The organism is Botryobacter ruber, from assembly GCF_003347595.2.
In the GTDB taxonomy this organism is placed as follows: domain Bacteria; phylum Bacteroidota; class Bacteroidia; order Cytophagales; family Hymenobacteraceae; genus Pontibacter; species Pontibacter ruber_A.
Window position 1 is genome coordinate 1 of sequence record NZ_QCZK02000051.1, and the last position, 115343, is coordinate 115343.

The 115343-nt window shown below is 49.6% G+C and carries 102 protein-coding genes (1 of these 102 running past the window's edge); 55 read left to right on the plus strand and 47 right to left on the minus strand.

Translation table 11 applies throughout. The annotated features are described in order from the left end of the window. Nucleotides 1–106 precede the first annotated feature (106 nt). The 3 genes from DCW36_RS16600 to DCW36_RS16610 all read right to left on the minus strand — a co-directional run bounded on the left by DCW36_RS16600 (nucleotide 107) and on the right by DCW36_RS16610 (nucleotide 3281). A complete protein-coding gene (locus DCW36_RS16600) occupies nucleotides 107–682 on the minus strand; it encodes a porin family protein (protein ID WP_114781925.1) in 576 nt (191 codons plus the stop codon). Nucleotides 683–903: 221 nt separating this feature from the next. Further along, a complete protein-coding gene (locus tag DCW36_RS16605; protein ID WP_114781926.1) occupies nucleotides 904–1485 on the minus strand; it encodes a porin family protein in 582 nt (193 codons plus the stop codon). A gap of 257 nt (nucleotides 1486–1742) precedes the next feature. Further along, complete coding sequence (locus DCW36_RS16610; RefSeq protein WP_114781927.1) at nucleotides 1743–3281, minus strand: YifB family Mg chelatase-like AAA ATPase; 1539 nt, start codon at nucleotides 3279–3281, stop codon at nucleotides 1743–1745. A 375-nt stretch (nucleotides 3282–3656) separates the two neighbouring features. On the opposite strand from DCW36_RS16610, the gene DCW36_RS16615 reads away from it, so the two are divergent. Together DCW36_RS16615 and lpcA are read left to right on the plus strand one after the other, a co-directional pair. After that, nucleotides 3657–5492, plus strand: a complete 1836-nt coding sequence (locus DCW36_RS16615) for an ABC transporter ATP-binding protein (protein ID WP_114781928.1) — start codon at nucleotides 3657–3659, stop codon at nucleotides 5490–5492. A gap of 129 nt (nucleotides 5493–5621) precedes the next feature. Continuing rightward, nucleotides 5622–6206 carry a D-sedoheptulose 7-phosphate isomerase gene (lpcA, locus tag DCW36_RS16620; protein WP_114781929.1) on the plus strand — a complete coding sequence of 195 codons (585 nt, stop codon included), beginning with the start codon at nucleotides 5622–5624 and terminating at the stop codon, nucleotides 6204–6206. Between the two features lie 458 nt (nucleotides 6207–6664). Here the strand turns inward: lpcA and DCW36_RS16625 are convergent, their stop codons facing one another. Continuing rightward, on the minus strand, nucleotides 6665–8335 hold the full coding sequence (locus DCW36_RS16625) for a hypothetical protein (protein WP_114781930.1): 1671 nt from the start codon (nucleotides 8333–8335) through the stop codon (nucleotides 6665–6667). A gap of 121 nt (nucleotides 8336–8456) precedes the next feature. Between DCW36_RS16625 and DCW36_RS16630 the strand changes: the two genes are divergently transcribed. The 3 genes from DCW36_RS16630 to DCW36_RS16640 all read left to right on the plus strand — a co-directional run bounded on the left by DCW36_RS16630 (nucleotide 8457) and on the right by DCW36_RS16640 (nucleotide 10632). Continuing rightward, complete coding sequence (locus DCW36_RS16630; protein WP_114781931.1) at nucleotides 8457–9404, plus strand: GNAT family N-acetyltransferase; 948 nt, start codon at nucleotides 8457–8459, stop codon at nucleotides 9402–9404. Then, nucleotides 9377–10036 (plus strand): uracil phosphoribosyltransferase, encoded by a 660-nt coding sequence (gene upp / locus DCW36_RS16635; RefSeq protein WP_114781932.1) that lies wholly within the window; start codon nucleotides 9377–9379, stop codon nucleotides 10034–10036. The genes DCW36_RS16630 and upp overlap by 28 nt, the downstream gene beginning before the upstream one ends. A gap of 143 nt (nucleotides 10037–10179) precedes the next feature. Beyond that, nucleotides 10180–10632: a hypothetical protein gene (locus DCW36_RS16640; protein WP_240676214.1), complete on the plus strand. Its 453-nt coding sequence runs from the start codon at nucleotides 10180–10182 to the stop codon at nucleotides 10630–10632. Nucleotides 10633–10693: 61 nt separating this feature from the next. On the opposite strand, the gene DCW36_RS16645 is transcribed toward DCW36_RS16640, so the two are convergent. From DCW36_RS16645 to DCW36_RS16665, 5 genes are all read right to left on the minus strand, one after another. Continuing rightward, nucleotides 10694–12046, minus strand: coding sequence for a DEAD/DEAH box helicase (locus DCW36_RS16645; protein WP_114781933.1), 1353 nt, complete (start codon nucleotides 12044–12046; stop codon nucleotides 10694–10696). Nucleotides 12047–12197: 151 nt separating this feature from the next. Beyond that, the gene (gene recO / locus DCW36_RS16650) at nucleotides 12198–12908 is read right to left on the minus strand and encodes a DNA repair protein RecO (RefSeq protein ID WP_114781934.1); all 711 of its coding nucleotides are present in this window, start codon (nucleotides 12906–12908) and stop codon (nucleotides 12198–12200) included. Continuing rightward, nucleotides 12909–15251, minus strand: coding sequence for a type IX secretion system anionic LPS delivery protein PorZ (porZ, locus tag DCW36_RS16655; protein WP_164891165.1), 2343 nt, complete (start codon nucleotides 15249–15251; stop codon nucleotides 12909–12911). Nucleotides 15252–15533: 282 nt separating this feature from the next. Continuing rightward, entirely contained in the window at nucleotides 15534–16127 is a 594-nt protein-coding gene (locus DCW36_RS16660) for a thymidine kinase (RefSeq protein WP_114781936.1), read from the minus strand. 9 nt (nucleotides 16128–16136) lie between these two features. Further along, nucleotides 16137–16457, minus strand: a complete 321-nt coding sequence (locus DCW36_RS16665; RefSeq protein ID WP_114781937.1) for a 2Fe-2S iron-sulfur cluster-binding protein — start codon at nucleotides 16455–16457, stop codon at nucleotides 16137–16139. Between the two features lie 35 nt (nucleotides 16458–16492). On the opposite strand from DCW36_RS16665, the gene DCW36_RS16670 reads away from it, so the two are divergent. The 3 genes from DCW36_RS16670 (at nucleotide 16493) to DCW36_RS16680 (ending at nucleotide 19044) form a co-directional block, all read left to right on the plus strand. Beyond that, the gene (locus DCW36_RS16670) at nucleotides 16493–17608 is read left to right on the plus strand and encodes a hypothetical protein (RefSeq protein ID WP_128396989.1); all 1116 of its coding nucleotides are present in this window, start codon (nucleotides 16493–16495) and stop codon (nucleotides 17606–17608) included. A gap of 280 nt (nucleotides 17609–17888) precedes the next feature. Further along, nucleotides 17889–18275: a hypothetical protein gene (locus tag DCW36_RS16675; protein ID WP_114781939.1), complete on the plus strand. Its 387-nt coding sequence runs from the start codon at nucleotides 17889–17891 to the stop codon at nucleotides 18273–18275. Between the two features lie 292 nt (nucleotides 18276–18567). Next, on the plus strand, nucleotides 18568–19044 hold the full coding sequence (locus tag DCW36_RS16680) for a hypothetical protein (protein ID WP_240676215.1): 477 nt from the start codon (nucleotides 18568–18570) through the stop codon (nucleotides 19042–19044). 126 nt (nucleotides 19045–19170) lie between these two features. On the opposite strand, the gene DCW36_RS16685 is transcribed toward DCW36_RS16680, so the two are convergent. Continuing rightward, the gene (locus DCW36_RS16685; protein ID WP_114781941.1) at nucleotides 19171–21162 is read right to left on the minus strand and encodes a cytochrome-c peroxidase; all 1992 of its coding nucleotides are present in this window, start codon (nucleotides 21160–21162) and stop codon (nucleotides 19171–19173) included. 338 nt (nucleotides 21163–21500) lie between these two features. Here DCW36_RS16685 and DCW36_RS16690 point away from each other — a divergent pair, with 338 nt between their 5' ends. From DCW36_RS16690 to DCW36_RS16700, 3 genes are all read left to right on the plus strand, one after another. Further along, on the plus strand, nucleotides 21501–23171 hold the full coding sequence (locus DCW36_RS16690) for an alkaline phosphatase PhoX (RefSeq protein WP_114781942.1): 1671 nt from the start codon (nucleotides 21501–21503) through the stop codon (nucleotides 23169–23171). A gap of 80 nt (nucleotides 23172–23251) precedes the next feature. Continuing rightward, nucleotides 23252–24184: a leucine-rich repeat domain-containing protein gene (locus DCW36_RS16695; RefSeq protein ID WP_164891166.1), complete on the plus strand. Its 933-nt coding sequence runs from the start codon at nucleotides 23252–23254 to the stop codon at nucleotides 24182–24184. Nucleotides 24185–24347: 163 nt separating this feature from the next. Continuing rightward, nucleotides 24348–25340 carry an AAA family ATPase gene (locus tag DCW36_RS16700; RefSeq protein ID WP_114781944.1) on the plus strand — a complete coding sequence of 331 codons (993 nt, stop codon included), beginning with the start codon at nucleotides 24348–24350 and terminating at the stop codon, nucleotides 25338–25340. Nucleotides 25341–25602: 262 nt separating this feature from the next. Here the strand turns inward: DCW36_RS16700 and DCW36_RS16705 are convergent, their stop codons facing one another. The 6 genes from DCW36_RS16705 to DCW36_RS16730 all read right to left on the minus strand — a co-directional run bounded on the left by DCW36_RS16705 (nucleotide 25603) and on the right by DCW36_RS16730 (nucleotide 32072). Next, nucleotides 25603–25800 (minus strand): hypothetical protein, encoded by a 198-nt coding sequence (locus DCW36_RS16705; RefSeq protein WP_114781945.1) that lies wholly within the window; start codon nucleotides 25798–25800, stop codon nucleotides 25603–25605. A 261-nt stretch (nucleotides 25801–26061) separates the two neighbouring features. Next, nucleotides 26062–27402 (minus strand): T9SS C-terminal target domain-containing protein, encoded by a 1341-nt coding sequence (locus DCW36_RS16710; protein WP_114781946.1) that lies wholly within the window; start codon nucleotides 27400–27402, stop codon nucleotides 26062–26064. A 47-nt stretch (nucleotides 27403–27449) separates the two neighbouring features. Then, nucleotides 27450–30251: a TonB-dependent receptor gene (locus tag DCW36_RS16715; protein ID WP_114781947.1), complete on the minus strand. Its 2802-nt coding sequence runs from the start codon at nucleotides 30249–30251 to the stop codon at nucleotides 27450–27452. 260 nt (nucleotides 30252–30511) lie between these two features. Further along, a complete protein-coding gene (locus DCW36_RS16720; protein WP_114781948.1) occupies nucleotides 30512–30988 on the minus strand; it encodes a hypothetical protein in 477 nt (158 codons plus the stop codon). Next, nucleotides 30988–31530 carry a hypothetical protein gene (locus DCW36_RS16725; RefSeq protein ID WP_128396990.1) on the minus strand — a complete coding sequence of 181 codons (543 nt, stop codon included), beginning with the start codon at nucleotides 31528–31530 and terminating at the stop codon, nucleotides 30988–30990. The genes DCW36_RS16720 and DCW36_RS16725 overlap by 1 nt, the downstream gene beginning before the upstream one ends. Further along, nucleotides 31527–32072, minus strand: coding sequence for an RNA polymerase sigma factor (locus DCW36_RS16730; protein WP_114781950.1), 546 nt, complete (start codon nucleotides 32070–32072; stop codon nucleotides 31527–31529). The genes DCW36_RS16725 and DCW36_RS16730 overlap by 4 nt, the downstream gene beginning before the upstream one ends. 376 nt (nucleotides 32073–32448) lie before the next feature. Between DCW36_RS16730 and DCW36_RS16735 the strand changes: the two genes are divergently transcribed. Both DCW36_RS16735 and hemH read left to right on the plus strand, forming a co-directional pair. After that, nucleotides 32449–33066 (plus strand): hypothetical protein, encoded by a 618-nt coding sequence (locus DCW36_RS16735; protein WP_125185370.1) that lies wholly within the window; start codon nucleotides 32449–32451, stop codon nucleotides 33064–33066. Nucleotides 33067–33241: 175 nt separating this feature from the next. Next, nucleotides 33242–34270: a ferrochelatase gene (gene hemH / locus DCW36_RS16740; RefSeq protein ID WP_114781952.1), complete on the plus strand. Its 1029-nt coding sequence runs from the start codon at nucleotides 33242–33244 to the stop codon at nucleotides 34268–34270. Between the two features lie 416 nt (nucleotides 34271–34686). Here the strand turns inward: hemH and DCW36_RS16745 are convergent, their stop codons facing one another. The 3 genes from DCW36_RS16745 to glmM all read right to left on the minus strand — a co-directional run bounded on the left by DCW36_RS16745 (nucleotide 34687) and on the right by glmM (nucleotide 38194). Continuing rightward, entirely contained in the window at nucleotides 34687–35196 is a 510-nt protein-coding gene (locus DCW36_RS16745) for a hypothetical protein (RefSeq protein ID WP_114781953.1), read from the minus strand. 177 nt (nucleotides 35197–35373) lie between these two features. After that, complete coding sequence (locus DCW36_RS16750) at nucleotides 35374–36516, minus strand: cysteine desulfurase family protein (RefSeq protein WP_114781954.1); 1143 nt, start codon at nucleotides 36514–36516, stop codon at nucleotides 35374–35376. Nucleotides 36517–36802: 286 nt separating this feature from the next. After that, complete coding sequence (gene glmM, locus DCW36_RS16755; RefSeq protein ID WP_114781955.1) at nucleotides 36803–38194, minus strand: phosphoglucosamine mutase; 1392 nt, start codon at nucleotides 38192–38194, stop codon at nucleotides 36803–36805. Nucleotides 38195–38756: 562 nt separating this feature from the next. On the opposite strand from glmM, the gene mazG reads away from it, so the two are divergent. The 6 genes from mazG (at nucleotide 38757) to DCW36_RS16785 (ending at nucleotide 44389) form a co-directional block, all read left to right on the plus strand. After that, the gene (mazG, locus tag DCW36_RS16760; RefSeq protein WP_114781956.1) at nucleotides 38757–39575 is read left to right on the plus strand and encodes a nucleoside triphosphate pyrophosphohydrolase; all 819 of its coding nucleotides are present in this window, start codon (nucleotides 38757–38759) and stop codon (nucleotides 39573–39575) included. A gap of 560 nt (nucleotides 39576–40135) precedes the next feature. Further along, nucleotides 40136–41026, plus strand: coding sequence for a MotA/TolQ/ExbB proton channel family protein (locus tag DCW36_RS16765; RefSeq protein ID WP_114781957.1), 891 nt, complete (start codon nucleotides 40136–40138; stop codon nucleotides 41024–41026). 17 nt (nucleotides 41027–41043) lie between these two features. Continuing rightward, nucleotides 41044–41649, plus strand: coding sequence for an ExbD/TolR family protein (locus DCW36_RS16770; RefSeq protein ID WP_114781958.1), 606 nt, complete (start codon nucleotides 41044–41046; stop codon nucleotides 41647–41649). Nucleotides 41650–41667: 18 nt separating this feature from the next. Then, nucleotides 41668–42189 (plus strand): ExbD/TolR family protein, encoded by a 522-nt coding sequence (locus tag DCW36_RS16775; protein ID WP_114781959.1) that lies wholly within the window; start codon nucleotides 41668–41670, stop codon nucleotides 42187–42189. Between the two features lie 3 nt (nucleotides 42190–42192). Then, nucleotides 42193–43038: an energy transducer TonB gene (locus DCW36_RS16780; protein WP_114781960.1), complete on the plus strand. Its 846-nt coding sequence runs from the start codon at nucleotides 42193–42195 to the stop codon at nucleotides 43036–43038. Between the two features lie 517 nt (nucleotides 43039–43555). Next, nucleotides 43556–44389, plus strand: a complete 834-nt coding sequence (locus tag DCW36_RS16785; RefSeq protein WP_114781961.1) for an energy transducer TonB — start codon at nucleotides 43556–43558, stop codon at nucleotides 44387–44389. An 81-nt stretch (nucleotides 44390–44470) separates the two neighbouring features. On the opposite strand, the gene DCW36_RS16790 is transcribed toward DCW36_RS16785, so the two are convergent. The 3 genes from DCW36_RS16790 to DCW36_RS16800 all read right to left on the minus strand — a co-directional run bounded on the left by DCW36_RS16790 (nucleotide 44471) and on the right by DCW36_RS16800 (nucleotide 50704). Beyond that, on the minus strand, nucleotides 44471–45901 hold the full coding sequence (locus tag DCW36_RS16790) for a RagB/SusD family nutrient uptake outer membrane protein (RefSeq protein WP_114781962.1): 1431 nt from the start codon (nucleotides 45899–45901) through the stop codon (nucleotides 44471–44473). 18 nt (nucleotides 45902–45919) lie between these two features. After that, nucleotides 45920–48937, minus strand: coding sequence for a SusC/RagA family TonB-linked outer membrane protein (locus DCW36_RS16795; RefSeq protein WP_114781963.1), 3018 nt, complete (start codon nucleotides 48935–48937; stop codon nucleotides 45920–45922). Between the two features lie 948 nt (nucleotides 48938–49885). Continuing rightward, complete coding sequence (locus DCW36_RS16800; protein WP_114781964.1) at nucleotides 49886–50704, minus strand: MOSC domain-containing protein; 819 nt, start codon at nucleotides 50702–50704, stop codon at nucleotides 49886–49888. Nucleotides 50705–50918: 214 nt separating this feature from the next. On the opposite strand from DCW36_RS16800, the gene DCW36_RS16805 reads away from it, so the two are divergent. Further along, entirely contained in the window at nucleotides 50919–52889 is a 1971-nt protein-coding gene (locus DCW36_RS16805) for a M1 family aminopeptidase (RefSeq protein WP_114781965.1), read from the plus strand. Between the two features lie 49 nt (nucleotides 52890–52938). Here the strand turns inward: DCW36_RS16805 and DCW36_RS16810 are convergent, their stop codons facing one another. Together DCW36_RS16810 and DCW36_RS16815 are read right to left on the minus strand one after the other, a co-directional pair. After that, nucleotides 52939–53301 carry a TM2 domain-containing protein gene (locus DCW36_RS16810; RefSeq protein WP_114781966.1) on the minus strand — a complete coding sequence of 121 codons (363 nt, stop codon included), beginning with the start codon at nucleotides 53299–53301 and terminating at the stop codon, nucleotides 52939–52941. A gap of 4 nt (nucleotides 53302–53305) precedes the next feature. Next, a complete protein-coding gene (locus DCW36_RS16815) occupies nucleotides 53306–53653 on the minus strand; it encodes a DUF2752 domain-containing protein (RefSeq protein WP_240676216.1) in 348 nt (115 codons plus the stop codon). Nucleotides 53654–53727: 74 nt separating this feature from the next. On the opposite strand from DCW36_RS16815, the gene DCW36_RS16820 reads away from it, so the two are divergent. From DCW36_RS16820 to DCW36_RS16850, 7 genes are all read left to right on the plus strand, one after another. Next, a complete protein-coding gene (locus tag DCW36_RS16820) occupies nucleotides 53728–55191 on the plus strand; it encodes a PQQ-dependent sugar dehydrogenase (RefSeq protein ID WP_114781967.1) in 1464 nt (487 codons plus the stop codon). An 8-nt stretch (nucleotides 55192–55199) separates the two neighbouring features. After that, on the plus strand, nucleotides 55200–55550 hold the full coding sequence (locus DCW36_RS16825) for a c-type cytochrome (RefSeq protein ID WP_114782036.1): 351 nt from the start codon (nucleotides 55200–55202) through the stop codon (nucleotides 55548–55550). Then, nucleotides 55547–56626, plus strand: a complete 1080-nt coding sequence (locus DCW36_RS16830; RefSeq protein ID WP_114781968.1) for a BamA/TamA family outer membrane protein — start codon at nucleotides 55547–55549, stop codon at nucleotides 56624–56626. Before DCW36_RS16825 ends, DCW36_RS16830 begins: the two co-directional genes overlap by 4 nt. Before the next feature lie 568 nt (nucleotides 56627–57194). After that, entirely contained in the window at nucleotides 57195–58082 is an 888-nt protein-coding gene (era, locus tag DCW36_RS16835; protein WP_114781969.1) for a GTPase Era, read from the plus strand. A gap of 72 nt (nucleotides 58083–58154) precedes the next feature. Beyond that, a complete protein-coding gene (gene der, locus DCW36_RS16840; RefSeq protein ID WP_114781970.1) occupies nucleotides 58155–59468 on the plus strand; it encodes a ribosome biogenesis GTPase Der in 1314 nt (437 codons plus the stop codon). A 72-nt stretch (nucleotides 59469–59540) separates the two neighbouring features. Further along, complete coding sequence (locus DCW36_RS16845) at nucleotides 59541–59729, plus strand: hypothetical protein (RefSeq protein ID WP_114781971.1); 189 nt, start codon at nucleotides 59541–59543, stop codon at nucleotides 59727–59729. A gap of 201 nt (nucleotides 59730–59930) precedes the next feature. Further along, on the plus strand, nucleotides 59931–60119 hold the full coding sequence (locus DCW36_RS16850) for a hypothetical protein (protein ID WP_114781972.1): 189 nt from the start codon (nucleotides 59931–59933) through the stop codon (nucleotides 60117–60119). Nucleotides 60120–60171: 52 nt separating this feature from the next. Here the strand turns inward: DCW36_RS16850 and DCW36_RS16855 are convergent, their stop codons facing one another. Beyond that, entirely contained in the window at nucleotides 60172–60741 is a 570-nt protein-coding gene (locus DCW36_RS16855) for a hypothetical protein (RefSeq protein ID WP_114781973.1), read from the minus strand. A gap of 277 nt (nucleotides 60742–61018) precedes the next feature. Between DCW36_RS16855 and DCW36_RS16860 the strand changes: the two genes are divergently transcribed. Further along, nucleotides 61019–62089, plus strand: a complete 1071-nt coding sequence (locus DCW36_RS16860) for a TPR end-of-group domain-containing protein (RefSeq protein ID WP_114781974.1) — start codon at nucleotides 61019–61021, stop codon at nucleotides 62087–62089. A 69-nt stretch (nucleotides 62090–62158) separates the two neighbouring features. On the opposite strand, the gene murQ is transcribed toward DCW36_RS16860, so the two are convergent. From murQ to DCW36_RS16880, 4 genes are all read right to left on the minus strand, one after another. Continuing rightward, nucleotides 62159–62962 carry an N-acetylmuramic acid 6-phosphate etherase gene (gene murQ / locus DCW36_RS16865; RefSeq protein ID WP_114781975.1) on the minus strand — a complete coding sequence of 268 codons (804 nt, stop codon included), beginning with the start codon at nucleotides 62960–62962 and terminating at the stop codon, nucleotides 62159–62161. Nucleotides 62963–63074: 112 nt separating this feature from the next. After that, entirely contained in the window at nucleotides 63075–63935 is an 861-nt protein-coding gene (locus DCW36_RS16870) for a hypothetical protein (protein WP_114781976.1), read from the minus strand. A 40-nt stretch (nucleotides 63936–63975) separates the two neighbouring features. Further along, entirely contained in the window at nucleotides 63976–64230 is a 255-nt protein-coding gene (locus DCW36_RS16875) for a cytochrome b5 domain-containing protein (protein ID WP_114781977.1), read from the minus strand. 95 nt (nucleotides 64231–64325) lie between these two features. Next, nucleotides 64326–65483, minus strand: coding sequence for a formimidoylglutamase (locus tag DCW36_RS16880; RefSeq protein WP_114781978.1), 1158 nt, complete (start codon nucleotides 65481–65483; stop codon nucleotides 64326–64328). 236 nt (nucleotides 65484–65719) lie between these two features. Between DCW36_RS16880 and DCW36_RS16885 the strand changes: the two genes are divergently transcribed. The 7 genes from DCW36_RS16885 to DCW36_RS16915 all read left to right on the plus strand — a co-directional run bounded on the left by DCW36_RS16885 (nucleotide 65720) and on the right by DCW36_RS16915 (nucleotide 75945). Further along, nucleotides 65720–66673: an amidohydrolase family protein gene (locus DCW36_RS16885; RefSeq protein WP_114781979.1), complete on the plus strand. Its 954-nt coding sequence runs from the start codon at nucleotides 65720–65722 to the stop codon at nucleotides 66671–66673. Between the two features lie 226 nt (nucleotides 66674–66899). Continuing rightward, the gene (locus DCW36_RS16890) at nucleotides 66900–68663 is read left to right on the plus strand and encodes an AMP-dependent synthetase/ligase (protein ID WP_114781980.1); all 1764 of its coding nucleotides are present in this window, start codon (nucleotides 66900–66902) and stop codon (nucleotides 68661–68663) included. 200 nt (nucleotides 68664–68863) lie between these two features. Further along, nucleotides 68864–69298: a MarR family winged helix-turn-helix transcriptional regulator gene (locus DCW36_RS16895; RefSeq protein ID WP_114781981.1), complete on the plus strand. Its 435-nt coding sequence runs from the start codon at nucleotides 68864–68866 to the stop codon at nucleotides 69296–69298. 25 nt (nucleotides 69299–69323) lie between these two features. Beyond that, nucleotides 69324–71726: a 3-hydroxyacyl-CoA dehydrogenase/enoyl-CoA hydratase family protein gene (locus tag DCW36_RS16900; RefSeq protein ID WP_114781982.1), complete on the plus strand. Its 2403-nt coding sequence runs from the start codon at nucleotides 69324–69326 to the stop codon at nucleotides 71724–71726. A 290-nt stretch (nucleotides 71727–72016) separates the two neighbouring features. Then, complete coding sequence (locus tag DCW36_RS16905; RefSeq protein ID WP_114781983.1) at nucleotides 72017–73195, plus strand: thiolase family protein; 1179 nt, start codon at nucleotides 72017–72019, stop codon at nucleotides 73193–73195. A 70-nt stretch (nucleotides 73196–73265) separates the two neighbouring features. Further along, complete coding sequence (locus tag DCW36_RS16910) at nucleotides 73266–75056, plus strand: acyl-CoA dehydrogenase family protein (protein WP_114781984.1); 1791 nt, start codon at nucleotides 73266–73268, stop codon at nucleotides 75054–75056. A gap of 166 nt (nucleotides 75057–75222) precedes the next feature. Continuing rightward, on the plus strand, nucleotides 75223–75945 hold the full coding sequence (locus tag DCW36_RS16915) for a glycosyltransferase family 2 protein (RefSeq protein ID WP_114781985.1): 723 nt from the start codon (nucleotides 75223–75225) through the stop codon (nucleotides 75943–75945). Here the strand turns inward: DCW36_RS16915 and DCW36_RS16920 are convergent. Next, nucleotides 75938–77401 (minus strand): hypothetical protein, encoded by a 1464-nt coding sequence (locus DCW36_RS16920; protein ID WP_114781986.1) that lies wholly within the window; start codon nucleotides 77399–77401, stop codon nucleotides 75938–75940. The genes DCW36_RS16915 and DCW36_RS16920 overlap by 8 nt on opposite strands. Nucleotides 77402–77711: 310 nt before the next feature. Between DCW36_RS16920 and DCW36_RS16925 the strand changes: the two genes are divergently transcribed. Further along, nucleotides 77712–77918, plus strand: coding sequence for a hypothetical protein (locus DCW36_RS16925; protein WP_125185373.1), 207 nt, complete (start codon nucleotides 77712–77714; stop codon nucleotides 77916–77918). On the opposite strand, the gene recG is transcribed toward DCW36_RS16925, so the two are convergent. The 6 genes from recG to mutY all read right to left on the minus strand — a co-directional run bounded on the left by recG (nucleotide 77915) and on the right by mutY (nucleotide 84462). Next, nucleotides 77915–80008 (minus strand): ATP-dependent DNA helicase RecG, encoded by a 2094-nt coding sequence (recG, locus tag DCW36_RS16930; RefSeq protein ID WP_114781987.1) that lies wholly within the window; start codon nucleotides 80006–80008, stop codon nucleotides 77915–77917. The genes DCW36_RS16925 and recG overlap by 4 nt on opposite strands. Nucleotides 80009–80217: 209 nt before the next feature. After that, a complete protein-coding gene (locus DCW36_RS16935) occupies nucleotides 80218–80760 on the minus strand; it encodes a hypothetical protein (protein ID WP_125185374.1) in 543 nt (180 codons plus the stop codon). A 52-nt stretch (nucleotides 80761–80812) separates the two neighbouring features. Further along, nucleotides 80813–81358, minus strand: coding sequence for a gliding motility lipoprotein GldD (gldD, locus tag DCW36_RS16940; protein WP_240676223.1), 546 nt, complete (start codon nucleotides 81356–81358; stop codon nucleotides 80813–80815). Between the two features lie 37 nt (nucleotides 81359–81395). Continuing rightward, nucleotides 81396–82766, minus strand: coding sequence for a gliding motility-associated protein GldE (gene gldE, locus DCW36_RS16945; RefSeq protein WP_240676217.1), 1371 nt, complete (start codon nucleotides 82764–82766; stop codon nucleotides 81396–81398). 26 nt (nucleotides 82767–82792) lie between these two features. Next, nucleotides 82793–83251, minus strand: coding sequence for a single-stranded DNA-binding protein (locus DCW36_RS16950; RefSeq protein ID WP_114781990.1), 459 nt, complete (start codon nucleotides 83249–83251; stop codon nucleotides 82793–82795). A gap of 119 nt (nucleotides 83252–83370) precedes the next feature. Next, entirely contained in the window at nucleotides 83371–84462 is a 1092-nt protein-coding gene (gene mutY, locus DCW36_RS16955) for an A/G-specific adenine glycosylase (RefSeq protein WP_114782037.1), read from the minus strand. A gap of 337 nt (nucleotides 84463–84799) precedes the next feature. On the opposite strand from mutY, the gene DCW36_RS16960 reads away from it, so the two are divergent. The 3 genes from DCW36_RS16960 (at nucleotide 84800) to DCW36_RS16970 (ending at nucleotide 87850) form a co-directional block, all read left to right on the plus strand. Further along, nucleotides 84800–85105: an HU family DNA-binding protein gene (locus DCW36_RS16960; protein WP_114781991.1), complete on the plus strand. Its 306-nt coding sequence runs from the start codon at nucleotides 84800–84802 to the stop codon at nucleotides 85103–85105. A gap of 61 nt (nucleotides 85106–85166) precedes the next feature. Further along, the gene (locus tag DCW36_RS16965; RefSeq protein WP_114781992.1) at nucleotides 85167–86039 is read left to right on the plus strand and encodes a tetratricopeptide repeat protein; all 873 of its coding nucleotides are present in this window, start codon (nucleotides 85167–85169) and stop codon (nucleotides 86037–86039) included. A gap of 212 nt (nucleotides 86040–86251) precedes the next feature. Continuing rightward, the gene (locus DCW36_RS16970; protein ID WP_114781993.1) at nucleotides 86252–87850 is read left to right on the plus strand and encodes an Rne/Rng family ribonuclease; all 1599 of its coding nucleotides are present in this window, start codon (nucleotides 86252–86254) and stop codon (nucleotides 87848–87850) included. 76 nt (nucleotides 87851–87926) lie between these two features. Here the strand turns inward: DCW36_RS16970 and DCW36_RS16975 are convergent, their stop codons facing one another. Further along, the gene (locus DCW36_RS16975) at nucleotides 87927–88604 is read right to left on the minus strand and encodes a porin family protein (protein ID WP_114781994.1); all 678 of its coding nucleotides are present in this window, start codon (nucleotides 88602–88604) and stop codon (nucleotides 87927–87929) included. 61 nt (nucleotides 88605–88665) lie between these two features. Between DCW36_RS16975 and gldB the strand changes: the two genes are divergently transcribed. The 4 genes from gldB to DCW36_RS16995 all read left to right on the plus strand — a co-directional run bounded on the left by gldB (nucleotide 88666) and on the right by DCW36_RS16995 (nucleotide 92444). Beyond that, nucleotides 88666–89664 (plus strand): gliding motility lipoprotein GldB, encoded by a 999-nt coding sequence (gldB, locus tag DCW36_RS16980; protein ID WP_114781995.1) that lies wholly within the window; start codon nucleotides 88666–88668, stop codon nucleotides 89662–89664. A gap of 216 nt (nucleotides 89665–89880) precedes the next feature. Beyond that, nucleotides 89881–91077, plus strand: a complete 1197-nt coding sequence (locus DCW36_RS16985) for a glycosyltransferase family 4 protein (RefSeq protein WP_114781996.1) — start codon at nucleotides 89881–89883, stop codon at nucleotides 91075–91077. Nucleotides 91078–91233: 156 nt separating this feature from the next. Beyond that, nucleotides 91234–91680 carry a lipocalin-like domain-containing protein gene (locus DCW36_RS16990; protein ID WP_114781997.1) on the plus strand — a complete coding sequence of 149 codons (447 nt, stop codon included), beginning with the start codon at nucleotides 91234–91236 and terminating at the stop codon, nucleotides 91678–91680. A gap of 275 nt (nucleotides 91681–91955) precedes the next feature. Continuing rightward, nucleotides 91956–92444, plus strand: a complete 489-nt coding sequence (locus tag DCW36_RS16995) for a DUF4890 domain-containing protein (RefSeq protein ID WP_125185375.1) — start codon at nucleotides 91956–91958, stop codon at nucleotides 92442–92444. Between the two features lie 105 nt (nucleotides 92445–92549). On the opposite strand, the gene nth is transcribed toward DCW36_RS16995, so the two are convergent. The 3 genes from nth to DCW36_RS17010 are packed head-to-tail and all read right to left on the minus strand — an operon-like array spanning nucleotide 92550 to nucleotide 94057. After that, complete coding sequence (nth, locus tag DCW36_RS17000) at nucleotides 92550–93230, minus strand: endonuclease III (RefSeq protein ID WP_114781999.1); 681 nt, start codon at nucleotides 93228–93230, stop codon at nucleotides 92550–92552. A gap of 19 nt (nucleotides 93231–93249) precedes the next feature. Beyond that, nucleotides 93250–93480, minus strand: a complete 231-nt coding sequence (locus DCW36_RS17005; protein ID WP_114782000.1) for a hypothetical protein — start codon at nucleotides 93478–93480, stop codon at nucleotides 93250–93252. Then, nucleotides 93455–94057, minus strand: a complete 603-nt coding sequence (locus DCW36_RS17010) for an RNA polymerase sigma factor (protein WP_114782001.1) — start codon at nucleotides 94055–94057, stop codon at nucleotides 93455–93457. Before DCW36_RS17010 ends, DCW36_RS17005 begins: the two co-directional genes overlap by 26 nt. A 362-nt stretch (nucleotides 94058–94419) precedes the next feature. Between DCW36_RS17010 and DCW36_RS17015 the strand changes: the two genes are divergently transcribed. Next, nucleotides 94420–94701, plus strand: coding sequence for a hypothetical protein (locus DCW36_RS17015; protein ID WP_125185376.1), 282 nt, complete (start codon nucleotides 94420–94422; stop codon nucleotides 94699–94701). On the opposite strand, the gene DCW36_RS17020 is transcribed toward DCW36_RS17015, so the two are convergent. The 3 genes from DCW36_RS17020 to DCW36_RS17030 all read right to left on the minus strand — a co-directional run bounded on the left by DCW36_RS17020 (nucleotide 94685) and on the right by DCW36_RS17030 (nucleotide 96385). After that, nucleotides 94685–95068, minus strand: a complete 384-nt coding sequence (locus DCW36_RS17020) for a group III truncated hemoglobin (protein ID WP_114782002.1) — start codon at nucleotides 95066–95068, stop codon at nucleotides 94685–94687. The two genes, DCW36_RS17015 and DCW36_RS17020, sit on opposite strands and share 17 nt — an antisense overlap. Nucleotides 95069–95298: 230 nt before the next feature. Next, complete coding sequence (locus DCW36_RS17025) at nucleotides 95299–95637, minus strand: hypothetical protein (protein WP_114782003.1); 339 nt, start codon at nucleotides 95635–95637, stop codon at nucleotides 95299–95301. A gap of 625 nt (nucleotides 95638–96262) precedes the next feature. After that, nucleotides 96263–96385 (minus strand): 30S ribosomal protein THX, encoded by a 123-nt coding sequence (locus DCW36_RS17030; RefSeq protein WP_114782004.1) that lies wholly within the window; start codon nucleotides 96383–96385, stop codon nucleotides 96263–96265. A gap of 633 nt (nucleotides 96386–97018) precedes the next feature. Here DCW36_RS17030 and uvrA point away from each other — a divergent pair. Together uvrA and DCW36_RS17040 are read left to right on the plus strand one after the other, a co-directional pair. Continuing rightward, a complete protein-coding gene (gene uvrA, locus DCW36_RS17035; protein WP_114782005.1) occupies nucleotides 97019–99832 on the plus strand; it encodes an excinuclease ABC subunit UvrA in 2814 nt (937 codons plus the stop codon). Nucleotides 99833–100461: 629 nt separating this feature from the next. Then, on the plus strand, nucleotides 100462–101031 hold the full coding sequence (locus DCW36_RS17040; protein ID WP_114782006.1) for a heme NO-binding domain-containing protein: 570 nt from the start codon (nucleotides 100462–100464) through the stop codon (nucleotides 101029–101031). Between the two features lie 202 nt (nucleotides 101032–101233). Here the strand turns inward: DCW36_RS17040 and DCW36_RS17045 are convergent, their stop codons facing one another. Continuing rightward, nucleotides 101234–101554, minus strand: a complete 321-nt coding sequence (locus tag DCW36_RS17045) for a DUF6122 family protein (RefSeq protein ID WP_114782038.1) — start codon at nucleotides 101552–101554, stop codon at nucleotides 101234–101236. Nucleotides 101555–101757: 203 nt separating this feature from the next. Here DCW36_RS17045 and DCW36_RS17050 point away from each other — a divergent pair, with 203 nt between their 5' ends. From DCW36_RS17050 to DCW36_RS17065, 4 genes are all read left to right on the plus strand, one after another. Then, nucleotides 101758–102231: a hypothetical protein gene (locus DCW36_RS17050; protein WP_114782007.1), complete on the plus strand. Its 474-nt coding sequence runs from the start codon at nucleotides 101758–101760 to the stop codon at nucleotides 102229–102231. A 424-nt stretch (nucleotides 102232–102655) separates the two neighbouring features. Then, nucleotides 102656–106345: an Ig-like domain-containing protein gene (locus DCW36_RS17055; RefSeq protein WP_114782008.1), complete on the plus strand. Its 3690-nt coding sequence runs from the start codon at nucleotides 102656–102658 to the stop codon at nucleotides 106343–106345. A gap of 5 nt (nucleotides 106346–106350) precedes the next feature. Then, the gene (locus tag DCW36_RS17060) at nucleotides 106351–107310 is read left to right on the plus strand and encodes a PorP/SprF family type IX secretion system membrane protein (protein ID WP_114782009.1); all 960 of its coding nucleotides are present in this window, start codon (nucleotides 106351–106353) and stop codon (nucleotides 107308–107310) included. Between the two features lie 116 nt (nucleotides 107311–107426). Continuing rightward, nucleotides 107427–108080, plus strand: coding sequence for a YczE/YyaS/YitT family protein (locus tag DCW36_RS17065; protein ID WP_240676219.1), 654 nt, complete (start codon nucleotides 107427–107429; stop codon nucleotides 108078–108080). 42 nt (nucleotides 108081–108122) lie between these two features. Here DCW36_RS17065 and DCW36_RS17070 read toward each other — a convergent pair whose 3' ends face one another. Beyond that, nucleotides 108123–109538 (minus strand): thioredoxin-like domain-containing protein, encoded by a 1416-nt coding sequence (locus DCW36_RS17070; protein ID WP_114782010.1) that lies wholly within the window; start codon nucleotides 109536–109538, stop codon nucleotides 108123–108125. 286 nt (nucleotides 109539–109824) lie between these two features. On the opposite strand from DCW36_RS17070, the gene DCW36_RS17075 reads away from it, so the two are divergent. The 3 genes from DCW36_RS17075 (at nucleotide 109825) to DCW36_RS17085 (ending at nucleotide 111768) form a co-directional block, all read left to right on the plus strand. Beyond that, nucleotides 109825–110346, plus strand: a complete 522-nt coding sequence (locus DCW36_RS17075; RefSeq protein WP_114782011.1) for an NADH-quinone oxidoreductase subunit A — start codon at nucleotides 109825–109827, stop codon at nucleotides 110344–110346. Between the two features lie 231 nt (nucleotides 110347–110577). Continuing rightward, nucleotides 110578–111105, plus strand: a complete 528-nt coding sequence (gene nuoB, locus DCW36_RS17080; protein WP_114782012.1) for an NADH-quinone oxidoreductase subunit NuoB — start codon at nucleotides 110578–110580, stop codon at nucleotides 111103–111105. Between the two features lie 66 nt (nucleotides 111106–111171). Beyond that, entirely contained in the window at nucleotides 111172–111768 is a 597-nt protein-coding gene (locus DCW36_RS17085; RefSeq protein ID WP_114782013.1) for an NADH-quinone oxidoreductase subunit C, read from the plus strand. A 290-nt stretch (nucleotides 111769–112058) separates the two neighbouring features. Here DCW36_RS17085 and DCW36_RS17090 read toward each other — a convergent pair whose 3' ends face one another. Both DCW36_RS17090 and DCW36_RS17095 read right to left on the minus strand, forming a co-directional pair. Next, nucleotides 112059–112826, minus strand: a complete 768-nt coding sequence (locus DCW36_RS17090; RefSeq protein WP_164891167.1) for an SPFH domain-containing protein — start codon at nucleotides 112824–112826, stop codon at nucleotides 112059–112061. 32 nt (nucleotides 112827–112858) lie between these two features. Continuing rightward, nucleotides 112859–113050: a hypothetical protein gene (locus DCW36_RS17095; protein WP_114782015.1), complete on the minus strand. Its 192-nt coding sequence runs from the start codon at nucleotides 113048–113050 to the stop codon at nucleotides 112859–112861. Between the two features lie 222 nt (nucleotides 113051–113272). On the opposite strand from DCW36_RS17095, the gene DCW36_RS17100 reads away from it, so the two are divergent. Both DCW36_RS17100 and DCW36_RS17105 read left to right on the plus strand, forming a co-directional pair. After that, nucleotides 113273–114481 (plus strand): NADH-quinone oxidoreductase subunit D, encoded by a 1209-nt coding sequence (locus tag DCW36_RS17100; protein WP_114782016.1) that lies wholly within the window; start codon nucleotides 113273–113275, stop codon nucleotides 114479–114481. 140 nt (nucleotides 114482–114621) lie between these two features. Further along, a protein-coding gene (locus DCW36_RS17105) for a phosphatase PAP2 family protein (protein WP_240676220.1) crosses the window boundary here: on the plus strand, nucleotides 114622–115343 show its 5' portion. The gene runs 103 nt beyond the window's last position; the window shows 722 of its 825 coding nt (coding positions 1–722); it begins with the start codon at nucleotides 114622–114624; its stop codon lies beyond the right edge, outside the window.

A 115343-nucleotide genomic window follows, 5' to 3' on the forward strand; every position in this document is an offset into this window, starting at 1 on the left:
ATCGCTTCTTAAAAGTTTGGTCGCTTCTAAGATACGCTACAACTCTACTTTTTAATCAAGCTATATCCCCTTCTTATATCCGTTGCAACAAAGTCGCTTTCAGGCATTATCTGCTGCCCGGAAAGGCGAAGCCGAGTGTAAGCATGAATACGGAGTTTCTGAAATTAGGGTGGCTTTCGTCTTTATAAAGTTTAGTAAAATCGCTGGTGTAGCGTACTCCTACACTTGCTCCCAATCCTGTAGCAGCTAAACCCAGCCCTGCCGCATAACCAAAAGCTCCTCTTTTAAAATTCTCTTTGGTATGGGTCGTCCCTACTGTTTCACCTCCTGCCTTTAACGAAAACTGCGGGCCAAATTCAAAGTATAAGGGGCCGGCACTAACTTTTGCAAGTAAAGGCACATCAATATAATTCACTTTCCATTCTTCTGTGTTTGCTTCATTCTCAGCTCCTTTCATAGAGTAAAGCACTTCGGGCTGTATGGAGAAGAAGTCTTCTACAACGGCAAAGTTGGCCGTAAGCCCGCCATGGAAGCCCCAGATCATATCCAGTTCATTGTCTTTCGCCCCTTCGCCGGCAAATCCGGAAAAGTTGGCACCCGCTCTTACCCCGATACTCACCTGAGCATGGGCGGCAATTGCTGTTGTAAGCATAACAGCTAATAACAGGAATGCTTTTTTCATAGTTTTTTTGTTTTAGGTTTATAAATATGCCACATACACTCCCGGGACGACCTTTTTTAGCCAGACCCGGGTTTAAACTTTTTACGACATCCTTTAGAAAAAGGCTAAAAAACAGACCGGGTACAGAGGCGCGCCAGGCGCAGCAATCAGGGCAAAAAAAGAGGGCGTCCTTTTCGGGCGCCCTCTTACTGGTTTTATTTTGTACTAATAGCTTTGAGGCATTATCTGCTGCCCGGGAACGCGAAGCCGAGTGTTAACATAAATACAGAGTTTCTAAAATTACCGTAAGTTATATCTTTATCATATAATTTTGATATATCTCCATTAAAGCGCACACCAATACTTGCCCCTATTGCTGTTGCAGCAACTCCAATACCTGCAGCGTAACCAAAACTAGTACGCTTCATGATGTCTTTGTTTGGATTTGCCACAGGTCCTGTTACTTCACCACCTGCCCGTATTGACAATTGAGGTCCAGCCTCAAAATATAGTGGGCCAGCATTTATTTTACCAAGTACAGGTATATCAATGTAATTTACTTTCCACTTATCAACATCAGTCTTGAGTTCCCCCCCCTTCATAGAATACAACACTTCAGGCTGTATTGAAAAGAAATCCTCAACAACAGCAAAGTTTGCCGTCAGACCACCATGGAAGCCCCAAATTCTATCATAATTTTCATTGGCACTGGTTCCATCGAATCCGGCATAGTTGGCGCCTGCTCTTACCCCGATACTCACCTGAGCATGGGCGGCAATTGCTGTTGTAAGCATAACAGCTAATAACAGGAATGCTTTTTTCATAGTTTTTTTGTTTTAGGTTTACGTATGGACAAACCGGCCTGACAGCCTCATTTGTTGCCAGGTTGCGATTTATGCCTATTACGCACCCCTTTAAAAAAAGTCTAAAAAAGCATGTTAATTTTAGGTAACCGGAAGTACAGCCACAAAGGCAAATAAAGGCCTTTGGCTACTTACAGGGCACAAATATACAGGCTACAGGTAGCAAAATTTTTGCTTACACAATACTGGCTTACACTACGTTACGCCAAAACCACTTTTTACCCGGCCCAGCCTTCCCGGTCGAGGCTGCGGTATTGAATGGCTTCTGCCAAATGTTCAATTTTTATTTCTTCGCTGCCGGCCAGGTCGGCTATCGTTCTGCTTACTTTCAGGATGCGGTCATAGGCCCGGGCAGAGAGCCCCAGGCGCTCCATGGCCGTCTTCAGGAGCGTGCTGCCAGCGTCGTTGATGCGGCAGATTTCCTTTACCATCTGGGAGGGCATCATGGCATTGGAATGAATTTCCTGGAAGTTTTTGAAACGCTCGCGCTGTACCTGGCGGGCCGCCACCACCCGCTCGCGTATCGTAATGCTGTCTTCCGACTTCCGGGTGGAGATCATCTCGTCAAACGAAACAGGCGTAACTTCCACGTGCAGGTCGATGCGGTCGAGCAGCGGACCACTCACTTTGTTCAGGTAACGCTGCACAATGCCCGGGCCGCACACACACTCCTTGTCCGGATGGTTATAATAGCCACAGGGGCAGGGGTTCATGCTGGCAATCAGCATGAAGTTCGCCGGGAAATCGATGCTGGATTTGGCTCGTGAAATAGTTACCCGCCGCTCTTCCAGCGGCTGGCGCATCACTTCCAGCACCGAGCGCTTAAACTCTGGCAGCTCATCCAGGAACAGCACCCCGTTATGCGCCAGCGAAATCTCGCCGGGCTGCGGCACACCGCCGCCGCCTACCAGCGCTACATCCGAAATGGTGTGGTGCGGCGAGCGGTAAGGCCTCGTGGACAACAGCGATGCCTCGGTACCCAGTTTTCCAGCCACCGAATGTATTTTGGTCGTTTCCAGTGCCTCGTGCATCGACAGGGACGGCAGGATAGACGGCAGGCGTTTGGCCAGCATGGTTTTGCCTGCCCCGGGTGGTCCGATCATGATCACGTTATGGCCGCCGGCAGCGGCTATTTCCAGTGCCCGCTTGATGTTCTCCTGCCCCTGCACATCGGCAAAGTCGGCGGCATACTGGTCTACGGCATTTTCAAAAATATCGCGGGTATTTATTACGAGTGGTTCAATGGTACGCTTGCCGTCCAGAAACTCTGCTGCTTCCTGTATTGTCGTTACGCCTATTACATCCAGGTTATTCACAATGGCGGCTTCGCGGGCATTTTGCTCAGGCAGAATAAAACCTTTAAAGCCCTCTTTGCGGGCCTGTATGGCGATGGGCAGCACACCCTTGATCGGGCGGAGCGAGCCATCCAGCGACAGCTCCCCCATAATCAGGTACTGCGACAGTTTATCGGCATTGAGCTGGCTTGAGGATGCGAGTATGCCCATGGCAATGGTCAGGTCGTAAGCAGAGCCTTCTTTCCGGATGTCGGCAGGGGCCATGTTCACGACTACTTTCTGGCGTGGCATGCGGTAGCCATAGTGCTTCAGCGCCGACTCTATCCGCAGTTCCCCTTCTTTAATGGCATTATCCGGCAAGCCAACTACAAAGTACTTAGCGCCTGCCGTTACATTCACCTCTACTGTTATCGTGTAGGCGTTTACTCCCTGCACTGCACTTCCAAATGTTTTAACCAGCATGTATGTGTGTCGTAAAAAAATATGATTATCCCGAGCCGGAACATACGGGCAACAAAATTAATTCCTGCACCCTTGCGCAGCAACCTAAAGTTTTTCCGGAGCATTCCGTACCTGCTGTTTTTGATGCACCTAACAGCAAGGCAGCAGCAGTTAACAACAGATTTATGCTTAAAATAACTACTCCTGCAAACAAAGTACAAATTCGCATGTAATTTGGCTATCTTTGCAGCGACTTTCCATTTGGATGTCCTGAGAGAGCATTTATTTCCTGGTTTATTTGCTCCGGAAAAAGTCACAAGTTTAAAATCCGCCCGGGCTGTTGCCCCCTGAATGGCAATACCGGCACCCTGACTACACCCGGAGCTACAATTATATATGAATACTTATTTTCGGATACTGCAGTACGCAAAGCCATACAGCCGCTTTGTGCCGCTGTATACTATATACACCGTTCTCGGCATTATTTTCGGGCTCTTTAACTTTGCCCTTATCATGCCGCTGCTCGATGTGCTGTTTGGCACTGTAGGCGCCGACGATGCCTCGCTGATGGTAGCCGAAAAACCTGCCTTCAGCTTCACCATTAATTTTGTAACCGGCTTTTTTAAATACTACTTCGGTCAGATTATTCTGCAGGAGGGACGGCAGGGGGCACTGGTATTCGTGTGTCTTATCCTGATTGTTTCCGTCTTTTTTGCCAACCTGTTCCGGTACCTGGCCTTCCGGGTAATAGGCTCGCTGCGGGCGCACGTGGTCCAGAAAATGCGCCATGCGGTGTACCAGCGCGTAACGGAGCTGCAGCTAGGCTACTTCTCCAACGAGCGCAAAGGCGACCTGATGACGCGCCTGACCGTGGACTTACAGGAGGTGGAAGGCTCGGTGGTGAATACACTGACGGTTGTAATCCGGGAACCTATTTCGATTATCGCTTTCTTTATTGTGCTCTTCTCGATGTCGGTAAAGCTCACGCTGTTTACGCTGCTGTTGCTGCCTATTTCGGGCGGTATAATAGCCGGCATTTCTAAACGGTTGAAGCGCAGTGCGCAGCAGGGGCAGGAGTCGCTGAGCTTTATCCTGACCATTATCGACGAAACGCTCAGCGGCATCCGGGTAATCAAAGCCTTTAATGCCGAGCCCTACATCCTCGACAAGTTCCAGGACCAGAACAACCGTTATGCTAACATACAGCGTTCCATTGCTTACAAGCGCGACCTGGCATCGCCATTGTCGGAGTTCCTGGGGGTAACAGTGGTGGCGGGACTGCTGTATTATGGCGGCATGCTTGTGCTCAACCAGCAGTCGGAGCTGGAGCCGAGCGAGTTTATAGCCTACATTGTGCTGTTCTCGCAGGTGCTGGTGCCGGCCAAGGCATTGTCCGCATCCTTCAGCAACATACAGCGGGGACTGGTGTCGGGCGAGCGGGTGCTGAAAGTGATTGATACGATGCCCGAAATAAAAAATAAACCGGGCGCTAAAACACTGCAGGCTTTTGAGCAAAGCATCGAGTTCCGGAATGTAAAATTTGGGTACGGCGAAAAAACAGTACTGCAGGATATCGACATTACCATTCCGAGAGGCAAAACCATCGCACTCGTAGGTCCGTCCGGCGGTGGCAAATCCACCCTTGCCGACCTGATCCCGCGCTTCTACGACCCTACCGCCGGAAAGATACTGATCGACGGGCAGGACATCCGGGAATATACCATCGAATCGGTGCGGGATAAAATGGGCGTGGTAACGCAGGAGTCAATCCTTTTTAACGATACCATCTTTAACAACATCGCCTTCAATAAAACAGACGCGACAGAGGAAGAGGTGATAGCAGCAGCCAGGATCGCCAACGCACACGAGTTCATTATGCATACACCCGACGGTTACCAGACCGTAATCGGCGACCGGGGCAGCAAACTATCCGGGGGACAGCGGCAGCGCCTGAGCATTGCCCGCGCCATCCTCAAAAACCCGCCTATCCTGATCCTCGACGAAGCCACTTCGGCCCTGGATACGGAGTCGGAGAAACTGGTGCAGGAGGCACTTACCAACCTGATGAAAAACCGAACCTCTATTGTAATAGCGCACCGCCTCAGTACCATACAACATGCCGATGAGATAATCGTGCTGCAGAAAGGGCGTGTGGTGGAGCGTGGCACGCACAGCGAACTGCAATACGCAGGCGGCCTGTATGCAAAGCTCACGCAAATGCAGCTCGCATAGTTGTTCGCTGCAACAGGCAAAAAGGCATAACTTAGTTTAATTCAGGGAGCTGGCGCCAGTTCTTCAGGAACAGCAAGCAATAACTACCGCATCCGGAACAGCGGCAAAACAGGCAAACAAGTAAAATTAATGATAACGACCATACTGGCAGAGCTCACACAAGCTCAGAAAACACTCGCAGCTTTTATTTCCGACACCAACAACATTGCAGCTGTGGAGCGGGCTGCAGTCGTTATGGCGGATGCTGTAAAAAAGGGCGGTAAGATATTATCCTGTGGCAATGGGGGCTCCATGTGCGATGCCATGCATTTTGCCGAAGAACTGACCGGCCGCTACCGCAACGAGCGCAAAGCGATACCCGCCATTGCCATTTCCGATGCCAGCCACCTGACCTGCGTGGGCAACGACTACGGCTACGACCACATCTTTGCACGCTACCTCGAAGCCCTGGGCAACACCGGCGATGTGCTGCTGGCCATCAGCACCAGCGGCAACTCCGGCAACATCCTGAAAGCGGCCGAAACAGCCCGCGCCAAAGGCATGAAGGTAGTAGGCTTAACAGGCAAAGACGGCGGCAAACTGGCCCCGCTATGCGATGTGGAGATACGCGTGCCCCACCTCGGCTACGCCGACCGCATCCAGGAAGTCCACATCAAAATCATCCACATCCTCATCCTGCTGCTCGAACAGCAACTGTTGGATTTAGAAAGATAGAGAGTTTGGGGGTTTGGGAGGTAGAGAGGTAGAGAGGTAGAGGTAGAAATTTTTGTAGGGGCTGAAGATTTTCAACTCATTCACGAACCACAGACAAACCTTAATTTACACACCCTAATCCTGTTCATCCACTAATCTGGTAAATCCTGGTTCAGACAAAAAAACTTCTTTCTGCTCCTGCCACCATAGTCACTGCTGCTTTGTCTGAACGGATTTTTTTGTCTGAACAAAATTAAGAAGATTTAAGGAATAACAGGATTGGATTTGTCTGTGGTTCGTACAGGAGACGCGGGCACCGCGTCTCTACAGCCATACCCCAACCTCTCTGCCTTTCCGTTACAGGGTTGAAAATCTTCAACCCCTACAAAATCACCACCTTTCTACCTTTCTACCTTTCTAACTCCCAAACTCTCTACCTTTCTACCTCCCAAACTCCTAAACTCTCTAACTCCTAAACTTTAAAACTCATGCAGGCGCTGCGGGATGTTCCAGCGGAAGGCAACAGAGGTAAAGGCTGTGTTTGAATCGTAGGCATTATTATTAGCATTGCTGCGGCGCAGGATCTGCTTCAGGTCGATAAACAGGTTATGCCGCAGCTGGTAGGTAGCCGTGAAGTCGAGAAACAGTTGATTGGTGGTGATGCCTTGTGCGATGTTATGGCCGAAGTCGGTGGGGCGCTCGGTATAGGGAAGCCGCACGTTGTTACCCCAGTTGATGGTATCGGCAGCGGATACCTGGTCCTGCCCGTAGCGGGTGGCAATGCCTTTGGCCACCAGGTTCAGGCGTGGCAGGGGCTGGTAACGGATGATTCCGATCAGCTCGTACAGGTTGGCACCGATGGGGTGCGCCAGCGGTTGGTTGTAGTGCTGGTAGTTCCGGAACTGGTCGAGGTGCTGGTAAGTGTAGGGCCGGATAATATTCACTTCGCCCTGCAAATCGAGGTTGGAGAGCCCGAAGGCATCGATGTATTTTGCCCCCAGCTGCCCGGCCTGCTTGTTTGCCCACCAGCCCGTTCCGGCTTTTACGCGATCCAGCAGAAACTCATCCAGCATCAGCTGCCCGTACAGCTGCACCCGGTTCCAGATATTCCAGCGGAAGTCTGCTCCCAGCAAAGCATTGTCTTCACTGCCGATCATTTGCTCCACGCTGCGGTAGAAGATGATGGGGTTGAGGTACTGCAATTCAAACTTGCCTTCGCCCCGGGCAAAAATAATCGACTCAAACACACCCACATTAAACGTTCGGGTTACATCCACGCCCAGCCGGTGAAAAGCCATGTACTTTTTGGGAAAGAGCAAATCGCCTCCAGCACGGTTAAACTCAGACGTCAGCTCCTGGAACAGGTTCATGTAGTGCAGCTTCCAGACACGCGTGTTCAGCTTCAGGAAAAAAGCCGGCGGCGCATAGTCGGAGTAGACAAGGGAGCGGTAGCCATCGCCGATAAAATGACGGTCGTGCCCCAGCTGTATCTCCACATGTTTAGAAAGCGAGTAGTTCAGGTAGCCCCTGGCGGTAAAGTAATCGTAGCCGTCGCCTTTAAAGCGTTTCCAGAAGCCTTCGTGCGGCACTGCATTGTCGCGCGCGATCCTGTCTACTACGTAACCCGGGTACTTTGCCTGGTTTTCGCCGATAAACGTGTAAAAGCCGAACTTGCCGTCTATGCTGCCTTCTACCTGCACGCCCCGGGTGTTTACATAGCGGGCGCCATCGGTCTGGTTATCCAGACCAAGCTCCAGGTGCAGTACGGGGTTTACGCGCAGGGTAAAATCTTCGCTCTCGTAGTGGTAGAGGTCGGTTTTATTGCGGTAAAAGTATTTCAGGATGGGTTTGTCGCTCTCGTTGTCTTCGGCAGTGGTGTAGTTCCAGTTGTCGTTCAGGAGATAGGCTGTGTTAAACTCATCAACTGCCGTTGTCGCGTTGGCGGCGCTTATTTCGGCCAGGGCAGCTACATCTTTGCGGCCATAGGGCCTGACGCTGGTTTGCAGTTGCGGTACTTCGCTGCCATACTTTATCTGGTAGCGGTCCACCAGGTGGTACGTATCGCGGTTGTAAGGCATGTACACATCCTGCGCCAGCAACGGCGCACTGCATAACACACAGCAGGACAAAGTAAATACTAGAAATTTCATAGAATAAAGGTATAGGAAAGTTTTACTTTCGAAGTCCGAATTTACTCTTTTGGCAAAATAATGTTCCGGAAAACCTGCTGAATCTCTACTTTAGCAGGAGAATAAACCTGCTTTACACCTTATGCTGCGCTACCTGCCCCATCACCAGATCGATTTTGATGCCTGGGATGCCTGTGTTGAGGCTTCTGAACAATATATCCTATATGCCTGTTCCTGGTACCTGAACACGGTATGCAAGCGTTGGGATGCGGTAGTAGAGGAACAGGAGGGTGTGTATGTGTCGGTTTTCCCGCTGCCGCTGGTCCGCAGATTATGGCAACTGCGTGTGCAGCAGCCTTTTTATACACAGCAACTGGGCCTGTTTACGACCAGCCGGAGCCGCTTCAGAGAGCTGCCCCCTTACCTGCAACTGATCCCGGCCAGGTACAAGCAGGTGCACCTTCAGCTCAATACAGCCAACACCAGCCTCGACCTGAGTACCATCACGGAGTACCAGAAGCAGGAACGGGTAAACTATCACCTTGATCTAAAGCCAGGTTACGAGCATATTTACCGCAACTACCTGCCCAAGCACCGTCCTAAAACAAAAAGATCGCCCAGGCTGGGGCTGGAGGTAAAGCAGCTATCGACTATTGAACCCCTGATCCGGCTTTTTAAAAGTACAAAAGGCAGAGAATTGCACGATGTAAAGCAGAAGCACTACATTTTACTCGCTCAGCTGTACAAGGAGCTGCAGCAGCGCCAGCGGGCAGAGCTGTTGCAGGTAGTAGATAGCACCGGTACATTGTATGCGGCTGCACTGCTCGTACACCAGCAGGATAAGATCATCTTCCTTTTCTCCTCCTCCTCTGCAGCAGGCAGGCGGGTGTATGCCATGGCCTTCCTGCTCGACAGCTGCATCCGGAAGTACGCCGGCAGCAACCGTATCCTGGATTTTGAGGGTAGCATGATTCCATCGGTCGCGAAATTTTACGCTAATTTTGGCGCTACGCCCGTACCCTACGTATCTTTAAAGAAACAAAACCGGCCCTGGTACCTCCCATGGAAAAACAGAACCTCCACATCCTGACAAGTCAGCCTTCTATTGCCAACCATTTTGTGGCAGAGCTGCGCGACATTCACGTGCAACGCGACAGCCTGCGCTTCCGCCGCAACCTGGAGCGCCTGGGCGAGCTGCTGGCATACGAGATATCTAAAACGCTTTCCTACAAAACTTCCACCATCGCCACACCCCTGGCTGACCGGGAAACGCTGCTGCTGACAGAACAACCGGTGCTGGCAACCATTCTTCGCGCAGGACTGCCGCTCTACCAGGGCATGCTCAACTACTTCGACAAGGCATACAGTACCTTTGTGGGGGCCTACCGGGTAGAGGAGCACCAGCAGCCTGATGTCCGGATTTGCCTGGAATACATGGCTTCTTCCAGCCTGGAGGGGAAAGTGTTGATTCTGGCCGACCCGATGCTGGCCACCGGGAAATCGCTGGTACGGTCGTACCGGGAAATGCTCTGCCGCGGTACGCCCAGCCAGGTATACATTGCGGCAGCTATTGCAGCGCCCGAAGGCATAGCTTATGTACAGGAACAGGTGCCGGAGGCAAGCATCTGGCTGGGCGACCTGGATGAGCGGTTAAACGAGAACTTTTACATTGTGCCAGGCCTTGGCGATGCAGGTGACCTGGCTTTTGGCCCCAAAATATAAGAATGCGCCCCTTCAATGCGTTTTAGTTTTTTTATATCACTATACTTATGTTAGTAAAATGACATTTTATTATATAAGTTTGCGCGTATAAACAAGAGTAGAGGCAGTGGGTCTGATATAATACAAAACTAAACAGCAAGGTTGTGATAGAGGAGATAATAAAATATTTGTCGGTATACATGGTGAGCATGGTGAAGTTTTTTGGAGGTCCTGTAACCGGTATTTCGCTGGGGCTGTCTTACTTCGAAACCGTTTTGCTTACAATTGCCGGCATGATGACGAGTGTGGTGGTGTTTTCTTTTGCAGGAAGAGCCGCAGCAGGCTGGTTATCAAGACGTCGTATTGCGCGGAATAAACCTGTGTTCAGCAAGAAAAACCGGAATATCGTGAAAGTCTGGTCTAAGTTCGGCATTAAAGGCATTGCTTTCCTGACGCCTTTGCTGCTGACGCCGATTATTGGTACCATTGTAGCGGCCCTGTTTGGTGCGCCGCGTAAAAACATTATTCTGAACATGCTCTGGAGTTCTGTTTTATGGAGCTTTGCCCTCACCTTTGTGGCATTTCAGTTCCGGCAGTTGTTTTCCGGCATGTTCTAAAAAATTTAAGGTGAAACAAAAAGAAAGCCCGGTGTCTCTCAAACACCGGGCTTTCTTTTTGTTAACGTTTCCCGCTTCCTTTCTTCTTCGTTTTCTGCCAGAACGATGCTTTAGGGTCGCGCCTGGTTTTGGTTGGTTTTGCTTTCGGAATAGCCTTTTTCTCATGGAAAGCCCCTTTGAAGTCCGGATTTTCGCGGCGCTTCTGCCGGTCTATCTCCATGGCAATTTCCTGTTGCTCCTCAAACGGTGTTTTAAACACCTCCACCGCCGGCGGCAGCGGCTGCTCAGGCAGCTGCATCCGTATCAGCTTCTCAATTTTGCGGATATGGTACATTTCGGCTTCGTTGGCAAAGGTAATAGAAGCGCCCTCGTTTTCGGCCCGGCCCGTGCGGCCAATGCGGTGCACGTAGTCTTCGTACACAAACGGCACATCAAAATTGATCACATGGCTCACCATGCTCACGTCAATACCACGAGCCGCCACATCGGTTGCTACCAAAAAACGCACTTCGCCTCCTTTAAAAGCTTCCATGGCATTGATGCGGGTGTTCTGGCCTTTGTTGCCGTGAATGGCCCGCACCTCGCCCAGCTCCTGGCGCTCCAGGAACTTGGCCACGCTCTCCGCATTACGCTTGCTCCGGGTAAAAATGATGACACGGTTAAACTCTTCGGCATCCTGCAGCAGGTACTCCAGCATGGCAATTTTGGTACGCAGGTTCGGCACCTGGTACAGCACCTGGCTTACGGTTTCCACGGGCGTGGCCTGTGGCGTTACCTCCACCCGCATCGGGAACTCCAGGAACTCCTCCGACAGCTGCACCACTTTTTCGGGCATGGTAGCCGAGAACAGCAGGTTCTGGCGCTTGCGCGGGATTACCTCCAGTATCTGGCGAATCTGCGGCATAAAACCCATGTCCATCATCTTGTCGGCCTCGTCGAGTATCAGCGTCTTCAGCTCCTTCAGTACCAGCTCCCCTTTCAGGTACAGCTCCATGAGGCGCTTGGGAGTGGCCACGATGATGTCTATGCCTTTGCTGATGGTTTCAATCTGCGTTTTCGGGCCGAGGCCGCCATAGATGCCGGTAAAGCGGAGGTCGGTGTATTTGCCCAGCAGGGCGATATTCTCTGTTATCTGCATCACCAGCTCGCGGGTGGGCGCCAGTATGATGGCCCGTGGATGCTGGCCCTGCGCATATTTCACCTTCAGGAGCAGCGGCAACAGGTAAGCTGCGGTTTTGCCGGTGCCGGTCTGGGCAATGCCCAGGATGTCGTGCCCCGCCATAATAAGCGGGATGGCCTGCTGCTGGATGGGCGTCGGCTTCTGGTAACCGGCTTCGGCAATGGCATTGAGCAGCTGCTTGTTCAGCTTAAAATCTTCGAACGTGCTTATTTCTTTTTCTGCTTCTTCGGCCATGGTTGTTTAAGTTAATGTACAAAGGTACGCTTTTTTACGGAAGGGGTACGGAAGGAGTGAGTGCAGGCAGCAGCAGTGGCAATGGTGGCAGGTGCAGAAAAGGAGCAGTGGCTGTGGTGGCAGGTGCAGCAAGGCTTTTAGAGCGCCTTTGCTACGAAAGCACTTCCGAAAGTATCGCCAGCGAATTTATTTCGCCCAGCCGCTCTACGTGCAACTGGTAATACCGGATCAGAATTGCCAGCAGCTCCCGCCGCACCTTGCCGCTGGGAATGCCCGGGTTATCGGGTTGGCGGAGCAGCTGATCGAAGTAAGCTTCGTGTGCCTGAATGGCCAGCACCGTTGGAGCTACTCCGGGCGCCTGCGCTTTGCTTGAAAAGGCTACCTGCTCTACCACTTCGGCACCCGTACTTGGTCCAAAGCCCAGGTGGTGGCTCAGCTGCAGCAAAAAGAACAGGTGAAAATTTTCGTAGCCCGTTTCCATTTCATCAAAAGTGATGATGGCATTGTAGAGGAAAGAAAACAGGGGCTGGTTTTCCTCTTCTTCCTTTACGGTTTTGGATACTATTTCCGATAAAAAAAGCAGGATGCTGCTCTTCCGGATATCGAACGGAATGGTTGAAAAAGGATGCCCGGAGCGGTATTCGGAAATACGGGAAAGGCCGCCTTTGTGGGAGCTGTATACCACCATATCGAGCAGCGTGAAAGGCTGGAACAGCGCTATGCGGGAGCTGCTGCCTTTCTTGCGCACGCTGTTTACGATGTACGACTGCACACCCAGCTGCTCGGTGTAGATCTTCGTGATGATGGAAGACTCCCGAAACTTGATGTAGTTCAGGACAATACCGCGTGTTTTTACCAGCATTTATTCCAGGATCGCAATTTTACTGATACAGCTCTGGGTCCCGTCCCGGTCTGCGCTCATCACCAGGTATACGCCTGCTTTTACGCGTTTCCCGTTATAGCTGCGGGCGTCCCAGGTTAGGGTGCCGCCGGTTGCCTGCGTTTTATAAACTAAGGTGCCTGCAATATCGGTAATCCGGACGCTGGCATTGTTGGGCAACCCCGAAATACCAATCAGACCGGAAAAATCGCTACGCACCGGGTTCGGGAAAACCGTGGCACAATCGGGAGTACCTTCTGTAACAGTAGCGCCTGCCCTGAAAGAGGCAATACCGGCATCGGTGGCAATAAACACCTCCCCCGACTGGTGCTCTACCGCCACCGACAGCACTTTATCGGAAGGCAGCGGGCTGTTTCTTGTCGTGAAATGATAAATCTGCTCATCCCCGTCCGGGCTGAAAAGCCAGAGCCCGTTATCGGTAGCCATCCATTTGCGGTTAGCACCGTCTACGGCAATAGAACGCACCCCCTGCCCGTCCAGCAATGGTCTTCTGTTGATAATGGGAATGTGTGCATCAAACGACTGTGCAGAAAAAACATCTCCCGGGTTAAAATAAACGGCTACCCCGTTGCCTGTTCCTATCCATATCTCCCCATTCAGGTCCTTTGCCATCGCGTAGATATCACCACTGGGCAATCCGCCGCTACCCTCCCCAATCGACAGATACCGCGATTGCATGGTTTCATCATCAAACACATACAAACCATTCTCTATCGTTTGGCGCCTGCTGATGGACAGCCACTTCTGGTCGTAGTCATCAATCAGTATCCTGTCCATTGCACTCCAGTCGACCCTGTTGGGTACTGCAAAAGACTGCCAGGTGTTATCTTTCCGGAGCACGTGCAGCCCGGGCCCGTTTGCTTTCTGGTTTCTGTTCACCACCCACACATTGCCTTCCGCATCCACAGCCAAATCGGTTATACGGATATACTGGGTTTTATCAGAACCATCCGGAACAGCTGTTAAAAGCGGGCTGTTCAGGCCGTTGTATAATGTATAGTTGCCCAGGCCACCCCACTCCAGTAAGCCGCTGCCGTAGCTGGCAAAGTACATTTTATCGGTTACAGGATTATACACTGCGCCAACGACATCATTTACGCCGGGGTAATCTGCTCTGTCAGGGTAAAGCGTGCTGTTGTAGTTCTGCCACGCGCTGTTGGCATAAACATAAAACCCATCATAACGGCCACGCTGTTCATAGAACTCATCATAACCACCGCTCAGGCCATAGACCCTGCCATTGGTGGCATACATCCTGAAACTGTTGTTGGAGAAAGGTCCGTTGGGCGTATAAACCACGGCATTAGCACCCGTTAACTCCAGCTTCACCAACCCCTGCAGGCCATCGGCCACCCATAACATGTTACCGGCGCCTGCAATCGCCTCGCGGGGCTGCTGCAGCAATGCATTTGTAACCAGCTCCGGCTGCCCGTTCTGGTTAAGCAGCAGCACCCCTGCAGGAGTAGCCGCTACCAGGTAGCTGCCGCCCGTCGTAAGGCTGACGATGCTGTTTACACTGTTTACCGGCACCTGCTGCCATACCTGACCACCTCTGGCGTATAATCCCTGCGCAGCTGTACCGGCATATACTTTACCATTGAAGGCCACCAGGGATGTAACTCTCGCCTGTGCAGGTATACCTGCATTTATATTTTTCCAGTTGTTAAAGTCCAGCAGGTTACTGCTGCCTGTATATTTTGCAGCCAGTATACCACGATCAGTAGCAATGTAGATGCTGTCGCCGAAGGTGGTGGTGGCCTGTGCATTTACCACCTGGCCCGCCGGCCCTAAGCTGCTGTAGGTATCTTTTATCTCCAGCTTTACCAGGTCCAGCACCACCACCCCAAAGCTGCAGGAAATATAAGCCAGCTTGTTATGGATGTAAATGTGGTTAACACTTTTTTCGCCTGTGATCGATTTCCGGAAGATGTCGCTTATGTTGATGATCCTGTTGCCGCGGAGCAGGTCGATGTTGGTGTTGGCATAACCGATGACAAGTGTGTTGGTAGCCTCATCGTAGCGGATGGCGTTGATGCGTTGTTCCTTCAGCCCATCTACCTTGGTAAGAGTTTCGGTGGTGTTAAATTCTTTATCGAAATAGAAAAGGCCCTGCTCGGTTGCACAGTATACCTTATCGCCGGCTTCGGCTACAGCTTTGCCCAGGCGGTACGGCACATGTACCTGCCAGTCGCCAATGCCCACCTTGCTCTGCCCAACTGCACAAAAGCTGCCAAACAGCAGGCATATACCTGCCATTAAGCCCAAAAAGTACCGCATCCGGTGAAATCTGTATCTGATTTTCATGTACAACATTTTGCTATCGTAAAAGCCTGCAACTACCTTCCTGTTCCTGCTGCTCTTCTGCCTGGCTTCTTATTCTGTAACAGAATTTATAAAAATAAATTTTATGATACAGAAAAAATATGGTTTTTGAGGCTTAGGATTGTTCTATCGGGAGGAACAGCCGGAATAAAACAGCTGAAACTGATACACTGTACCCCTTCCTGCCTTCTTTTCCGGAGAAGCTGGCCTTTATTCCTTTAAAAACCTGTTCTGCTCCTGCCACCACAGCCACTGCACCAGATGCTACTTCTTCCCCTTCATCCCCTCCAGGAAACAATGGCGACAGCGGGCTTCGTAGGAATCTGTTTCGCCCAGCAGCACCTGCTGTTCCGACACCGCATTGCGGAAGGAGTACGTGGCATTATCGCCGCACTGTACGCACACGGCATGCACTTTGGTAACATACTCTGCCACGGCCATCAGCGCAGGCATCGGCCCGAAGGGTTTGCCCCGGAAGTCCATATCCAGGCCGGCCGCAATTACACGCACCCCGCTGTTGGCCAGTTTCACACAAACTTCCGCCAGCCCTTCGTCAAAAAACTGTGCTTCGTCTATGCCTACCACATCGCAGCTGCCGCCCAACAACAGCATATCATTCGCAAAGTCGATGGGAGTGGAGCGGATTGCGGTGGCATTGTGCGACACGACATCCAGCTCGTGGTAGCGCTTATCGATAGCGGGTTTAAAAATCTCTACTTTCTGCTTTGCAATGCGGGCCCTGTTCAGCCGTCGTATCAGCTCTTCTGTTTTGCCGGAGAACATCGACCCGCAGATCACCTCAATCCAGCCCCTCCTGCTTGCGTGGTGCTTGTTACCAACGCGCGGTTCTACAAACATCTATAAAAACTAATCAGTATATTTTATGTGTGGCAGCTTTGTGTCTTCCGGCACCACCCCTGCCACCGGGCCGGTCAGGGTGCTCTGGCATGCCAGCCGTTCCTTTTTGTTTAGTTTGCCGTTTTCCTGGTACTTTGCTTCGACTGCCGACGGCGGGCCAACATGCTGCAGCCCTTCCCGCACCTCCAGCCTGCAGGTGGTACAGCGGCCTTTGCCCCCGCAGGCAAACATCCAGGCTATGCCAGCTTTTTGCAGTGCTTCCAGCAGCGTTTGCCCCGGCGCTACCTCCACCTGGCCTTCTGCCAGGTTTTGCACAATCAACTTTGGCATATTATTTATAACTTTACAAAAGAAAGAGAAACAAAATGGAAGACAAATATAATCAATTACAGCTAGAGCGTTACAGTAAAGACCTGGCAAATGTCCTTTGCGACCGTCATTTCGCATCGCACGACACCATAAATGGCCCACAACTGATCGGCTTTACGCCGGTTAAGCAGGTAAATCTTTTTATGATAAAGGAGCTGCTGTTTAAGTGGCATCATGAAATGGCCAACCTCCGGAGCCCTTACTTTGATTTTGAAAACGAGGAAGTGAAAGAGGCGCTTGTCAATTTCATGAACGTGCTGTCGCGCAAAATAAGCATGAAACGCAACAGCTTTGAGCCGCTGCTGCAAAAAGCCATTCACGACACATTCCTGCTGGTACTGGACCCGGTAGCCATCTTCGAGGACAAATTCCTGCGCATACAGGAAGAAATAACGCTGCCCAAGCTAAAGGAAAACCTGAAGTACATCGACCTGGACAAACAGCTTTTTGTGCGTTTCACCGATACGCTCTCGGCTTCCGGCAACGACCGCGACTATATCCTGAGCCGCTTCAGGTTGTTTATGAATGCAAACCAGAACAGCCGCACCTCCCTGGGCAGCCTGGCAGAGCAGTTTAACAAACTGCTTCCCATAAACGAAGAGCAGCTTGTAAACAAAACTGCTGCTGCTCCAGCCCCCGCAGCGGCACCTGTGGCAGCAAAACCTGCGCCTGCAGCCCCTGTAGCCGAAAAAGAGGTGGTGGCTCCTGTTCATAATGCCCAAAGAGAAGCGCCTGCACCGCCGCCGGCACCCAAACCCGCTCCGGCCCCTGAAGGCAGCCTGAACGAACGCTTCAGGGCATCCGAAAGGCCTACCTTAAACGAGAACTTCCGCAAAGGCGAAACCGCCACGCTGGCCGATGCGCACAGTAACCGCAAGATCGAGTCGCTAAAAAATTCTATCTCCATTAACCAGCGCTTCAGTTTTATTAACGAACTGTTCGACGGCGACAACCTGACCTATTACCAGGCCATAAAGCAACTCGATGAATACGACAACCCCAACGATGCCATCAACTACGTAAACCGTGACCTGGCCGGCAAATACGACTGGAGCAAGAAGCAGGAGCATGTACACAAGCTGCTGAAACTGATCGAGCGCAAGTTTGCTTAACCAGCAATAAACCACACAGCTGTTGATGGCGCCTCTGCCGGCAGGCATTAATTTTTTGAATCCTTTTTTACCGGATTACTTATAAACATTTTAACAGAGAGCACGGAGGTTGTTGCAAAAAATCAACCGAAATGTTAATTATGCGCTTTAATCATCACTTCGGCGGTTTCGGAACCAACGCTTTCCAACAGTCCTCCTTTACCAAAAAGTGAATTAACAGTGTCACAAAGCGTGCTTAAGCCCGTAATATTTACTTACTTAATTAACCTTATTATCTGCCATGAAAGACGATTTTGATTTTGATGACGATGTAGATTACAGCTTCGACGATGACGACGATGATGACGACTTCGGGATGACGTTTGAGGAGGACCTCTACCTGATGATTCGTGAAAAACTTCGTGACACCATCCAGGAGTTTAAAGGCAAGCATCCTGCCCTGCGCAAGCTGGAAACATCCGTGAGTAATTTCAAGGTGAATGCAAAAAATACCGACGATACCAAGTTTTATCCGTTGGCAGCCAAGCTCCTGTGCGAGCACATTAAGCCGTTAACCGAGGAGTCGGAGGAAGTCATGGAAATCTATGAAAATATGCAGGCTGATATAGCACGTTTCAAAAACCAGCGCGCCCATGGGCATGAAGGGGAATTCTACCTGTCGGAATAGTAACTAAAATTTATACTGCCAGCGCAAAAAGCCTTCTGTAAAAGAAGGCTTTTTGCATTTTAGCCGCCTCTTGTAGCTGATATTTGCTCAAAATCAGCCAGATAAACCAAAATATTCAGGCAACATATTAACCTGATACTTCTTTTTATAAATATAAATTATTAATTTGCTATGCAGTTTACTTTTTAAACATATATAAATAAGAAATTTATATATAAAATTTCACACTGGATGCAACCATTTGCTGACGCTGTGAATCATTGAAGAAGTAAAGAAACGTAAACCCGGAACTGTGTTACTGTCGCCGATACCACACCTGAAACTAAGCAAACTTAATCTCCTTTCGCTGGCGCCTGCCCATCGGATGCAGGATGGTGAGCAGTATATTATTCAGACGATGGATAAGAAACTGACGCTAACCAACTGCCGCGTGATTCTGAAGCACAGGTTCTGGGAGCTGCAGGGTTGCCAGTCTATCAAGCTGGAGGATATCACCAGATGGGAAGTAAAAACCACCGGGAAAGTGCTTTATTTCGGGCTGAGTCTGCTGGCGGCTTTTATGGTGTACTACAACGACTCCTTTGCCCTGTTCAGCGGTTTTTTCCTGATGCTCTATCTGTTAACGCGCCACCGCCGCATACATTTATTTTCGGAGAAAACCGTCATGGTGCTTCCGCTGGAAGTAGATGAGTCGCAAATGGGCAGCCTGATCGAACTGGTCCGGCAGGCAAAAAAAGCCCGGGTAGCGCAGCTCCGAAACGCCCGCTAAGCCCCCACAGCACCACCTTTGTTGGTACGCCTTGTACCTGTCTTTCTTTTTCCATTCCTTATTTTTTGCTGCACCTGCCACCACAGCCACTGCTCCCAGAAAATGGCTGTAATGTTGCATCTGCGTTTAGTACCTGCCTCCTACAGGTCTTTCGTTTAAGTTTAGCTTTGCCGGGAAGAGCGGCAGGTGGTCTGGCACTGCAGACACTGCTGTCGTATCTGTGAGCGATTCCATAAAAGCAACCAGGTCTTCTTTCTCCTGCTGCGTCAGGTTGAGTGGCGTATCAGGCAATGTTTGGTTGGGCACCTCCAACCCAATACCGGCCCCTCCGCCCAGGTTATAAAACTCCACCACTTCTTCCAGTCTTGCAAAAGCGCCGTTGTGCATATAGGGTGCGGTAAGGGCTGCATTCCGTACCGTGGGTGTTTTAAAGGAATGACGGAAAACAGCTGCCGGTATAATGCCGGCACGCCCGATGTCTGCATCCAGTTCGGCATGTGCAAAATCGGCAGCGGCAGGCACGCCCAGCACTTCCGATTCGCTTTCGGTAAAACGGGGCGGCACGGTGCCGTTGAAAACAGGCGCGAAATGACAGGTAGCGCAACCGGCTTTTCCCATGAACAGGTTAAAACCCCGTTTGGCCGGTGCGCTTAGCGCCTCTGTCTGCCCACGCATGTAGCGGTCGAAGGGGGAGTTGAGGGCGGTGAGGCTTTGCACGTAGGCCGCGATGGCTCTGTTGATGGTGTTCACGCTCAGGCTGCTGTTGGGCGCGTGCGCAAAGGCCTTCCGGAACAGTTTCCGGTAAGTTCTGCTTTGCGCCAGTTTCCGGACAACCTCTTCGTAGTTCCCGTGCAGCTCATCGGCGTTTGCCACTACATCCGGCACCTGGTCCTGCAGGTAACGGGCGCGTCCGTCCCAGAAGTAAGCGGTACTGTAAACAGCATTGAGCAAGGTAGGCGAGTTCCGTTTTACCGTTCCATTAAAATCAAATGCGACACTACGGGCACGACCATCAGCAAACGCTTTATCAGGCGCATGGCAGCTGGCACAGGAGCGCTCGTTATTTGCCGACAGCACCGGGTCGAAGAACAGGAGCTTGCCGAGTGCCACCAGTTCGGGCTGCTGCTCCTTCCGGTCCTGCTTGGCATAATACGCCGTCTGAAGAAAATCAGGGCTGAACAGGCTGGTGGCGCGGTCGTTTACGGGTTTGGCAACGGATGGCAGCTCATACGCCAGCACCTGTTGCATAGCTGTGAGCGAGGCGTAAGCCGGATCTGCCAGTTCTTTTATAAAGTACAGGCGGTCGAACGAATCGAAATCCGGGTGCTGCTGCAGGTAACGGATGACCTGCTCCAGCAACCGGGCTGCTTTTCCAGTCTGTTCTTTTGCCTTGCCGCCAGCTACTTTGTCATATTCTTTTACATTTGCCAGTACGGGTTGTAAAGCTGTCGCTGCATTTTCCAGGACATGCACAGTAGCGGGAGCATCAAAACCTGTAATGCCCATGGTCATGACGCGCAGCAGCTCTTCGCGCATACTCTCCAGCACCTGTTTATCGGTCAGCGGCTGCTTATATAAACTGTTGGCAAGCAGCGCTGTTTTTTCTTCGAACGTAATCGCCAGCACCACAGCTTCCTTTGCCATGCCCTGAGAAAAGCTTTCTGCAAACAGCAGTTCCTCCAGCACCTGCAATCCCTCGGGCTGAAAAGTCCCGAAGTTTGGCGTTGAAGACGAAAATGCCTGGTACTCGGCTTTCTCTACCACCACTTTGGGGATAGGCGCTCCATTGATGTGTTTTGCCAGCTCCGGGTCCAGGTACTCGACCAGGAACTCCACCTGCTTATACGCCTGCTTTACTTTTATAAAATCCTGCTGTGCCTGTGCAAGGGTTAGCTGCTCCTGTTCCAGCAACTGCAGCGTTTGCGTTAGCTGCCCCGCCTCCTGCTGCAGGTTTGCCACATCCTGCATAAATCGTTGCCTGACAGCACCTGCCACCTGCCCCGAAGTTTCGGTCTTTTTAAAGGAGCTTGTCGTTACGCCCAGAAACAGGCAAAGGCTCAGCAGCAACAGCGATTGCTTCAGATTTATTTTCCGGTTAAACAAACTGTTGAAAATCATAGGGAAAAACTTATGTAGGATTGCTGCAAAAGAAAGAAACAGCTGTTACCGTTTTTTTATGCCTGTGTTATCCAATGGTTAACAAATTACTGAGCCGCCCGCCCTCGCCTCCACTGTCCACGCTCAATTTGAGCTACTTAAATTCTGCTGCACCTGCCACCACAGCCTCTGCTGTTAGGTACAGAGAAAGTAGCCTTTACTTTTACATGATGCGATATAACAAAATCTTTATATAGCCACCCGATTGATAATAAACAGGTAAACCTGCGCTAATCTTAAAGTAAACCAGCCTTTGTTGTTTTGTGCATCAAACAAATCATTTAAAAAGCTTAAAAACTATGAGCAAAGTTTACAAAAGCCTGTTCGTTGCTGCAATGGTATCGGCAGGGGCTGTTAGTACTCAGAAAGCTGTTGCACAATCTCAGACTGCAGCCGGCAGCGGCCTGCCGGCTAAAAACATGATTGGCAGTTTTACTTCGGTAAGACCAACCGGCCAGACAGGCACTGTGGTAATTCCTGCTGAAACGCACACATTCCAGTTGCTCGCGAAATCAGGTACTACCGCTTACACAACAGGCGCTACCGGTATTATGCCAGGCAACAACGACTTTACAGCCTTTGTCGGCAAAAACGGCAGCAGCAAAGAAGGTTACCTGGCTATTAACCACGAAAACAACCCGGGTGGCGTTTCCATCCTGGACCTGCACCTGGACGAAGCCTCTAATCAATGGGTGGTAGACGCTGTCAGAAAGGTAGATTTCACGCCGCTGGTTAAAACTGACCGTAACTGCTCCGGCGGCATTACCCCCTGGGGAACGGTTATCACGACAGAAGAGTCCTACAACACCGGCGACGCCAACGGCGATGGTTACCAGGATGTGGGCTGGCAGGTAGAGATCGACCCGGTTTCCGGCAAGATAGTGGATTACGACGGAGACGGACAACCCGACAAACTGTGGGCACTGGGCCGCATGAACCACGAGAACATTGCTATTAGCCAGGACCGTGTTACCGTTTACCAAGCCGAAGACGGAGGCAGCAGCGGCGTGTACAAATTTATCGCTAACCAGCCAGGCAACCTGTCAGAAGGAACACTTTATGTACTGAAGCGCAGCAGCACTGATCCAACAACCGGTGAATGGGTGCAGGTACCAAACACCACGCAGGCAGATCGGAACAACACCAGAACCTTAGCTCCTGCCGTAGGCGGCACCAACTGGAGCAGCCCGGAAGATGTTGAATTTGGCCCGGACGGCAAGATGTACTTCACCTCCAAAGGCACCGGCACTATCTGGCGCTTTAAAGATGAAGGCATGACTGTTTCTGAAATAGAGGCATGGGTAACACGCCAGCAGTTCGAGGTAAACTACGGCGAAGGCACACAACTGGAAGACTGGGGAACCGGCATCGACAACCTGACCTTTGACGGCGAAGGCAACCTGTGGGCCCTGCAGGATGGCGGCCGCAACAACCTGTGGGTTGTTCGCCCCGACCACACCCCGGCAACTCCGCACCTCGACCTGTTCATGACCACGCCACGCGGCTCCGAATCTACGGGTCTTACTTTTTCGCCTGACTTTAAGTACGGTTTTGTATCCCTGCAACACCCCAGCGCAGCGAACACCACTGTCGTAACAGATGCCTCAGGACAGGATGTTATCTTCAATAACAGCGCTACCATCGTTTTTGCCCGCAAGCAGTTCCTGGGTAAACAATCCGAAACTACTGCGCAGGCACAGGCAGCAGCCCAAATGCTGGAAGTGTATCCGAACCCGTTCCAGACAAGCACCAAGGTAAAGGTAACGCTGCCGGCGCAGGCACCTGTGGTACTGGAGGTGCACGATATGCAGGGCAATGTTATTCAAACGTTGTTCAATGGAAGCATGCCTGCCGGCGCGCACACGTTTAATCTTAGTCCGGCAGCCGGAGCAGGCAACGCCATGTACCTGGTGCGCCTGCAGGTGAACAATCAGAAAGCAACTACCAGAATTTTACAAACAAACAAATAACAAGTTCATCAAGAGGGTTTTAAAAGGCTATGGCGCTGTGCCGTAGCCTTTTTCCTGTTTTAAATCAGAAGAAATTCACCATGAAACGGTTCATTATTATCGGTCTTTGGATCATCCTCCTGGGGCTGTTGCAGCAGGTTGCCGCGCAAGCAAGACTACTGACAGAGGCGGAACTTGCTGCAGCCAGCATATACGACAATGTAACGGAGGCCCTGCAGGAAAAGGAGCAGGTATACCGGCTGAATATCCGGCAACAGAACTACTACAGCTTTACACCAGACCTGTGCGAACTGGTAAACCTGCAGTTTATCAATGCCATGAAAAACAAGATCACCACGATTTCCCCAGAAGTAGCCAGGCTGCAACACCTGCAGGAAGTAACCTTCCGGGAGAACGAGCTGGTAGAACTGCCCGCTGCTTTTTATGAACTGAAGCACCTGCAGCAAATTGATTTCGGGCACAATCATTTTACAGAACTTAATGCCGGATTTGGTAAGCTGCGAAAGCTCCGGGTGTTGCAGCTCGACGAAAACAAAATCAGATCTGTTTCGCCCGCAGTAAAGCACATGAAGGGACTGCATGCCCTGAACCTGAACTATAACCACCTGGAAGTACTGCCCGCCGAAATCGGGAAACTAAAACACCTCCAAACACTGGCACTGAGTCACAACCATTTGCGCGAGCTACCTGCATCAATGGCAAACATGAAAGAACTCCAAACGCTGGCCTTAGACTTTAACCAGCTGACAGCCCTGCCGGAGCAAATGGGCAAACTGCCGTCTTTGCAGGCCCTGCTGCTGGGGCACAATCAGCTACGAACCATCCCCGAACAGCTGACAAAGCTAAGCTCGCTGCAGTTGCTGGACCTCAGCTCCAACCAGCTCACCACACTACCGGCCAACCTGCAACATTTAACAAGTTTACGCACGCTGCTGCTGGCCGGAAACAACTTCCCAGATGCAGAGAAAGAAAGAATCCGAAAGGCGCTTCCGCAGGCTTTTATACAGTTTTAAAAGTGAGCATCCCTTGCCTGTGCGGTTAGCTGCCCGTAAAATAAACCCCTGCCGCTTTCGTTCTTTCAGCACAAGCCCCTCCGCAGGCCTAAATAACAGCTGTTGTTGGCACAGATAAGCTATTTCGCTATATTTAGGGGTTTTATCAGACATAACAGGTAGCATGCCAGCAGAAGAATTAGCGTATCAGGAGCGGGTGAAGGCGCACCAGCTTAAAATAAAACAGGTGTTCAGCGAAGTAGGAAAGGCCGTTGTAGGCCAATCGTATATGGTGAACCGCCTGCTGATAGGCCTTTTTACGGGCGGCCATATTTTGCTGGAAGGCGTGCCCGGGCTGGCTAAAACCCTTACCATCAACTCGCTTTCCAAAGCGCTGCGGCTCGACTTCCAGCGCATCCAGTTCACGCCCGACCTGCTGCCCTCCGACCTGATCGGCACCATGATCTACAACCAGAATGCCAGCCGGTTTGAGGTAAAGAAAGGGCCCATCTTCGCCAACCTCATCCTGGCCGACGAAGTGAACCGCTCGCCGGCCAAGGTGCAGTCGGCGCTGCTGGAGGCCATGCAGGAGAAGCAGGTAACCATCGGCGAAACTACCTTTCAGCTCGACCTGCCTTTCCTGGTGCTGGCTACGCAGAACCCGGTGGAGCACGAAGGAACGTACCCGCTGCCCGAAGCCCAGGTAGACCGTTTTATGATGAAGGTGTATGTGGATTACCCGCAGAAAGCTGACGAGCTGGAGATTATGCGCCGCATGGCCAATATGTCGTTCAACGACAACGTGCGCAAAGTGCTTTCCAAGGAAGATATTTTCAATATCCGGAGCGAAATAAACCAGGTGCAGATTTCGGAAACGCTGGAAAAATATATTATCGAGCTGGTGTTTGCCACCCGCCGCCCCGCCGAATACGACCTGAACGAATTTGCTAATTACATCCAGTTTGGCGTGTCGCCACGCGCCAGCATTGCCCTGAACCGTGCTGCCAAAGCCGTTGCCTATTTCGACGAGCGGGATTACGTATTGCCCGAGGATATTAAGGAAGTAGCCTACGATGTGATGAACCACCGCATCATCCTGAATTACGAAGCAGAAGCCGACGGCATCCGGACCAAAGATTTTATTGAAGCCATTCTCAGGAAAGTTCCTATCAGCTAAACCAGGATTTTCAACAACAGCAGCATTCTCTTTTGCAAAGCGTGTACTGAGCTCAGGCTTATTTTGCTGCTCCTGTCACCACACCTTCACCTCAGCCGCCAACCAGCAGCCGCTGCCACTATTGCACTTTGCTACAGGAGCAGCGGCTGTGGTGACTGCAGCAGCAGACTTTTTTCAGAGCAACACCTTTTCATTCTCTCTGTAAGAGGAGGTATTTACCGGAAATTTAATTTCCGGTCAGGTTTTCTTTTTAAGAAACAGCTCACAGAACAAAGGAAGCTTCCATAAACACACTCGTCAGCACGAGCAGGTGCATATCCGAAAATTTGCTGTAGCACCAGATCCGGAGTTGTGGCCGTTCTTCTTTTTTCAGGTGTTTCAGGCCTTTTCGCAGCTCTTTCTCAAAAAGCGCTAAATCAAAACTGACCTTCAGCAAAATTGTTTTGGTGTATTCCAACATAGCTCTTCATCCTTTATTTCTGACATCATTCCAAAGCAGCAATCCGTTACTGGCTTCAGGATTCGATGCAAAGAACGGGTAACCAGGTTACCGTATCATTTGCCGGATATTATGAATAAGTAACCAAATCGTAGCTTGTTTGCGCCTGGAAAAATAAAAAAAAACCCGCCGAACCGGCGGGCTTTTTGCAGAGTGGGAGACTAAGCCACCCTACTACGATTGCAGCATTTATCTCACCCTCATGTTGCAATCAATGCTTTATTAATATGCTGTTGCCTTCGGATCGAAGTTGGCCCAGCCTGCTGTCCAGTCAGTTGCTCCAAAAGCGCCTACATAATCTACCTGGTCAAAGAAGCTGTCAAGGCCTGTGAAGCTTGGTTCTACTGTTGTAGAAGCCTTCACAAAGCCAGGTGTTGCGTTGTAAGCACCATTAATGTTCAACGAAGAAGCATCGTCTAATACAGCGTTTCCTTTAGCAGTGGCGTTATACCAGGTGTTGATGTCAAACGTGCTTCCGGATGCAAGTGTAAGTGCTTTGCCAGACGGCGCAGCAATGATGGTATTCTGGATTCTGAAATCGTTGTTTGTCGCGTTCGTCTCAGTAGCCGAACCGTCGAGCAACAAACCAACCGGGAAGCCCATTACGATGGAGTTGTGCAGCTTTGTCCTGTTGTTGCGACGCAGGTGCAGGGCACGCTTAAAGTTTGCGTTTGGCGTAGCAGAGGCCCCCAACGGACCGAAAAGCGTTACATTAGAATAAGTTGGAGCAGTGATTGGAGTTGCAGTAGTACCGTCACCATCGTTGTCAGACTCGAAGCCGTTAGAGCCGGAAGCGTCCGCTACGTTAGGGTCAGAAATACCGATCAGGTACTGCAGTTTACCAGTATAACCCAAGTCTGTATCGAACATATCGTCTACAGTTTTGTAAGCGATCAGGTGCTTTGCGTTTACGGTACCACCGAACCATTCAAAAGAGTCGTCGCCGCTGTAGGATACCTGTACATAATCGATGGTTGTACCAGCACCTACGCCACCTAATGTAAGGCCGTTGATCTCGTTGTCTGGCTGGAAAGCGATACCTGGAAACTCGATACGCACGTACTTCAGCACACCAGAATTGTCAGCGACATCAGTACCACCGAAATTACGGTCAACACCACCTTCGATTTTAGCACTGGCACCTGCATTTACAGGAGCCTTACCCAGGATAATAATACCACCCCAGTCGCCGGCAGAACGCTGACCAGCTGGCTGTGCGGAGGTAAACACGATTGGGTTAGCGGCAGTGCCGTTTGCCATGATCTTACCGCCACGCTCTATAATCAGTGTACCTTTTGTTGCCTTGTCACCTTTGATAACAGTACCAGGTTCTATTGTAAGCGTAGCTCCCTCTTTTACATATACAAAACCTTTCAGCATATAGGTAGTACCAGCCTTCATGGTGAAATTCTGTTCAGTTGAGCCAGAAACTACAGTCATGTTGTTTTGCTGCGCAGTAGTAAACTGTAAGCTTGTTGGTGTGGTGTCTGGCTCATCCTCGTCGCAGCCAAAAAATACTACGGAGAACATGGTTAACAACAGCAGATTAAGTAACTTTTTCATAATCGTTTGATAAAAAGTGTTAAAAGGTTTATAAGTTTTGTGATTGGTTAGAATTTGTAGGTGATTCCGAGAGTGGAATACTGGCCTTTGCGGAATGCTCTGAAAGACTCATCAATGTCTGTAATCTTCTGGTCGTCGTTAGAGTCCTGGATCAGGCGTGTTTTCTGATTTAGTATATCCTGAATACCGGCTTTAATTTCAAAGTGCTTGCCTATACCCTTTGTTAAGGAGAAGTCTATCTGGTGGCGTGGCATTTCGTATACCGTCGGGTTCCGATCGCTACCTGCCGCGAAGATGCGCTTGCCAATTACGTTGTACAGCACATTAAACTGTAGCTGGCGGTCATCATCCTGGTAGTACACACCTGTATTAACCACGTAAGGCGACTGACCTACCATGGCACGTTTGCCAGGTTGATAGGCAGCAGACTTATCCGTCAGCTCTACCTCGCTCTGCACCAGGGCTGCGTTCAGTACCAGTGTCAGGTTCTGCACAAAACTATTTTCCGAAAGGTCTAAGAGCGATTTTCTCACTTCTGCTTCAACACCAAAGTTATAGGCGTTCTTGGCATTTTCGAAGGTGATGGTATTAGCGCCCGGAGTATTCTCAAATACCATCTCGATAGGATCTTTGAAGTTCTTATAAAAACCTCCGACAGAAATCAGCTCTGTTGGATTCGGGTAGAACTCGTAGCGTATGTCACTGTTGTAAACTGTGGCAATGTCCAGATCCGGATTACCAATAACCTCTAGCAGGTTTATAAAGTCATAATATGGTGCAGGAGCAATCTCACGGAACTCAGGGCGGTTTACGCTGATGCTGCCCCCGGCACGAAGCATGGCACGTGGTGTTAGGGAGTAAGTAAAGTTGGCTGATGGCAACACACTCAGGACCGGATTTCTCATGTTAAGCTCTGTGTCGTCGAATTTTCGGGTAAACAGCTCCTGAGTGTTATGCTCTACACGCACACCGCCGGATACCGATAACTTTTCTGTTAAGGGAGAGGCACCGCCTACATAGCCTGCCAGGTAAGTGTTCCAGGCCTTGTAGTTGTTCTGTGGGTTAAAATCTTCAAGCAATTCCCAGCCGATTGAAGTACCAATGTTACCAGGTTCAAAAACCTGACTTAGCGGTTTAAAGGCAAGGTTTTGATCAAATGTAGCCGTATTTAGTGGCGCAAAAGAAAAGGAACGGGAAGCATAATCACGGCTCTTTCGCTCTGCATAAAACCCTACTCTGATTTTAGGCGCATTTTCGGATGTAGTATCTGCTGTTGCAAATTTGTGCTCAAACTGTCCGTTAGCCATTACACCCCGCTCATTCAGGTCAGAGAAGAAACGGCCTGCATCTTTTAATGTCGGGATTGACTGGTAGAGCAAACGGTAGACTCCATCATTGTCATCGTCTGCTGTGCGCAGCCTGCGGTAGTCAGGTTCGTTACGGTTGGTGTAGTTGTAACCTCCCGTCCAGGTGATGGTAGACCTGTTATCATTAATATCGTGCGTGCCCTGCAACTGGCCCGAGTAGATGGTGCGGCTCTCGTAGCGCAAGGAATAGTTACGCTGAAGCTGGTCTTGTTCTGTGAAGTCTATACCTTCTCGCTCCAGTACCTCATTCTTGCCCAACTGATTAAATAGGTTTCTGAACTCGAGTTTGTTATTAATATCAAGGCGCGCCATCCAGTTGCTGATGACACCTACACGCACATTGTTTGTATATACCTTATCATTGAAACTTTGCTGTCTATCACTTTCACCTAATTCTTCCCTGAAAGCAGCATACGTATCTCTTGTACCTTCCGTAACGGACTGCGTGTTGCTGTATGACACCGCCGACACAGTACTTATACCAATTTTACCAATATCAAAGCGGCGATTTAAACCAAGCGAAAAGCGTAGATCAGGTACAGCAGTTGCTGAAACAGGAGCCCAGTTGTTCAGGAATCTTTTCCCAATCCTAGCCAACTCATCCGGGCTACCTACTGTGTTTAAATCTGCCGGCATTCCGGCAGGTAATGTACGCTTGCTATTGTCGAATCCGAATTTGTCGGTGCTGCTTTTGCTGTCTGCTAGATAGTTATTGAACGTAGTGCCAAAACGGTAAGAACCTGAAACACCTAAAGTTGTCGAGTTCTCATTAACCACATTTTTTGTAAAGATTTTGATTATGCCGCCACCATACTCTCCAGGAAGTTCAGGAGAACCATTCTTGTAGATCATGATGCGATCTATCACACTGGTTGGCAGAATGTCGAAAGAGAATGCTTTTTGGTCCGGCTCTGTACTAGGCGTAAGGGCATCGTTCAGCAATACGGTGTTGTAGCGCTGGTTCATACCCCTGATTACTACATAGCGGTCGTTTAGTATGGTTACACCCGGAATCCGCTTTACTGTCTCCGCGGCGTCACGATCCATAGACTTGGCAATCTGCTCGCCGGCCACGCCGCTTACCACAATCTCACTCTCGCGAATAGACTCAAGCATAGCCATTTCGGTATTCGTTCGGCGCGTGCCCACAATGGTCACACCTTGTATTAGGGTGCTGTTTTCTTCAATCTGAACATCGAGGATGGTGGTTTTGCCCGGCGATATTTTTACATTGGTAAGCTCTGCCGGCTTGTACGAGAGGGAGGAAATGGAAATCTGGTAGATACCCGCGTCTAATGGCAGGCTGTATTTTCCATCTAAATCGGTAGTAGTTCCTTTGGATGAACCCTTGATAAAAACGACTGCCCCAATTATGGCGTCGCCGGTGCGTTTGTCTGTTACTTTGCCTGCAATGGTTCCTTGTTGTGAGAAGGCATAACCGGCACTGGCAAAAAGGAGGAAAATGGTGAGTAAGGTTTTCATTGCGCTACTTTTGTTTAGTCTCACTGCAAAAGTAGCGCGCCTGTTTTAGCTCAAATTCACCGGAAAGTTACCAATCGGTTAAGTATCAACACTTAATGTTAAGCAATGGTTAAGCACAGTTACACGTGCTGGTTCAGAACAACACAGGCTGAGGTGCTGAGGCTATGGTGACAGCGGCAGCAAAACAGAATTGTATCAAAAACCCGAATAATATTCTGCTGCCGCTGTCACCACTGCCTTAGCACCTGCGTCTGGCACCATTACCGGGGCCTGTTGCCAAACCGCTTCCGGACTTCCTGCATTACCTTCCGGCGGAGCTGTGCCTCCGACTGATAGAGCCGCATCACCTGCTGCGGGCTAAGCACGGTTTTAAATTCGGAATAATACTCCCGCCGGATAGTGCTGATTTTAACTGCGTTTTCCAGGTGCGCTGTTATCAGCCGGTCGGCTTCTTCGGTTGAGAGGCTGTCGGGGTTAGTTCGCAGCAGCCCGGCCTCCTGGCGGCTTTGCTGCCGGGCAAAATGAAGTTCGTTAAGCGCCGCATCGTAACGTTTGTAAACGGGTGCCAGTTGTTTTAAATCAGCGTCGCTTAAGTTCAGGGCTTTTTGTATCTCCAGCAGTTTTGCCTCTGTAATCCGCTCCCGGAGGCGTGGGTTGTTCCGCAGGTCCTGTGCCTGCACCGCCAGGTTAAGCAGCAGTGCCACACAAAATAAAATGGCTTTATAAAAAGTACTCATTAGTATATTGTCTGTTCGTAAACGTAAAGGTCCGTTTCGGCCAGCGCTGCCAGCTGCAGCAGGTCCTCATCGGAAATGCTTGCCAGTATTTCGTCCAGCGTCTCGGGGTTTTCGGTTTGGGCAGGCGCTTGCTGCTGCTCCGGCACTTTTTCGGATCTAGTTTTTGGCTTTGGCACCACTGCCAGTTTCGGCTGTTCCGGAACTGTAGCCACAGGCTGTTCCGGTTCAGGTACAGGCACGGCATCCGCAACAGGTGCTTCGGTGGGCTCTGTCGCGGTGGGCTCTGTTGCAACAATCATGTTCTTGTCAGTGTGTTCCTGGTGGCGGCCCGTGTACATAAAATAACCTACCGTAAGTAAAACGGCCACACTTGCAGCTACCGACAAAACCTGCCACAGCCCAAAGGTAGTTTTCTTTTTTGCAGCAGCCCGGTTTTCTGCTTCTGCGAGTGTTTCTTCCGTAATTTTATTAAAAAAGCCAGACGGCACTTTATAAGGCATCCGCTTTCCTACTTTATCAAAATCAAATTCTTCTTCCATCACGCGTTTATCATAAATTCTTTAATCTTACTGCTGGCATAGTGGTAGTTGGTTTTAAGGGTAGCCACCGAACTATCCAGTATCTGGCTTATTTCTTCGTAGCTCAGCTCGTCGTAGTAGCGCAGGTTAAACACCATCCGCTGCTTTTCGGGCAACCGCAGCACCGCCTCCTGAAACTTTATCAGTATTTCATCTCCATCGGCTGCGCTGGTGTCGTACAATGTGTTTATCAGCTTTTCGTTTACCTCGTCGTGCGATGCTAAAAACTTTTTCCGGTTGCGGAACAGCCGGATGCACTCGTTGGTGGCTATCCGGTAAAGCCAGGTGTACAGTTTGCTCTCGCCGGCAAAGCTGTCCAGGTTGTTGTATACATTTATAAAAGTTTCCTGCAGAATGTCCTGCGCATCTTCGTGCGACACCACCAGGCGCCTGATGTGCCAGTAAATCCGCTGGTTGTAGCTGTTCATCAACAAGGTGAAGCCTTTACTTCTGGTGCTCTGCTCACGAAACATCGACAAAATCTCTTCGTCTTTCGTCTCTATCATTCTGTCCTGATGCTGTTAAACCCATCCATATCCCTTAGAAACCCAAAGTTCCGAAAGGTTAAACAGGTACTCTAAAAACTTTTTATCTTAAAATTACACCCCTCACAATCAATCACTTACAAAAATTTATATTTTTTTATTGTACTCCAATTTAACTTTTCACGCTTTTTATTCTCCTAGTGTCAGAGTTCAGCAAAAAAACGAATGCTTGTGATTTAACTACTACCCGGAAGCATAGTACCTGATCTGTAACTTGCTTATGCACAATCAGTATCACGGATCCGGATGGCAGAAAGTATGCACAAAACAGGAACACAGAAAACTTTAAAACCCTAATTTATTTATTTTTTAACTAACCGATTAACCCTTTCTCCCCATGAAACACATTAAACTATCCTTTGGAATGCTGGCTGTTTCGGCGTTGCTCACATTTTCTGCCTGCCAGAAAGAGGATGCTGTAATGCCTGATACGGCAACTATGGAGCTTGCTGCCTCAGAATTTCAGCTGGAAGACCTGGAGAGCCTGGAAAACCCTGTTATTACGGCTGCAACCGAAACACAAGACTTCCGGATCCGGGAAACCGACAGAAAAACCGATGCGGCACATTCGCTGGGTTCTATCCTGAAGCATCTTAACCTGGATGAGGCACAGCGTACAGCCATCAAGGGCTTTATGGAGCAACAGACGGCCTGTGTTGCTGAGCACAAAGCCAAAATACAGGAGCGCCACCGGGAGCTGATGCAGAGAGCCAACGCCACACGCGAAGAACTTGTAAAAGCATACAAGGCCGGCAGAATAACCAAAGCAGAGCTGGAGGAAAGACTGGCGTCGCTGCACGAAAGGCTGAAAACCCAGCTGCATTCTGATGAAGCCAAGCAGGTTCGTGTGCGTATGCTGCATAAATGCAGGGCTGAACTTCTGGCAAACATAAGGTCGGTACTTACCCGCGAGCAGCTGCAGAAGTGGCACCGCTGGGCAGAGAGCCAAAAATAGTTACAGCAACTTTGCTGCTGCAGCCACCATTCCCGCTGCTGATGCTCTTCCGGGCCTGCCTGTCCGGAAGAGCATTTTTATTTATGCCACTTTCCCGGCAACGCACTAAACCAACAGCATACTTCTACGGTTAAACCTTTGTATCTTTGTACCCCAAACGTAGTATACTGTTTACATGAGTAAAAAATCAACCGGTAAAATAGGCGTGTTGCTGGTGAACCTGGGCACACCCGATACGCCCAACACACCTGACGTACGAAAATACCTGCGCGAATTCCTCCTGGACAAGCGCGTGATAGATATACCTACCATTCCGCGTTATGCGCTGATCAATGGCATCATTGCTCCGTTCCGGGCTCCAAAATCGGCCATCGTATACAAACAACTCTGGACGGAGCGTGGCTCACCGCTGCTGTTTCATGGCCTTGATCTGCAACAAAAACTGCAGGAGGCGCTGGGCAACGGCTACCATGTGGCCTTTGGCATGCGCTACCAGAGCCCCAGCATAAAAAGTGCGCTGACCGAGCTGCGCGAGCAAAGCGTGGACCGCATTATCGTGCTGCCGCTGTTCCCGCAGTATGCCTCGGCCTCTACGGGTTCGGTGCAGGATAAGGTGATGGAAATTGTAAAAGACTGGTGGGTGATTCCGAGCATCAACTTTATTTCGTCGTTCTGCGACGACCCGGGCTTTATAAAAGCCTTTGCTGAATTGGGCAAGCAGCACATGGCGCAGGATACCTACGACCACGTAATTTTCAGCTACCACGGGCTGCCGGAGCGGCAGGTACTGAAGGGGAGTGACAAAGGCTACTGCCAGCTGGGCGCCTGCTGCAACACCTACAACAAGCGCAACAAATACTGCTACCGTGCCGCCTGCTTTGCCACCTCCAGGCTGCTGGCCGAGCAACTGGGCCTGCGCGACGACCAGTACACGGTTACCTTCCAGTCAAGGTTGCTGAAAGACCCTTGGCTGCAGCCTTACACCGACGAAGTGCTGAAAACGCTTCCGGCCAAAGGCATTAAAAAAGTGCTGGCCTACAGCCCCGCCTTCGTTGCCGACTGCCTGGAAACCACGATAGAAGTAGGCGAGGAATTTAAGGAGATGTTTGAACACGCCGGCGGCGAGAAGTGGCAGCTGGTAGAAAGCCTGAACTCGCACCCACTCTGGGTAGAGGCCGTGAAGGAGCTGGTGCTGCAACACTAAGCAGCCTCTCTTTTCTCAAAAAAGCAGCAGAGGCTGTGGAGGCAGGTGCAGTTACCAAAAATAGTTTACTGCACCTCCCTCCACAGCCTCTGCTCTTTTTAAAGGGTTGAAATTTCCAACCCCTACAAAAATTTCTACCTCTCTACCTTTCTAACTTTCTTTGCATCAGTAAAGGGTTGAAAATCTTCAACCCCTACAAATTCTACCTCTCTAATACCAAATAGTAAAAAGGCCCTTCCATTACAAGGCCTTCAGTAGTTAGCTTAGTTGCAGTTCGCCCACAAGATCCCCTACGGAGATGACAAAGGTGGAATAGTTTTGTGGAACTGTGTAAATATCTGGTATAACTTTCTACCTCTCTACCTCTCTACCTCTCTACCTCCTAAACTCTCTAACTCCCAAACTCTCTAACTTCATCAGTCCCAATCCCAGTCGAATACGTTGCCGTTTTCTTCGTCCTGCGGACCGATAGGGATGGGTGCTTTTACATAGAAACCGAGTGCTTTTCGGTTGTTACCAGTACCATACCGGATGCGGTAGTTAAGCCCAGCGAAATAGTTAATCCAGTAGTCGGTTTGCATGCCAACACTTGCTTCGCCCTCCTGTAGTTCCAGGTAAGGACCTGCTGCTACGCCAGCCACGCCAACGCCCGTCTGCGCCTGCGCAAACAGTACCGTGCTGCCTTTGCGGCGGTCGAACCCAAGGTTTACACTGGCCGGAAAACTGTCCTGGTACCACCAGAGGGCTGCTTCCACGCCCCAGCTTACTTTTGGTTTTCTGTCACCGAAGTTAAAATGCAGCATCGGCCCCACCGAGATCACATCCTGCGCCCGCACTTCTGGTAAGCTCAGCAGGCAAAGCAATGATAACAGGAGCAGCTTTAGCTTTACACCGCGTGCACCGGCTGCCGTTAATTTTTCTTTCATAGTTTTCAGGGAGTTCGCGTTGATGACGGGCCCGAGCTTCAGCAGGCTCAGACTTCGTGCCTCCTGCTATCTCCCAACAAATATGCCAATACTTCTATATTGCCCCCTGCAGGCACAAAAAAACTCCATCATTTCTGAAGGAGTTTTCTTGCTGATGCCACCATATTTATTCGTGGCTTAAGCCGGCACTTTTTTATAAAGCAGCCCCAGCTTTTCGGCTACATAATCTACTTCTTCCTCGGTGTTGTACTTACTGAAGGAGAAGCGGATGTTGCCCCTTTCGGGGTCGATGCCGATGGCTTCGAGCACATGAGACCCTGCGTTGGCGCCACTGGCACAGGCACTGCCTCCCGATGCCGAAATTTTATGGATGTCCAGGTTAAAGAGCAGCATTTCGGTAATTTCGGAAGGCGGCAGGCTAACGCTTAAGACCGTGTAAAGGCTTTTGTCTGCCTCGGCTGATAACCCGTTGAAGCTGATTCCCGCCAGCTGCGTCTGTAGCTTTTGTTTAAGCCTGTCTTTCAGGTTTTGGATGTGGCGGTGCTGCTCCTCCATATCGCGGTAAGCAATTTCCAGCGCTTTTGCCAGTCCGATAATACCGGCCACGTTCTCGGTACCGCCGCGCATATTGCGCTCCTGCGCCCCCCCGTGTATCAGCGGCTGCACTTTTACGCCGGCATCGGCATACAGGAAACCTACGCCTTTTGGGCCATGAAATTTATGCGCTGAGCCTACTATAAAATTCGCATCCAGCTTTTGCAGGTCGTGGCGGAAGTGGCCCATGGTCTGCACCGTGTCGGAATGGAAAATGGCATTGTATTTTTTACAAATCGACCCAATTGCTTCGATATCATTCAGGTTACCCAGCTCGTTGTTGGCATGCATCACCGACACCAGCGTCTGCGGATTTTTTGCCAGCAGTTCTTCCAGGTGCTCCAGGTCCAGCACACCGCGCTCGTCGTGGCGCAGGTACGACAGGCTTATTTCTCCTGCCTTCTCCAACACCTGCAGCGTATGCAGCACCGCATGGTGCTCCAGCCTGGAGGTGATGGCATGTTTCAAACCGAGCGTGCGTATAGAACAGCCAATGGCCGTATTATCGGCTTCGGTTCCTCCCGAAGTAAAAAAGATTTCGGAGGGCGAGGTGTTCAGGAGCGAAGCTACCGTTCTGCGTGCTTTTTCGATGGCAGCCCTGGCCTCGCGCCCGTGCGCATGTATAGAAGAAGGGTTACCAAAGAACTCCAGCAAATAGGGAGTCATGGCATCAAAAACCTCTTTATCAAGAGGCGTAGAGGCAGCATTATCAAGGTATACACGCATGGTTAAGTTTGGAAGTTAGAAAGTTAGAGAGTTTGGGAGTTAGAGCGTTTTGTATGGTACTCCTGTTGCAGCATTAGCCTGTAAATATTTTTTTCTGGTGCGCATCTCCACATTAAATAAACAATCAGACGATTAAAAAATTCACTCATCAACAAATATCAACTTTTTAACTCCTAAACTCTCTAACTCCTAAACTCCTAAACGGTTTGCGCCAGGAGCCGGAACAGTAGTTCTTACCCCTGGCGCAACCAGCATTTCTACACGCACTCCTGTATCAGGATAAGCTTCAGGCTTTTACAGAAATAATTTCTTTTATGTCGGCTATTATCTTGTTCGCCAGGTGTTCTGCAGTGGCGTTGCTGTCAGACTCGGCATAAATCCGGATAATAGGTTCGGTGTTGGATTTGCGCAGGTGTACCCATTCTTTGCCGAACTCAATCTTTACGCCATCAATGGTATTGATCGGTTGCTTGGCATAGCGTTGCTGCATTTGCACCAGCACTTCGTCTACATTTACTTCCGGCGTAAGCTCTATTTTGTTTTTGGAGATGTAGTAGTTCGGATAAGACCCACGCAGGCGCGTCATGCTCATACCGGACTTGGCCAGGTGGGTCAGGAACAGTGCTATACCCGCCAGCGCATCGCGGCCGTAGTGCAGTTCCGGATAGATAATGCCGCCATTGCCTTCGCCACCGATAATGGCATTTTGTTCTTTCATCATATTCACCACGTTCACCTCGCCCACAGCTGCTGCGTGGTAGTTACCGCCCGCTTTCTCGGTTACATCGCGCAACGCCCTCGTAGACGACAGGTTGGAAACCGTGTTGCCCACCGTGTTTTTCAGCACGTAATCGGCCACCGCCACCAGCGTGTATTCTTCGCCAAACATGCTGCCGTCTTCGTTAATTAAGGCCAGGCGGTCAACGTCGGGGTCCACTACTATGCCCAGATCAAACTTCCCTTTCTCGATTACCTTGGATATTTCGCGCAGGTTTTCAGGGAGCGGCTCCGGGTTGTGGGCAAAGTTGCCGTCGGGTTCACAGAATAATTTCTCTATCGTTTCCACACCAAGCGCTTCCAGCAGCATCGGCACGGCAAAACCACCACTGGAGTTCACACAGTCTATGGCGATCCGGAAGTTTTTGGCTTTTACAGCAGCCGCATCCACAAGTGGCAGGTCCAGAATAGCCTGGATATGTTTTTTCAGGGCGCTGTTATCCTGCTTATACTTGCCAAGCTTTGTAACCTGCTCAAATTCAAACGACTCTTTTTCAGCAATCTCCAGCACCAGTTTACCTTCCACATCCGAAATAAACTCACCATGCTGGTTCAGAAGTTTGAGCGCATTCCATTGCTTCGGGTTATGACTGGCTGTAAGGATAATACCGCCTCCGGCTTTCATATCGGGCACGGCCATCTCTACGGTGGGTGTGGTAGACAAGCCAACATCAACAACATTTATTCCAAGCCCCTGCAGCGTCGCACACACCAGGCTGTTTATCATGTCACCAGATATACGCGCATCACGCCCCACTACAATCGTGTTGTTGTTTGTGGTTTGTAGCACCCAGGTACCATAAGCAGCGGCAAATTTAACCACGTCTACGGGAGTGAGTCCTTCACCAGCCCGTCCGCCTATAGTACCTCTTATTCCTGAAATTGATTTTATTAAAGCCACTTGAAATTTATTTTTTACCGGAACAAAAGTAGTAATTTTAGTTATACTTATTTAAACTTTAAACCCTTTATACTTATTCTTACCGCGAAGTAACCTTAAAACTGCGGATAAAATAATTCTGTTGCAGCGCTTTATATTTTTTGAGGTAACACTACAGCATGCACTGCTTCAGCTCATATGCTGCAGCCTCGTTTTGTAGTTGAAGATGCGTTTTCAGGCTTATTTTTAGCACTGCACCAGCCACCACAGCCGCTGCGCCTGCAATCAACCGAGTAAATGAAGCCGTGACCGATAGCCTGTGCACCTGTTCAGGAACTGCACCTGCAAAGTTGCCTCCAATGCTGCCAGAACGTTTTCATTTTTTTGAGCCAACAAACATAAACATCAATTTTGCGGCTGATAAATGTCATTCTCACATCACGCTTCCTGTTTTACCTTTGATATATGAACAAGCTAAATAAAACAACACGAGCAGCCGTTTTTCCTTTTTCTATTTATTTATAAGCAGACGAAGTAGTTATTAATAACGCCAGGGTAGAACGTTTTTAGTATATTTGCTCTTATGGATAATAAGATGCATTTTACCGACACCCCCCGTGGCAGGCAGCTCGAAGCGTTCAATCGATTGCTCGACGTGATGGACGAATTGCGGGAGAAGTGTCCGTGGGATAAAAAACAAACGATCGAAAGCCTCAGGCATTTAACCATAGAAGAAACCTACGAGCTGTCCGATGCCATTTTGCGCAACGACATGCAGGAGATCAAAAAAGAGCTGGGCGACATTATGCTGCACATGGTCTTTTACGCAAAAATAGCTTCGGAGCAACAAGCTTTTGATGTAGCCGATGTACTGAACAGCCTGTGCGAGAAGCTGATTTTCCGGCACCCGCATATTTACGGCGACACGGAGGCAAATACAGAGGAAGATGTTAAAAGAAACTGGGAGCAGCTAAAATTAAAGGAAGGCAACAAATCGGTACTAGGCGGCGTTCCTGCTTCGCTGCCGGCACTGGTCAAAGCCATGCGCATACAGGAGAAAGCCCGCGGCGCCGGGTTCGACTGGGAAGAGAAATCGCAGGTTTGGGATAAAGTGCAGGAGGAGATGCACGAATTTGAAAGTGAATTTAATAAAAAAGATACCGGGAGTATAGATAACAAAAAAGCAACTGCCGAATTTGGCGACCTGTTGTTCTCACTTATAAATTTTGCCCGTTTTATAAACATCAATCCGGAAGAAGCCCTGGAAAGGACAAACCTGAAATTTATTTCACGCTTCCAGTACATAGAAAGTGAAGCAGCCAAAGACGGCAAAAAGCTTCAGGATATGACGTTAAGCGAAATGGATGTTTACTGGAACAAAGCAAAAAAGCTGCACCACTAATTAAATGTTGCAACATTTAAGTTTGTTTATTTATTTACTTTTTATAAAATTGAATAAAAATTTATTACTTCAGGCACTAATTAACATTAGTAATGTGTTACGGTAATAAATTTAGCAATAAATTAGGTTGTTTTTTCGGAGAAGGCCGGCACACAAACTGCAGGAATTTTGGCTTGGCAAGACCAGCAGAATTGGTCTAAAAATTTAATTTAAAGGCCTTTAGACAACTCACACCTGCTTACTGCTTTTAGTACCGGAACGAAGATTAGTACGGAGAAAAGGAATACAACGTTGCAAACTGAATTTATTTATTTAAATTTGTAACGGTGGAGTTTTGCCAAATTACCAAAACTCAAATAAGCCAGTTGTTTTTTTATCTTTCACACAGCATGGTGTGTAGAACTATTTAAAAAGTTAACATAAATTTAATATTGTATAATTATAAAAACCGGAAATTGCATTAAAAAAAATCGAACTAAAAACGAAAAGTATTCATTAAATTAACAACACAAACAGTTATTAAATCAACACAAACAGCTAAACTTTAAATTTTTAAAAAAATGGAAAAAAAGACTGCAGTAGTGAGCAAAGATGCTAATGTAGAAGTAAAGAACAGTCCTGTGGGCTCTCTGTTTGCCACTATCGTTATTCCTCTGGCAATCGTAATTTGCGTACTGATCTATATGTTTGTTTTAGGTAATCCTGCAAACTTTGAAGGCGGTAGTAACGAAAACCACCCGTTACCAGGCAATTACTTAGGTATCGTTTACAAAGGTGGTTGGGTAGTACCCGTGTTAATGTCTCTTGTGCTTCTTGTAATCATTTTTGCTATTGAGCGTGCTTTAACAATCAGCAAAGCAAAAGGTAAAAGAAGTGTTGCCAAGTTTGTTCGTGCTATCTCTGCAAAACTGAACCAGCGTGACGTTAATGGCGCTCTTGCTGCCTGCGATGCCCAGAAAGGTTCTGTTGCAAACGTAGTAAAATCTGGCTTGCTGAAGTACAAGGAAATGCAAAACGACACCGAGCTTCTGAAAGCTGAGAAAATTGCTGCTATCCAGAAAGAAATCGAAGAATCTACTTCACTGGAACTGCCAATGCTTGAGAAAAACCTGGTAATCATCTCCACAATTGCCTCCATCTCTACACTCGTTGGTCTGATTGGTACGGTACTTGGTATGATTAAAGCGTTCTCGGCTCTTGCCGCTGCCGGTACTCCTGATGCGACTGCTCTTTCGAACGGTATCTCTGAGGCCTTGATCAACACGGCTCTTGGTATTACAGGTTCTGCTCTTGCTATCGTTGCTTACAACTTCTTCACCAGCAAGATTGATGAGTTAACTTACAGCATTGACGAAGCAGGCTTCAGCATCATCTCTACGTTTGCAGCACAGCACGATGCCGGCACACCGGTACAGCCAGTTGCAGGAGCGCCTGTAAGACAAACTGTTTAATCCTTTAAATTAGCACGATGCCTAAAGTAAAAGTAAAAAGAAAGAAACCCTCGTTGGACATGACGCCAATGGTGGACTTGGCTTTCTTATTGGTTACTTTCTTTATGCTGACAACTAAGTTTGCGCCAGACGATGCAGTGATAGTGGATACACCATCCTCTGTATCAGAGATTAAAATACCTGATGCTAATGTTATTACCATAACAGTAGATAAAGAAGACAGGGTTTTCTTCGGTGTAGATGGACAGCAAGTAAAGGAAAAATTACTCGATAAGATGGCGGCCAAGTACAAGGTCGGCTTCTCGGAAGAACAGCGTAAAACATTCTCGCTGCTTAGCAATTTTGGCGTGCCAATCAGTAGCCTGCCTTCTTACCTTTCCCTGGAAGGTAACGAAAGGAAAAAGGCTTTCCAGCCTGGCATACCGGTAGATTCTATGCGAAACGAGTTGCACGACTGGGTACAACAGACACGCTTCACAAACCCAAGGGTGATTATTGCCATCAAAGGCGATAGTGAAGTAAGCTATCCGACAATCCAGAAAGTAATCAATACGCTGCAGGAGCAGAATATTAACAGGTTCAACCTGATTACGGACATGGAAGCAAGACCAACATCATTATAACAGAAAGGAGAACAGATAATGGCAGAAATACAAGAAAAAGCCGACTCCGGTAAAGGTGGGAAGAAAAGGGCCAAGAAGATGTCCGTCCACCTGGATATGACTCCGATGGTGGACCTTGCCTTTCTTCTTCTGACATTCTTTATGCTTACAACTACCTTTAGTAAGCCACAGACCATGGAAATTAACATGCCTGTGAAACCAGATTCTGAAGAAGACCAGTCGCCGCTAAAGGCAAGTAATGCCTTTACAATTATCCTCGGTGATGATGACAAAGTTTACTATTACTACGGATTGGTTGAGGACAAGCCAGAACTTAATACAACTGATTACTCGGCAAACGGGATCAGGAAAGTTCTGATTTCGCCCAGAATAAAATCAAACGATAAAATGGTTGTTCTGATAAAGCCGATGGATGTTTCGCGCTACAAAAATGTGGTTGACATTTTAGATGAAATGAAAATCACAGATACTAAAAAGTATGCGTTGGTAGACATCAATGATGCTGATAAAGAACTTGTCGCAAGTAAAACAGGAGGATAATAGATGGAAACTAGTAAGCTAGCAAATGCATCGCTTGATGATATCGTCTTTGAAGGACGGAACAAAGCGTATGGTGCGTATCTGCTGCGTAAAATGTATAACAAGCATGTTACTGTTGCCGCCATAATTGCTTCTACACTGTTTTTAATTTTAATAAGCATGCCCCTGATCGCACGCTTACTGGAAACAGAAAAAGAGCCGGAACCGGTAATAGAACGTGTAATTACTCAAGTAGATCTGGCGCCACCGCCACCATTAGAAGAGAATACGCCGCCGCCACCGCCGCCGCCGCCACCACCACCAGATGCACCACCGCCACCACCACCCGTGAGAGCGCAGGTGAAATTTACGCCTCCGGTTGTAAAGCGTGACAACGAAGTACAGAAAGAGGAAGAAGTTCCGGATGTAGAAGAGTTGAAAGGTGTGGACATCGGTACTAAAACGGTAGAAGGCGTGAAAGGCGCTCCACCAGATTTTGGTATGGGTGTAGTAGGAGGCACCGGCGACGTTGTAGTTGCAGAAGTTGTTGAGGAGAAACCTTATACCTTTGCAGAACAAATGCCTTCTTTCCCTGGCGGAGAAAAAGCAATGTTCGAATACTTGGGTAAGAACATGAAGTACCCTCGGCAGGCCATTAACGCCGGCATCGAAGGACAGGTTTTCGTAAGTTTCGTAGTAAGCAAAACAGGCGAAATTAGCGATATACAGGTACTAAGAGGTCTGGGTGCCGGTTGCGACGAAGAAGCAATTCGCGTAATCAAAGGTATGCCTAAATGGACACCTGGTAAACAAAACGGTAGAGCTGTACCAGTTCGCTACAACCTGCCAGTTAAGTTTACTCTTAAATAATATTGATTACCTAACAAAAAGGTCCCCTTGCTCCGGCAAGGGGACCTTTTTGTTTTATGGCGATTTTAAATGGCAGCAGAGGCTATGGTGGCTGCAGCAGCAGAACCAAAACTGGCAAAACAGATGAAACTGAATCTTATACCAACTAGAAATTTCTCCCTTTCACAAAATCACAACTCACTTTATTATCCCGAAGGGATCCTTGTGGGCTAGCCGCAGAAACGCACGCTAAATGCACTACAGGTATGGAAGAGACATCTTGCAATAAATAATTAAACCTTCTCCCGTAATCTGCAGCCACAGTCACCATTGCCTCTGCTGATCGTAATTCTAGCATTCCAACAAAAGCAGTTTATCGAAAAAATTTTATAGGTTTTTATGGAAAAGTTTTCTCCTGTGCATCTAGTAAATAAACAGCGAGGAGCACCGGAGTAAAACAGAAAAAGCCCCTCCTGATAATAAAGAATAAAGTCTATTCACAAATCAATTCATTTATTAAAACACAAGGAGGTAACACATGGAAACTAGTAATGTATTCAGGATATCATTGGATGATATCATATTTGCCGATCGCAATAAATTATATGGAGCGTACCTGCTGCGCAAGCTCTACAACAGGCATATTACCTATGCGGCTATTATGGCATCAAGCTTATTTATCGTCTTAATTAGTATGCCGCTAGTAGCGCGCATGTTAGAACCAGAAACAGTAAGTACGCCAAAACAAACCGAGAAAACGACAGGCGTAATATTGACACCACCGCCACCAATAGCAGAACCAATTTTACCACCACCGCCCCCACCACCACAAGCGAAGCAGGCTACTCCTCCACCGCTGCAGGCTACAATAAAATATTCTCCGCCGGTTGTAAAAAGGGATGCAGAGGTGCAACATGAGGAAGAAATACCAGATGTGGCTTCGCTCATTGATGTGAATGTAGGAACTAAAACAGTAGAAGGTGTGAAAGGCGGAATTCCCGACATGGGGATACCGGAAGGAACAGGTACAGCAGAAATTACGGATGTGGTGGACGACAAGCCTTATACGTATGCAGAACAAATGCCTTCCTTCCCTGGTGGCGAAAGAGCCATGTTTGCATTCCTGGCAAAGCACATGAAATATCCACAGCAGGCTATCAATGCTGGCATTGAAGGGCAGGTATTCGTCAGCTTTGTTGTAAGCAGAACAGGCGATATAAGCGAAATTCAGGTGCTGAGAGGCTTAGGCGCAGGCTGTGACGAAGAAGCAGTGCGTGTCATCCAAAGCATGCCTAAATGGACACCAGGTAAACAAAATGGAAATGCTGTTCCGGTACGGTATAACCTGCCAATCAAGTTTACGCTGAAGTAACAGGAAAAAGCTTATCATTAACTGCAAAAAAATAGCCTCCATGCAAAGGCAGGAGGCTATTTTTATAAGAACAACTAAATTCTAATATTCAGGATTTGGAGCAATATTAGGATTTGCATCAAGTTCTCCCTGAGGGATAGGCAATATTCGTCTATAATCACCTACTTCAATTAACCTGGCATTTGCAGGATGTTGGGAAGTACGTACAATTGGCCGGTTCAGACGGGTTAAATCCCAGAAACGGTGTCCCTCAAAAGCTAACTCTTTTCGCCGTTCAGTAATAATGTCATCAATCAATTGATCTCCAACTGATACATATGGGGCTGCTCCACGGGCAGTTGCTACCCTGTTCAAATAAATCAAAGCCTGAACATCATTATCCAGTCTGGCATATGCTTCTGCCAGTGTCAAAAGTACTTCAGCATAACGAATAACTTTGATGTTATCTCTACTCACAGTACTGCTGGTGTTGGGGTATTTATTTACGAAATATGCCGGATCTTCTGTTCCACGCTTTCCAACACCAATTACATCCCTTCGCACGTCATTGGCGGAATATAGATTATACAATTCTGAAGTCACAAGCAAATCACCGTAACCACTTTGATCATAGATATAGGCTAAAGAGTTAGTACCTGCATTATCTACAAGATCGGAAGATATTTCAAAAATAGTTTCTACTTTGTTCGTCACCGGATTAGGGTTCTGCCAATAAGCAACATAATCACTTTCCGGAACAAGAGAAAACCCACCGTTATTTACAACATCTAAAGCAGCATCACGAGCTTCATCATAATATCCCTCACCCATAAATAAATAGGCTCTGGCTTGTAGGGCCTTAGCGGCATATTTAGTGAAGTAAGAAGAATTCTTGCTAACAGTCATCAATCTGTAGGCTTCATCCAGATCAGCATGAATCTGAGCATATACCTGAGCGACTGTATTTCTGGAAGGACTTAAATTCTGGTCAAAAACAGTTACAATAGGAACTCCGGGAGCTTCAGGGTTTACTGTATAAGGTGTTGCAAAATGCTTCACCAGCTCAAAATAACCTAGAGCCCTTACTGCATACGCTTCGCCTTTTAGCTGGTCAACAGTAGGACTGTTGGTAGACAAGCCTGCATTTATAACCGTATTAGCCCTTAAAATCTGTACATATAAAGCTCTCCAGATTTGGGAAGCTTCTCCAGAAGAAACTGTTACAGAGTACGTATTAAAGTTAGCATAACGTCCGGAATTTAAAGAAGATATATAAACGTTATCAGCCATTAAATCCCCCAGTACAGGAATATTTCTTGCGAAGGACTGTTCCTGAATTACACTACTAAGACTTGTTGACATTCGTAACGAAGCATACATACCATTTACAGCAGCCTGAAGTTCTTCAGGCGTAGTAATGGCACTACCTACAGGTACTGCATCGTAAGGTTGTTGCTCCAGAAATTCTTCTTTACATGAACCCAGTAATACAGATACTGAGAGTAAAGACATATAAATTAGTTTCTTGTTCATATTTACCTAATTCAGAAATTAAAAATTAAGATTAACACCAAATGTCACAGCTCTATTAACTGGAATGTCTGCGTTATTTGCACTGTTCACACCTGCTTCAGGATCAACCGGTAGGTTATCATCAAAAATCTTTGTTGCCAGGTTCGTTCCACGAACGTATACATTAGCTCTGGAGAAACCGATTCCTTCTATCCATGAAGGTTTCAAATCATATCCTAAAGATATGTTTCTGAGACGCAGATAATCTCCTTTATACAAAAATCTTGTTGAGAACATACTAGGGTTAGAAGGGTCATTGTAAACATATTTTGGAACATCTGTTACATCCCCTTCCTTTTGCCATCTTTCTAAGCTTTTGCGGTACTTGTTCGCTAATGGATACCAACCGTCCATCAGGTAAACTTCCCAACCGTCTCTTACATAATTACCAAAGTTAAATACAACCAAAGCGTCTAATGTAAAGCCTTTGTAAGAGAAGGTATTGTTAAAGCCACCAAAGGCCTTTGGTGTTGCACTTTTATACGGCACGCGTGCCGCACCAGACCAGCTGGTAGTTTTAGTCGTTTTTTCAGCATCTTGCCACCATTGTGGAGCTCCAGTAGTCGGGTCTACCCCAGCCCATTCACGCACATAAAATGTTCTGTAGTCATACCCTTCCCTAAGAAGATAAGCCCCATCAATGATATCAGCGTCATTCGGTAAGCTTGTGATTTTATTTTTATTGAATGCAATGTTGAAGTTTGTATTCCACTTGAACGCTCCGTCTATAGGGTAACCTCCGATTGAAAATTCAAATCCTCTGTTTTGCATTTCACCAATATTTTGGAAGATACTTGGGAAACCGGTAGTTCTTGAAATTTCCTTATTGAGCAAAAGGTCACTTGTCGTTCTGATATAGTAATCAGCAGTGAAAGTTAAACGATCACTAAAGAAGCCCATATCAACACCAACATCAAAAGGTTTGTTTCTTTCCCAAGTCAGGTCTACGTTACCAATTTTGTTAAAAGCACCACCAGGTTGCTGGTTATAGTTAACACCATAACTAAATCTTGGTCGCCAGGTATAGTTATCAAAGGCCGTAGAAGTAGCAGCATTACCGTTCACCCCGTAGGAAGTGCGCAGCTTCAGGGTTGATATCTGATCGATGTTGCGAATAAATTCTTCTTCTTCCATATTCCAGCTTGCACCAACTGACCAGAAGTTACCATATCTGTTATTAGAACCAAATCTGGAAGAGCCATCCCGACGGAAGCTACCACTTAAAATATATTTGTCAGCAAAGTTTAAAGTCAGTCTCGAAAACAAAGACGCAAAACTATAATCGGAAGCTGTTGCACTTGCAGAAACTGGTGTAGCAGCCACTATGGAAGAAGGAAGCGCTGTTGTAGGCGGATAACCTGTTGCATTTGTTGTAATATTATATTCACGTGATTTTTGTGCTTCATAACCAACAGTAGCATCAGCAGTAAATTTATCAACACCAGGAACCTGGAAACGGTAATCTAACTGATTAGTTGTAAGCCAGTTAAATACACGTGTATAGTAGTTATAGCCACGACCAGAAACAGTTCTGCCATCACCATGAAAAGGGTTCCAGAACATTTCCTCTTCAATATTAAAATAATCAACACCAAGTTTAGAGGTATACTTCAGGTTGTCAATAATATTCCAGCTACCTCCAATGGAACCAATAATTTTCGTGTTCCGAAGATCTCTTACATCATTTTCTACAATATACAATGGGTTAAAATTTCCTGAGAAACCTAAAGCGCCAGAACGGGTAATATTTAGAGAACCATCTGCATTATAAGGATTCTGCGTTGGCATCAAAAAGGCTGTTGCCCCTACAGGGTTTGCAAAGCCACCTCCATTACCAGGAGTATTCTGATTGATATTCGAGATATTTAAGGTATTAAAGAATGAAATTTTCTCGTTTACCTTATGATTCAGGTTCATTGTACCTGATATTCGTGTAAACTCAGAACCTATTACTGGTGCCTCCTGCTTAAAGAGACCTCCTGAAACATAAAATTGTGTTTTATCGGTACCACCTGAAGCAGAAAGATTATACGTTTGCTGCGCTCCGGTCCTGGTTACCAGATCGTACCAGTCAGTATACACACCAGATCCTTCACCTAAAGATGTCATTGTGGTATTTACCTGGTCAGGAGTTCTTCCGGCATTTACCAGGCCTTCTCTGGTTAAAGCCAGCCATTCTTCAGCAGTTAAAGTTTCACCAGCATCCGGACGCTTTGCTACGGAAGTAAAGCCATATTCTGCTGTGGCGTTAAATTTAGTTTTACCAGCGGCGCCTTTCTTAGTTGTAATAACAATTACACCGTTTGCACCACGGGAACCATAGATAGAAGTGGACGCAGCATCTTTTAGGACAGTAACACTCTCAATATCGTTAGGGTTTAAGCCTGCTAACTGGTTTGATGTTACAGTTAACCTGGAAGCATCACCAGCATTGATGATAACCCCATCAACTACATACAAAGGATTAGAGCCAGCGTTGATTGAACCAATACCTCTGATCCGTACCTGCTGGTTTGCACCTGGTTGCCCGGATAGTGTTACAGACTGTAAACCGGCAACCTGTCCCTGCAACAATTGATCTACCGAGGCGATTGGTCTGTTCTCCAGATTTTCTGATGAAACAATTGCGGCAGAACCCGTGAATTCTTTTTTTATCTGGGTACCATATCCAGTTACCACTACTTCACCCAGTGTTTTAGTATCAACACTTAGTGTTACGTCTACTGTTGCAGCATTTCCAACTGCACGCTCTACTGCCTGGTAACCGATAGCACGAAATACCAGCGTGGCATCACCAGCAGGAACTGAGATAGAATAACCACCATTAATGTCAGTAGAAGTACCAGTCGATGTACCTTTTACTAATACCGTAACCCCAGGCAATCCTTGCCCGGTGGCCTGATCAGTTACAGTTCCTGTAACCGTCCTGCCTTGTGCAAACGTCTGTAGCACAAACGCAAACACAAAAATGAAATTGAGCAGTAAACTCTTCTTCATACTTGAGTAGTTTTTAGATTAAAAATGATTTAGACAGATTAGTTTATTTTTCAAAGATATAGAAATTTTTCATTTAAAATAAAGGATACCAAAAATAATTCAAAAAACCTTTTTAGTTTTGCCAAAAATACCAGTTAGATGTTCTTTTTGAAAATTTAACAAAAAAAGCAAACGTTTGTTATTAATATTGTTATTAACACAAGGCTAACGTATTGATAACAAGTAATAAATGCTAATAAAAAAAGAAGTTTTTCAGCTCAAAATTCTACAGATAATACAAAACACATAACCTTCATTAACACAGATAGTTACCAAAAAAATGTATTGCAATTCAGCATCCTGCATTCTTAACAGGATAAACTTCCTGTAAAAAACGCATCTGCAGGAGAGCGCGTAGCAAGGTTAAAAAATCATCCTTACAATACATCCGTTATTTGCTGCCAGCAACAAGCGCTACCACTGCATAACCCCGCTTTCATTTAATCAGGCTAAACGTTAAAAGCAGCAAAACAAGCCTCTGTGGCTTTTACTACACATAACAGGATACGCAAGCATCTTACGCTATTCCACCTCCTGCTGTTGGATTTGCACGAACAATTTCAGTTGGACACAAAGCTTTACCTTCTAAATTAGAATTAAACCTAAAGCATATGCACCCAATACACCCTGTGTTATAATTCATTTTAATATCTTTCAAATCCTGAAATTCAACAGCAAACAAAGCTTCGGAACAGTTACTTAACTCATAATCACCACTCAACATTTGCTCCAGGCTAACAACACGTAGAACAACAGAACAGCATCAGAATTGTTTTCTGCTGCTGTCACCATTGCCTTTCCTTCACCTGCTGATAAAGAAAAACGCTTGCTTGTGTGGCCACAAAGGCTATGATGTTATCCCAAACATATCAAGTAGCTTCTTCTGTTACAATCACAGTATGCCTTCTACTAAAACGGCTTGGTGTGCAATACTTCCAGTTTGTCCCCCACTCTTATTTCGCCAACGCCACGGTGCAGCAGGTTTTGCCCAAACATGACCTTGTTATTCCGGAGGCGGTACGTAGAAAGTGTTTTTAGCGGCTCCGCACTTTTTTGGGCCGACTGCTGGTCTATTGTTGTTACCACACAGCGGGCACAGGGCTTTGCTGCCCGGAAGGGCATGTTTCCAATTTTAAACTCAGCAAAACTATCTTCTGCAAATGGAGCGCCGCCGGTAAACACCAGGTTCGGGCGAAACCGGTTCATGGGCACAGGCTCAGACAACCGGCTGTTCAGGTCATCCAGCGACGCCTGCCCGATCAGTAGCAGCGGGAACGCATCGGCAAAACTCACCAGCTCGTGCTGGTGCGCATAGGTGGGGTCAACTTTTCGTGCGGTCTGCGCCGGCATCTTCACCAGCCTGGCCGGCATAGCAAGTGCCTGGCTAAACCAGTCATTTGCTTCTGCGCTTACTTCTACGGCATCGCAGGTATCGTCCCAGACCGTAACGCGCAGCCTGTTGCTTGCCTGCGGCTCAAACGGGATCAAGAGCGGCGCAACAGCGTTATGCTTGTGCGTCACCAGCAGCCCCTGGTCCTGAAGGTGCACCTGCAGTAAAGCCATGTGGGCGTGCTGCCGCTGGGTCAGGAAATTACCCTGCGCATCCACCAGCATCCAGCGGCGGTCGTACTGCAGCCCCCGGTCTTCTACCTGCGCCCGCTCCACAGGAAAGCCTCCTAACGACTTAATCGGGTAAATATTGATCTCGCTGATAGTATAGACAGACATAGTAATGCAGTAGAACCACAACTTTCCTCAAGTTAAAAACAATTAACCTAATTTCCGGCATATCGCACAAAAAATATTATGCATGACGACTAAATTTATCTAAACAACTTCATAAATTGAAAGCCTGTCGCATTTTTACTACCTTAGTACTGCATTCACCCGTACATACCAGCATTAACTAAACTTTTTGTATTGCCCCAAGCTCCAGCCGCACATGAACACAAAAAGCATCGTTCTTTTGCTTTTATTCCTCTACAGCCTTTACCCCGGCAGCTTTTCGCTTGCCCAGGACGCGGCAGTTTGCGCCACCAGCCGTATCAGCGCCCTGCAACGCCAGGCTGTTGCCACTCCAGGTCATGTAAAGCGCATGAACCAGTACAATGTAACATTTTACAAGCTGGACCTGCAACTGGAGCGTAACACGACCTACATCGCGGGCAACGTAACCACACATGCCACCATACGCGCAGCACAACTCGACACCTTTGCCTTTGAACTGCACCCCAACTTCACCATCGATTCGGTGGTGGTGAATGGCGTGAAGCAGCAAACCATCAGCCGGGTATCCGGCGATGTGTCGGTAAAGCTTACCACACCTGTTGCACCACCCACCACACTCACTGCTGTTGTTTATTACAAAGGCACGGCGCCCAACAGTGGCAGCGCCGCTATAGGCAACGGCTTCAGCTCTGCCACCGAGTCCACGTGGAACAACCAGGTTACCTGGAGCCTCAGCCAGCCCTATGCCGCCTACGAGTGGTGGCCCGTAAAGCAGGTACTCACCGATAAAGCCGATTCCGTGCACGTATTTGTCACCACCAGCGCCGACAACAAAGTTGGTTCCAATGGCCTTCTTACACGGGTGGTGGATGTTGAAAATGGCAAAAGACGGCACGAGTGGAAATCAAAATACCCGATCGATTACTACCTGGTTTCGGTAGCCGTGTCTAATTACGAAGAGTACCTGACCTATGCCAACCCGGCAGGTGCAGCCGCTCCCGTTCCCATCCTGAACTATGTGTACCGTGGCGGTGCACTTGATTTTTTTAAAAATGAGATAGACCGCACCGGCCCTTTCCTGGAGCACTTTTCAGATTTGTTCACACTTTACCCCTTTGCAGCCGAGAAATACGGCCACAGCATGGCGCCCATGGGCGGCGGCATGGAACACCAGACCATGACCACCCAATCCACCTTTACCTTCTTCCTTACAGCACACGAACTGGCGCACCAATGGTTCGGCGACAACGTTACCTGCGCCTCCTGGTCCGACATCTGGCTGAACGAAGGCTTTGCTTCTTATGCCGAATACCTGGCCTACCAGCAGTTCGCACCTGCCTCGGCTACCACCTGGATGCTGAACACCCATGCCTATGTAAAACTACAGCCTGGCGGAAGCGTTTATGTAGCAGACACGACTAACGTAAACCGCATTTTCGATTTCAGGCTGACTTATAAAAAAGGGGCAGCTGTAGTGCACTTGCTCCGGTACGTGCTCAACAACGACGAGCTGTTTTTCCAGGCGCTGCGCACATACCAGGAACGGTTCCGACACAGCACCGCCACCACCGCCGACCTGCAGCAGGTGTTTGAGCAGGTATCCGGCCTGAACCTCGATTTCTTTTTTGAGCAGTGGTACCGGGGGCAGGGATACCCCATTTTCACGGTAGAATGGAACCAGCAGGGCGAACAACTCAGGCTGCAGTCTGTGCAGGAAACCAGCAGCAGCGCTACGCCTTTGTTTACACTTGATGTACAGTACCGCATCCGCACCACAACCGGCGACACCATCGTACGGGTACCGCATACCCAAAAACAGGAAAGCTATCTTTTTGAGGTTGACGGAGAGGTACTAAGCATTGAAGTTGACCCAAACAACTGGATACCGGAACAGGTGGCGGCTTCATCCAAAAACCCGGCCCTGAAGGTGCCAGCCGACAAAATCAAAACGCTGCTCGTGTACCCGAACCCCGCACAGCAGTTCCTGAAGCTGGCAGACCTACCTTTCATGCCCGCCTCCGTTGAGGTTTACGACAGCACAGGCCGCCGCATCAGCCTGCAGCCTACTGCAACGGGTACAGCAGAGGTCACAGTCCGCGTTTCTGAGTTGCCGGCAGGTTACTACATCCTGCAGGTATCCGACAGCAACCGCCACTACCGCACCAGCTTCGTAAAAGTGCAGTAAAATTCTGCTGCAGCTGCCACCACAGCCTCTGCTCCTTTGCCTGGCTCCGTTAATACCCGGGCCTGAACCCCGACCCTATCATGGCCTTCACCAGCTGTGCCTCCCGCACATTGTATTCAAAAGCCAGCCGTTTGTAGTTGATCAGGTCTATAATAGTACCGATAAAGCAAAGGCCGGCGGTAAGCAGGTACAGGATACCCATGCCAATGCTCCCGATCAGGAACCGGTGCACACCCGCCACGCCAAAAAAGCCCAGCAGCGCCGTTGCCAGCACCAGGAGCGGCTCCTTCCGCCGACTGCGGTAAATAGAGGCGAACTGCTGTACCTGCTCGTCGGTCATGTCCTGCACAATTCCCTGCACATAAGCCATTTCGTCGGGCTCCAGGTCTGGCATCAGGTTATAAATATTCATCTTCTTATAGTTTTTGTTTCAGATAAAAACTTCGTAGCACAACATAATTTCTGGAAAGCGTAAACACACGCCCTGCCAGCAGCAGCAGCGCCGGTACCCCCAGCGGATGCGCTTCCCACGAAGCCGCCAGTTCACCCCGGAAAAGCCAGCCAATGGCATGGCCGAGGCCGCAGCCCGGACACCCCTGCGCCAGCACCCAGCTCAAAGGGCAAAAGCTGAATAAATGCACTCCGGCAGGATCTGAGAGAGCTAGCAGCGCCACGCCCGCCACCCAGCACACCGCTTCCAGCAGGTAGCGTTTCCGCACGAGCAATTCCAAATCCGGAGGAGCAGGAGGTAGTGGTGGCGCCAATCTAACTTTAGTAAACAGGTAACGTATTGCACATTAATGATATAATTTATACTATATATCTGACAATTACAACTATGTCCTGCCGTATACCTCTTTTTTTTGTCGGCCTGCTGCTTTTCCTGGGTAGCTGCTACCGCATGCGCAACTCCTCCGGGGGCGGAGAAGGCACTATCCGGACAGCCACACGCCCCGTAAATCCTGCTGATGTGGCGCTTCCCGAGGGTTATACCATCGAGCCCGTCGCCACCGGCCTCACCTTCCCGACAAGCGTTGCCCTAAACGAGCAGGGACAGGTATTTGTACTAGAAGCCGGTTATGCCTATGGCGAGGTGTGGGAGGCGCCGCGGCTGCTGCGCATTAACCCTTCCGGTGACTACACCACCGTTGCCACCGGCTCCCGCAACGGCCCCTGGACCGGCGTAACCTACCACAACGGCAGCTTTTATGTGGCGGAAGGCGGACAAATGGAAGGCGGCAAAATCCTGCGTATCTCCCCGGACGGCACCATAACGCCACTGATCGAAAACCTGCCCAGCCGCGGCGACCACCACACCAACACGCCTGTCATCGGCCCCGACGGCTACCTCTACTTTGGCCAGGGCACCGCCACCAATTCCGCGGTAGTCGGGCCGGATAACTTCGAGTTCGGCTGGCTCAAACGCTACCCCGATTTCCACGACATCCCCTGCCAGGACATCACCCTTTCCGGCACCAACTTCGAAAGCGACAACCCCCTTACCGACGATAAAAAAGACAAAGCCACCACCGGCGCCTACGCTCCTTTTGGCACAGCCACCACCGCAGGCCAGGTAATAAAAGGGCAGCTGCCCTGCTCCGGTGCCGTTATGCGCATACCCGTAGCGGGCGGTCCGGTAGAACTGGTGGCCTGGGGCCTGCGCAACCCCTACGGCCTGGCTTTTTCGCCTGACGGGCAACTTTACGTAAGCGACAACGGCTTCGACGATCGCGGCTCCCGCCCTGTGTGGGGCAACGGCGATTACCTATGGGCCATAGAGCAAGGCAGCTGGTACGGCTGGCCCGACTATGTCGGTGGACTGGCCTTTAACGGCGACCGTTTTCACCCGCCCGGCGGCACCGCACCCAAGCCACTGCTGGCCCAACAACCTGGTCAGCCGCCAAAACCTGCGGCCTCGCTGGGGGTACATTCCTCCTCCGATGGCTTCGACTTTTCCAGGAGCAGCACCTTTGGCTATGAAGGGCAGGCTTTTGTAGCACAATTCGGCGACATGGCTTCGGGGGTAGGCAAGGTATTGGCTCCCGTAGGATACAAGGTGGTGCGGGTGGATGTAAACACAGGCGTGGTAACAGACTTTGCAGCAAACAAAGGCAAAGAAACCGGGCCAGCTTCTAAACTGAAAAGCGGCGGACTTGAACGACCTGTAGCTGCAAAGTTTTCACCGGATGGCAACACGCTCTACATCGTAGACTTCGGCATCATGAAAACAACAGAAAAGGGACCCGAGCCGCAACTGAAGACGGGCGTCATCTGGAAAGTAACCCGGAAAGGAAGCCAATGAAAAAGACCATGAAAAAGACGTTGCTCCTGCCTTGTTTGCTGCTTTTCCTGCTTGCCTGCGGCACTGCCAGGCGTGGCGAACCGCTTTATGCTCCCGTGCCTGTTTCGGAACCTGCCGTTGCCAAAGGCGAGGTGGTGTTTAACCGTTTCTGCCAGAAGTGCCACCCGGGCGGCGAGGCGGGACTGGGTCCTGCTATCAATAACAAACCGGTGCCCGGCTTCATCATCCGGTTACAGGTCCGGAAAGGACTGGGCGTGATGCCTGCCTTTAAGGAAAAAGTAATTTCGGAGGAAGACCTGGACAACCTGATGGCGTACCTCAAAACCTTACGAAAAGCAAAAAAACAGACAGCCACTTGAAGCTCCTTTGCCTCCTGCTCCTCCTGTCCTGCTACAGCCAGGCCACCGCCCAGAACCCTGACAGCACCAATGCCAGGCAAAGGAGGGTTTTGCTTTTGCCAACCGTAGGGCATGCGCCCGAAACCCGCTGGTACATAGGTGCCTTTTCGCTCTTCACCCTCCGTCACCACTCCGGCACCCACACCCGCCCTTCTCAATTTATAGCAGCGGCAAACTTTACCCAAAACCGCCAGCTTGTCTTGTCAACGGAGTGGAACGTTTTTGCCAAAGAAGGTAACTACTACAGCACCGGCGAACTGGTGTACCTCAAATTCCCGGAGAATTTCTACGGCATCGGCCCGGACGCACCCGCCGGGCACGTGGAACAATACGACAGCAAACGCATTGAATTTAACGTCACGCTGCTCCGCCGCATTAAACGCCACCTGTACGTGGGGCCGAGGTACCAGTTGCAGTACATGTTCGCGCTGGAGCCTGCACCTGGCGGCATCCTGGACCGAAAGCTCGTTCCCGGCGCCACCGGAGGCCTTTCATCAGGAGTTGGCGCAGCAGCGGTCTTCGATAACCGGCAGCACATCCTGAACCCGCAGCAGGGAACTTATGCTGCCGCTTCTGCTACAGCTTTTGGCAGAGCCACCGGCAGCGACTTTGGTTTTATCCGTTACCAGCTGGACCTGCGCCACTATTTCCGGCTGCCCTGGCAGCAGCACCTGCTTGCTCTGCAAGCCTACGGCGTTTTTAGCAGCGGCAGTCCGCCTTTCCGGATGCTGGGCCTGCTGGGCAGTTCCTCCATCATGCGGGGCTACTACCCGGGCCGCTACCGCGAACGGCAATACCTGGCGCTCCAGGCGGAGTACCGCCTGCCGCTATTCCGGCGTTTCGGAGCAGCAGCCTTCGCAGGCGCCGGCGATGTAGCCTACCAGCTCCGGCAGTTCCAGCTCACAGAGTTCAAACCCAGCTACGGCCTTGGCCTCCGGTTCAAAATAAACCGCCAGGAAAACCTCAACCTCCGCCTCGACTACGCCCGCGGCCACAACACCTCCGCCTTTTACCTTACCCTGGGAGAAGCGTTTTGAAAGTTTAGGAGTTTGGGAGGTAGAGAGTTTAAGAGGTAGAAAGGTAGAAATTTTGTAGGGGGTGAAGATTTTCAACCCTGTAACTGAGAGGTAGAGAGGTTGGGGGTATGGCTGTAGAGACGCGATGCCCGCGTCTCCTGCACGAACCACAGACAAATCCAACCAATCCTGTTATTCCTTAAATCATCTCAATCTTGTTCAGACAAATTCAATCCTGAAAATCCAATAATCTGTCGAATCCGAATTCAGACAAAAAGACAAACAAATAATCACACCCATCATTTCATCACTGCCATCAGCGGTCGCAGAGGCTGTGGTGGCAGGCGCAGAAAGGATTTTTTTGTCTGAACCAGGATTAACCAGATTAGTGGATTAACAGGATTAGGTTTGTCTGTGATTCGTGAATGGGTTGAAAATCTTCACCCCCTACAAAATCCTAACCTCTCTACCTCCCAAACTCCTAAACTCCTAAACTCCTAAACTTCCATGCCCTCCCCAATAACTAATAACCAATAACTAACAACAAACCGTAAAAAAGAAGTAATTTTGCATCCTTAAATCCGAGAGCATGGCCGACACTCCGCACAAAGCTGGTTTTGTAAGTATCGTGGGCAAACCCAATGTGGGCAAATCTACGCTGATGAATGCCCTGGTGGGGGAGAAACTTTCTATCATCACCTCCAAGGCGCAAACCACGCGGCACCGCATTATGGGCATATTGAACGGAGATGACTTCCAGATTGTCTACTCTGATACGCCTGGTATCATTAAGCCGCAGTACGCCCTGCACGAGTCTATGATGAGCTTTGTGCGCACCTCCCTCGAAGATGCCGATATTATCCTGTTCGTGACCGATATTTATGAGAAACACGACGAGGACGATGTGATCAAACGCCTGCAGCACGCCCAGGTGCCTATTCTGCTCCTCATTAACAAAATTGACCAGGCCAGCGAGGAAGAGCTGGCGGAAAAGGTAGCGTACTGGCAGGAGAAGATGCAGCCAACGGAAATCCTGCCGATCTCGGCGCTGCATAACTTTGGCTTAGACCATTTGTTTCAGCGATTGCTGCACTACCTGCCCGAGCATCCGGCCTTTTACCCGAAGGACGAACTGACTGACAAGCCCGAGCGTTTCTTTGTGTCGGAGATGATACGCGAGAAGATTTTTCTCAACTACAAAAAAGAAATTCCCTACAGCTGCGAAGTGGTGGTAGAGGAATTTAAAGAGGAAGCCGACATCATCCGTATCCGGGCTGAAATAAGCGTGGAGCGCAAAAGCCAGAAAGGCATCGTGATCGGCCACAAAGGCGAAGCCCTGAAAAAGGTGGGAACACAGGCCCGCCAGGATATGGAAGCGTTTTTCCAGAAAAAGATTTTTCTTGATTTATATGTGCGCGTGAACGAAAACTGGCGAACAGACCAGAAGCTGCTGCGGCGCTTCGGCTACAGCGAGTAAGTAGAATTGGCACAGCATAAAGCTTCGGTGCAGGGTGCACCGGGGACACTTTAACCCTTTTATTTTTTACAGATGTCATCAAACATCATTGCCATTGTAGGCCGCCCCAACGTGGGCAAATCAACTTTCTTTAATCGCCTGATTGGCCAGCGCAAAGCCATTATGGATAACGTGAGCGGCGTTACCCGCGACCGCAGCTACGGCCACGGCGACTGGACAGGCAAATTTTTTACTGTAATAGATACCGGCGGTTACGTGCACGGCACCGACGATATTTTTGAAGAAGAGATAAACAAGCAGGTAGAACTGGCCATTAAAGAAGCCGACGTGATCCTGTTTATGGTAGACGTAGACGCCGGCCTCACCGACCTCGACAAGGAATTTGCCAACGTACTCCGCCGCACCGATAAGCCTGTTTATATAGTAGCCAACAAAGCCGACACCACCGAACGCTCCCAGCAAATCGGTGAGTTTTATTCGTTAGGTGTTGGCATCGACATTTTCCCGGTTTCGTCGCAGAGTGGTTCGGGCACCGGCGACCTGCTGGACGAAGTGGTAAAGCACTTTAAAGACCAGGGCGTAGAAGATCCGGACGCAGGCATACCAAAATTTGCGGTACTCGGAAGACCAAACGCAGGCAAGTCCTCTTTTGTGAACCTGCTGCTGGGCGAGGAGCGTAACATCGTAACCGATATTGCCGGCACCACCCGCGACGCCATCCACTCCCGCTACAAAGCCTACGGCAAAGAGTTTATCATTGTAGATACGGCCGGTCTGCGCCGCAAAAGCAAAGTAAGCGAAGATATCGAATTTTACTCGGTGATGCGCGCCGTGCGTGCGCTCGAAGATGCCGACGTCTGTATCATCATGCTCGATGCCACGCGTGGCATTGAGGCGCAGGATGTAAACATCATTTCGCTTGCCGAAAAAAACCGCAAAGGCATGGTGATCCTGGTAAACAAGTGGGACCTGGTGGAAAAAGACACTCTCTCCACCAAACGCTTTGAGGAGGAGATACTGGAGCGGATTGCGCCTATTAAGTACGTTCCTGTTATTTTCACCTCGGTAGTAACCAAGCAGCGGGTGCACAAGGCCATCGAAACGGCCATGGAAGTATACGACCGCAAAACGCAGAAAATCCCGACATCCAAGCTCAACGACCTGGTGCTGCCCGACATTGAGCGGTATCCGCCGCCTGCTATCAAAGGGAAGTATGTGAAAATAAAGTACATCACGCAGCTGCCCACGCACAACCCAACATTTGCGTTCTTCTGTAACCTGCCGCAGTACATCAAGGAGCCCTACGCGCGCTACCTCGAAAACAGCATCCGGAAACATTTTAATTTTGAGGGAGTGCCTATCAACCTGGTATTCAGAAAAAAATAAAGATTTTTTTATTTAGATATTCAGATATACTCTTATATTTGATGCTTCATACAAAAAAATCATCAAAACAAAATGAAAAAAGTATACGGACTATTATTCGCTGCAGGCCTTTTCGCTTTCGCTTCTTGTGATTCTGACACTACCACTGGTGTAGAAGAAACTGAAACAGTAGAAACTGTTGAAGAGCCTGTTATGGAAGAAGACATGACAGTAGACACTACTATGGATACTACTGTAGACACTACTGCTGTTGTTGAGTAGTTCAGGCACAGAACCTATGTAGCTCCTGTTGCAAAACAGGCATATAAAACAAAAAGGCGCTCCCGGGAGCGCCTTTTTGTTTTATATGCCTCAAACTTAATATAGCCGTGTGCGTATGCTTCTGGAACTGCAGTGCACCATGCACTACAAAGCAGCGTTGCGCAGAAATTTTGTTCAACCAACACCTATAACCTTATACCAATGAGAAAACCATTATTTTTCCTGCTGGCTGCCGGCCTGCTCACCTTTGCCTCCTGCGACTCTCCCCAGGAAAACCGACAGGAAGAGACCGAAGACAGGGCTGAAGAGACTGCCGATGAACTAGAAGATGCAGCCGAAGAAACCGCTGACGAAACAGAAGACGCAGTCGAGGATGTAGAAAGACATTAACGCCACAGAGACAGGTCCACAGCCTGTCTCTTTTTTTATTTAACCCGGTCCTTTATGCCCCCAACCTTCGCTGCAACAGGCCATTCACTACCTGAAAGAGACGTTTTGGCTTAAACGTGCGCCACGGAAGTTCTTCCATCTCTCCCCCCGAATTAATGTAATAGTCCAGGCTGTAGTTCTTCATTTCCTCCAGCACAAAATCGCGGAAGCAGATGGCAGCAATCCAGCCATCCTCCACATCTTCAAACCATTCTTCATAATAGGAATCGTCGGAGCCGTGGAAGTTAAATACGTTCTCGCCTATCAGGATGAAGTGTTTAATGCCTTCCTGCACCAACGGGTCGATAATGTTGCGCTTCAGCTGCATGATGTCGTTGTTCAGCGCATCATTCCATTCCCCTATAAACTCAATTACGGTAAAGCCAAGGTCGTAGTCGGTGTAAAGAATTTTCAGGAACAGCGTTTCAGAATCCATATCATCCCACTGCGGGTGTATGTAATACCCGTAGATGTTATGGGTGAACTCCATTAAGCTGTTTTCTGCACCATACAAAGGAGATCGCGGATCCTCAGTGGCAGAATATAATTCCAGCCAGTTGTAGTAGGGCTCTATCGTATGCATGAGTAAAGTATAAATTAAATGCTGCCACTAACCGGTAAGGATGACCGGTACCAAACTAATTTACTAAAGCAGCAGCACAAAGTTGAAGGATTTGAGCAGATTTTTTCTGCTGCCCCAGCCACCATACCCTCTGCTGCTATTTCCCGGAAACAGGAACACCAACACAGGTCTGCCACAAAATTGTTACCTTTGCCTGACAATAAAAAATTATATACCACCCTTTGTTTCTGACGTTATCTATATGTTCAGGCAATCCGGAATACTAAATCCAGTTTTTATGTCAAAACATACTTACCTCCTGCTCATAAAGTCCCTGTTGCTGCTGCTCTTGTGCTGCAGTGCCGGCCACAGCGCCTTTGCTGCTCCGGATTATACTAAAGTGTATCATCCTGTTATTAACAACGCCGAATTAAGTATTGTGGCAGCAGATTATGAGGCGGCACTGCAGCATTACAAAGCGGCCTTTGCTGCCGTGCCGGAACCTTTTGCAAAAGACTATTACAATGCAGCAGCTTGTGCCGTACTGGCCGGAGACGAAAGCCGGGCCTACAAATACCTGAAAGAGCTGGTGCAGAAGGGCGTGGAGCTGGAGTATCTGCAAAAGCAGGAGGCATTCGCCCCGCTGCACGACACCAGGAAGTGGCGAAAGCTTGTAAAAAAGTATCCTAAAACGCGAAAGAAATTTACCGAGAACGCCAACCTGGATTTACGTGCCGACCTGGATGAGCTGTATGCCCGCGACCAGTACTTCCGGCAGGCCGCCGGTGGCCTGCGGGTTTACGGCGACACCCTCCGGAAAATAGAAACTGCCAATACCGAAATTTTACTCAACCTGATAAAGCAGCACGGTTACCCGGGCGAGGCACTGATTGGCGTAGCCGATACCATGGAACTGCTGCCCCGCTTCAGCATTGTGATACAGCGGCAGACAAAAGCCTTAAACGGCCATGACTTCACCACAATTTTAACCGATGCAGTGCGCCAGGGAAGAATAGCCCCGCACGCAGCGGCTTACCTGATAGAGCAGCAGCAAACCAACGACCTGTACAAAGTACGTGCGCTGGTAAAAGTAGCCTGCACCAAACCAAAAGACTGCGAAAAAGATCCCAAGCTCGCGGATATAAACAAATACCAGACAGAAAAACTGACCGAGCAGCAGGAGCAACAGGTAAACAAGCTTCGGCTGGCACTGGGAATGGAGCCCCTGGCCGACTACCGCAAAAAAGTACACTACGGCCTGAACGACAAACGCTTTAAACTGGAATACACGGGTGCCGTTGCCAACTACATTGTGCCAAGCAAAGAGGCTGCAAAGGTGATGCTGGAGGGGCTGGTAGCGGTGGAGTAGCGGCAAAGCAAATAAAGCTTTCTGCAGCTGCCACCACAGCCGCTGCTCCTCATTTATGGCAGAGACGGCTTACTTGCCATAAGCCGCAATAGCCGCCCGCACATTGCCATGTTTTTCCAGCAAGGCCGCTGCTTCTGCCGCTGATATCTGCAGTTCCTCTACGAGCATCCGCACGCCGCGGTCCACGAGCTTGAGGTTGGAGAGCTGCATGTCTACCATCTTGTTTCCCTTTACCCGCCCCAGGCGCACCATGGTAGCGGTAGTGAGCATGTTCAGGACGAGTTTTTGGGCGGTACCTGCTTTCATGCGGGTGCTGCCCGTCACAAACTCCGGCCCCGTTACCACCTCTACCGGGTAATCAGCGGCTTTGGCTACGGCACTGCCTGCGTTGCACACAATGCAGCCCGTAGCAATGCCGTGGCTCCGGCAGGTATTCAGTCCGCCGATTACGTAAGGGGTACGTCCGGAAGCTGCAATACCTACTACAATATCTTTCTCCGAAATATGATGCGCCTGCAGGTCTTTCCAGGCCTGCTCCGGATCATCTTCGGCAAACTCCACCGCTTTGCGTATGGCGCCATCGCCACCGGCAATAATGCCGATGACCATTCCATGTGGAACACCATACGTCGGCGGACATTCCGAAGCATCCACGATGCCCAAACGCCCGCTGGTGCCTGCGCCTATATAGAAGAGTCTGCCGCCCTGGCTAAGTTTCTCCACCGTTGCCTGCACCAACGCCTCCACCTGCGGTATAGCTTTTTCCACGGCCAGGGGCACAGTTTTATCTTCCCGGTTAATGTTCACCAGCAGCTCATGAACAGACATCTGTTCCAGGTGGTTGTAATGCGAAGCGGATTCGGTAGTAGACACGGTTTTTAGAGTTAGAGAGTTTGGGAGTTTGGGAGTTTGGGAGTTTAGGAGTTAGAAAGGTAGAGAGTTTGAAATTGTAGAGACGAAATGCTCGCGTCTCCTGCTAAATCTCTTACGCCTTTTCCTGGTTCAGCAGCTCCTGGTGGTATTTGATCAGCCCTTCGGTGGGGCTTTGGACAATGCTACCAACCTGAAGGCCGTATTTCTTAGCTATCCGGCGCAACTCCTCTGCAAAATGATACGCAACGGAGCCGGTAAAGTGAACAGGCACATCGTCAAAACCATCGTATTTACACACCTGGCTTTCGAAAAAATCAGAGAAGCTCTCGTAGATCATGGCACGTATAGCCGGGTTCTTCCGCTTTTCGAATATAAACTTAGCAAAAGTAGCCAGGTAAGTGCCGGGCATGGCAGAGCCGTAGACTGCCTCCATAATACCATCTTTGGTAAGATTGTAGCGGTTCTTCAGCGACTGCGCCAGCTCGTCGGGCAGTTCGCGGTAAAGGTACGCCCGGATAAGCATTTTACCCAGGTAAGCCCCGCTGCCTTCGTCGCCCATCAGGAAACCTAAGGAAGGCACACTATCCACAATGTTTTTGCCATCGTAGAGGCAAGAGTTGGAGCCGGTACCCAGGATGCAGGCAATACCGCGTTGGTGGCCACACAGCGCACGCGCCGCCGCCAGCAGGTCGTGCTCTACCTGCACCAGGCTGGCCGGGAAAGCGCTGTGCAAGGCTTCTTCCACACGTTTGCTGCGCTCAAGCGAGCTGCAGCCTGCGCCATAGTAGTAAATAACGGCTGGCGTAAAGCCCTGCAAATTAGGAAGCAGCTCATTTTTGAGGATAGCGTAAATCTGACCGGCATCCAGGTAATGCGGATTTATGCCGGTCGTCAGGAGCTGCGCCTGATCGCTGTTTGCATCTATCACACGCCAGTCTGTTTTCGTGGAGCCGCTGTCTGCTAGTAGTATCATAGAAGTAAAGTTCGGGCAGCACATGGTCTGCCCGCTATTATTATTTTAAGTATACCGAATCTTTCACAAGACCGATAGGAGTAAATTTATCCAGTACATTAACGGTGTGGGGCGCGTCTTTCAGTTCTTCCGTCAGGTCCTGCCCCGCCCAGTGTTCGTAATGGTTGCCCGTGTGCCACAACCTCGACTTCTTCACATCATAAATCACCCCTTTATAGGCAATCCAGACTTCGTCACGGTCCTGGCCGTTACGGAGGGCAAGTTGTTGCAGGGTATATTCGGGTAAAGAAGTCACAGATTTTATCGTGTTTTAGGTTCGGGAAAGGCGTATGGCAAAATAGCAGGCTTTTAATTCAGCTGCAGCTCCCACCATAGCCTCTGCAGCGCTTGTCAGCCGATGCGTGCCTGCGTAACCACCCAGCGGTGCGGCACTTCGCCCCGGGTTGCCTGCAGGTAATCTTCGTAGCTGCAGGGCACAATGCGGGCGCCTTTGTCGCCCGACAGCGCCTCTACCTCCAGCCACCACCGCTCGCTTTTCCGGCTTTTGTAGAACACCATCTTGTCGGGGTTGTCATGAAAAGCTACTGCGTATTTGGTGAATTTGTTACTGCTGAACTGCAATTCGTTTTTGCGGTGATAATAGCCTTCAATAAAATACCAGATCATGACAGCAATGGTCGTAGCCGCCAGCTTGTCCGGGTCCAGTTCCGGCTGGTACTCATAAATCCCAAGCGAGGTAAGGGTATCGGTCTGGCCGGCGTACCAGCAAAGCTGGCAAGCCTCCTCACCGGTTAACCCAAACGGGTTGGCGGGAGCATAGCCCGGTGCATCCTGAAAGCGGATAGCCGACACATCGAACGTGAGCAAGTCGGCAGTGCGTACCACCGGCTCCATTTCCTGCAGGTTCTTGTGCACCTCGCCCACGCGGTGCGCTTCGAAATGCAGCTTCTCCAGGGTTGCCATCACCTCCGGCTCCACCAGGTACGACTGGTAGCCAATCTGCCCGAAACTGAACAGGTAGTTGGGCTCGTGCATGAGTATCTGGCGCAGCTGTTTCTGGTTGGCACTGGCCTCAGGGTCTTCCGTCATGTCTACGCTGCTGTCTACGGTTACCATGTTCACCGGGCGCTCCAGGTGCTCGTAGCCCAGGTACTGCCCGTACTCCAGGTCGTGCGAGCCGCCGATTATTATAGGAACGGTGTTGTGCGAGATCAGCAGTTCCACAATTTCTTTCAGGCGCAGGTACGTATCTTCGAGCCGGATGCCCGGCCGCAGGTTTCCTAAGTCCACAATTTTGCAGCGGCCGCTGGCTTTGCTAAGCCCATACAGCTTTTCGCGCACCGGCCTGGCCGGGCGCAGCTTCTGCACCGGCTCTTCGGTATTGTCGCGCCCTCTTGCTTCGTCTATCCCAACGATCGCAATATCTGCTGCACGCCAGTCCGGGAACTTGCTCAGAAAACAGCTGATGTCGGCTCCCAGGCTGCGGGGCTTGTTGTACTTCAGGAAAGTATCTTCGTCTAACGGTTCAAAAAAAATAGAAAGATTCATGTGGCTGTATCCGAAAGCACCAAAATTAGTAAAAGTATAGAAGTAAATTTTATTTATCGTTCTTGAAGTTTTTTCTCACTTTTGCCCCTGTAACAACTAAAAGCAAGTAAACTTTTCTGAAATAGTAACGATGACAAATAAAATATTTTTAACTAACACTCGTAAGCAATAGGCAATAAAATATTTTTAGTTTACTTTGAAGCTTAGCTTTTATTATCACCGGAAAAAATAAAATAATGAAAAGCCTGTTCGTTTTCTTATTCCTTATTTTATTGGGCTTAAATGCTTGTTCCCAGGATGATTCCGAAGCTCAGGAACGGCCGCCCATCATTGACATGCACATGCACACGGGACTACCACACGAGGTACCCGCCGGGACACCAGCTCTTTGCCGTCCCGAGCCGTGTAAAGGTGATGGCCAGGCAACAATCAATTCCACCGAGCTGATGGAGAAAACGCTAGAACAGATGGACCGTTACAACATTATCAAAGGTTTTCTCAGCGGTGTTGATTTGTCAGCCGTCCAGGAATGGTCAAAGGCTGCTCCGGGACGCTTCATTGCATCCCCTTTTATCCTGAAAGCCGAAAGCTCCGAGCTGGAAAAGCTCAGACCAGAGTACGCAGCGGGGCGTTTTAACGGCATGGGTGAAATTGGGACACAACTCAATGGAGTAGCTCCGAACGATCCATCACTCGAACCCTATTTCAACCTTGCAGAGGAGCTCGATCTCCCGGTGCTCATCCACACATTAGGAATTGGGCCTTATATGCCTCATTTTCGCTCAGCTGCAGGTAGTCCCTTGCTTTTGGAAGAGGTGCTGACCCGCCACCCCAAGCTGCGGCTTTTTGTCGAGAATGCCGGGTACCCCTACCGGGATGAAATGATCGCAATGATGTACCAGTATCCTCAGCTCTACGCAGATGTATCTACGATAACATGGGTGATTCCGCGGACAGCCTTTTACGATTATTTGCAGACCTTTATCAGAGCCGGCCTTGGAAAGCGACTGATGTTTGGTTCTGACCAAATGGTATGGCCGGAAAAGATTGGCGTAGCGGTTGAAGCAATTGAACAAGCTCCATTTTTAACGGCCGAACAAAAGCGGGATATATTTTATAATAATGCCGTGCGCTTTCTTCGTCTTGAAGAAGCTGAAGATGATCCGATACCCCGAAACGAAGCAGCATGATTACATTTTTTGTTTTGGTTTATCGGAGTTTATATTCTCGGCTTATCTTGTTTCTGAGTTCAGTTTCACGAATAAAGAAACCTAGGCCAGTCATTGAACATCATGCAGGTCCCTTGCTCTCACCACCGGCCATTAGCAACTGGCGCATACCACCTGTCGTTCAGTTGTTCGAATTTAATTAATTACCTAAACTGCACTATTGCAAACGCATCCAAACACGCACACTATGAATGTTACGCGAACACTCGATCTTCTGCCTTACCAGTTGCAGCACTTCCCGCAGCCCGACTGCCTGGCAGCCAAAATAAACGGAGCATGGGTAAAATACAGCACGCAGGATGTACAGGACAAAGCAAACCAGCTCAGCCTGGGGCTCCTGAAAATAGGAGTGGGCAAAAACGACAAAGTAGCCATTGTGTCTTTTAACAGGCCGGAGTGGGTATTTGCAGACCTGGCCATCCAGCAGATAGGAGCTATCAGTGTGCCCATGTACCCGACCATTACGGAAGAAGATTACCGCTACATATTTAACGATGCCGAGGTAAAAGTAATTTTTGTGGCCGACAGCAATCTGTACCAGAAGGTAGATGCTGCCACCACCGGCATGGCCAGCGTGCAGGATATTTATACCTTCGACGAGGTGCGTGGCGCCAAACACTGGTCCGAGGTAATGGCCCAGGGAGAGGGCGAAGATGCCGCTAAACTCGACCCCCTGAAAGCTGCCGTTGCCCCGGACGACATTCTCACCATTATTTACACCTCCGGCACTACCGGCAACCCGAAAGGCGTGATGCTGACGCACAAGAACCTGGTCAATAACGTGCTGGGTACGCTGCCTTTTGTACCCGTAGACAGCAGCCACCGCGCCCTCAGCTTTCTGCCGCTCTGCCACATTTTTGAGCGCATGCTCCTGTACCTGTACCTGCGCATTGGTATTTCTATTTACTATGCAGAGAGTGTGGAGAAAGTAGCAGACAACCTGAAAGAGGTGAAGCCCCACATTTTTACCACCGTGCCCCGCCTGCTCGAAAAAGTATACGACAAGATTGTAGCCAAGGGCATGGAATTGAAAGGGGTGAAGCGCGGGCTGTTCTTCTGGGCGCTGGAGCTGGGCCTGAAATACGACACCCAAACCGACCAGGGCTGGTGGTACAACAAGCAGCTGGCGCTGGCTAACAAACTTATCTTCAGCAAATGGCGCGAAGCCCTGGGCGGCAACATCATTGCCATTGTGTCGGGGGGTGCTGCCTTACAACCACGGCTTGCCCGCATTTTCTGGTCGGCGAACCTGCGCGTCATGGAAGGCTATGGCCTTACAGAAACCTCGCCGGTAATTGCCGTGAACCGCTACGAACCCGAAAATAACAAGATTGGCACCGTTGGCCTTCCGATTGATGGCGTAGAAGTGAAGATTGCACCGGAAGACGGCGAAATCCTGACGCGGGGCGATTCTGTTATGAAAGGGTATTACAAAAAACCTGACCTGACGGACGAAGTAATTGACAAGGACGGCTGGTTTCACACCGGCGATATCGGAGAGATCGTAGACGGGAAATACATCAAGATTACTGACCGCAAAAAGGAGATGCTCAAAACATCCGGCGGAAAATACATTGCCCCGCAGGCCATCGAGAACAAGCTGAAAGAGTCGGTGGTGATAGAGCAGGCCATGGTGGTGGGCGAGGGACAGAAATATGCCGCCGCGCTCCTGGTACCTTCGTTCCTGGGCCTGCAGGACTGGTGCCAGCACAAGGGCATCCCGTACACCACCGACGAGGAAATGCTGCAGACACCCGAAGTGATTGATAAGTTTAAGCGTGAAGTAGAAAAGACAAATGCCAGCCTTGCCCAGTACGAAACGGTAAAACAGTTCCGCCTGGTGCCCAATGCCTGGACCGTAGACTCAGGCGAACTCACCCCCACTCTCAAGGTGAAACGGAAGGTCATCTACAACAACTACAAAGATCTCATCAACAGCATGTTCCGGTAAGAAGCTCTATACCTCTAGCATAATAACAGGATTTATTGAAACTATTTTAACTGGTTTGCTTACATAAGGAGCAAATGCGCTATGTTTTTGCTGATGCTGACCAAGGCCCTTATATACAGTGGGAATAGTTATTTATTCCCTAAATTAGTATGCAAGCATAACAATTTACACCTACCTTTAGTATAACGAAAAAGCAGGATATGAAGCCAGAAGAAACCGTTGACTACCACATGAAAGTAGGCTGGCATGCCGTAGCCCGCATGTACAATGCGGAAGCTGCTAAAAGCGGCATCACAACTGCTATCGGGTTCGTGCTGCTCAACATCAACCAGGAAACGGGTACGCCGGCCACTAAAATTGCCCCACTGATGGGCCTGGAAGCCAGGAGCCTTACCCGCATCCTGAAAAGCATGGAGGAGGACAAGCTCATCTACAGAGTGCCCGACGAAAAAGACAAGCGCCTGGTCCGCATTTTTCTTACGGAAAAGGGGCTGGAGAAAAAGGAAATCTCACGTAAAACAGTAAGGCACTTCAATCATAAAATCCGGGAAGCTATTCCGCCTGAAGAGCTGGACGTATTTTTCAGGGTTTGTGCCAAAATCACAAGCATGATTGAAAACAAAGAAATCTTCTGACACAACCTACAAGTATAAAGCTGCCATGAAAAGAATTATCAAGAAAGTAGCGGTGTTAGGTTCCGGCGTGATGGGCTCCCGCATTGCCTGCCACTTCGCCAACATCGGGGTGCAGGTACTTCTGCTGGATATTGTGCCGAAAGAGCTGCTACCGGAAGAACAGGCCAAAGGGCTGACGCTGGAGCGCCCGCAGGTGCGCAACCGTATTGTGAACAGTTCTTTGCAGGCTGCAGTTGCCTCCAATCCCTCTCCTCTGTACCGCAAGTCCGACGCCCGCCTCATCCAAACCGGCAACTTCGAGGATAACATGAAAGACATCGCCACCGCCGACTGGACCATAGAGGTGGTGGTGGAGAACCTGAAGATAAAGAAGCTGGTATACGACCAGGTAGAGCAGCACCGTAAACCCGGTACGCTTATCACCTCCAACACCTCCGGCATCCCGATACACCTGATGGCGCAGGATCGCTCCGACGACTTCCGGAAACACTTCTGCGGTACCCACTTTTTTAACCCGCCCCGCTACCTCAGGCTGCTGGAGATAATCCCGACCCCGGAAACCGACCAAAGCGTAATCGACTTCCTGCTGCACTACGGCGACCTTTACCTGGGCAAAACCACCGTACTGGCCAAAGACACGCCTGCCTTTATCGCCAACCGCGTGGGCATTTACGGCATTATGCAGACGCTGGCCGTTATGGAGAAAACAGGTCTGACGATTGACGAGGTAGACAGAATTACGGGGCCGATCATCGGCAGGCCAAAGTCCGCTACCTTCCGCACCCTGGATGTGGTGGGGCTGGACACGCTGGTAAATGTAGCCAACGGGCTTTTCCAGGCAGGGGAGCAGGACGAGTCGCGGGAGCTGTTTAAAATTCCGGCGTACCTGCAGCAGATGGTGGATAACAAGTGGCTCGGCGACAAGACCGGTCAGGGCTTTTACAAAAAAACAAAAGACGCCAAAGGCAAAACAGAAATCCTGACGCTCGACCTGAAAACGATGGAGTACGGTCCCAAGCAGAAGGTGAAGTTCCAGAGCCTGGAGGCGCTAAAGCCCATCGAAGACCTGCGGAAGCGGGTAAAGGCATTTTCGCAGCAGACGGATAAGGCTGCCCAGTTCTTCAACGAAACGTTGTTCGGGCTGTTCCAGTACGTATCGCACCGCATCCCGGAAATATCAGACGAACTCTACCGCATCGACGACGCGCTGCGGGCCGGCTTCGGCTGGGAATTGGGCCCGTTCGAGTACTGGGATATACTGGGCGCCCGCGAAACAGCGCAACGCATGACCGAAGCCGGTTACGAGCCGGCCGATTGGGTGCTGGACATGCTGCAGCACAACAAGGAGTCGTTTTACATAGTACAGAACGGCACCCGCCGCTACTACGACATCCAAACCCACGAGTACAAAGCCATCCCGGGCGCTGAAAACTTCATCATCCTGAACAACCTGCGCGAGAGCAAACTGGTCTGGAAAAATGCCGGCGCCAGCCTGATCGATTTGGGCGATGGCATCCTGAACGTAGAGTTCCACACCAAGATGAACACGATGGGCGGCGATGTGGTGCAGGGGCTGCACAAAGGCATTGAACTGGCCGAAAAAGAATTCAGGGGCATGGTAGTAGGAAGTGATGCGGCCAATTTCTCGGCAGGCGCCAACGTGGGGCTGATTTACATGTATGCGCTGGAACAGGAGTACGACGAGATCAACTTCATGATAAAGCAGTTCCAGGACACCATGATGCGCATGCGTTATTCGGCTATTCCGGTAGTAGGTGCGCCGCATGGCCTTACGCTGGGCGGCGGCTGCGAACTAAATCTGCACTGCGACCACATACAGGCTGCTGCCGAAACCTACATGGGACTGGTAGAGTTTGGCGTGGGCCTGATACCCGGCGGCGGCGGCACCAAAGAAATGACGCTACGGGCATCGGAAAGTTACGAGGAAGGCGACATCGAGTACAACACGCTCAAGAATATCTTCCTCAACATCGGCATGGCCAAAGTATCTACCTCCGCCAAAGAAGCTTTCGATTTAGGCTATATGCGCAGGGGCGATGGCATCACGATCAACAGCAACCGCCTGTTGGCTGAAGCAAAGGCACAGGCCATCAGATTGGCGGAAGCAGGCTACACCAAACCGGTTCAGAAAAACAACATCAAAGTGCAGGGCAAAGGCGCGCTGGGCATGTTCCTGACAGGAGCCAACGCCATGCTCACAGGTGGTTACATTTCGGAACACGACCGTAAAATTTCCGAGAAGCTGGCTTACGTGATGTGCGGCGGCGACCTGTCGTCGCCCACCGAAGTAAGCGAGCAATACCTGCTGGACCTGGAACGCGAGTCGTTCCTGTCGCTGACCGGAGAGCGGAAGACGCTGGAGCGCATCCAAAGCATCCTGACAACAGGTAAGCCACTGCGGAATTAGGTTTCGTTATTGGGAAATCGTAGGGGTACCCTTTACGGGTACCCAATCAATAGCGAACAATTATTACAGGCAAGGGCGTTTGAAATATTAACTACAGGAGCAGAGGCTATGGTGGCAGGTGCAGAAAAGTTTGTCTGAATCAGGATAGCATACTTTACTGCATCTCGCCCACAAGATCCTTCCAGGATGACAAAAGGAGATTAGAAGCAGGAGGGTGGGAAGAGCAGTTTAGCACAACATCAAGCTAGCAAACAACAGTTTAACAATTCAGTAATTCAACAATTAAAAATATGAACAATGCCTATATCGTAGCCGGGTTTCGCAGTGCCGTAGGGAAAGCGCCACGCGGGGTGTTCCGGTTTACCAGACCCGACGACCTGGCGGCTGATGTGATCAAGCATCTGTTGGCGGCTGTTCCTGCCCTCGACCCGGAGCGCGTAGATGACCTGATTGTAGGAAATGCGGTGCCGGAGGCGGAGCAGGGCCTGCAGATTGGCCGTATGATCTCACTGCTGGCGCTGCCCCTGTCGGTGTCGGGCATGACCGTGAACCGCTACTGCGGCTCCGGCGTAGAAACCATTGCCATGGCCTGCAACCGCATCAGCGCCGGTATGGCCGACTGTATTATTGCCGGCGGAACAGAGTCGATGTCGATGGTGCCGACGGCGGGGTGGAAGACGGTACCGAATTACAAGATCGCCAAAAACAACCCGGACTGGTACCTGAGCATGGGCCTGACAGCCGAAGCAGTAGCCAAAGACTATAATGTTTCACGTGAAGACCAGGACGAATTTGCGTACAAGTCGCACCAGAAGGCGCTGAACGCGATCCAAAACGGCTACTTTAAAGAGCAGATTGTGCCTATTACGGTAGAGGAAACGTATCTGGATGAAAACGGCAAAAAGAAGACCCACTCGTATGTAGTAGACACCGACGAAGGTCCGCGTGCCGATACTTCGCTGGAGAAACTGGCAAAACTAAAGCCTGTTTTTGCCATGGGTGGCACGGTAACAGCCGGTAACTCTTCCCAGACGTCGGACGGGGCTGCTTTTGTGCTGGTGATGTCGGAGCGTATGGTGAAGGAGCTGAACCTGGAGCCTATTGCCCGCCTCGTCAGCTACGGCACCGGCGGTGTTGATCCGCGTATTATGGGCATGGGTCCGATAGCGGCCGTACCAAAAGCCCTGAAAATGGCAGGCATGAAACTAGCCGACATTGACCTGATCGAAATGAACGAAGCCTTCGCGGCGCAGTCTATCGCCGTCATGCGCCACCTCAATTTCGACCCGGACAAGCTTAATATCAGCGGCGGCGCCATTGCGCTTGGTCACCCGCTGGGCTGCTCCGGCGCTAAACTGAGCGTGCAGCAGTTTAGCGAGCTGCGCCGTCTGGGCAAGAAATACGGCATTGTAACGGCCTGCGTTGGCGGCGGACAGGGCGTGGCCGGAATTTATGAACTCTTGAAATAAGCAGAAGTCACAGGTGCTCCGTATAACACTTCACCTTCTGCTTTAGCTGAAAAAGTAAAATAGTATGGCAATGGATAATGCAAAAAAGGCTGCCCCGGTAAAGGGCGGTGAATTTCTGATAAAGGAAACCTCTCCGCAAGACGTTTTTATTCCTGCTGAATTCGGGGAGGAGCAGCAGCTGATGGCACAGACCTGCCGCGACTTCGTGCGCGAGGAAGTTACGCCACTGCTCGACCGCCTCGACAACCACGAGGAAGGCCTGCTCGAAGGACTGATGAAAAAAGCAGGAGAACTCGGTTTGTTCGCTGTTTCCATGCCGGAGCAGTACGGCGGCCTGAATATGGACTTCGACACCTCGCTGCTCGTTACAGAGTCGGTGGGTAGCGGGCATTCTTTTCCGGTAGCCTTTGCGGCACATACGGGCATTGGCATGCTCCCCATCCTGTATTTCGGCACCGAAGCGCAAAAGCAGAAGTACCTGCCAAAACTTACCACCGGCGAATGGATCTCGTCCTACTGCTTAACTGAACCCGGCTCCGGTTCCGATGCCCTGGCAGCCAAAACCAAAGCAGTATTAAACGACGAAGGCACCCACTACATCCTCAACGGACAAAAAATGTGGATAACCAATGCCGGCTTTGCCGATGTGTTCATTGTTTTTGCACAGGTTGATGGCGACAAGTTTACCGGCTTTATTGTGGAAAAATCGTTTCCGGGACTAACGCTAGGCAACGAAGAGCATAAAATGGGCATCAAAGGCTCCTCCACCCGCCAGGTCTTTCTCTCCGATTGCCCGGTTCCAAAAGAAAACATTCTGGGCGAAATAGGCAAAGGCCACCTGATTGCCTTCAACATCCTGAATATAGGCCGCATCAAGCTTGGTGCTGCTACCCTGGGTGCAGCCAAAGGCGTAGCCGATTTGTCGGTAAAGTATGCCAACGAGCGCGTGCAGTTTAAGCTCCCGATTTCAAAATTTGGCGCTATTAAGCACAAGCTGGCAGAGCAGGCCATCCGCATTTTTGCTACTGAAGCCGCACTTTACCGCACGGGCATGGATATTTACCGTACAGAGCAGGAATTATTGGCAGCAGGCAAACCAGAGAACGAAGCCATGCTGGGAGCTGCCCGCGAGTTTGCCGTAGAGTGTGCCATCCTGAAAGTGGAAGGCTCCGAAATGCTCGATTATGTAACGGATGAAGGGGTGCAGATCTACGGCGGCTACGGCTACTCCGCCGACTACCCCATGGACCGCGCCTACCGCGACTCGCGCATCAACCGCATCTTCGAGGGCACCAACGAAATTAACCGCATGCTGATCGTGGATATGATCCTGAAGAAAGCCATGAGCGGCGAACTCGACCTGATGGGACCGGCACAGGCCGTGCAGCAGGAACTGATGGCCATCCCGGATTTCGGCACAGAGGAGGAAGGACTGTTTACAGCAGAGAACAAGGCCATCCGGAATATGAAAAAAGCCGTGATGCTGGTAGCAGGTACCGCCGTGCAGAAATTCATGACCACCTTAGCCAAAGAACAGGAAATCCTGATGGATATTGCCGATATGGTAATCAGGACCTATGTAGCCGAATCGACGCTGCTGCGCGTGCAGAAACTGATTGGCCTGCGTGGCGAAGAAGCTGTTGCCAGGCAGGTTGATATGGCAAAGGTAGTCGTGAACGATGCCGTAGATACTGTTTTTATGGCTGGGAAAGACGCCATTGCCGCTATGGCCGAAGGAGACGAACAGCGCCTGTTGTTCATGGGCCTCAAGCGCTTCACCAAGAAAGACCTGTACAACACCAAGGAAGCACGGCGCCGTATAGCAGCAGCGTTAATAGAGTCGAATGCCTATATTTATTAAGCTATATATTTATTTACGATTTTCTCAAAATCCGGCACATTTTGAGCCGGATTTTTTATTTTTAAAAGTACAAAAGTGATTTTTTGCCGCCTTTTTGAAACATCCTGACCAAAAATAAGATATTAGCTTTACCGATTCCGTATTAGGACAAACAGCTAAAAAATGTATGGGAGCAACATGTTTGATTCCCTTCTTTAATGAGAGGGAGCGTATAGCGCAGGTATTGGAAACAGTTACAAAGGTTAAGAATATAACGCAGGTACTCTGTGTGGACGACGGTTCTACAGATGGTACAGCCGCTTTTATTAAAGCCTATTGGCCTGCGGTAAAGGTGCTGCGCTTACACCAAAACCAGGGGAAGGCGGCTGCTATCAGGCATGGCTTAAAGGCTGCGAAAAATGAAATTATCCTTTTAATGGATGCCGACCTGCAGGACATACAGGCCGGTGAGATCTATGATGCTATCGCAGCGTTCAAACTCTACCAGTTGGATATGCTCATCCTCCGTCGCATCAACTCGCCGTGGTTTGTAAAGTGGTACCGCAGCGATATCCTGCTTTCCGGAGAAAGGCTGATCCTGAAAAGTGACCTGAAGAAAATCCTGTCGCAGCCGGTAGAGCGGTACCAACTGGAAGTGGCTATCAACAACTACATGCTGCACCACGGTAAAGAAGTGCGCTGGATGCCCTGGTCGGCCCTGAACACCTACAAAGTAGACAAATGGGGTGTGCTGGGCGGATCGCACAGGGAGTTTAAAATGTATGTGGAGATTGTAGGCTACGTAGGCCTGGTAAACATGGTGTTGCAGCTCACTTCTTTTGCCACTAAACGCCTGAAGCGGTCTGCCAAAAGCAGACCGGCACCACCCGTATACGCAGAGGCTATTTAATCAGGATACGGTTTAGCTGCAACGTCCCCGGCTTTTTGGCAGGTCTTGTTACGGCTACCATGTCTTTATCTGTAAACCAGGCGGTGTAGCTCTTCACATACGGCACCTCTCCGCTTTTGGCAATATTCAGGCCCAGGGCTACCGGCGCCTCCATCTGGCCGGTGGCAGTATTTATGCGGCGCAGGTACAGGTCGTATTTCCCGTTCAGCTCCTCCAGCGTTACCAGGCTAAGCGTATTATCGTGCAGGGAATAACGGTACGAGATGCCGGAGTAACCTTGTGCGGCAGGCGCTTCCTGCTGCTTTACCAGCACAGAATTCCAGGCAGGTGTCATGTATTCGTCGTAGGCGAACAGGTGCAGTTCGCGGGCAAAGAAAGGTGCATCTTCGCCACCGGCTGTAAATTTCTTCTCCGCAATAATAATCAGTTTATTATCCGGGGTTAAGATGAGGTCAGAGAAATAAATGTCTTCTAAACGCGATGCTTTGTTTGCTCCGTCCTTGTAGGCAGCATTTATTTTCTGCAGGTAGTCCGGCGTAAATTTAAACTTCTTGGCAAATATCATGTCGTTGGCATCAAAATCGAACTTGATCACCTTCAGACTCTGGTACATTCCGGTTGCTTCATCGGCTGTAAGCACTGTTCCGAACAACTGCCCGCTGGGCATCAGCTTATATTTGCTGTCCAAAATGTAGGTTAGTTTGCCGTTGAACCGGCCACCCACCAGCACCGACATCACTTTGGCATCCGTGTTCTTTACCGGGTACTGCCTTACGGTCAGGCGCTGCATCTGGTCTGAAATCAGGCTGACATACTGCTCACCGCTGTTGCTGACCTGGATATCGGCGGATAGAATATTGCGCATGTCGCCCAGGTAATAATTTACGTCTTTTAGGTTGGAGAAGTGGCTGTCGAACAACGTGCCGCTGATGCTTTTGATCTGCATGCCGCTGTCGGTGTGGTAGCGGTATACCAGCATTTTGGAGCCATCAGCCGATACGGCTACTCCTGCTCTCCTGCCGGCAGCAGGCGCTTCCAGCAGCTTAGTGCTTTTATTTAGTGCTCCTGACGTTAAATTTATCTGGTGCCCGTGCAGTTGCTGCGTTCCCTGCCCGTCGGTGCGGCGTGTGATGACAATAACAGCTTCGGGTGTCGTAAAGAAGGTTTCGATAGTTTCTTCGCCTGCCAACGGAACAGAAGCACTCCATACTTTTTTCAGGTCGGTATTGTAGCGCTCCACAGCATACGCGCTGGCTGACTTCTTATTTAACAAGATCAGGTCTTTCTGATTAAGGGTAAGCGCCTTATCCGGCAGCTTGCTGTTGAAAATATCTTCAGCGGGATCAGGAGTATAGGTGAAGGGAACCGACTCTTTCACTTTCGCCTGCGCCATGCTCAGCACCGGAGTGATTGTCAGTAAAAACGCCAGAATTCGAACGTACAGGTTATTTTTCACAGGTATAAACAGAAATAATAATCTAAATTAAACAGCTTTTAACGAACAGCAAAATTTTTCCTGCAGGTTTTCCACCGCCACCACACTAAAAGCAAAAATGGCAATAACAGCTGTTCGTTTTTATAAATCAACAAATAATTACTTGAATTCAGCACATTATATTGATAATTCCGTATATTGCGCCGCTGTAATACACAGGCAGTACCAATGCGGCACCCGAAGCAGGTGTTTCAATGCCAGACTACCTGTTTTCTTATGCAGCCTTAGCTTTCTTTTTACTGTTTGGAATGGTTAATAAAATGATTTGGCTATGAGGTTTTTACTAAAAATATCCGTTTTTATGGCTATTCTCTTAGTAAGCAAGTTCACACGAAAAGAAGAAGCACTCGCTACGCAAACTCCTCCTCAAAAAGTGTCTTTATTTCCTGATGTCAGTGCACAACAGGTAAAAATGCAGGCCCTGCCAAGGGATCAGGAGAAGAAAACCCCACTCCACATCCACCTCTCTTCTTTTTAGCTGATACGACTCCAGTTTACCGTGTTGGCACTCAGCGACTGAATGTGCCGCCGGATGTTCTGGTGCTTGCTTTGCTCCAGTTGCGGGTCTTCCTCCAGCGTGCGCTGTGCCGCCGCCCGTGCCTCCTGCAGGATAGGCGCATCTTTGGCTAAATCGGCGATGAGCAGGTCCAGCACGCCGCTTTGCTGCGTCCCCATCAGGTCTCCGGGCCCCCGGAGCTTTAAATCTATATCTGCTATTTCGAAGCCGTTGTTGGTACGCACCATCGTCTCCAGCCTTGTTTTACTGTCTTTGCCCAGTTTGTAGCCCGTCATCAGGATGCAGTAGCTTTGCTCCGCCCCCCGCCCCACACGCCCGCGCAACTGGTGCAGCTGCGAAAGGCCAAAGCGCTCGGCACTCTCTATTACCATCACCGAGGCATTGGGCACGTTCACGCCTACTTCTATCACAGTAGTGGCCACCATAATCTGGGTTTCGTTGCGCACAAAGCGCTGCATTTCGTAATCTTTGTCGGCGGCTTTCATTTTACCGTGCACCATACTCACCTTGTACTCCGGGAATGCCCGCTGCACACTTTCGTAACCGTCCATCAAATCTTTGTAATCCATTCCCTCCGATTCCTCAATCAGCGGGTACACAATGTACACCTGCCGCCCCAGCTTTATCTGGTCCCGGATAAACTGGAATACCTTCAGGCGGTGGCTGTCGAAGCGGTGTACGGTCACAATCTCTTTTCGGCCGGCTGGCAGCTCGTCTATCACCGACACATCCAGGTCGCCGTAGAGGGTCATGGCGAGGGTGCGGGGAATGGGCGTGGCTGTCATAACGAGAACATGCGGGATGATGCGGGAATTTTTGCGCCACAGTTTTGAACGCTGCTCCACCCCAAAACGGTGCTGCTCATCCACGATGCACAGGCCCAGGTTCTGAAACTGCACCACATCCTCCAGCAGCGCGTGCGTGCCCACGAGCATCTTCATATCACCTGACCGCAGCTGCTCGTGCAGTTCCCGCCGCGCTTTGGTTTTGGAAGAGCCGGTGAGCTTGCCAATGTTAATACCCAGCCTGTCGGCAAATACCTTCAGGCCGGTGTAGTGCTGGTCGGCGAGGATTTCGGTAGGCGCCATGAGCACCGACTGCGCGCCGTTATCGGCAGCAATGAGCATCGTGATAAAGGCTACAATGGTTTTGCCGCTGCCCACATCGCCCTGCAGCAGGCGGTTCATCTGTTTGCCTGCCGTAAGGTCTTTGTATATCTCCCGGACCACCCGCTTCTGCGCATTGGTCAGGTCGAAAGTCATGTGTTCTTTATAAAAGGTATTGAGCGTGGGAATTTCTTTGAATACCTGCCCGGCCAGATCGGCCCGCCGCACCACTTTCTGGCGGAGCAGGCGCAGCTGAATGTAAAACAGCTCTTCGAACTTGAGCCTGAATTTAGCGGCGTTATACTTTTCGACCGACTCCGGGAAGTGGATATTCAGCAGCGCCTCGCGTTTGCTCATCAGGCGGTAATGGTCGATAAGCTCCGGCGAAAGCGTTTCCTGGATTTGCGATTCGGCCTGCTTCAGGAGCACTTCAATCATCTTGGCGATGACTTTGCTCTCGATGCGGAAGCTCTTCAGCTTCTCGGTAGTGTGGTAGACGGGCTGCAGAAACGAGCCTGTTTGTTTTGCCTCGGCTAACTCTTCCAGCTCCGGGTGCGCCATGCTGAACCTGCCGTTGAACAGGGTCGGCTTTCCGAACACGATATAGTCGGTGTGGTTCTTAACCGTTTTCTCCATCCACTTCACCCCCTTGAACCAGACCAGCTCCATGTCGCCGGTTTCGTCGGTGAGGGTGGCGGCGAGGCGTTGTTTGCGGCCTTCGCCTATGAGTTCTTTCCCGCGGATACGGCCTTTCACCTGCACATAGGGCAGCGCCTCGTCCAGTTCAGCAATTTTGTAGAACTGCGTGCGGTCGAGGTACCGGAAAGGGTAGTGTTGGATGAGGTCGCCGTAGGTGTAGATGTTCAGCTCCTTCTGCAGCAGCTCTGCCCGCTGCGGCCCCACCCCTTTCAGGAATTCAATTTTGGTATGGAAGAAGTTGCTCAAAAAAGTTAGAAAGTTTGAGAGTTTAGGAGTTTAGGAGTTTTGTAGGGGTTGAATATTCTCAACTCTGTACAGGGCGTTATAAAACCTTTCTGCTCCTGGTAATCTTGTTCGGACTGAAAATCATATTCATCAATTAAATCATATGAATCAGCGGTTCAGACAAGGAGCAGAGGCTGTGGTGGCAGGTGCAGCATAATTAACTAATCAGGCTAATGCATGTGCAATCCATACCAGTAGCTATGCCCGTGAGCATTACCTGCTATATCTCCATGAATATCATAGATTGGGAGTTCAGCTACTAAAAATCCTCCCAAAAGAGTCATTGCTGCTTTAAATAATCTTGTGCTGTATATCTGAGAAAACTTTCCTCCCCTTATTAACAGATAAACACTATAACACGTGATTAAAACAATCAATGCATTTCGAAGTAGATAGCGATAAAAATAAAAGTTTTCAGGGCTCAGGAAAAAAATATCTTTTATTTTCATATAATTTCTAAAAATCCAAAAGTGATAGAGATCAAAGTTTATCCATATGTAAACAAACATATAAAGAAGTAAATAGGCGCCAAAGACTCGTGAAGCGTTAGAAAGTTTGGTATGAGCTGCAGCAATAACTATAAAAAGGCTGTTAATCCCAACAAACCCAAAGACAGAAGTAAGTAATCTGTTAGAAAGAAACAGACTCAGAACTAAGATCCCTATAGATAAAAGTCCAGAAACAATCAGCCAATAGTTTAACAGCTTATTCATGTCATTTTATGGTCGTATAACGCACCGCCTATTCAGGGATTAACCACTTCCCCTATCTCTCCTTCCCCCGCCACTCCAGCGTATTGAGCATATGGATAATATCCTTCTTTACATACTCTATCACAGGTGCCAGCGAATCATTCTGCGTGGCTGTTCTAAAATATAAAGCGCCGCGCAGGAAATGCTTTGTAGAATCTGTCACGTAGAACTGGAACTGGCTGGGCACCTCGCCGGTCAGCTCGAAAACAGAGGCCAGGTCGCCTTGTGGTGTTTTTACTTCGGTTTCTTCGATAGAATAGGCTTTTATCTGGTGCTTGGAGGTGAGTTTACGGGCATCTTCTATCAGGTCGTTCAGCTGCTTCGGGTCGTTCTGGAGCGGCTTGTAGGTGAGCTGCACATTGGCCTGCAGCGACGGGTAGTATACATTTATCCAGTGCGGCTCCGCAATTAACGAAGAGTCGGGGCGGATTTTGGCGTATTTCGAATACTCGAAGGTGTATGGATGGGCCTCCTGCAGTGGCCGGTAAGCGGGTTCGGGCAAATCGATGCGGTTATAGCCTTTGGGTTTGGGCGTATACTCTGCTCCACAAGCCACCATAGCCACTGCCACTGCTGCCCACAAAAAGGTTTTAAGATTAACTGACTTTCTGATAATATTCTCTTTTGCTTGTAACATCTACTTTAACCCGCTTTACGCGCTTACTGTCCGCCGACTCAACTATGAAATGGAAACCGTTGTACGATACTTCTTCGCCTACACGCGGCACCCGGTCAAACAGCACCGTCATGAGTCCTGCCACCGTCTCGTGCCGGCCTTTCACCTCGTCAAAAGCACCAAAAGGCACTTCTGCTATTTTGCAAAAGTCGTGCAGCGATGTTTTTCCATCAAAGATAAATGTATTTTCGTCGAGTTGGGAATAGATGATATCTTCGTCGTCGTCAAATTCATCGTTAATCTCGCCAACAATTTCTTCCACCACATCCTCCAGCGTAAGCAAACCTGTTGTAACACCGGCATGGTTTACCACAATGGCCATGTGCACGTGTTTAGCCTGAAACTCGTTGAGCAGTTCCGAAATCCGCTTATCTTCCGACACGAAGAAGGGCAAACGCACCAGGTCCTGCCACCGGAACTCCGGCCCTTTGTCCAGGTGCGGGAGCAGGTCTTTGATGTACAGGATACCCTCCACCCTGTCGAGGCTGCGGGCATAAACGGGCACCCGCGAGTAGCCCCAGTCCAGAATTTTAGGAAGTAGTTCGGGCAAGGTCTCCTGCAGGCTGAAAGCAGCCACTTCGGAGCGTGGGCGCATGATCTGCCGGACGGTAATAGAGCCAAAGTTCACGATGCCGCGCAGCAGACGCCGTTCTTCGGGCGAGGTTTCTTCGTTTGTAAGTGAAAGGTCCAGGCTGTGGTGCAGTTCCTCGATGGTGTGCCGGTACGACTGCGACAGGTACCGTTCCTCGATTACGCCGCTAAAGGCAAGCAGTAGTTTGGATATGGGCGCAGCGATAGTCTGTAGTACTGCAAAAAAAGGAGCGGTGTTACGGGCAATGGCGCCACCGCGCTTGTTTCCATAAACTTTAGGCAGCACTTCGCCAAAAAAGACAATGAAGAAAGTAGCCAGCAGCATCCCACTCACCACGGCCCAGCCAGGCACAGCGGTAGTACCAAACACCGACCATGCCACATAAGCAAACAAGGTAATGATACTAACATTAATGGCATTATTAAAGATAAGGATGGTTGCCTGCAGCTTGCGGGGGTTCTGCAGAAGCGTGTAAATGGTTCGTTCTGCTTTGTGGCTGCTGCCCTTATAGCGGGCCAGCTCCTGTTCTGAGAGAGCAAAAAAAGCTGCCTCTGCGCCTGAAGTCAGGGCAGAGAGCAGCAAAAGGAAAAAGCAGGCTACAATTGCTGCTAAGTATTCGATCCTGAGTAAGGAAGTAGTTTGTTGTAGAAAATAGAGTAAACTATAACTCAGGGGGTCTCCGGAATCTAAACTTTCCAAAATTTATTTTTTAAATGAAACATAGGTTAGAACGGCAGGTCGTCCGGCTCGTCGTTCGAAGCAACCGATGAGGCTCCTTTTGTTGTGGCCGCCCCGCCGCTATAGCTATTGGCAGCATAGCCGCTTTCAGCAGCACCGCCGTTGCCGCCCTCGCCTCTGCCTCCCAGCATGGTCATGTTATCAGCCACAATCTCGGTAATATAGCGGGTTTGATTATCTTTATCCTGGTATGACCGGGACCTGATCCTGCCTTCTATATAAACCGAGCTCCCTTTTTTAAGATATTTTTCAGCAACCTGTGCCAAACCTCTCCAAAGAACGATGTTGTGCCATTCGGTGTGGCTCTGCCGCTGCCCTTCCCGGTCTTTATACGTTTCTGTAGTGGCGAGCGTAAAGGATGCCACAGGTGTACGGTCTTCGAGGTATCTGACTTCCGGATCTTTGCCCAGGTTACCCACTAATATTGCTTTGTTAACTCCAGCCATATATGTTGTTGTTTGTTTATATAGTCTTATATGTTTTATGCAAAATTTTGTTACCAAACCAGCTGTTAAACACACATCACGGGAAAAGCATAATGCTTCTAATCAGCCATTAGTTCAGTTTATAAATCTACTAAAATTCTGCTGTCTTTCAAATAGCTGCTGATAAGAACCGGTTTCGGCAACGCATCTATTTCTGCTGCACGAAAAGGCGCCAGCCTCGTCTCCTGCAGGATCTCTCCCGCTAGCGGTTCCGCAAGCCTGACCCGGTAGAATTTTGCGGTTAGCTTCTGATGACTCAGCACATGTTTATACTCCTTCTGCGGCGGCAGCACCTGGTCTTCAGCCACAGGAACACCCGCTTGCTGAAGTTCCTTTACAAGAGCATCTGCAGACAAACCTTTATCCGGACTCTCATACAAATAAAAATCATAAAGCCCCTGCCAGATATCACCGCTCAGGCGCTTCCGGAGATAATAATTACCCTGGTGCTCGAATACGATATAATGAAAAAAGCGCGGGCGGGCAGCTTTTGCCTTAGACTTCACCGGTAGTTCCTGCACCATGCCATGGTTGTAGGCGAAGCACGTCTGCTGTAAAGGGCAGAACAGGCAATCCGGCATGAGCGGAGTACACTGAATGGCTCCAAACTCCATGATAGCCTGGTTAAAGACATCAGGGGCATCGACAGGAATGAACGAGTTGGCCAGTTGCTGGAACACAGCCCTGGATGCCGGCAGAGCAATGTCATCCGGAATACCGAATACGCGCGCCAGCACCCGGAACACATTCCCGTCCAGCACCGCCACCTGCTCCCTGAAGGCAAACGAAGCAATAGCGGCAGCGGTATAACTCCCCACCCCCCGCAGCTTCAGCAGTTCCTTATATGAGTCCGGGAAAACACCGCCATATTCGTTTACCAGCTGCTGTGCCGTAAAGTGCATATTGCGCGCCCGGGAGTAGTACCCCAACCCCTGCCACAGGCGAAGCACCTCCTCCTGGGGGGCAGCAGCCAGGTCGTGCACAGTTGGGTACGCTGCAATAAATTTCTGGTAATAAGGTAATCCCTGGTTTACGCGTGTCTGCTGCAGAATTATTTCGGAAAGCCAGATTTTATACGGGTCTGTGGTTTCGCGCCAGGGCAAAGCACGCTTATGCTGTTCGTACCATTGTATAAGTGCAGGTGCAAAAATTGGGTTATCTGTAGTTTTCATCAGGTAAGCGCGTGCTGCCCGGATTGGTATCCGGCGAAGCAGGCAAAGGTAAAGAATGTTTACAACAAATAGCACAAACTCCAGCTATCTTCCTGATTTGCAAAATATTAGGCCAAAAATACCGTTAGAAAACATTATTGTGGCATAACAATTGCGAGAGTCTAACCAAAGCTTAATTGTTTGCACTTAGATTCTTGTAATAAATTAGTGCTAAAGCTTTTACTTATCAAAAAGTACATATACCTTTGTGCCCCTTAATGGCGCAATTAGTATGCAAGCCGATTAAATATTGAAACCCCTAATTTAATTTTTTTCAAATTTTTAAATATATAAGCAAGTGACTAAAGCAGAAGTAATATCAGAGATTGCTGATAAAACAGGGATTGATAAATCTGATGTTCAATCAACGGTGGAGGCTTTCTTTAAGGTAATTAAAGACTCGATGGCCAATGGTAATAACATCTATGTGAGAGGTTTTGGTAGCTTTGTAAATAAAAAGCGAGCAAAGAAAGTTGCCCGTAATATTTCAAAGAACACATCCATTATCATTGACGAGCACTATATACCAAGCTTCAAGCCGTCTAAAACATTTATTCAGAAGATTAAGAACAGCAAAAAGATCAAAGAATTAGCTCATTCCTAATTCTTTTGTATCTTTGCAGTTCTGATTAAGCTTTATTTTAGTAAATCACTTGGCAAAAAGAATGTCACGGTCACAAATATTGATTGTTCTTGCAGCTATCGTTTTGGTAGCCGTCATATTCTTTTTGCCTAAAGTGGTGGTAAACGAAGAGGATAAGGCCGGTTTCGCCGAAGGCGAGACCGCAGCCACAGTACCAGCCGGACACTCAGAAGATGATGGTCATGACCATAGCGCACACGAAGCAGAAACTTCAGCTGAAAGTGCACACATGGCGGCATCTCCTGAGCAGTTGATGGAACTGGCTACGGTACGCGCCAAATACAACAAGGCGGCCGACCCGAAAGCAAAATCCCGCCTGGCAGGTGAACTGGCAGCAGCTTATACTGCTGTTAGTAAATTTGACAGTGCCGGTTACTATTACGAGATAGCTGCAAATGCACGACCCGGCGAGAAAAGTTACAAGCAGGCAGGTGATTCTTATTTTGAAGCATTCACGTATGCCACCTCGCAGCAACGGGCAAGCGAACTGGGAGTAAAGGCCCGCAGCATGTATGAGCAGGTACTGAAAAACAACCCTTCGGACCTGGATTCGAAAACCAACATCGCCATGACCTACATCGCAAGTGAAAACCCGATGCAGGGCATTATGTTATTAAGGGAAGTGATTACCGCTGACCCTAATAACCAGAAAGCTTTGTTTAACCTGGGGCTCCTGTCTATGCAGTCTAACCAGTACGATAAAGCGGAAGAGCGTTTCAGAAAACTGGTAGCGGTTAATCCAGGCCATGTGGAAGGAAACTATTATTTAGCTGTTAGTTTAGCGCAGACAGGAAAAAAAGAAGAAGCTATCGCACAGTTTAACAAAGTAAAGCAGCTGAGCGACGACCCGGCACTTAACACTTCTGTTGACGAACAACTGGCAGCATTACAATAAGAATTTAAAAAAGTCATTCAAATATTAAATTTCAAGATTATGCCTTGCGGAAAGAAAAGAAAAAGACATAAGATCGCTACCCACAAAAGAAAGAAGCGCTTAAGAAAAAACAGACATAAGAAGAAGTAATTTCTTATGCACGCATTGAGGCCCACATTGCTTCTGCAATTGTGGGCTTTGGTCTATACAATTAATTATTTTTTGAGAAAAAATTGAGTAATGAATTAATCATCAATTCTACTCAAGATGGAGAGCGCATTGCGCTTTTACAGGATAAAAGGCTCGTTGAATATCACCACGAAAAAAAAGATACAAACTACATTGTTGGTGATATTTTCCTGGGAACTGTAAAAAAAGTAATGCCTGGCCTTAATGCTGCTTTTATTGATATAGGTTACCAGAAAGATGCTTTTCTGCATTACCATGACCTGGGAGCCAATATCAGATCGCTTAACAAGTATGTAAAAGTAACGCAGACGCAGAAGAACGCTTCTCCAAAACTCAACCAGTTTAAATTTGAGCCTGAGATAGACAAACTAGGCAAAATAGCTGATGTCCTGAAAAAAGGGCAGCAGCTGTTGGTCCAGATTGTAAAAGAACCTATTTCTACTAAAGGCCCCCGTCTTTCCTGCGAAATCTCGCTTGCAGGACGATACCTGGTACTGGTGCCGTTTTCAAACACGGTCAGCGTATCCAAGAAAATCGTCAGCAAAGAGGAGCGCACTCGCCTGAAGCGGCTGATCACTTCGATCAAACCGGAAAACTTCGGCGTTATTATCCGGACGGTGGCAGAAGGGCGTGAAGTGGCAGAGCTTGACAAAGACCTGCGCAACATGCTGGCAAACTGGGATGAGGGTTTTAAGGTGCTAAAAACGGCTAAACCAGGCGATAAAGTTATTGGCGAATTAGGTCGTTCTTCGTCCATTTTGAGGGATTTGCTAAACGAGAGTTTTGACAGCATAGTAGTAGACGATAATCTGCTTTATGACGAGATCAAGGCATACATAGGTAGTATTGCGCCAGATAAAATTAATATCCTGAAGCATTACACCGGCAAAACCAAAACCTTCGAACACTTTCATATTGAAAAACAGATTAAAGCCGCTTTCGGCAAAACTGTGACAATACCAGGCGGTGGATACCTGGTAATTGAACACACCGAAGCGCTGCATGTGGTAGATGTGAACAGTGGGAATAAATCTAATACCGAAGCCAACCAGGAGGCAACTGCACTAAATGTGAACATCATGGCTGCCAAAGAAGTAGCCAGACAGCTGCGCCTCCGGGATATAGGCGGTATCATTGTGGTAGATTTTATCGATATGAAGTCTCCGGAAAACAGGCAAAAGATCTACGAGGTCTTTAAAGAGGAACTGAAGAAAGATCGCTCTAAGTCAACGGTTCTTCCAATATCCAAATTTGGCCTGATGCAGATAACACGGCAACGTGTAAGGCCTGAGCAAAAAATTATGACTGGCGAAGTTTGTCCCACATGCAACGGAACCGGTAAAATTACAGCCAGTATTCTGGTTACAGATGAAATTGATGCAGCGGTAGACGACCTGCTGATGAGCCACAACCACAAAAGTCTCGAACTTTATGTTCACCCCTTCGTGTATGCCTACTACACCTCCGGCATCGTATCGAGACAAATGAAGTGGTTTTTGAAGTACTTTAAATGGGTAAAACTAGTTAAAGACACCTCGCTTGGCCTCACCGATTTTAAAGTGATGGACGACCGGGGAGAAGAAATTGAATTACGGCACGCTTTTGTAGCGATGGAAAGTGTGCCGGAAAAGAATGAAGAATAAATATAAAACCTAAAAAAACAAAAAGAGCCGCTGCCAGTAATTTGGCAGCGGCTCTTTTTGTTTTAGCAGCTACTCACTAAAACTTGATGCCTACATCTAATGAAAAACCGGAGTTCCGGATAGAAAGGTTGCTGTCATTCAGTTGCTCTTCCTTCTTGTAGTAATTATCGATATTGGTTAAGCCCCTGTGATAGGAAACACCGCCAAACACCTTTGTGCTCTGCCCTAATACATATTCTACACCACCTCCTAAAACAACATCGGCTTCGAAAAGATTAAAACGCTTGCTCACTTTTTCGTTGGCAATAATGCGCTTGTCGTTTACTTTGGCGCCTACTTTTGTGTTAAGCGAGCCACCCGCCTGAAAATAAGCAACTGTACCCGGGGCCAGTTCGTTTGTAAACAACTTGATAGTAAGAGGCACTTCCACGTACTGCACCGAGATATTATCCTGCCCACTCATTGTTACAGTACTTCCGTCTACCTGGCGGGAATAGTTGTAGGTAATTTCACCGCCTTTGCTCCTGTACAGCAAGCCTGTTGAAAAGGCATAATTCTGGGAGAAAAAATAATCGGCAATTAAGCCAACTCCTAGCCGCAGGTTATTACTGTTGGTAAAGTTGTATTTATCATCTGCTATAAACCGGTTGCCCGACACCCCGGGAGACACCTGAAAACCGATCTCGACCTGGGCCATAGAACTGAATCCAAGACAGAAAAAGAACATAAGAAGTAATAGTTTCTTCGTTTGCATAGTTTAAATTGAAAAGTTTTAAATAAGAACCAATTATTTTTGTGCCCAAATATACCATATAATGTACTACAGACTACTCATACTAGTAACGCTTCTTTTTGTTTTTGGCTGCCAGAAGAAAGGCTGCGAAATACCCGAAGAAGCAGCTAAAATACCCGTAACTGTTGATATAGAGCGACTTGAAAAAGAATTTTACCAGAGTAACACCAAAGAAGACATTGCCCGTTTTCTGCAGGAGCATCCGCTTTTTGCAGAAAAATTCTTCGACCGGAGCCGAATGCCATCGGATTCTGTCCTGGTTAACTCCTTATATGGCCTCGCAACCAATGCAGAACTACGGAAACTAAACCAGGAAGCGCAACAAAAGTTCGGCGACATGGAGCAGGAAAAGCAGCAGCTCGAAAATGCTTTTAAAGTCATCAAATATCATTACCCCGAATTTAACCCGCCCCGCGTGCAAACCTTCGTTTCGGGTTTTGCCCAGGACTTTGTAGTGTCAGATAGCCTGCTGGTGTTCGGGCTTGATTATTTTATTGGCGAAGGTGCCAGCTACCGGCCCGATGTGTATGACTATATACTAAAACGGTACGAGCGGCACAACATGGTACCAGCTGCTATCCTGCTGCTTTCTAACCGGTTTAATAAAGCCGATTTTCTGGAGCGCAACCTGCTGGCCGAAATGATTAATGCCGGCAAAGCCTACTATTTTGTAAAATCGGTGATGCCCTGCACCCCGGATTCTGCTATTATCGGGTATACCAAAGAACAGACGGCCGATGTATTTTATAACGAAGGCAGAATATGGGCACATTTTATTGAGAAGGGGCTGCTCTATGAGAAAAGCCCTTTCCTGGTAAACAAGTACATTGGCGAACGCCCCAACACACCTGAAGTAGATGCCAAAGCACCTGGCCGCATTGGCACCTGGGTAGGCTGGCAGATTGTGCGCAAATACATGGAACGCAACCCGGAGGTATCACTACCCGAACTGATGGCAGAAACAGATTACCAGAAAATACTAAACGAGTCGAAGTACAAACCGGAGCGGAAGAGCAGCTAAGAGCTTCAGTGCCTGCCTCTACGGCTGCTAATGATAAGGAGGAGAGGCTATGGTGGCTGCTGCAGCAAATAAAATAAAGCCTCCGGCACCTGAATTTTTCTGCAGCCGCTGCCACCATAGCCTCTCCTCCTCAAAACCCGAAGCCTGTTTGGTTAAAAGCCCTGCTTCACTTATACAGAACCGCTCCATACTGAAAATACCGTCTTACCCAGCCACATGCACATCGCCCTGTTTAACCAGCACCACCATAACCCCGACTGCCCCGCCACCTGCAGGCACTACACGTTTATGGAGGCGCTGGCACAGCGGCACCAGGTGAGCCTGATCACCAGCAGCGCCTGGCGCCGGTTCCGGATAACAAAAAAGTATAATTGGGTGCCGGAAGGGGTGACGCTGTACGAGCAGCACGTGCCGTATCATAACAAAATGAACGTGCCGCAGCGGCTGTTCTCGTACGGGGGGTTTGCCGCCTACACCCTGGCAAAAGGCTTGTCCATGCCGAAACCCGATGTGATCTGGGCTGTTTCCACGCCCTTGTCTACACCCTGGATGGCTGCGCAGGTAGCCCGTATGCGAAAGCTGCCCTGGGTATTTGAAGTGCAGGATTTGTGGCCTTCGTTCCCGATAGAAATGGGAGCCGTAAAAAATAAGTGGGTGCAGCGCAGGCTGTACAAACTGGAGAAGAACCTCTACAACAGCGCCAGCCACATCATCACCCTCTCCCCCGACATGACCGATTATGTTGCCGGCCTGGGAATAAGCCGGGAAAAGATCACCACCAACGTAAACGGCACCGACTTAAACCTGGTACAGCAAACCAGCGAGCAGGACGTGCAGGCGCTCCGCCAGCAGTATAACCTGGCGAACAAACAGGTGGTGCTGTATGCCGGCACCTACGGCCGCGCCAACGACATTCCCACTTTACTGGAAGCAGCGGCAGCTTTGGCCCCGGAGAAGCAACTGCAGTTTGTGTTTACAGGCGGCGGCTTTTACGAGCCGCAGGTGCAGGAGGCGGCCAAAAAGTACGGCAACATCACGCTGGTGCCATCGCTGCCCCGGCACCAGGTATTTGCGCTGTTCAAACTGGCCACCGTCTCTATCGTTTCTTTCAACGACCTGCCCGTGCTGGCGACCAACTCTCCCGCCAAATTCTACGACAGCCTGGCCTGCGGCACACCCGTTATCGTCACCAACCCCGGCTGGACCAAAGCTTTTGTAGAAAAATACGGCTGCGGCTGGTACAGCCCCGCAGGACAGGCTACTGCTTTAGCACAAACTATCAAAGCTGCGCTTACGGATGCAGAAGGCCTGCGAGCAGCAGGCGCCAGAGGAACCCTGGTCGCCAGAGGCCAGTTCGACCGGCAGCGATTGGCAGCAGAGGTAGAGAAAATTTTGCTTAGGGTAAAAAAATAGCCGGGCAACCGCATCCGGACAAACCCATTCTTCCCGTTTCTCATCTGCTGCTAACTAGCCTTCAGTTCATGCAGAATTAAAATATTGTTGCAAAACATATAGTTATATCTATATTTGTAAAGAACATTTCACATCCCTCACATTAAACACACTTATATGAAAAACTTAAACTTTACCGTATTTCTTCTGGTCGCATTTTTTGCGCTTGCTTTCACGGCCTGTGATAAAGATGATGATAACAAACCCTTGACACGGGAAGAAATGTTGATGGCTAAAAGCTGGCGGTTAACTGCTGAAACAACAACCTTCAACAACCAGACAGAAGATACTTATGATGACTATGACGCCTGTGAGAAGGATAACTTTATCAGGTTTCTGAAAGACAACAAAGCTGTTTTTGATGAGGGACCAACCAAATGCGACCCTAGCGATCCGCAGACCATAAACGGCACCTGGCAACTAGCAGGTAATAACCTTACGATAACGGAAGATGGTTCTTCATTTGGAATAACGTTTAATGTACAGGAGCTAACTGCCAGTAAACTTGTCGTGACGGTTAGTTTTGGGGGAGCATCGAGCACCATGACGTATACTGCCCAGTAGGGATCTAGTTTATTCGATTTACAAAAACCTGCCCTGTGCAGGTTTTTTTGTGCCATTTTTAATCCTGAAACAGAAAAACCGGCTTACAGCTGCATAATGCGCCCCGCTTCCTTGCAAACAACTTTTGACTAAAACCAGTAGCGCCTTCCATCCGCTCACTTTTGATTCTGGCACACGATTTGAATATCAGCTAAACAACAAAGCAAACGAAACAAGGCCTGAAGTTTTAGCTTGTACACAAGTATCAAAAGGAAGAATTTTAAAGAGAAAAGGAAATGAAAAAGATATTGGCAATACTCGCACTTGGTACAATGGTTTCCGGAGCATCGTATGCACAGGAGGCTCCTAAAAAAGACAAGAAACACAACATGGAGCACCGGGGCGAAAGGGAGGGCCGGAAGCAGAAAAAGACTCCGGAAGAACGAGCCACCATGCGCACCGAAAAAATGAGCCAGCAACTGGGCCTTAGCAAGTCACAGACCAAAAAACTGCAGGCGCTCAACCTGAAGCAGGCCCGTGAAATGGAAGCCAACATGCAGGCCAACAGGGCAAACCCAGCTGAACGCGGACAGAAAAGAGGGGATGAAATGAAAGCCAGCCGTGCCCAATGGGAAGCAGAACTGAAAAAAATACTTTCCAGGGAGCAATTTGCAAAATACGAGACCGAGCGAGACGAAATGCGAAACCGTGCTGCTGACAGAGAAAAGCATGGCGGCAAAGAATTCAGAAAACGCAAAGAGGCAAGAATGCAGCAAAACAGCTAACCGATCTTTCATCACATTACTACAGAGAAGGCAGGCATACGCTTGCCTTTTCTGTTTTTCAGGCGCCTCACAGCAGAAGCAGTTCTGCTGTTGCTACTGTTTTTACTAACCGCCCAGTTTGTTTTCCGGATCGTCGGGAATGTTCGGGAAGTTCTTCTGAAAAAACTGGCAAAAATGCGTAAGCGGACATTCTTCGCACTTCGGGCGGCGGGCCACACAAATGTAGCGGCCATGTAGGATAAGCCAGTGATGTGCTTTGGCTACCAAATCCTGCGGCAGATTTGCCACCAGTTGCTTCTCTACCTCCAGCGGCGTTTTGGCGGTTTTGGTCACGAGACCCAGGCGTTTGCTTACCCGGAACACATGCGTATCTACGGCCATAGCCGGCTGGTTCCAGATAACCGACACAATTACGTTGGCAGTTTTGCGCCCCACCCCCGGCAGCTTCACCAGCTCCTCGATCGTGCTGGGCACTTCGGCATGAAACTGTTCTACCAGCATTTTGCCCAGCCCGGCCAGGTGCTTTGCTTTGTTGTTGGGGTAGGAGATGCTTTTAATGTAAGGCAGGATCTCTTCGGGTGTGGCAGTTGCCAGATGTGCGGCCGTAGGATAGGCCTCGAACAAAGCAGGTGTAACCATGTTCACGCGCTTATCGGTGCACTGCGCACTCAGCACCACCGCCAGAATCAGCTCATACGGGTTTGAATAAGCCAGTTCGGTTTGTGGCTCCGGGAAGTTTTGCGTAAAGTACTCGATCAGGAGCTTGTATCGTTCCTTCTTTTGCATAAAAAAAGTTTGCAGTCGGTTAAGACTGCAAACTTAAGCTTTTAGAATAATTTAAAATGTTGTTAATGGCACGATCGCCAGGACTTTTTGTAGCACCGTTCAGCAGATGCTGTACGAGCAGCAGCTCGGCGCAACTTTCGGCCAACTCGGTATCCTGCATCATTGCTGCTTCCAGCTGCTTACTGGCGTTCACGGCCAATTCATCATACACGTACTGGATCAGCTCATTCTGAGTAGAGGTTTTTATCATATGTGATACTTTGGTTTTGCATCTTCTTTCTCAGGTTGATAAGCGCATAGCGCATACGTCCTAAGGCAGTGTTGATGCTCACCCCGGTAGCTTCGGCTATCTCCTGAAAGCTCATGTCGGCATAATGCCGCATCATCAGCACTTCGCGCTGCGCTTGTGGCAGCGCCTGGATCAGCTCACGTAAACGGGAGTGTGTGTCCTCTTTTATCTGCAAAGATTCCGCAGAATCCTCTGCAAACGACATTGTATTGAACACATAGCTGCCGTCTTCCAGGGTGATCATCGGGCTTCTTTTTTCTTTACGGAAAAAGTCGATCGCCAGGTTATGCGCGATACGGCAGATCCAGGAAGAAAATTTGCCTTCTTCGTTATACCGGCCGCTTTTCATGGTATGGATAGCTTTAATAAAAGTATCCTGCAACAGATCTTCGGCTGTATACGAATCTTTAACGATCAATAAAATGGTCGTATAAACTTTGTTTTTGTGTCTGTTTACAAGCTGTTCAAACGCATTTTCGTTACCTGCGATATAAAGCGTCACCAACGCGGAGTCGCTCAGCTGGGTAGTTTTATTCATCTTAAAGCTACATTTAAATTAACGTAGAGCTTTATATCATATTGTAACGGTTTGAACTTTTAACAAAACTTTTTTAGAAAGGTATATCAAATATAGGTAAAGCATTTGGCTTCTGCAAGCACGCCCGCGGCTTCTGTGGAAAAATCATGGCAGTTGCGCCACCTGTTCCATTCCCGCCCCTGCAGCTAAACTTGCAATTTGCTTATACGAAGATATGAACCTACGAAGTTGCTGCTTTAACCCATTTATTTTTTTTCACAGCTGCTTTCGCTCCTGTTGCCAGAGCAACAACTGTTCCTGTTATATATTCTGCGAAGAAAAAAACAGCCTCTTCACAACGGTCCTGGCAAAAAAGATGGCTTATGGAGCGTTTACTTGTTCAGAATTCCTTTACAGCACCTGCCACCACTCCCGCTGCACCTCCATTTATTCTGCTGCACCGTCCACCACACCCTCTGCTGCTCTTTACGAAAACTATTTCGGACTTAATGCCGAACGGCGGGAATAAGAATAATGGGGAAACAGGAAGGGCTACAGCAACCGGTTGGGAACAGGGAAAAAATAAAGCAGCAAGTGCAGACAGTGTTATGGAATTACTGCCCGCACTTGCTGCTACTATAAGTATACTTACTGAGACTTGCTGATCACGTTTATAAAGCCCATCTTCATCTGAAACAGCTGAGCAATACTGCGGGCTTTTACCTTGGCTTCGCCCGCTTTTTCTCCGGAAAAAAGTTCGCTCACAGTTGCTTCGAACAGCTGTATCCAGCGGCTGAAATGCTGTGGCTCTATGGGCAGGCGGAGGTGCTTGGGGAAAGGGCGGCCTTTGTAGGCGGTGCTCCCAAACAAGATGGAACTCCAGAAACTGTACATCACCGGCAGGTGGTGCTGCCAGTCTACCGCTGCAAAATCGTTGAACACCGGCGACAGCAGGTCATCGGCATTTACTTTATCATAAAACGTATCGACCAGCAACCTGATATCCGCTTCGTTCTCTATATCTTTTTTCATACACTTGCTTTATTTGCTTCAACAGCAGGGCTGCACCTGCTCCAGGGCTACGTGCCAAACTGCCGATCACAAAGATAAGCCATCCCGAAATCAGAAGAAATGACAATAGTCACCGCTCCGGCAGCTAACAGGCCAGTGACGAAACAACAAAGCAGCAGGCAAAAAAAATCCTTCGAACGATCTTTGGAATCACTTCGAAGGAAGGTGAGACATAGGTTAACTGAACGATTTTACTTCCTGCTATACCCTTTCAGGCGGTTCAGGATAAGTAAAAGCCTGCGGTTGATTTCTCTTTCTTCTACAGCTTTGCATTGCGCTGTAATGTCGCAGGGCTTCCGGAGTTTTTGTTCTAATGCTTTCAGATGGTCAAGGTAACATTCTACAGTGGTACAGGATACATGCCTGAGTGCATTGTCGTTGGTTGCATTTGCTGCATTATACTTCAGGTTAATGGCATTTGCAATTTCTGCATTGATTAGCTTGGTTACGGCTACATCAGACGTAATCTCCTGCTGGTACACCTTCCGCTCAATGCTCTCCAATAATTTTCTGATGTCCAGATGCTCCATGAGATTTAAGTTTAAGGTTAAAAAATAAGACAGATTATTTCATCTCCGGACGGTGCTTTTCACCCGGAGTTACTACGAAACTCATATCAAATTTTATCCAATCATTGCCAAAGGAGGAGGCTTTCACTTTAGCAGTTACAGATATAAACAGAACGTATTTGCAAGGCACGAAGCAGAAGCCACGGGAGCACTGATCTGGCAAAAACCTACGTGCCTGTTTCAGTTAATTTATACTTTAATTATTTATAGGTTGTTACATGAACCTACTCTAATTTACAAAATGATAACATTAATTTCAATATAAATTTTTAAATATTTCACCATTAACTTTATCATTTTGTTAAAATTATAACAAACATGTGTTAATATTAAAAACTGCAGGCGTCTGTTTATTGCAGCGGCCTATTTTCAAGTTAAACAGAAATAATCTTATAAAATCTCTTTAAATATCAAACACCTGCTACTCCTGAACCGTTCCATGCTTCCAGGTAAAGCGCCAGCACCACCGGTTGCTCCATGAACCTAACATCTTGCTCCCACAGCTTGCGGAAAGGCATATAAACAGCAAAGCACCGCTCCTGTCAGGGGGCGGTGCTTTGCTGCAGGCTTGGCACAAGCCGGTCTTCTAAGCCTTTGCTTCTTTCTTGGGTGCCTCTGCTGTAGCTTTTTTGGTTTTGTGCGGACGGCTGTTGCCGTAGCTGCCTTTTGCGATTTTACCTTTTTTGGTTTTTTTATCTCCTTTTCCCATAATGATTTGTGGTTATATGTTAGCTATAAAAATCATCATACGGACAGATGCCTCCTGCGGGTACAGTTGCTGCGCTGCCACAGGACTAATATATAAAACCTATGTTAAGTTTAAAAGTTAGAAAGTTAGAAAGTTTGGGAGTTAGAGAGTTTGGGAGGTAGAGAGTTTGGGAGTTAGAGAGTTTAGGAGTTCAGGAGGTAGAAAGTTTGGGAGGTAGAGAGGTGTTTTTTTTGTAGTGGTTGAACATTTTCAACCCGTTCCTGTAGAGACGAGATGCTCGCGTCCCCTGCACTAACTATAAAAAACCTATCATGAAAATTCTAAAATTCTGTAAATCCTGATTCAGACAAAAATCCTGATAATTTCTCAATCTGCTTAATCCTGATTCAGACAAACAAATAATCACAAAAATCAATTTAATCACACGAATCAGCGGTTCAGACAAAGGAGCAGAGGCAATGGAGGCAGGAGCAGAAATACTTTCTACCTCCTAAACTCTCTAACTCCCAAACTCTCTAACTTTCCAACTCCCAAACTCCCAATCTTATTAATTCGTACCTTTGCACATAAATTTAACCTAATGAAAGCATTGTGCCGGCCTGTCTGACAGCCCCGATACTTTGCTCCGTCTGTATGGCAACTACTACTGAAACTATTCCTGAAAATAACCTGGACACGCTCGACCCACGCCAGCACATCATTATCAAAGGCGCGCGCGTGCACAACCTCAAGAACCTGAGCGTGGCGCTGCCCCGCAATAAGTTTATTGTGATCACCGGCCTCTCCGGTTCCGGCAAATCGTCGCTGGCCTTCGATACGCTGTATGCCGAGGGGCAGCGGATGTACGTGGAGAGCCTTAGCTCCTACGCCCGCCAGTTCCTGGGCCGTATGGATAAGCCTGATGTCGATTATATTAAAGGTATCAGCCCGGCCATTGCGATTGAGCAGAAGGTGAGTGTAAAAAGCAACCGCTCCACCGTTGGCACCAGCACCGAAATTTACGATTACCTGAAACTGCTCTACGCCCGCATCGGCAAAACTTATTCACCTGTTTCGGGCAACGTGGTGCAGAAGGATACGGTAGCCGACGTGGTCGATTATATTTTCAGCCTCGAAGACGAAGCCCGCATCATGATACTCGCGCCCCTGCAGCGCCAGCCGGACAGAACCCTGGAAAAGGAGCTGGACCTGCTGCTGCAGAAAGGCTACTCCCGTATTTATGCCGATGGCCAGGTGTACTTTATCGAAGAACTGCTGAACCAGGAACAGGAGTTGAAAGGCATTATTTATATACTCGTAGACCGGGCCGTGATCTACAAAAACGACGAAGACCTGCAGTTCCGCATTGCCGACTCCGTACAAACTGCTTTTTTCGAGGGCCATGGCGAGTGCCGGGTGCTGGCAGGCGAGGAGGAGCGGGTGTTCTCCGACCGGTTTGAGCTGGACGGGATGGTGTTTGAGGAGCCGACAGTTAACTTTTTCAGTTTTAACAACCCCTACGGCGCCTGCCAGACCTGCGAAGGCTTCGGCAGTGTGCTCGGCATCGACCCGGACCTGGTTATCCCGGACAAAAGCCTGACGGTGTACGAAGGCGCCATTGCTCCCTGGCGCACCGATAAAATGAACGATTGGCTGCAGCCCCTGCTCAAAAACGGCATCCGCTTCGATTTTCCGATTCACCGCCCGTACAACGAGCTGTCGGCGGCGGAACAGGAACTGCTCTGGACCGGGAACAAGTACTTCGAAGGGCTTGACAGTTTCTTTAAGCACATACAGTCGCAGTCGCACAAAATACAGTACCGCGTGCTGCTCTCGCGCTACCGTGGCCGCACCACCTGCCCCGACTGCAAAGGCTCGCGCCTGCGCAAAGATGCCAGCTACGTAAAAATAAACAACACCAGCATCACCGACCTGGTGCTGATGCCGGTAACGGAGGTGCTGAAATTCTTCAAGGAGCTGCAGCTAAACGAGTACGAGCAGAAAGTGGCGGAACGCCTGGCTCTTGAGGTGACCAACCGCCTGGGCTACCTCAGCCGTGTTGGTCTGGGCTACCTTACCCTTAACCGCCTCTCCAACACCCTGTCGGGCGGCGAAAGCCAGCGCATTAACCTGGCTACCTCGCTGGGCAGCGCCCTGGTAGGTTCCATGTACATCCTCGACGAGCCCAGCATCGGGCTGCACCCCCGCGACTCGGAGCAGCTCATTGGCGTGCTGCGCTCGCTGCAGCAGATTGGCAACACCGTGATTGTGGTGGAGCACGAGGAAGAGATGATGAAAGCCGCCGACCAGATCATCGACATCGGTCCTGAGGCGGGTTCAGGTGGTGGAAACCTGATGTTCCAGGGCACGATTGAAGAGCTGATGCAGCAGGCTGATACCTACACCGGCAAATACCTGTCCGGCAAACTGGAACTGCCCGTGCCACCACAGCGTCGGCAGTGGCGCAACGCCGTAGAGATCGTGGGCGCCCGCGAGAACAACCTGAAAAACCTGACCGTTAAATTTCCGCTGAACGTGATGACGGTGGTAACCGGCGTGAGTGGCTCCGGCAAATCTACCCTCATCAAAAAGATACTGTACCCGGCCCTGCAGAAGCTGCATGGCGGACACGCTGAGGCAACCGGTAAATTTGACAAGCTGCAGGGCGACTATGGTAAAGTAGGGCACGTGGAGTTTGTAGACCAGAACCCGATCGGCAAATCGTCGCGCTCCAACCCGGTAACCTACGTAAAAGCCTACGACGCCATCCGCGCCCTGTATGCCGACCAGCCTCTGGCCAAGTCGCGTGGGTTTAAGCCGTCGCACTTTTCATTCAACATAGAGGGCGGGCGTTGCGAGGTGTGCCAGGGCGAGGGGCAGGTGAAAATAGAGATGCAGTTTATGGCCGACATCTACCTGACCTGCGAGAGCTGTAACGGCAAACGCTTTAAGCAGGACGTGCTCGACGTGAAGTACAAAGACCTGAGCATTTCCGATGTACTGGACCTGACCATTGCCGATAGCCTTGCCTTTTTTGCAGAGCAGCCTAAGATTGTAGAGAAGCTGAAGCCGCTCGACGATGTGGGGCTGGGCTATATCCACCTGGGGCAGTCGAGCAACACCTTATCGGGCGGGGAGGCGCAGCGCGTGAAGCTGGCATCGTTCCTGACCAAAGGCGCAACACCGCATAACGAGAACATCCTGTTCATTTTCGATGAACCCAGCACCGGTCTGCACTTCCACGACATCAACAAGCTGCTCTCGGCCATGAATGCGCTTATCGACAACGGCAACACGGTTCTTATCATCGAGCACAACATGGACATCATCAAATCTGCCGACTGGATCATAGACCTTGGTCCGGAAGGAGGTATAAACGGTGGTCACCTGCTGTTTGAGGGAACGCCCGAACAAATGGCGCAACTGGAAAATAACCAGACAGCCCGTTTCCTGAAAGAGAAGCTGTAAGAGCATGTTAAATGCTGTCCTTTGCGCTGCAAAAACAGAAAAACATGCTCTAAGCGTAACAATAGCAGCAAAAGCAGTTTTTACACGTAGAAGTTCCGGCAACAAACACCTAAAAAAGGCAAATAAACACTTAAATACACCCCTTGTTAATTGACAATCAGGTTCATCGCCCGTAACTTTCTTAAAACAATATATATGAAACAGCATTCCACTGCTCTAAAAGATGATATGGTGTTTTTGGCTCAAGCAGCAGCTCTGTTTTCTATTATTGCCTTAAGCTCCTACTTTCATCTAATCTAAGATGCTGCAAGGCAGTATTTTAGCAAGGCTTTCCGGTAAGAAGTCAGGCATACAGGCTTAGTACTTCTTATTGGAAAGCTTTTTTACTTTTTCCTTAGCTCCTGTTAGTGTACCACCTGCCGTTCGTATGACCAGGTGGTTTTGTTTAGCTCCTGCTCCGCCCAAAGCTGGAGTTTTACAACCTGCAGCCACTCCTTCTCTATAATTACACAGGACAAAATTTCTCCTTATTATTCTCAAAACAGTACCTTTGCATAAGCCTTGGTATTTAACCCGTAGCTAACACTCCTCCTTCTGCACCCACACAGAAGCAGACTTTAAAAGTTCAGATGGCCGAAAACGCACAACACGCCGACATGATGCATGGCTCGATATTCGTACTCCTGAAAAGGTTTGTCGAGGCCAGTTATAATTATAGCACCTGGGCCAGGCTGTTGGAAAATACGAGTATCACTCGTCAGAACTACAACCTGAACGAAATGTATCCTACTGCGGAGCTAAGAGAACTGTTAGGTGCCGCAGTACGCATGACGGGAGCATCGGCGCATGTGCTGCTGGAGCAATTCGGAAGGTTCCTGGTGCCCGACCTGCTGCTGATCTATAAAAAGTACATCAACCCGGATTGGAAAACGTTTGATATGCTGCTAAACACCGAAACAGTAATGCATGCGGCTGTCAGAACAGAAGACCAGCGAACCAATCCTCCCATACTGTTTGTCTCGAAAGTGAACAACAACCTGCTGATGATAGACTATCATTCCAGAAGGAAAATGGCAGCCCTGGCAGTGGGCATTGTAAAAGGAATAGCCGACTACTACCACGAAAGCGATCGGGTAAGGGTTATTCCTGCTACAGACCTGAATTCCGAAAGAGTGCAGTTACGGATTGAGTTCGATTAACAACGCCCTACTGCTTCTTCAGACACCCACCGGCAGCCCAAACTCAGGAGCAGTGGGAGTGGTGACTGTGGCTGCAGAAAAAAATCCTGCGTTTTAACTAAAAAATAACTGCAGCCACAGTCACCACTCCCACTGCAGCACATATACCGGAGTCTGAAACCGAACAGGTAGCTTTACCAACACCGGCACCGGTGCTGCCGCTTTACCAAAGCCCCTGCCTGGCACAGTCTGCGGCGTCCAGCACCAGGTGTATAACCAGGCCCAACCCAATCAGGCGTGTTTGCGGCAGCAACGCGAGCGCCACATAAACACCGGCAAGCCAGTAGCTGTGCAAAAAATGAAAGCCGACACTACAGCGGTCAGGGTCAAGTACCGGCACAGCCCAAAGATGGTCGATGTCAATGAGTATCCCGGCCAGCATCAGCAGCGAGGCGCGTTTAAAAGTATCACGGTAAAACATCCAGGCTACTGCCACAGGCAAAGCCACATGCAGGAACATATGTACGATAAAGGCTGCCGACATTATTTTGTTCAGTCTTACATTTATAAAAAGCAGAACCACCAGGCCTGTTACTTCGGTTTAACCACTTTTGTTTTATTTTCTGGACGCAGGAAAGCAGGAACTTGTTCCGGAGAGCGCAGAAATATATTAGTATATGTTTATATTTGAACTTTAACTTTGTTAAGAATTAAACAGTTAACGCTGAAAGAATTTTGACAGAACAGATGGGACTGAAAGTAGGTATAGCTAACCAGGTGCATCCATTCGCATCGCCCATTTTACGCCACTACAACATGAAGCAACTTGAGAACGATTTATTCCGTGCCAGGATATATAAAAACGATGCACGTTTATATGTAGAATGGCTGCGAAGCGTTTCTCCGGAGGAGTTCAGGGAAGGAGTGGAACAACTTGTGAAACTTATGCTGGAAGAAGAAATTGAGCTTTGGATAGTTGATTCTTCCAGGTTACATGGGATTACGCTCTCAGACCAGCACTGGATACTGCACCACATACTCCCTCTCCTGCAGAATGCTAAATTACGGAAACTGGCAAGAGTTAGCTCCGGCGACATATTCCAGTACATGTCGTTTGAGGAGATGACCGAAAAAGTATTAAGAAAATATGAAATGAACGTAGAGGTGGCACAGTTCACCTCGCTGGCCATGGCCGAAGCCTGGATCAGTATTAAAGATTAGTGCTGCAACTGTTGCTGCAAAGCAAGATAACCTGTAACAGGAGCAGCCCGTGGCGCCCGCTTTGCATAAGAATGTATATATTTTATTTTTTAAGAATAGTAACAAAATCGTGATTGCGGGGTACTACTCTGTACGACCAGCAGCCGTTTGTTGCTAGTCTGGTGCATATTTCGTATTTTTTGCAATTGTAATGCAAAAAGCATATAATTTTTACAGAAAAAGCGTTTTATAGCTGTCTTACCGCGACAACAACATAACCACCTGTCTTATGCGTGAGCTTTCCTGTTAGCATAAAAAAGGCCTGACCTGGAATTCAGCCTGTCCGGGTAAGGCTAAAGGTGTTTTTATGCAGCCTGGAGCAAGTTGGTTTGTTGAGTCCTGACGGGAGACTGCAGCTTCATAATTCACCTTTAAATTTTGCCTGATGCGCATAATTTTACCTAAGCACCTTTATCTGCTGGTAACACTGCTGCTGCTGTTCCTGAACAAGGAACTGCTGGCACAAACGTGTACCGTTTCGATCTCGGCCCCCAACGGTGTTTCTGTCTGCGAAGGAACCACCACCACCCTGCAGGCCGCCCCAGCCTTTACAGCTACTTCCTACCAATGGTACCGAGATGATGTTGCTATTCCCACTGCTACAGCCGCTTCCTATCCGGCCAGTGAATCGGGCAGGTATTACGTAATTGCCTCCGGTACCGGATGTTCCGATATCACATCAAATGCATTAACTGTTACAGTCAGGCCTACGCCTACACAGCCCAGCGTAAATGTTAACCCCAGCGGCGCCATCTGCTCCGGAACGCCGGTCACTTTTACTGTTATCAACGCGGAAGATGTTTTTTATACCTGGAACTTTGGCGATGGCAGTACCGTAACCGGCCGCGATGCCACTGTAACGCATACCTACAATGCTACGGGCGTAGGCTCACAGGATTTTACCGTTTCGGTTTTTGCCACCAGCGCCAACGGTTGCCCTTCGGTTACAAGAACTACAACGGTTACCGTAAACAAGATTCCGGAAATAAGTTTTACCGAAACGGAAAACGATTTTGCCACCTGTTTACCCGATTCTGTTGAGGACGATGAAATTTCGGTAGTCGCCAAAATAGCAAATACCACTGCACCTGAATTCCAGCCCTCGATCAGAACCTATTTTGTTGATTTCAGCGATGGACGAGGTGAGTTGCCTTACCAGCCAGGCCAGTTTCCTATCAGCAACGATGCCGCTCCCTACGATACCGTTGGCAGCTATCCTATCCGGATCCGGGCTGTGACAAACGATGGCTGTGAGATTACGCAGGAGTATACCTATGCTGTAAGTAAAAAGCCAATAGCCAACTTTTCGGCAAACGATAAAAAAAGAGAGAACGAATCGCAGCAACCGCCCTGCGTACCTGTTATTGTAACGCCTTCCGACAGTTCATCGGGCGGTGGCCTGACGTATAAGTGGTCGGTAGAGCCGGAGCAAGGGTGGGAGCTGCAGTCGGGTTCGCTGGATGCGGATGATCCTGTGTTCCTCTTCACCGTTTCCGGGGTTTACAACATCAAACTGATTGTAGAGAACACCTGCGGCAGCGACACTACCGAACAAAGCGTTGTGGTTGGCTGGCCGCAGTTGCAACTGCCACAGGGCGGCGTATTTTGCGGGCCTACCACCATCGACTACAGCAGTAGCGGCCCCACCGGCGGCGGCGGTCCCAATGCCATGTTTGTCGACAAGAACCTGGGGGAGAACCTGACAGGCAGCATCACCATTACAGGTCCTAAAGGCACCACCTTCCAGTTTAATTCTGATGTTTTCCAGTTCAGTTTTAATTTCGATACACCCGGCAGGTACCTGGTTACAGCAGTCGCCCGCAACGAGTGCGGCAGCTCCAACGATATTTACATGGGCCAGCCACCTCCACCGGTCGAAGTAATCATTCTACAGCAACCAAACGCGCCTACTATTCAGCAGCCGGGGGTAATCTGCGCAGGCGAAACTGCAACTCTTACGCCGACCGGCCCCGGACCTGTTTATGCCTGGTTCGAGAATAACGATCCTGCTGCAGTTCCTATCTTTGTAGGTCCATCGTTTACAACGCCACCACTACCCGGCGGAAACAAAAGCTACTTTGTGGCTGCAGTAGACACGGCACAGGGTGTAGTATGTGTTGGCCCGGCTACCGAAGTGGTGGTACGGGTAAACCCACGGGTCGAAAACAACACCATCGAAGGCGACGCAACACGCAATGTATGTAAAGGAGGCACGGTGGCCGAACTGACCGGTAGCGCCCCCACTGGCGGCGACACCAGCACGCCTTACATCTTTACCTGGATTCAAAGCACCACCGGACCAGGAAGTGGCTTTACGGCTGCACAGGGGGTAAACAATAACCAGAACTATACGCCGCCGGCACAGATAAACGTTACCACCTGGTTCAGGCGCATTGTCCGCTCGGGCAATTGCTTGCCAGATACCAGTGCAGCCGTACAGATTATAGCAGTTGACCCTGTTCCGCTGAGTGCCAATACCGTAACACCAACGCTGCAGGAAATCTGCGCAGGCGATACACCGGCACAACTGATCGGCTCCAGCCCGACGGGTGGAGCAGGCGCGCCTTATACCTACCTGTGGGAGATAAGCACCGTTGGCCCTAACTCCGGCTTTGTTCCGGCGCCTACACCCAATACCGGCGAAAATTATACCGTACCGGGCAGCCTGGCAGGAGAAAACTGGTTCAGGCGGGTTGTCAGCTCCGGAGGCTGTTCTACACCTTCGGCACCTGTTAAAATATCGGTATTCCCTGCCTTGGCCAACAATACCATTACGCCGGCACAACAGGATATTTGTACCGGCACAGCACCTCCGGTTCCGCTTGCGGGCTCTGCTCCAACCGGCGGCAATGGCACGTACAAGTACCAGTGGCTGAGCAGCAGCACCGGAAATCCAGGCAGCTTTACACCAGCGCAAGGCACCAACAACGAACAAAGCTATACACCCGGAAACATCACCCAGACCACCTATTTCCAGCGGGTTGTTACTTCCGGCGATTGTACGCCAAGCACCAGCGAAACGGCTGTCATTAATATACGGCCAGGCATTACCAACAACAGCATTTCGGCCAGCCAGACGATCTGTGCGGGTGAGGTACCGACTGAACTGACCGGTCCTACGCCGTCTGGGGGCAGCGGCTCCTTTACCTATCGCTGGGAAAGCAGCATCAGCGGTCCAACAGCCGGTTTCTCGCCGGCAGCTGGTACAAACTCAGGCCAGGACTATACACCACCCGCCCTCACACGCGAAACCTGGTTCAGGCGGGTAGCCTTGTCGCAGGGTTGCGAGAATGCATCGGTGGCCGTACGTATCGGTATTAACCCGGTGCCTGCAGCTCCTACGCTTACTGTCCGCGATGCCAGGGCTTGTACAGGCGGATCGGCTACGCTCACAGTAGCCAACCCGAATGGCGGTAACACCTACGAGTGGTTCGATGTGGCCACAGGTGGCGCCCCGATTTTTGTAGGACCGTCCTTCACCACGCCGCCGCTTACGCAGAATACGACCTTCTATGTGCAGGCGGTAAACGCCAGTAACTGCCCCAGCACCACCCGCACTTCCGCCAGCGTAACCGTTGTTACACCAGTGGCTGATGCCGGCAACGACGTAACCATCATCCAGGGCAGAACCACCGAGTTGCGCGCTACGGGGGGCGTAACCTACCAGTGGGCGCCTGCCACCGGGCTGAGCAACCCGAATGTTGCGAACCCGGTTGCCAGTCCGGATGTGACCACCACCTACACCGTTACAGTAACCACCGCCGAAGGTTGTGAGGCCACCGACGAGGTGACAGTAACAGTGATTCCGGCCATCATCGTGCCCAATGCGTTCTCGCCAAATGGCGACGGCGTGAACGAAGTATGGGAGATCGACAACATTCAAAATTACCCGGATGCACAAGTAGAAGTATTTAACCGCTGGGGAAATAAGATCTTTATCTCCTCTACCGGCTACACCACGCCCTGGGACGGACGGCATAACGGCAAGGAACTGCCGGTAGCTACCTACTACTACATCATTTACCTCAACAGCTCCGAGAGACCAATCTCGGGCCATGTTACTATTATCAGATAAGGATTATGAGGAAGTTGCTGCTTTTTTTAGTTGTGATAATGGCTGTTGCAGTTGAGGCTGTAGCGCAACAGCGTCCGCAGTACAGCCAGTACATGATCAATAACTTCCTGCTGAACCCTGCGGTTACCGGTATCGAAGATTATGCCGACATCAGGGTGAGCAACCGCAGGCAGTGGATGGGGCTGGACGGCGCTCCGGTTACCTACTATATATCGGGCCACACCTCCCTGAACAAGGGTACGCACAGCACGAAGTACAAGAAAGCACTGGCACACCACGGAGCAGGCTTCCTGATTCACACCGACAAAACGGGGCCGCTCCGCCGTACAGGTGTAACCGGGTCCTATGCCTATCATTTGCCGGTAACCCGGTCTATCAATGTATCGGCGGGCGTCTCCACGGGCATTATCAGCAATTCGCTTAATTCGAGCGAGCTTGATTTTAAAAATGACAGCGACCCCCTGCTGGGAAGCGGCAATCTTAACCACAGCATGCTGGACCTGGGCCTTGGGTTTTGGATTTACTCCAACGATTTTTCCATCGGTATTTCAGGATCGCAGTTGCTGGCCGATGCTGCAGGGTTCAGCAGGCTGGAAGGCGGGCAACCGGAGCTTGGTTTACAACGGCATTATTTTGTTTCCGGCAGATACCGCTTCAGCCCTACCTCTACGCTTGATGTAATTCCGTCGGTGATGGTGAAGCTGGCCAGCCCCAGCCCGGTGGCAGTAGACGCCAGTGTTCGTGTACTCTACGACGAACGCTTCTGGGTAGGAACAACTTACCGCCACAAAGATGCACTGGTCGGCATGGTAGGCGTGTACGTGAATCCGCTGCTCGACATTTCCTATTCTTACGATGCCACCATCTCCAATATCAACCGCGTCAGCACCGGTACCCACGAAATCGTGCTCGGCTTTAAAATAATGAACGAGCGCCGGATTATTTGTCCGCAGTGGGTGTGGTAACAGGTGTAGTCGATAAATAGAAACGCATAAGCTGCTTTATGTAAATGTTTTATGTAATTTTGCACGCTTAAATTCGTGGCTGCTGCCCTGTAGCAGCTACACAATTTTTTTAGAACGTGCAGGTAAGGAATTTGCGGGAGAAGGTAGTGCAGTATGCCTTTTTCTTTTCGGGGTTGTTGTGTATTGCGTTTGGCAATGCCATTGCAGTAAAGGTTAAATTCCTGGGGCTGAACCCCTGGGAGGCACTGAATGTGGGGCTGTACCAGCAACTGGGGCTGAGCATTGGCTCCTGGAGCATTCTGACCGGTTTGCTGCTGATGGGAGTGGCCTGGTTTGTGAACCGCAAGTACATCAACATCGGCACCCTCCTGAACACACTGCTCATCGGCTCCTTCATCGACTTCTTCCTCTGGACCGGCCTGCTACCCGAGGCTACGCATACCTACCTGGACTTTGCCTACCTGGCCGTTGCCATTGTGCTGGCAGGCATGGGCGGTGGTTTGTATGTTTCCGGCGGAATAGGTGCAGGCCCCAAAGACGGCTTTATGCTGACGGTGGCTGAAATGACCAAACTCTCCGTAAGCCGTGCCCGCATCGCGGTGGAGTGCGTGGTGCTCGTCATCAGTTACCTGATAGGCGGTCCGGTATTCATCGTTACGTTTTTCTACACTTTTATCCAGAGCCCCATTTTCCAGGTAAGCCTTAAGTTCTTCAGCAGGGCACGCGTCGGGTTGAGCAGGAGATGGCAAGCACGTAATGCTCCTGCCTAGTACCTGCTGCTTGTGCACGGAAGGCCTTGAACTCTAAAAGGGTTAAAACTGAACCGGCACTTCCTCTTTTTCGCCGGTGGTAAGGTCTACCTTGAACAATTGATGGCTGTTGGTGCTGGTTACCCAAAGCTGCCCGTGCAGAAAGAGTGCATCGCTGGGCTCCTGGAAACCACTGGCCAGCGTACGCACCCGGTTCCGGTCCAGGTCCAGCACTTTTATTTTCCCGTTATAGGTATCGGCTATGTAGATGTTACTGTCTATGGCTTCCACACCGGTACAATGCTGCAGCAGGGCGTCGTCTGCGTTGCCGTCCTTATCCCCAAACTCAAACAAGCCCTGGCCTACCCGGGTCACCACCATGCCCGCTTTCAGGTCGATGGTACGGATGGCGCTGGCTTCGGCATCCGCTACTACTAACAGGTTACCACGCCTGGCCAGTCCGCTGGGCTGGTTAAAGCCGGCCTCCCGCAACGAACCATCGGCCAGGGCTTCCCGCCCGCTTCCGGCATACCGCTGCAGCTTCTCCGTTTTCAGATCCATGCACAAAACCTGGTGGTTCCCGGCACTGGCAACAAACATGTCGTCGTTTACCACCAGCAGGTCCCAGGGGCTGTTCGGGTTGACGGGTGCTCCTATATGGTCGTGGAAAAAGTAGTAACTCAGTTCGCCGGTGCCTGCGGCTGTGCTTACCTGCTTTTGTTCCAGGTCTACCCGCCGAATGGCGTTGTTCCGGGCATCGGCTACGTACAGGAAGTGCTTGTAAAGCGCCAGCCCGTGCGGTTCGTTAAAAGAGGCTTCCTGGTAATTGCCGTTGGCAAAGCCTGCATTGCCGCTGCCGATTACCTCCAGCACCTGCCCCTGCTGGTTCAGCTTCAGGATGCGGTTATGCCCGCTGTCGGACAGGTAAATATTTCCGGCTGCATCGCTTATGAGCTTGGATGGGAACGACAGCGATTTTTGCTCCTGCTGCTCGCTTTGAAATACCAGTGGCTCGTGGTTCAGTTTTTCCGAAAATTCATCCTTCATCTGCTGAATGTAAGGCCGCACGGTTTCGTACACCCATTCTCCGGCATGCTGCCCCACTACTTTGCCATTGGGGTCGATGAGCACCAGCGTGGGCCACGCCCGCACACCATACTGGTTCCAGACATGAAAGTCGGCATCGTTTACCACCGGGTGTTCTATTCCTAATTTCAGAATAGCCTGCCGGATGGCGTCATTTTTTTTCTCGGCATCAAACTTGGCCGAATGCACCCCGATCACCACCAGCACATCGGCAAACTCCTCCTCCAGCCTTTTCAGGTCCGGTACAATGTGCTGGCAGTTGATGCAGCCAAACGTCCAGAAATCGAGCAGCACAATTTTGCCTCTGAAATCTTTAACAGACCAACTGCGGTCGGTATTCAACCAGCCGTAGTGGGTGTTTATCTCGGGAGCATTTACACGTCCGGTCAGCATAGTAGCGTCAGTTTATTCTTTTTTTCGGCACCAAATCTAATTTATTGTCCTGTTACCGCAATGCCCCCGGAAAGGTTTTGCACCTGCCTCACCTGCTGCAGCTGTTGCTGCTACGCTGTGTCTTTTTAACAGGCTTAGTGCTGCCTCCACTCTTCCACCGTGTATTTTCTCCAATCCTGAAAAGCAGCTAGTTCCAGGGCTACAGGAGTAAGCAGCGCTGCCGGTGAAGTAAAACCAGAAGATTCCCGAAATTTCATTGTAAATTTGCAAAAACAGCTGCATTGCTATGGCAGAAAACTATTATTCCGACTTTGGCACCATCCTGCTTTTCCTGATTGGCGGCGCCATCTTTGTGCTGGTGGGCCTGCTGACGGCGAAGCTGATTCGCCCGAACCGTCCGAACCCGGAGAAGCTTTCCACCTATGAATCAGGGGAAGAGCCTATCGGCAACTCCTGGATACAGTTTAACCCGCGCTTTTATGTAGTGGCCCTCATCTTCGTTATTTTTGACGTGGAGCTGGCCTTCCTGTTTCCGTGGGCCGTGGTGTTTGGCCGTACCGACTTGATAGTAGCCACCGATGGTGTGTGGGGCTGGTTTTCGCTGATCGAAATGTTCCTCTTCCTGGGGGTGCTCGCCCTGGGCCTGGCCTACGCCTGGGCCAAAGGCCACCTCGACTGGATTAAACCTGCTCCCGTGTTACCAAAAAGCCGCTCCACCATTCCGGCTGATATGTACAGGAAGTTCAATGAGAAGCAGGAGACCAGAAGTAATAAAGAGAGTAGTACAGCTTCGGTAATTGAGCGTTAATCAGGTAAAGAAAATTGTCTGCACCTGCCACCATTCCCTTAGCTGCTCAAAAGCTAAACTCTGCTTCAAGTTTTCAACTTGGAGCTTGTTATCCTGAAAGCTTTCAGCTTTCGTGGCTAAACTTGCCGACATTCATGTGCTCGCAAGTTGAAAACCTGCTTTAAAGAAAGCTCCAAGCTAAAAACTTGAAGCAGTAAATTTTACTTGAAATACACTTGATAATTTTACCCGATGATGGACGCAAAGACCGGAGAAGGCGGTGTAGTAATAACAAAACTGGATGACCTGCTGAACTGGGCACGCCTGACGGCGCTGTGGCCGATGGGTTTTGGCCTGGCCTGCTGCGCCATCGAAATGATGGGCGCCTACAGCTCTGCCTACGATATTGACCGTTTTGGTGTAATCCCGAGGGCTTCTCCGCGCCAGTCGGATGTGATGATTGTGGCCGGCACAGTTACCTTTAAAATGGCCGACCGTATCCGGCGACTGTATGAGCAGATGGCAGAGCCGCGTTATGTAATTTCGATGGGCTCCTGCTCTAACTGCGGCGGCCCCTACTGGGAACACGGCTATCATGTGGTAAAAGGCGTTGACCGTATTATCCCGGTAGATGTGTATGTACCTGGCTGCCCGCCACGCCCCGAGGCCCTGATTGGCGGCTTCCTGAAACTGCAGGAGATTGTCCGGCAGGAAACGATCCGGGCGCCGCGTGCTGTGGAGAAGCTGATGGCAAAGCGGCAGGAAGCGGCAAACGCCTAAACTGTTGTTGCCAAAATTTTGCCTATCCGGAATACTGAATTAAAAACCTATAAAAGAGCCTGAAGCGTGACGTTTGAAGAGATAAAAGATTTGCTGGTGCAGCAGTTCGGAGAAGAGGTTATTGTTTCTGATAACAAAGACCCGCAGCAGCCTTACCTGGTATTGCAGCCCGAGCGCCTGCCGGAGGTGTGCCTCCTGCTACACGACCACGAGCAAACCTATTTCGATTTCCTCTCCTGCCTCACCGGCATCGACAACGGACCGGCTGCCGGCACCATGGAAGTGGTCTATAACCTCTACTCCATTCCGTACGACCACCACCTCACGCTTAAGGTAATTGTGCCGCGTAACCAGGAGGAAGAGGCATTGCCGCAGGTGCCAACCGTCAGCCACATCTGGCGCACCGCCGACTGGCACGAACGCGAAGCATTCGACCTGGTGGGCATCGGTTTTACTGGCCACCCCGACATGCGCCGCATCCTCTGCGCCGCCGACTGGGAAGGCCACCCGCTCCGCAAGGACTACAAGCTGCAGGACTACTACCACGGCATCAAAGTACCCTTCGACAACCACAACGCATTCAACGGCTTTAAAGGCGAACCGCAGCAGCTAACCAGCACACCAACTCCTTTCTCCGACAAGCGGGAAAAGCCTGAAAGTTAGGAAGTTTGGGAGTTTAGGAGTTAGAGAGTTAGAGAGTTTAGGAGGTAGAAAGGTAATAAGGTCGGATTTGTAGGGGTTGAAGATTTTCAACCCTATCACAAACCACAGACAAACCCAATCCTGTTATTCCTTAAATCTTCTTAATCCTGTTCAGACAGAATAATTCTGTAAATCCTGCTTCAGACAAACATAAAATCACAAAAATCAATTTAATCAATGTAAATCAACGGTTCAGACAACCAGCAGAGGCAATGGTGGCAGGAGCAGAAGACAAAAACTGCTGATTTTTCCTACTGCACATTCTTAAAGAACGTCGGGGAGTTGCCGTAGAGCGGTGTTTTTCCGTCCCACTTCTCGATGAACTGCTGCTGAATGAGGAGGGGCGTGAGCGTGCGCTGCCGCAGTTCGTTGGCCCGTGCTTCGGCTTCGGCCTCTACAATTTTTTTACGGGCCTGCGCTTCGGCTACTTTCAACTCGTTCTCCACCTGCATGGCCTGCTGCACCGCCCGGTTTTTCAGGTTGACTGCCCGCACAATCTCCTCGGGGTAAACAAGGCCGCTGGTCATTTGCTCCAGCTTAAAGCCATCGGTCTGCAGCGCCTTATCCAGGGTGGACTGCACCTCCGTCTCGAACTGCTGCCGCTTTGAAATAATTTCCTCGGTGCTATACTGGTTCAGCTGGATACGGAAAGCATCTTTCACATAGTTCAGCAGGGTGGTCTGTGCTATCTCGTCTATGGGCTTGCGGTACTTCTTAAAGATGTGCGGCGATTTGCCCGGCACCACATAAAACGAGATGGTGGGGTCGACGGTAAAAACAGAGCCGTCTTTGGCGTTCACGGTAAACGGCTCGTAATCGCGGGTCTGGATGAAGTTCGGAAACTGGTACACTTCTTCGGTGAGCGGGTTAAACCACACGCGCCCCGTTACCAGCGACACGTCCTGCACCCCTTTACCGGTGCCGTAAAGTTTAACCAGGATTCCTTCGTGACCGGCATCGATGCGGGTACAGGATTGCATGGCTCCTACTGAAAATACCAGTAGTATGACAATTGCCATTATCAGGGTAAAAAGCTGACGCGTCATTTTTGTTATGAATCAAATTTGGAAATAGAATACCGGACAACAAAAAAATTAATAACAATCATTACCGCTAACAACAGCAGGCCAAACGCAACAGCCACATCCGAAGGTTGCCGTACCAGCCGGGCCACTTCCGAAAACGCCATAACATCCACGATCAGCAACAGCAAGATTAAGAACAGGTATCTTATATTCTTCATATAGGGGCAGCCAACAGGCTGATTTCCGGACATGGTGCAGCGCCAGTGGTAAGGGCTGCTGCCATCCCGGATTTGTAACAATAGAATAATCAAATATACATATTAACCGACATTCCTGCAAAACAGACCGTTGATGGTAGTGATGAAATGATGGGTGTGATTTTATTGTTGCTTTTTCCGTTCTTTGTATATTGTTTTTGATTTATAATACCTGTTTCAGTATTGAACGCGACGCTATATAAAAATTACCTGCTGCAGTCGGAGCCAAATAAATATGGGCTCGACGACCTGAAAGCCGGCGAAATGATTGTGAACATGGGGCCGCAGCACCCCTCTACGCACGGGGTGCTGCGCCTGGAAGTGGTAACGGACGGTGAAATTATAACGGATGTGGCGCCGCATATCGGCTACCTGCACCGCTGCTTCGAGAAACATGCCGAAAGCATGGCTTACAACCAGACCATCCCCTACGTGGATCGCATGGATTACCTGGCGGCCATGAATTCGGAGCATGTGTGGTGCATGGGCGTGGAAAAGCTGCTGGGTATTACCGACCAGATCCCGAAGCGGGTAGAGTACATCCGGGTGCTGGTGGCGGAGCTGAACCGGCTGGCCTCGCACTTTGTGGCTATCGGCACCTACGGCATCGACATTGGCGCCTTTACGCCTTTCCTGTGGCTGCTGCGCGACCGCGAGCACATACAACGCCTGCTGGAATGGGCGTCGGGGGCCCGCATGCTCTACAACTACATCTGGGTGGGCGGTTTGTACTACGACCTGCCCATCGGGTTCGAAGAGCGTTGCCGCGAGTTTATCAATTACCTGCTGCCCAAGCTCGACGAGCTCGACACGGTGCTGCTGCAGAACCAGATTTTTATAGACCGCACGGCCAATGTGGGGGTGCTACCGCTGGACGTAGCGATCAACTACGGCTGCTCCGGCCCGATGCTGCGTGGCTCCGGCCTGAAGTACGACCTGCGCCGCGTAGATGGCTACTCCGTTTACCCGGAACTGGACTTTGAGGTGCCTGTAGGCCAGGGTCTTGCCGGCACCACCGGCGACTGCTGGGACCGCAATTATGTGCGGGCGCTGGAGTGCCGCGAGTCGGTAAAAATTATCCGCCAGTGCCTCGACCGCCTGCAGGGCGACTACAAACGTACCCCCGACTTCGATCCGCAGGCGGCCTGCCCGAAAAAGCTGCGCATGACAGCCACCAAAGAGCTGTACTTCCGGGGCGAGACACCTCGTGGCGAACTGGGTTACTATTTCCGGACCACCGACCGCAGCGATGTGCCTTTCCGCTGCAAGGGCCGCTCTCCGTGCTTCTCCAACCTATCGGTGCTGCACGAGATTGCCAAAGGCTGTATGGTGGCCGACCTCATTGCCATTGTGGGTTCTATCGATATTGTACTGGGCGAACTGGACAGGTAATACTGCAGCTTACTGTGCAGCAGTTGCTCCCGCTGCAGCAACAGGAAACAGTAAATTGTGAAGAATGTGCAAACATTGGACTTTGGTCATACGTTTGGTTAAAGCAAAAGCATCTTTACTCACCTAACTTGTTATATACCGTGAGACTGAATAAATTTTTAACCATCCACCTGCTCTGGTTGAGTGCATTGTTGGCACCTGCCCAGGCTTTTGCTCAGGAGCAAATAAAACAAGATACAGCAGCCACAATAGTACCGGCAGAAATACCGGCAGACTCAGTGCTGCCCGGGCAGAAAAAACCTTTTACCAAATCGCAGCTGCTCGAAGGTAGTAACAGGCGTTATCTCAGACGAGCAGTAATTCCCTCAGCCGCGCTCATTGGCGTCGGCATTTTAACCATGCACGAAAGAGGCAGCTTTGCCGTGCGCGATGCCCGCAACAGAAGCTTTGCCGAATTCAGTACCGAGGCGGATGACTTTATGATGCTTGCGCCGCTGGTGGGGCTGTATGGTTTTAACATCATCTCTTCACAAAACCGTCACCACTTTACCCGTCAGACACTGCTGTTACTTAGTTCGGGGGCACTTACCGCCGGACTTGTGTTTCCGGTAAAAAAATGGACGGATATTGACCGGCCTAACGGGAAACCCTGGGCTTTCCCCTCCGGCCATACCGGCTATGCCTTCACCATTGCCACTTTCATGGATAAGGAATTCCGCCATAAAAGCCCGTGGGTGAGCGTAGCCAGTTATTCTATTGCAGGCGCTACGGGTGTGCTGCGGGTGCTAAACAACGCCCACTGGTTTGCCGATGTGGTGGCAGGTGCGGGCGTGGGCATCCTGTCGGTAAACACGGTGTACTG

What these genes read in the sequence shown, in the direction of transcription:
- DCW36_RS16600 (WP_114781925.1), bottom strand. Translation starts at nt 682, where the DNA reads ATGAAAAAAGCATTCCTGTTATTAGCTGTTATGCTTACAACAGCAATT.
- DCW36_RS16605 (WP_114781926.1), bottom strand. Translation starts at nt 1,485, where the DNA reads ATGAAAAAAGCATTCCTGTTATTAGCTGTTATGCTTACAACAGCAATT.
- DCW36_RS16610 (WP_114781927.1), bottom strand. Translation starts at nt 3,281, where the DNA reads ATGCTGGTTAAAACATTTGGAAGTGCAGTGCAGGGAGTAAACGCCTAC.
- DCW36_RS16615 (WP_114781928.1), top strand. Translation starts at nt 3,657, where the DNA reads ATGAATACTTATTTTCGGATACTGCAGTACGCAAAGCCATACAGCCGC.
- lpcA (WP_114781929.1), top strand. Translation starts at nt 5,622, where the DNA reads ATGATAACGACCATACTGGCAGAGCTCACACAAGCTCAGAAAACACTC.
- DCW36_RS16625 (WP_114781930.1), bottom strand. Translation starts at nt 8,335, where the DNA reads ATGAAATTTCTAGTATTTACTTTGTCCTGCTGTGTGTTATGCAGTGCG.
- DCW36_RS16630 (WP_114781931.1), top strand. Translation starts at nt 8,457, where the DNA reads ATGCTGCGCTACCTGCCCCATCACCAGATCGATTTTGATGCCTGGGAT.
- upp (WP_114781932.1), top strand. Translation starts at nt 9,377, where the DNA reads ATGGAAAAACAGAACCTCCACATCCTGACAAGTCAGCCTTCTATTGCC.
- DCW36_RS16645 (WP_114781933.1), bottom strand. Translation starts at nt 12,046, where the DNA reads ATGGCCGAAGAAGCAGAAAAAGAAATAAGCACGTTCGAAGATTTTAAG.
- recO (WP_114781934.1), bottom strand. Translation starts at nt 12,908, where the DNA reads ATGCTGGTAAAAACACGCGGTATTGTCCTGAACTACATCAAGTTTCGG.
- porZ (WP_164891165.1), bottom strand. Translation starts at nt 15,251, where the DNA reads ATGAAAATCAGATACAGATTTCACCGGATGCGGTACTTTTTGGGCTTA.
- DCW36_RS16660 (WP_114781936.1), bottom strand. Translation starts at nt 16,127, where the DNA reads ATGTTTGTAGAACCGCGCGTTGGTAACAAGCACCACGCAAGCAGGAGG.
- DCW36_RS16665 (WP_114781937.1), bottom strand. Translation starts at nt 16,457, where the DNA reads ATGCCAAAGTTGATTGTGCAAAACCTGGCAGAAGGCCAGGTGGAGGTA.
- DCW36_RS16670 (WP_128396989.1), top strand. Translation starts at nt 16,493, where the DNA reads ATGGAAGACAAATATAATCAATTACAGCTAGAGCGTTACAGTAAAGAC.
- DCW36_RS16675 (WP_114781939.1), top strand. Translation starts at nt 17,889, where the DNA reads ATGAAAGACGATTTTGATTTTGATGACGATGTAGATTACAGCTTCGAC.
- DCW36_RS16685 (WP_114781941.1), bottom strand. Translation starts at nt 21,162, where the DNA reads ATGATTTTCAACAGTTTGTTTAACCGGAAAATAAATCTGAAGCAATCG.
- DCW36_RS16690 (WP_114781942.1), top strand. Translation starts at nt 21,501, where the DNA reads ATGAGCAAAGTTTACAAAAGCCTGTTCGTTGCTGCAATGGTATCGGCA.
- DCW36_RS16695 (WP_164891166.1), top strand. Translation starts at nt 23,252, where the DNA reads ATGAAACGGTTCATTATTATCGGTCTTTGGATCATCCTCCTGGGGCTG.
- DCW36_RS16700 (WP_114781944.1), top strand. Translation starts at nt 24,348, where the DNA reads ATGCCAGCAGAAGAATTAGCGTATCAGGAGCGGGTGAAGGCGCACCAG.
- DCW36_RS16705 (WP_114781945.1), bottom strand. Translation starts at nt 25,800, where the DNA reads ATGTTGGAATACACCAAAACAATTTTGCTGAAGGTCAGTTTTGATTTA.
- DCW36_RS16710 (WP_114781946.1), bottom strand. Translation starts at nt 27,402, where the DNA reads ATGAAAAAGTTACTTAATCTGCTGTTGTTAACCATGTTCTCCGTAGTA.
- DCW36_RS16715 (WP_114781947.1), bottom strand. Translation starts at nt 30,251, where the DNA reads ATGAAAACCTTACTCACCATTTTCCTCCTTTTTGCCAGTGCCGGTTAT.
- DCW36_RS16720 (WP_114781948.1), bottom strand. Translation starts at nt 30,988, where the DNA reads ATGAGTACTTTTTATAAAGCCATTTTATTTTGTGTGGCACTGCTGCTT.
- DCW36_RS16730 (WP_114781950.1), bottom strand. Translation starts at nt 32,072, where the DNA reads ATGATAGAGACGAAAGACGAAGAGATTTTGTCGATGTTTCGTGAGCAG.
- DCW36_RS16735 (WP_125185370.1), top strand. Translation starts at nt 32,449, where the DNA reads ATGAAACACATTAAACTATCCTTTGGAATGCTGGCTGTTTCGGCGTTG.
- hemH (WP_114781952.1), top strand. Translation starts at nt 33,242, where the DNA reads ATGAGTAAAAAATCAACCGGTAAAATAGGCGTGTTGCTGGTGAACCTG.
- DCW36_RS16745 (WP_114781953.1), bottom strand. Translation starts at nt 35,196, where the DNA reads ATGAAAGAAAAATTAACGGCAGCCGGTGCACGCGGTGTAAAGCTAAAG.
- DCW36_RS16750 (WP_114781954.1), bottom strand. Translation starts at nt 36,516, where the DNA reads ATGCGTGTATACCTTGATAATGCTGCCTCTACGCCTCTTGATAAAGAG.
- mazG (WP_114781956.1), top strand. Translation starts at nt 38,757, where the DNA reads ATGGATAATAAGATGCATTTTACCGACACCCCCCGTGGCAGGCAGCTC.
- DCW36_RS16765 (WP_114781957.1), top strand. Translation starts at nt 40,136, where the DNA reads ATGGAAAAAAAGACTGCAGTAGTGAGCAAAGATGCTAATGTAGAAGTA.
- DCW36_RS16770 (WP_114781958.1), top strand. Translation starts at nt 41,044, where the DNA reads ATGCCTAAAGTAAAAGTAAAAAGAAAGAAACCCTCGTTGGACATGACG.
- DCW36_RS16775 (WP_114781959.1), top strand. Translation starts at nt 41,668, where the DNA reads ATGGCAGAAATACAAGAAAAAGCCGACTCCGGTAAAGGTGGGAAGAAA.
- DCW36_RS16780 (WP_114781960.1), top strand. Translation starts at nt 42,193, where the DNA reads ATGGAAACTAGTAAGCTAGCAAATGCATCGCTTGATGATATCGTCTTT.
- DCW36_RS16785 (WP_114781961.1), top strand. Translation starts at nt 43,556, where the DNA reads ATGGAAACTAGTAATGTATTCAGGATATCATTGGATGATATCATATTT.
- DCW36_RS16790 (WP_114781962.1), bottom strand. Translation starts at nt 45,901, where the DNA reads ATGAACAAGAAACTAATTTATATGTCTTTACTCTCAGTATCTGTATTA.
- DCW36_RS16795 (WP_114781963.1), bottom strand. Translation starts at nt 48,937, where the DNA reads ATGAAGAAGAGTTTACTGCTCAATTTCATTTTTGTGTTTGCGTTTGTG.
- DCW36_RS16800 (WP_114781964.1), bottom strand. Translation starts at nt 50,704, where the DNA reads ATGTCTGTCTATACTATCAGCGAGATCAATATTTACCCGATTAAGTCG.
- DCW36_RS16805 (WP_114781965.1), top strand. Translation starts at nt 50,919, where the DNA reads ATGAACACAAAAAGCATCGTTCTTTTGCTTTTATTCCTCTACAGCCTT.
- DCW36_RS16810 (WP_114781966.1), bottom strand. Translation starts at nt 53,301, where the DNA reads ATGAATATTTATAACCTGATGCCAGACCTGGAGCCCGACGAAATGGCT.
- DCW36_RS16820 (WP_114781967.1), top strand. Translation starts at nt 53,728, where the DNA reads ATGTCCTGCCGTATACCTCTTTTTTTTGTCGGCCTGCTGCTTTTCCTG.
- DCW36_RS16825 (WP_114782036.1), top strand. Translation starts at nt 55,200, where the DNA reads ATGAAAAAGACGTTGCTCCTGCCTTGTTTGCTGCTTTTCCTGCTTGCC.
- era (WP_114781969.1), top strand. Translation starts at nt 57,195, where the DNA reads ATGGCCGACACTCCGCACAAAGCTGGTTTTGTAAGTATCGTGGGCAAA.
- der (WP_114781970.1), top strand. Translation starts at nt 58,155, where the DNA reads ATGTCATCAAACATCATTGCCATTGTAGGCCGCCCCAACGTGGGCAAA.
- DCW36_RS16845 (WP_114781971.1), top strand. Translation starts at nt 59,541, where the DNA reads ATGAAAAAAGTATACGGACTATTATTCGCTGCAGGCCTTTTCGCTTTC.
- DCW36_RS16850 (WP_114781972.1), top strand. Translation starts at nt 59,931, where the DNA reads ATGAGAAAACCATTATTTTTCCTGCTGGCTGCCGGCCTGCTCACCTTT.
- DCW36_RS16855 (WP_114781973.1), bottom strand. Translation starts at nt 60,741, where the DNA reads ATGCATACGATAGAGCCCTACTACAACTGGCTGGAATTATATTCTGCC.
- DCW36_RS16860 (WP_114781974.1), top strand. Translation starts at nt 61,019, where the DNA reads ATGTCAAAACATACTTACCTCCTGCTCATAAAGTCCCTGTTGCTGCTG.
- DCW36_RS16870 (WP_114781976.1), bottom strand. Translation starts at nt 63,935, where the DNA reads ATGATACTACTAGCAGACAGCGGCTCCACGAAAACAGACTGGCGTGTG.
- DCW36_RS16880 (WP_114781978.1), bottom strand. Translation starts at nt 65,483, where the DNA reads ATGAATCTTTCTATTTTTTTTGAACCGTTAGACGAAGATACTTTCCTG.
- DCW36_RS16885 (WP_114781979.1), top strand. Translation starts at nt 65,720, where the DNA reads ATGAAAAGCCTGTTCGTTTTCTTATTCCTTATTTTATTGGGCTTAAAT.
- DCW36_RS16890 (WP_114781980.1), top strand. Translation starts at nt 66,900, where the DNA reads ATGAATGTTACGCGAACACTCGATCTTCTGCCTTACCAGTTGCAGCAC.
- DCW36_RS16895 (WP_114781981.1), top strand. Translation starts at nt 68,864, where the DNA reads ATGAAGCCAGAAGAAACCGTTGACTACCACATGAAAGTAGGCTGGCAT.
- DCW36_RS16900 (WP_114781982.1), top strand. Translation starts at nt 69,324, where the DNA reads ATGAAAAGAATTATCAAGAAAGTAGCGGTGTTAGGTTCCGGCGTGATG.
- DCW36_RS16905 (WP_114781983.1), top strand. Translation starts at nt 72,017, where the DNA reads ATGAACAATGCCTATATCGTAGCCGGGTTTCGCAGTGCCGTAGGGAAA.
- DCW36_RS16910 (WP_114781984.1), top strand. Translation starts at nt 73,266, where the DNA reads ATGGATAATGCAAAAAAGGCTGCCCCGGTAAAGGGCGGTGAATTTCTG.
- DCW36_RS16915 (WP_114781985.1), top strand. Translation starts at nt 75,223, where the DNA reads ATGGGAGCAACATGTTTGATTCCCTTCTTTAATGAGAGGGAGCGTATA.
- DCW36_RS16925 (WP_125185373.1), top strand. Translation starts at nt 77,712, where the DNA reads ATGAGGTTTTTACTAAAAATATCCGTTTTTATGGCTATTCTCTTAGTA.
- DCW36_RS16935 (WP_125185374.1), bottom strand. Translation starts at nt 80,760, where the DNA reads ATGAATAAGCTGTTAAACTATTGGCTGATTGTTTCTGGACTTTTATCT.
- gldD (WP_240676223.1), bottom strand. Translation starts at nt 81,358, where the DNA reads ATGGTGGCTTGTGGAGCAGAGTATACGCCCAAACCCAAAGGCTATAAC.
- DCW36_RS16950 (WP_114781990.1), bottom strand. Translation starts at nt 83,251, where the DNA reads ATGGCTGGAGTTAACAAAGCAATATTAGTGGGTAACCTGGGCAAAGAT.
- mutY (WP_114782037.1), bottom strand. Translation starts at nt 84,462, where the DNA reads ATGAAAACTACAGATAACCCAATTTTTGCACCTGCACTTATACAATGG.
- DCW36_RS16965 (WP_114781992.1), top strand. Translation starts at nt 85,167, where the DNA reads ATGTCACGGTCACAAATATTGATTGTTCTTGCAGCTATCGTTTTGGTA.
- DCW36_RS16975 (WP_114781994.1), bottom strand. Translation starts at nt 88,604, where the DNA reads ATGCAAACGAAGAAACTATTACTTCTTATGTTCTTTTTCTGTCTTGGA.
- gldB (WP_114781995.1), top strand. Translation starts at nt 88,666, where the DNA reads ATGTACTACAGACTACTCATACTAGTAACGCTTCTTTTTGTTTTTGGC.
- DCW36_RS16985 (WP_114781996.1), top strand. Translation starts at nt 89,881, where the DNA reads ATGCACATCGCCCTGTTTAACCAGCACCACCATAACCCCGACTGCCCC.
- DCW36_RS16990 (WP_114781997.1), top strand. Translation starts at nt 91,234, where the DNA reads ATGAAAAACTTAAACTTTACCGTATTTCTTCTGGTCGCATTTTTTGCG.
- DCW36_RS16995 (WP_125185375.1), top strand. Translation starts at nt 91,956, where the DNA reads ATGAAAAAGATATTGGCAATACTCGCACTTGGTACAATGGTTTCCGGA.
- nth (WP_114781999.1), bottom strand. Translation starts at nt 93,230, where the DNA reads ATGCAAAAGAAGGAACGATACAAGCTCCTGATCGAGTACTTTACGCAA.
- DCW36_RS17005 (WP_114782000.1), bottom strand. Translation starts at nt 93,480, where the DNA reads ATGATAAAAACCTCTACTCAGAATGAGCTGATCCAGTACGTGTATGAT.
- DCW36_RS17010 (WP_114782001.1), bottom strand. Translation starts at nt 94,057, where the DNA reads ATGAATAAAACTACCCAGCTGAGCGACTCCGCGTTGGTGACGCTTTAT.
- DCW36_RS17015 (WP_125185376.1), top strand. Translation starts at nt 94,420, where the DNA reads ATGGAGCGTTTACTTGTTCAGAATTCCTTTACAGCACCTGCCACCACT.
- DCW36_RS17020 (WP_114782002.1), bottom strand. Translation starts at nt 95,068, where the DNA reads ATGAAAAAAGATATAGAGAACGAAGCGGATATCAGGTTGCTGGTCGAT.
- DCW36_RS17025 (WP_114782003.1), bottom strand. Translation starts at nt 95,637, where the DNA reads ATGGAGCATCTGGACATCAGAAAATTATTGGAGAGCATTGAGCGGAAG.
- DCW36_RS17030 (WP_114782004.1), bottom strand. Translation starts at nt 96,385, where the DNA reads ATGGGAAAAGGAGATAAAAAAACCAAAAAAGGTAAAATCGCAAAAGGC.
- uvrA (WP_114782005.1), top strand. Translation starts at nt 97,019, where the DNA reads ATGGCAACTACTACTGAAACTATTCCTGAAAATAACCTGGACACGCTC.
- DCW36_RS17040 (WP_114782006.1), top strand. Translation starts at nt 100,462, where the DNA reads ATGGCCGAAAACGCACAACACGCCGACATGATGCATGGCTCGATATTC.
- DCW36_RS17045 (WP_114782038.1), bottom strand. Translation starts at nt 101,554, where the DNA reads ATGTCGGCAGCCTTTATCGTACATATGTTCCTGCATGTGGCTTTGCCT.
- DCW36_RS17050 (WP_114782007.1), top strand. Translation starts at nt 101,758, where the DNA reads ATGGGACTGAAAGTAGGTATAGCTAACCAGGTGCATCCATTCGCATCG.
- DCW36_RS17055 (WP_114782008.1), top strand. Translation starts at nt 102,656, where the DNA reads ATGCGCATAATTTTACCTAAGCACCTTTATCTGCTGGTAACACTGCTG.
- DCW36_RS17060 (WP_114782009.1), top strand. Translation starts at nt 106,351, where the DNA reads ATGAGGAAGTTGCTGCTTTTTTTAGTTGTGATAATGGCTGTTGCAGTT.
- DCW36_RS17070 (WP_114782010.1), bottom strand. Translation starts at nt 109,538, where the DNA reads ATGCTGACCGGACGTGTAAATGCTCCCGAGATAAACACCCACTACGGC.
- DCW36_RS17075 (WP_114782011.1), top strand. Translation starts at nt 109,825, where the DNA reads ATGGCAGAAAACTATTATTCCGACTTTGGCACCATCCTGCTTTTCCTG.
- nuoB (WP_114782012.1), top strand. Translation starts at nt 110,578, where the DNA reads ATGATGGACGCAAAGACCGGAGAAGGCGGTGTAGTAATAACAAAACTG.
- DCW36_RS17090 (WP_164891167.1), bottom strand. Translation starts at nt 112,826, where the DNA reads ATGGCAATTGTCATACTACTGGTATTTTCAGTAGGAGCCATGCAATCC.
- DCW36_RS17095 (WP_114782015.1), bottom strand. Translation starts at nt 113,050, where the DNA reads ATGAAGAATATAAGATACCTGTTCTTAATCTTGCTGTTGCTGATCGTG.